This is a genomic window from Flavobacterium sp. GL_143, assembly GCF_057834355.1.
The window spans coordinates 2,652,893-2,768,235 of the sequence record NZ_CM174401.1 but is presented as its reverse complement, the minus strand read 5'-3'; the positions used below and the strand labels follow the sequence as shown (position 1 = coordinate 2,768,235).

Below are 115,343 nucleotides of genomic sequence, written 5' to 3'. Positions count from 1 at the left end.
ATGACTAATAATATCAAAACTAACCATTCCAAATTGTTCCAATCCAACTATTTTTTTTATTATTCAGTATTTTCAATATATAAATAGCCAGTTTTTTTAATCATACGATGGCTAACTCCTGCCTTTACATACTCATAATCAACTACATAAAAATATGTCCCTGTAGGTAATCCTACTTTGCTATCAACTGTAACTCTTGCATCAGACTGTCCATCAAATACATTTCCAACAGTATCATAATTAGATGTTTCAAAAACTTTAATACCCCATCTGTTATAAATAGATACTTTATTATTAGGATATTTTTTGATTCCATCGATTAAAAAATAATCGTTTAAACCATCACCGTTAGGAGTGATGCCATTATAAACTACAATACCACCATCATCAATAAGATTGCTTTTAACTCTAGCCAACGTAAAGATTCCATAATTAGAAACCAAGACTGATGTTGTTACAGTATTATTTAAACTATCAACTACTCCTCCTTCATCAACCCATAATTTTTGAGATTCGTCCCATCTAACTACATGAATCTCGTCTTGTGAACTGTTTATAATAGAAGCTGGCGTAGTACTTTCGTTCCAACTAAGCGTAATAAGTACATCATTTTGTCCTTTTACTTTATCAATTTCCCAATACTCTTTATCATCAATTATATCTATCCCTTGAGATTTACTAAAATGCGGGTACGATAAATTTGAATTTTCAAAAAAATACTTTGCTTTAAAATTTGCTGAAGAGACACCAAGTGCAGAAATAGATGCAAAACGGAATACGTTTTTATCTCCTATAGGATATAAAAAATCACCATCCCCTTCTTTAATGACTACCCCATCAACATGACTGTCATCTGAAGCATTATAATGACTACCATTTTCAGTGAACATAAAGCTACCTCCAAAATCATCATTGTTTACAATTCCTTTAGAAAAGTTAGCATTACCATCAACAGAAATATCTCCTGACAATCTAAAAGCAGGCTGAGCAAATGAGTTCTCAAACAAAACATTCTTAAATTCACTTAATAGAGCTCCAGTGATATTTTGATTTTTATATCCTTCAAAACGAGTATATCCATTATTAGCTGGATTAAAAGTCGTAATCCCGTCATTATTGAAATTACCCATAAAAAAAACCTCACCATTGTTTTCATACTCCCCCATTACCTGATTATCAAAATCTGATATAAAAGACACAAGTGTATTTGGACCAACATACAGTTGTCCAACATTTACAGTTTGAGCACTACAAAAGAATGCCTCCAAAAGAAACAATAAACTCATACTGTAATACTTCATTTTCATTATTTTATTTTTCATCATTACTAAACTCTAGCTTTTAATAAATTTAATTGCCCAGTTCACATTTTACAAAAAAGTGTCAAACCTGACAATATCAAAAAATAAGATTACATTTAGTATCTCACTATACTTTTCCCTTATTATCTTTATCAGAAATAATACTTGAATCTAATAGCAATTCTCTAATTTTTCTTTAATAAAACTTATCTACAACTTTTATCTTTCTAATTGCAATTTTATACAACACTTAAAATATAAAAGTATTATTTACCATTTGTTTTAAATAAACAGCCATTCTTAAATATAGGATCTAATAATAATATTTAAATTATTTGAAATAATACTCCTCATCGCTCAACTTACAATTTCATAATAATTCTACAATTCTCACTTTTAATAATAAACAGTTTAACTTTCTGTTGTCTGTCTTTTCATAATTACACAAATAACCATTAATAATATAAAAGTTACTTATTTCATTTTATTTAAAACTAAACCTTCAAATTCTAAAAGTGAATTGTTTATCTTAATTTTAGAATGTACAAAATCTTTTATTTGTGCGAAGTCAGATTTTACAAATACAACTCTACAATGACATTAAATACATGACCATTACAATTTTATAAAATTTAAATAAATTTATTTATCCATCTACACTAACAGCAGTCATATCAGATGTCTCATGAGAAATTTCCGAGTCAACTAGAATGAAATCAACGATTTTCTTTTCTTCTTTTTCATCCAACAGTTTTTTAAATGCTTCATTTCTAATATGCGCACATAAAACACCATATTGCTCATAGGCAAATCTTTTCGCCTGAGATTTAGTCACTTCTTTTGATAATATTCTGCCAACAGTTTCAATTAACGTCATTCTAGCCGAAATTAATAATTGCCTTTCTTAATACAATAAATTAAATTATAACATCATTTTTAATAATACTAAAAAAGAATCTAATAATAATTCCTTAAGTAATGAAAATCTATTTTTCAAGTCTAAAATAACAAAATATCGCACTTCCTTTTTATCGCAACCATTTCTATATCTTCATTTATAATAATGATCATTTCCTTAAAAAAAACTTTACCAACAATCATAACTTACATTTATAAAAAATCAAATTTACAATGCTATAATAACTCGAATTAATAATAACAATAATACTAAAAAACACATCTAATTTTAACAATTAATGTATCCTTCAAAGTTTTGCGCTATCCTTACTCTAAAAGACTCCTACAAAAATAACACAACATTATAATCAAACTTGTAACAATAAGCCAAATAACAATAATCATTTCATCTACTTAAATATACAAATCAAACTACCTGTCTCTAAGTTACAGATTTAGCAAAAACTTTTTAGTTTTGACTCTTAATTTAAAATAAAATACAAATGAAAGATTTTATTAGAAAAAAAACTTAGAAGAATCCAAAAAATAATTGCTTTGAAATATTAAAAAGAAAAGACGATTTAACGATTTTAAAAGCTTTAAAGATGTCTACTATTAAAATAGCTTATCTCTAAACCTATCTTAATAGTAGACATCACAAACTTTATACTCTTGAAATCTCTTTAAAATAAGTTACCATTAAAATCATTGGTTTTAGAAAATTGTTTAAAAAACATGAAAAAAATAAATCAATCTAGGTTTAAATCCTCACAATACAACATCTAAACGTAGCTCGTTAAACATTTCTTTTATTAGCTTCTTGCGACTCCATTCCTTTCGCAGGTAGACCAGATAGTATGCCCCCTTTAATGTTGACTTGTTTTTTAAACTATTTTTCTTCCTTATTTATTGATGCATTAGAAACTTTTTAAATCACTTCCCTCCTATGGTGAGAAGTTTTTTTGTTTTAGCTACTTATGTAAATCTAAACCACCTAAAACAATATCAAAAAAAAAAAAACTGCCAAAATTACTTTCGGCAGTCTTCTAAGCAAATCTAATTATTCAAAACCTTTAAAAAAGATAAAATATAAATGTCAAACAAATATAAGTTGGATTCATTTCATTAATTATACAATTAAGCCAAAAAACCACAATAAAACACCATTTCAACTCTATTTATTAAAGTTTTAATTTAAAATTAAACAGATTAAATTGACACTTTTAAATAATGAAAATCTTGCTTGTGTTCAAGAAAATTATGCACGAAATTTAAAGTTTTTATAAAAGAAATTAATTGATAATAAAAGGGTGATGTATCTAGAATCATAATAAAAATGGTATAAACATATTCTTAAATTAGCTAAAAATTCATCAAATAAATTATGATGGCCTAAGAACAAGATGAAGAAAAAAATTCAATAATTTGTAATCTAAGAATAAAGATAACCCATATGTAATATTAAAATTTATAGTAGTACATTTTTTGCAGAAAATCTTCAAGGATATTCTATCACAAATAAAAAAATCATTCACAATTGATTTAAGAATAAAATTACCCGAAAGAATAAGTTTAAATTTGTCCCCAAAATTCCTTGAAGAAGATTATTATTCCATATCTCATCAAAGAGACAGTTGGTTGTATATTTATACATCAAAAGGTACTTATGATCTAATAAAACCAATATATAATTTTATATCATAAACTACACTTTTGCAGAATAAAACAATTGCTTTAGCACATATTTGAACAGATTCAGGAATTTAAAAAACTCATCCAACAAATATTATTTACTTTGTAAAAACTAGGTTCACAAAATTATATAAAAAAACTTTCTTCTTTTTTATCTGCCTGTCCTTTTCTTTTATCAAAATACTATAGTTTCTTCTAACATTAAATCATAATTGTTATTTATCATTGTAACTAAATTTATCAATATTAAATTTTGCGACCAAACATGTAACCATTAAAACTGGTCAAACGAAACCTCAATAACAAACTGTTTTTATTACTTTAACACCCCTAACTTCTTCTTAATATAAAATTATAATAAGACTTCGTTATTTATAAAAAACGATTAAACGACTTGTCTTAATCCATAACTTTTAAAAGGAAGATAGTTAAGATAGTTTGTGAATTCGATTATTTTGGATACAAATTAGAGCTCCTAGACGGTTGATGCCTATATAATTGGTAATCATTTTTGTCCTTACTAACAAAATCATCAGTCGGTTTTTTTCCAAAAAAATCTAAATATTTAGCAGTAAAATAACTATTTCTAGGATATTGCAACAAATTTACTACTTCACAAATACTTGTAAATTCTTTGCTTTTTAGCAGCGTACTTGCCAACATTAATTTTTCTCTTATAAAAAATTGATTGGGTGCATCACCACAAATATTCTTAAACAATAATTTATATTTAGATACACTCATTCCTGCCATTTTTGCTAAAAATATAATAGATGGAAATTGACCATATAAGTTTTCTAATAGATATTTTTTTGAATTCAGAATGGCTTCCTTATTAATTACAGTGGTTTCAGAAAAACTAACCGTAGTATAACTATCAATAAAATTTCCCAACAATTTAAGCCCTATCCCTTTCAAAAATAAATCAATATCAATATCAAAAACTGTTTTTTGCTTAATCGAATGAATCAATATCATACTTTTACTATCTAACTTATCATACAAAACAATATCACTTTCAAGACAATTAATTTTATCCTTTAAGATCTCTTCAGTAAAAATTTCTTCTAAACCTTTTTTTTGTCCACTTCCCTTTTCAATATAATCATTTAATATCTTTTTGTCAACAATCAGCCTAAGAACCAGTACTCTTTTCCCTATTATTGGACTAAAGCTATTAGCAACTTGATTACTCATAATTGAAAAAGTGGATTTAACTAACAAAGTATCCTTGTTTTTAACTCCATCTTCAACAATAATAGGATTAACTTCATCGCTAATATCGTATTGAAGAATATACAAATCTTCTTCTGATTTAAGCCGCTTAATTAGAACTTGCGTTGTATATACAACATCCATAAGCACAATGGAAATCCCAGGTATAATCTCTGTCAAATAAAACTCTCCGTTTCCTTGAGTTTTGGGTATGATCAATAATCTATTATCAATTAATTTTCCTCCAATTTTTTTCGACAATTCTAAAAACCATTTTGTGTCAATTGTATAATTTTCGTAAAATTCTACCATAAATTATAATTTTTGAATAAATTCTTTAGGATTAATACCAAATTTTTTTTTGAAGTGATATGCAAAATAAGAACCATCAATAAAACCTAAACGCCTAGAAACATCAGAAACACCCCATTTCTTTGTTTCAAGAAACTCCTTGGCTTTTTCAAGTTTTTTTTCAATAAAAAAAGCATTTGGAGATATTCCTGTAATTTTCTTAAACAAACTATTAAATTTAGACTCAGACATATTTGCATTCTGCGCCATTACTTTATTACCTGGATAAATACTTTCAACATTTTCAATTAAAAAATATTGCGCTTCAATAATGCATGACAAATCATATTCATCAACAAGCTGGACAACAATTTCATTATTTCCTAACTTTTTAAAGTATTCCGAAAGCAATAAAAATGCTGTTGAAACTAACTTTAAGTCAAAAGCTCCTTTTCCTACTTCATTTTTCCTTAATTCAGAAAGCAACTGTAAACTATCATTACTCATCCTATCGAAACGAATCATTGTGTTTACTTCTGAATCAAATAAATCATTAATTTTATTACCAAAAGCATTACTTCTTTCAAAATATTTTTTTACCAGCTCTTTTTTTATAAATAAACAAAGCAAAAAATATTTACTTCCACAATGAACTTCATATTGGCATTCCAACGAACTATCTATGACAAACAAATCATAAGACAAAGCCCCTATACTACGACTTATTCCCTGATATTTCATTTCAATCTCTCCTTCCGAAAGATTATAAAACACTCCGACAAAATCGTTTTTATAATTCTTAATAATAAGCTCAAAATCGATATGATATATTAAATCAATATAAAGAGCTACAATTCCTTCTCCACACTCTAAAACATATTGATCACCTGTCTGAATATCATTTGGAACTTTAATAAAATTTCCATTAATTTCTCCATTAAAATTTTTTGAAAAAAAATCTACCCAATCTAAATCCGCACCGTAATGTTGCTCAATTTTTTTCATACGTTTTCAAATTATTTCCCAAAAGTCGATTTGTAATTAAAACTTAATATTACCACAATTAAAAAATACCAAAAGAGAACCAGTACTAAAAACATAACTAGCTAAATACTTCTATACAAAATAAATAATAAAAAAAAAAATAACAGTCATCATAAGTCATAATAACCCAACGATACACCTCAATGAACTAACAAATCAAAAAAAAAAAAATCCTTCAAAATAAACCAATAAAACAGTCTTGTATTACGAGAACAACTAGAAACACTGATAAGAAACTATAACCTAACGTACAACCAATTGCTAACAAAATTATCTCACACAAGCCCTAGCTTAGATTTAATTTATATTTTATTATTACACTATTATGACTTATTATCACACAAAAAAAAATTGACAATCCTACATTTGCATATTCTTACATTAGTAATAATGTAATTCAATTATTTGATTATCTTAATAAGATTAAAGCCATACTTATATCAAAATAATGTTGTAGGGGTAACAATATTTTGATTTATACTTTAAACTTCCTCTAAACAAAATAATTAAAAACTTACACCTAATTATGTAATTATGGCAAAGAACTATATTAAAAATTCTCCACGTAAATAAAATTCGTCTTAAAAAAAATCAACAACTAAGGAGTATATTGTTGTTTTTTTTAAGTTTAATGTTTTAAGCTACGAAATATACACAATCTTAATTTACAACCAAAAAACATGTTGATTTTGTTATTATCAAATTATTAACACATAATTTAATTTATTCAGACAATTAAATAAAATCAATGTGTTATTGTCAACGAAATAATGTTTTTTTGTTTTTTTTCGCAATAATAAAATTCTTACATTCATAACTAATTTTAAATTATTTTACTAATCATAAGTCTCCATATTCAAATAATATAGTAAGGATATTATACAACTTATATCACATGAAACCAAGGAAAACATATAACAAAACAAGGTTATCAGAATTAATAAACAAATAGCTCAGAGATTATACCCAAAAAAGCTGGTTTACGAGAAATCAAAAAATACAGGAGACAAATACATGATACAGATGTACATTTTTTTAAATATACTTGAAGAAGGAGCATACATTAAAATCTCATTAATTATATTATTTTTTTTTATTCTAATTATTTTAATAATGTTAAAAAAAATAATACTCTTAAAAAAAGAGATTGTGTTTAAAAATAAAGAAATGTTTTCTCTCAATAACGATTTCGATAATTTTACATACCGAGTTTCACATAATCTAAGATCACCAATCACTTCTCTTAAAGGTTTAATCGAAATAATCAAAGATGAACCTAATTTAAAAAAAAACAATTGTTATTTAGAGTTAATGTCTCAAAGTCTCAATAAACAAGACCAATTTATAAAAGATATTATTGATTATTCAAAAAATAAAAACATCAAGACATTAATAAAAACTATTAGTTTAAACAAATTGATAGATGATAGTATCTTCCTTAATCGCAGTACAGTTTCCACTGAAATTATAATTACCAAAGAATTACATATTGATCAAATTCAAGGCGACAGTTTAAGGTTGAAAATAATTTTGAATAATTTACTTTCCAATGCGATAAAATTTAGTGATAAAAATAAAAAAATAATGAAAATATCTATCCGAACCTATAATTTAGGCAGATTTCTTAACATTGAAATTCAAGATAATGGGATTGGTATCCCTGAAGAATATATAAATAAAATCTTTGATTTATTCTTTGTAATTAACAGTGAAAAAGGTTCTGGATTAGGTCTTTTTGTAGTGAAAAAAACTTTAAACAAGCTTAAGGGGAACATTAAAGTCAATTCTAAAAGTACCATAGGAAGTACATTTACAGTAACAATACCTAATCAATAATACGTATGAAAACTACAAAACAATATAATGTCTTAATAATAGAAGACAGTAAAATTGATCAATTTATTACAACACATTTTCTTGAAAAAATGGCAAATGTCTCAGAGATAAATATAGCCAACAATGGTCAAGAAGGAATAAAATGGATTTATAACCATAAAAAAGATATCAGTGGATTTCTAATTATTCTCTTAGACATAAACATGCCAATAATGAATGGATTACAATTCCTGACTGAATATCACAAATTAAAAGATGACCTTAAAAGTAAAACAGAAATTTTCATATTATCAACTTCCTTAATTGAGAGTGAAATTGAAAATCTTAAAAATAATATTTACGTTTCAGATTTTTTAAATAAGCCTATTAGTCTAGACGAACTCAGTAAAAAAATATCAAAACGTTAATCGTCAGTTAAAATAATTACAATTCTAAGTTTTTTAATATGAGCCTGTGGTCATTTTTTTCGAAATTTAGTCCTTTGCTTCATAAGCTACCGGGCTATTTTAATCACTAAGCTCCTCTCTGAGCAAAAAATTAAAATCTCCAAACACCACCTATAATACTATGATTCCATTTATTTCATGCTATTTTTACTAAAAAAAGACACCTGTTTTTATAAGTCTCGCTTATCTACAAAGTGATTAAACAAATTTTTATTCATAAAAATTGATAAAACAAAAAATAAGATTTATTTATTTTAAAATGATACAAAAACTCCCGAAAAAGGTAAGAAAATATAAAAAAATAATTTGGTTAAAGGAACAATTACTTCTGTTTCATCTAAGAAAAAATTTTAGATTTTACATGTCATAAAACACAAAAGATTAACGCTATCCAAAATATATAATTTTTAGTCTGTTAATTTCAAAATAAGACATACATTAATCTAGAACAACGCTAAAGATAAATAATGAAGAAGTGTTGTAAAGGTGATTGCCATACTACGATCCAGTATTCTGGTATGTAATCATTTATCAAATTACAAGTAAAAAACACAAACTAAATTAGCAGTAATGGGAGAATATGAGACTAATTTAAAAGTTAATAATTAATAGTATAATTATTTTCTAATTTATACTATAAAGTCCATGAATAATAGAAGTTCTTCCCAATTTTCATTCCATTATCTTACAATGTAACTATTTACAATTCCTCATAATTTGCAAAATCCAAGATACACTCTAACACATTGTTTACTAAAGAATTATAGATTTTATTCATATCTCTTCAGCTTATTATTTTGTCTTTTCTAACTTACAATATCAGGGCGATGTTCAAATTTGCTGTACTATACGCAGAATTAAGTTAACAATTCTAGAATTGCATTTTTGATGGTTTGAGTAAAGCCACTTAAAATGTCAATTACAATAGAATATAAGTACATCCTCAACACTTCGAACTTTAAAAGTCTTAAAATAGCACCTACCTCAAAAAAACTTTCATTCTTCCCTAGCTACCAATCCCTATTTTTAATCATCGTATTTAAGTTCTACAGTAAGTTAAATAATTATGTCCTTCCTCTAATAAACTTTCTTTTCATAAGAACTATATAAAATAAAAAAGTTCAAGACCCTATTATCCTCAACCTTATAAAGTTAGGGAGATCTTATTTTTAATACTTTCTATAATTAACTTAGCAAATGTAGCAAAGTATTTTTAACTCCAAGTTCTTAACTACGCCCAAACGAATATCCTTCCCTTTAATCTGAGTGCACTGAAAAGGCTTCGTCACAATAAAATCAAACGCAAAAAAAGGAGCCAAACCATAATATTTTAACTCTTTTCAATCAATTATAAAATACAATATATGCAGAAAATAATTTGAATAGAACAAAAAAATAAAGGCCTTAGATCATTCTTTTTTTATACTTTTTAAAAATGCAACGTTTTTAAATCCCCCTTGTTTGATATTTCACGATTTCCCATTCAAACCTCGCCCTTTATCAATTACCTCTGTCTTTAGATTTGTATAAAGTATAAAAAAAGGATTTTAAAGTGGTTAAGCTTTAGAATCCCTTTTTATCTTGATAGTTTTATTCCTTTATGGATGATTCAATTTACTATGTTTTTTACCATACATAAAATAGAATAGTTTTTGCATTAGAAATCTATATAACTCAATTTTTCATTTCAGTTTTTGGTAATATTCAACAATTTTCAAGTGTTCTTAGTCCTCAATAAGTAATCGATACGAAAATACTTTAATGATTTGTTTTTTTAAATGTTTAATAAATCTATTATACCAACAATCCGAATCTTACATATGATACATGCATTTTGGACTTAATCGTAAGACAAAAAGGTCATTGCTTTATGGAAAGCTAAAGATGATAAAGACTGGTTCATTTCTGCTTTTCCCAACACCTATTTAGGTTTAGAAATTAGCAAAAAAACCTAATTGATGTGATTTAGAAGCTGGTAACTGATTTGTTAAAGGAATTCCGAAATTATAGCCTACGCTAATATTTGTGAATTTTATTCCAAATCCAGCTACTGCTTGGTTAAAATCAGTAATATTTAGTTGTCCCCAAAACTGTTCCATATAAATTGCATTTATACCACTGGTAAAACTATAATGGTTTTCAGAAGTTTTAAGTAATAAGATTGAAGGTTTAATTTGAATATCATAATCTCTGAGAAAAGTATATCCTAAATAAGAATTTAAGCCGAGATGTATTCCACTAGAGTCTAATAAATAAGGCATAGAAAGAGAAAATTCGAGATTGCCATTTTTATATAATGTTCCTACTTCCATTCGTAAATTATTTTCCGCATATATTTCGCTTTTTAATAAAGGATCATTTTGATCTACATAAATATTTCCACGATTTCCGCCTTTTAGATTAGTAGAAGTACGGTTAATTCCAGCACTTAAACCAAAAGACAGTAATTGCTCCCTATCTAAATTTATTTTATATGCTATAGACTGATCTAATATAAATTCAGTGAAAATTTCTTGATTTACATATGTAATGCGCGTTCCAGTACTTATGTTTACGTCTAAATTAAAGTCAAAATTGATTCCTTGCACGAAATAATTACTTGCGTCGTCTAAATCACTCGGCATTAATAATGATGTTACAGATAGCCTCATTTCATCGTTCTCTCCAGCGTAAGCAGGGTTGAATGTAAACTTATTTTGCTCATACATATAATTTCTCAACGGATATTGAGCATAACATATGGAAGAGTAAAAAAGAATAAAAGTTATAATAATGTATATTTTTTTCATTTTAAAGTTATGTTTCTTATGGTGCGGATAAATTTTATTTTACAATCTTAATTTTAACTTTGTAACTTGGCCTCTTATAATTTTCGTAATCCCCAGCAAAATATAAATAATACTCACCCTGCTTTAATTCAGAACCAGACCAGTCGTTTTGATAGTTTTTTGTATTATAAACTCTGGTCCAATTCACATCATAAACCGCGAGTTCATTATTTGTATAGGAATCTATATTTTTTATGGTTAGAAAATCATTAAATCCATCAAAATTTGGAGTAATTATGTTATTATATAAAAGCGAAGGAGCATCAGCAATCAAATGATCACTAATTATATAAGGTTCGGCAACTGTTCCTACCTTTAAATCTGAAATGAATGTAGCAGTATTTATTGCTTCCGAAATAGTAGCTTTTTGAGCATTATACATTTTGAAGGTTATCGGTACATTATCTTGATTACTATATATGATAAGATTTGCTTCATACCGATCTTGTGAGTTTACATAAACTACAGGAGAAGCCACACCTATAACTTTGTTATTTGCAAAAGCAGCTACTTTATCATTTTCACTTCGAGATTCAGTGCCCGAAAATTTCAAAACGACAGTATAAACCATTGATAAATCATATTGACTAGGATTTACTGTCCAATCTGGAACTTGCGACATTGCAGAAAAACTGAATAAAAGCAATGTAACATTAATAACTATATATTTATATTTCATTTTTTTGATATTATAAAATAGGTGTTGTTTTTTTACTTCCAACACCTATTTTTAATTACTTAATATTTACTTAATAATTTTTTTTGATTTTATTAGAGTGTTCGATGCATCATAAATATTGAATAAGAACACTCCACTTGCGAGGTCAGAAACTTTTATTTCTGAAAGCTGCACATCTGAATCAACTTTTTGTGATCTTACTAATTTTCCCTGTATATCAAACAAATGAATACTTAGAATACCATGGTTAAGAGGTAGTTTTGCTACAAAAGCATCTTTAACGTTATCACGATAGATTATAATATTATCATCACTTATATGAAAATCATTTATACTTAACAATAACGGATCATTAACCTTACCTAAAACAGCATCCGTATCGAAACTAAATTTCTGTGTTATTGGATGTACTTTTTCAGACGAATCTTCGAATTTGAAATTAATTTGCTCTTCTTTTGTTTGTCCGTAAATAGTTATAAAATAAGTATTGGCATGAATAATTGGATTATAAACAGGTGTAGTCTCGCTTCTTAATTCATCTCCTACATAAGCTTTCAATGTATTAGACATTGATTGATCATCTAATTCTACATTTGCAATTATATTCATCGTGTTTGCGTATTTACTACTAGCAGCGATAACTTTCACATTTTCCTCAGAAGATTCAGAATGTATTTTTGAAGTTAATGAATAATCCGTATTCGGAAAGTTGAAACTTCCAGCACTATCAGTCTTAAGCAAGTACCCTTCGCCTGGCACTAAGTGAGTTAAATTACCAACCCAGCCAAATTGCTCGTTGTAAATTGAAACAGCTTGCTGATTTTTAATAACATCTCCAGTTTTAAGATTCTTTAAACCTCCAAAAGCCTGGTTTAATGGTGTTTTTATTCCACCAATAAGTCCAATCCAGTTCCAACCATTAATATAATTGATAGTTACTTCAGAAGACTTTAAACGTGTTCCACTGTATGTCCATGTATTGTCAGAATTTACATAAATTTTATATCCAACGCCAGCTTTAACACCACCATTGTTAGTAATTGTCCCTATCCATCCAGATTTACTATCATATCCATCTGCTAAATCAATCGTTCTAATCAAATCTCCGTTTGTTGCTTTGACAGATTTTAAAAGATCATTTGTATTAAGAACCTTATCTGGATTATAATTGTAATTAAGATCTTCAGAAACCCAATTCCATCCTTTTTTCAAAGGATAAGAACGTTGAATTGTATTAAATACTTTTAATATCTCAGGTGTTAGAGAAGAGCCAATTACAGCATTAGAAACAAATTGATAAGTAGGTGTAACATCTACGTATACTTCTCCTTCAATAGCTTTCCATATACGTAATTCAATCTTTTCACCAGAAGCCATGTTACTATAAACAGGTAAGAAGGCTTGGTAGTTATCAGCTGAAGCAATGTATTTTAAACTTGCTATTCCACGACATTCTCCATTTACAAATGCTGCCACTTGATCATTTGAATCTCTCGATATTATATTGTTTACCGATAACAGTCCTATTATATTCATATTGTATTGAAAATCGTTTGGATTAACAACCCAATCTGCTGGTAATGGTTTTTTAACATTTAATGTCAAGTTCATTATTTCAGCATATCCATATTCAGTTAATAACTGAATATCATTATTATAACTCCCTATATTTACATTCTTATCAACAGTAAAGTTAACTTTTTGAGTACTGTTAGGTCCAATTCTCCCTGAAGAAGGATTTACAGTAAGCCAGGATGGCAGATTATTAATATTAAAATTATATGTTGTGCCTCCGGTATTTATAATCGATGTTTCGAAACTAATTCCATTGCCTGTTTCTATAGTTAAATCTTTTGTTGGTTCCATCCATTTTACTTGATTTCTATCTATGAAAGCAGTCCATGTTACTGGTGACACCATCGGATTTCCATTTAAATCCTGAATATTTTTAACTGTAATATCCAAAGTTACTTTCTCAGTTCTATTGTCATAAACTGGAGAGATTATTATTTTGTCTTTATTGACATTATACGTAAAATCCACCTTACTAATTGGTCTAGGAATCTTAATCAAAGGAGTGTTTTTATCGTACTCTACTGTCCCTTTAATTGAAGAAGCCATACCTGATTCTTTTACAGCTGTTTCTCCAGTTGCAGCAGAAACGATTGAAGATTCTAAGAAATTAATACCTGACATTTCTTCGTAAATATCAAAAGGTAAATATAAATCAAGACCTATCTCATCCCCTTTAAGCATGTAATGTCTGTCACGGTCAATTTGATCCGCTTTTCTTGCTGTTCCCCAAATTCTAATTTCATCTATTGAACCAATAAAATATTCGTCATTACCACCAGATCCGTCAGGATTTACCCATCCAAGTGAACCTATATTTAACTTTGACCCACCAAATCCAGAAAAATCAATTTCTTTTGTTACTCCTATTTTTTCTTGTTTTCCATCTATATATGAGGTTACATTTCCTCTACGATTAACAACTAGCGCAAAGTGGTGCCATTGGTTATCTAAATAATCGCTATTTGTCGCAACAAACATTTTATTATTATTCCAAACTTCAATGAGACCATTATTTGATTTTATAGCCCATCCGGTCGTATTCGTATCAGAATTATCTCCTTTCCCATTTGACAAAAAGGTTTCTTTGATTGCATTTTTACCATTAAACCAAAATTCAATAGTTAAATCTGACTCTTTATCATAAGCTGGCGAAGTGATTGTTCTTACAGATGAGCCATCACATTTCAATGCATTTCCTGTTACAGATGCTTGCCAGGTCGCAGAAAGTATATTTGCATTTCTTAATCTTATGTGGTCCTTGGCTACTTTACCCTCTAATTCTTCCATTAACCAGTTTCCTACTAGACCAGGCTCATTGTCTTTAAGACGTTTAGTCGCAACAATATTGATTTCAGATTCTGATAAAGCTTTATTCCAAAATCTTAATTCATGCATATTTCCGTTGAAAGAAGTATTTTTGCCTAAGACGTCTTTCCCAATAATTATTTTATCCGTTGTTTCATAATTAGGAACAAAATTTGACAAAATAGCATCTAATTTACCATTGACAAAAATTTTAGCTTCCTCTCTCGAAGAGTCATAAGAAAATGCTACATGAGTCCAGGAATTATCATTTATTATTGCTGTTTTACCAGTTATTTTGGCTAGTCCTAAATCAATATCTAATTGATTCTGTCCATTGAATCCAAGAACGAATGCTTGCCCTTGTAATCTTCCCTGAGATACAACTGTCTCGGTGCCTATTTTTTTACGTTTAAGATAAAAATCAGTAGAAAAGGAACGATTGTTAAGTTGCAATCCTTCCGGAATTTCCATACTATCCCCATTTCCGTTAAAGTATAAACTTGCAGGATGCCTTAACTCTCCTTCGTTTAGTACGGCCCTAATGTCAAAATTAAAAGGCGTTAGGACTCCAGCATTAATTGTTTCATTAAGTTGTAACGAAATATCTTCACCAGCAGATAGAATTCCGTCAGAAGGCTGTGGAGTTCCAAAAGGAGATGGGACCGTACGATCTATAATACCATCAATACTCGGTGATGTGTAGACAACATCAGCGTTGTCTCCATTGCAAATACTTTGAATTCGTAGATTGTATTTATCGTCTGGAAGTGATGCAACATCCCAATTATAGATAAATTTATTACCTCCTTGATCACTTAAAAGTGGCGCATTTCTCTGTACTTCAGCATTTCCTGCATTAATACGTTCATCTTCATTACGATAATAAACTTCTAATAATTTCCAATCAGCTTCAGACTCATTTGAATGTTTATATTGAATTCTTACTGCTTTAAATCCAGCATAATTAACATCATATCCTCCTATTTCGAGACTTAATTTGTTTTTGTTACTATTATTAATTGTCCAGTTGTTTCCAGGACTTGTAATAGTAGATTCACTACAAACAGGTATATAATCAATATTTAATTTAATACTAGCATTGATACTATCGTCACATACCGATCCAAAATTAATTATAAGATCTTTGTACTTATAAGCTTTTGGTCCTCTCTTAACAGTAAGTGTTTGTATAATACTTTGACCAAAAGGTAGTTCAAATGTAACTGGTTTTACCAAACTTTCACCATTTATAGAAACATCCAATCCATCTGGGTTTGATGCCGGATCAACATATAACTTGTATTGGTTAACAGCATTCTTAATAGGTTTTAATTCAGTATTGTTACTAAGACGTAATTCAAATGAAGCAGGAGAAGTAGATGGGACATTTAGTCTTGACGCCTCGTCATTTCCATCTACCAAAATGCCAGGTTTTTCAATCTGCACAGTTCGATTCCCAATTATTGGTACTGAATTAGCATTATATAAGTCTAATAAAGTTTTACAAGATTGCTCTTTTCTTTGAATTAGCGAGTTAAATCTATTAATTTCATTAGTTTTATTGGTTTGTAAATCAGTCAGTTTAACAGTTAATAATTGTTTTTGAAGTGCGCATAAATCATCATCACCCCTATTCCCTGTGGAACAATTTAATTTATTTATCTGAGTATTTACATCGGCAATTAATGTCTCATAATTTTTATTAATCGCCGCTAGTCTTTCAGTTTTAAGAGAAGGAATATTATCTACCCAATATTTTAAGTAATAAATGTGTTTTTTAGTTGTTTCTAATTCCTTTTCTGGTTCAAAAGGACATGATGTTTGACCAGCAGCAAGTTCAAATATTGGACTATCATTTCCTCCTCCTTTAAATACATTTACACTAAAAGTATTGTGCAGGTCATTATCTTGTATCGTATAGGATGTCGTCACACTTTTTTTACTCCCTGTAGTAGTAGAATAACCGCTTGCAGTATCCCCTGTTCCAGAAATTTCAATTACTGGACCTACCAAGACACCAACTCCTAAAAGGAATTTATTTTCTGTTGAAATTCCTCCCCCGGCAAGTAATTCATTTGAACTGAGACGAAGTTCTTCTTTTTCGACAGTTGAGGTGTTATTATATGCAATACCTGAACTAATAGAAATATTTTTTTGTTCTGGTGTATCAGTATTTATTGCAGTCCATTTTTCAATCTCATTGTCCATTAAAATTTCCTGCCATGCTCTAATTTGAGAGTTATACCATCTCACTTTATCCTGTACTATCCCTTTTTCTACAGGAGCTTGCGTTCTTGCAAACGTATAACTGGCACCTGTATCATCAGCGTCATCATCTTTGGTATAATCTGTTCCATTACTTTGACTTCCTAAACGCGGATCATCATTATTTACAGCATACAAAGGATTATCCGCTGTTATATGAGTAGTATATAATTCTGGATTGCTGATAAATAAACTATTTCTTATTGATTTTAAATTTGGTATTATATTTGTTTTTATGTGCGCTTCTGAATATAGAAAATACGTCGAACCCTGATCGTTTTGAAAATAAACATCTGATGTCCCAAGAATATATTCTTTCCCGTTACTTGCAGTAATTTTTTTACCCAAACATCCTACACAATTCTCTGCAGGAACAAATTTTAAGTTATTAGAACGACCTATTTCTATATTTCTTGAATTCGATATAAAATAATCTCCTTGGCCTACAGCATCTTCACTTGATATAGAAATATCTTCTGATAATGCCAGTGCGCTATTTGAATTGTTTTCAGTCCTATTTGTCTTTTCTCCATAAGTTTTTGCTAAAACTGTATTTTCACTTTTACTAAGTTTCACTCCAACGAGAGGAGCTTCAGCTTCAAATTCTATTCCAACACCAATGCCAATATCCCAATCTCCTCTTGTTTCAACTGTCTGTGAAGTCTCCTTTGTAAAACTACTTTCTCTTGTTATCGTAACACTACTTCCTGACCCGGGAGGAACACGCAAGGTACTTTCTATAGTCACAGGTGCAGCGGTAATAAAATTTGTTCCAGGTAATTTAATTCCCCCCATTACATATCCTTTATATCGCAAAGAAGAATCTGTAGTGTTTGGCCAGTAAATGGTTTTTCCTGCAGTTTTGATAGTTATGCCAATTGACTTTGTATACGTATCTTCTGGGGCTGCTTGTGCAACAAAATCAGGTTCTCCAGGTAAAAATGAGTAATTTACAGCCCCATCTTTTTGCAAATTGAAAGTATGAGTATTTCCTTCCAGTTCTATAATATTACCATCTGCATTTATATAATATGCATTTTTCACATTATCCTGACGAGCAGCGATTCCATTAGATACTGTCACTTCTCCATCAAGTACCGGTACTTCATCTATCGCAGGATTAGCAGCTGGTTTTGGTCCTTCGTAAGCATATCTTTCGACTGCTTTAATTGTAGTATTATAACGTTCCCCTTGTTTAAACAAAGGATACTTTAAAGTTGCAGTCGAAATTGTTATTTGTGTATTATTAACTTCATCAAATATGCCAACTTCCTTAGTTCCTATTGTCGTTTTTGCAATAGGACCCTCAACTGTATTCGGTAAATAATCGGCTCCCGAATCATCTACTAATTTTACTAAAGGAGCAGTTCTGTAAATTATTGGCTTTGCAGCATTATAGTTTATAGTTTTATCTACAAAATTACCATTGGTAAGTACTTTTTGCGTTTGATTTATACCTGTATATGCAGCAGATGTATTTAGTTTAATACCTGTAATGTCAGCTTTATAAATTATAACACCATCATTTGATGTGTATTTTACATCTGAAAAACCATATTCTAACGGTGGGAGCATAATTTCAAATTCTCCAGTTTCAGGATCAGTCTCAACTCTACGGTTTATTTTTAAATCTGTTGATGTTATAGTAAAATAGGTTTGACCAATATTATTTATCAATTGTTTCCCAGCTTGTAAATTTCCTTTATCAGTCAGGAATCCAAGAGTTTTATTTCCTTCTACCAGCCCTCCTACAACAGAACCTACTAATTTTAGTTTTGTATCATCTAATATTTCTATTCCTGATAACTTGTCCTGAAAGTCATAAGTGCCATTTTCTAAAGATGGAAAACGGTTGCTTACAAACGTGTGATTATTTTTTCGGAATTCCAAAAAGTGCTTTCCAATTGGAACTGAAATTGAAAATAATCCGTTATCATCCGTAAGTACAGCCTGACCATCTACTAATACCTGTTGAATTCCATCAATCCAAATTGACACACCAGGCGAACCAGCTGTTTTAGAAGTAGTCCCCAAATTATCATCAAAGTTAAATCTAACATTTCCTGTTACTTGAAATGAAGATCTGTCTGTAAAATCAATATTATTTTCAATACTTTTACCATCACCTAAGAATAAAATTCTATTAGTAGGTGAGAATTCATGCACAGAACCTGTTAAAGTTAATGTAGGAGTTATTCTAATATTTTCTCCTGTCCCGTTAAACAGGAAGTTTTCAATAATATAATTACCATTTTGATCCGTATAAGCTCCAAAACCTAATTGTTCCTTAGCCGGAACAGTTGTACTCCAAGTAGCTCCTATAATTTCTCCATCTATTTTGTTATAAATTCCATTTCTTCTTGAAAAATCAAATACATAACCACCATTACTTTCATCAAATCTCCAATATCCACACAAACCAGGTGTTTCTGAACTAACAATTCGGCTATAATCTCTTAATACAAGTTGTGGTTCTATTGCAGTATTGTAAATTCTAAATTCATCTATTAATCCATTATATGCACCTGCTATTCCGTCATTTGTAGCAAGATATATAGCACTTGTTGATGTCGTTGATAGAGGATTTGTATTTGTTCTGGTCGTACTAGCATTTTCGACACCATTAATATAAAGTTTTACAGTTGAAGCATTGCAAGTAACAAATATATTACTAAAATTATCCGCTAATAAATTACTACTTGATTCTACACTGTTACCCCCAACTGTTGCTTTTACCTGACCGTCAATCAATTCTATCTTGAATAAGCCATCTTGTTTTGCAATCACACTCGTTCCGCTTACAGTTGTTGGTTTTACCCATATCGCTGTAGAAAATCCTGTTTCACTATAATTAATAGGAATAGCATCAGAGTTGATTTTTACAAACTGTGTGCTTCCATCAAAATTTAAACAAGTTCCAGTTACGCCACCATCTCTTTCGGCTATTACTTTTACATCTGGAACAGCAATTCCCCCGGTATAAGAAATATTTCCTGACACAGTTGCTGCGGGCAATCTAAAGCCAATTCCCGTTGCTAATCCCCGCATATTTTTAACCTCTTTATACGTTTTATTTAATAATGTCTGCACATCAAAACTGCTAATTTTTCCTAAACCACAATCGGCTTCAAATACAACATAATATTCATACATTGTTTTTGCAAAGGCTGTTTTATCTTCCCAACTACGAGTATTTCTATCGATAGAAATCATTAATTCAGGAACCTGCATACTTTCGGACTGACGGCGATAAATTTTAAAATTTCCTGCAAAATCAAAATTTATATCCGTTTTCCAATCTAAAAGAACAAGATCAGAATAATACCCCTTTGATGTTTTAAGATTATCTTTTTCAAAAAGAGAAGCCATATCAATATTCGTTATATCGATATTAGTAGCTCCAGTTTGGCTACTCGTAAAAACTGTGGCAGCACTTGTAGTACAATTATCTAGTGCTGCAATTTTATAAGAATAAGCATCACATGTACTTGTTTCTCTATCTGTGTATTCCAAATTTAGTCCAGCTGCTCCATCTGCCTGACTGCTTACTAATGCTCTAAAATTATCTAAGGTTAAATCGGTAACTTTTTCAATACCTTTTTTAAGATCTCTTCTTGTAATTCTATATTTTTTTGAACCAACATTAACAAAGTCTGATTTTCTCCAAAGTTTTTCATTCCACTTTAATCTTACACCAGCATCTGTTCCACCAAGTAATTCTGCACCAAGAGTAATAGGAGCATAAGGAGCTTTGGGAGCAATTCCAGAAAATACTTCCGATTGTTCCCCCTCTTCTGGGCAGGTTCCTCCTGTACCTGTTAATTTAAAATAATAATCTGTACCTAATATAAAATTAGTCGCTTCCAAAGTCGCAGTACGTTTTGATCCAGAAATGTCACTTAATTTTGTAAATGTGCCATTAGCATTAGTACTTGAATAAACAGTAAAAGTTGTTGGACTAAAACCCTCCCATTGCCACGAAAGCTTTATAGTACCATCACATAGATCATTTGATGCCGATAAATCAAATGGAACACCTGTTTTTAATGTGGTTATTTGAACATCTTTTGTATAAAAAGGATCTATTCCGTACCTAAAATCATCTCCAATGAATAACTTCACATTAATATTTCTATTTGTAGAAGAAAGAACCGATTGCGATATATCTTGAATTATTCCAGATGAATATGGTTTAGGATCAGAATAATTATCATCTATTATTGCAGTAATTGCACCATAAAATTCGGTACCGGTTAAATTTGGAGGAGTCCAAGAGATATCAGAACCTCCACAAAAAGGTTGTGTTTTTACAACAGGAATTGTCACTGAAGGAGATGTACTATATTTAATATTATAGACGAACCTGCTAGGTGCATTATCTGCCGTAAAAGTACAATTATTTTGTTCATACCCCGCATAGTCAACGTGCATATCATAATTTCTCATAGATACCTGATTGGTAGAATACAAAGAAGAAGTAGGAATGTTTTTTACTTCGAGATATACCACATCACAATATTGATCATTATTAGCTGAGCTTCTGATTCTTGAAGTTGCACTAAGAGCTATATCAATTGATCGATCTTTGGTATAGGATGCCAAATCAGTTGGGCCTCCAGCTCCTACATTAATTATAATGTCTTGGTTTATGCGAATAGCACATCTTTTATAATTCGCTATCGAATGTGACCGGGTATTTCCCGTTTGTACAGGCACCACAATAAACATACTGTTACCATAAATATTTGCCTTAAGATATGGCGCCCTATCGCAAGCAAAGCGCTCATCAGCCCCAAATAGATCTTCCATATTATTAATAACTGGAAAATGATTCGTTGTCTGAGCAAATGACATTTTTGTCAGAAGCAACAAAAACAAAGTAATTACTATCACTCGTTTTGGAAAATAATTTTGATTCATTGATAAAGGCTTTATTATGTTAATATTTCTTGTTTGAACGAAATCACCAATAAATCTAGCTTACCATAAAAAACAACTTGTCTACTAGTGACATTGCGTTTTATCCACAAAAGCTAATTAATCGTTTTTTTACTTAAATGATATATTGATTGTTACAAATATTATTATTTGATTCTATTCCAACACAAAGAGGCAAAACTAAATCATTAATCAATCGCAAAATCCCGCAAAAAGCCAAAAAAATAGAAACATAAAACTAAGTTTCAGAAGGCTGAATGAGAAAATCCAAGAATAATCTTGCTCTATAAATCAAAGCAAAAAAAACGGTCAAATTCTCTTGTCCTATGTATAACTTACAACTAATGAGGGCACAAAAAATAAAAAGACATAGTAAAAAGTTTCAATTAGTAGAAAACCTTCTGAAATGATTGATGAGAAAAGTAAATTAAAAATTGTTGAACCAGTAAAATTGGGTACAATCTGCTGCCTTGTTACTAGTCGAAAATATGAGGTTTCAAGAAATACTTTCAAAGCATGGGCAGACAACATTAATTCAAATACCTACAAGCTTATTATTTCACTCACCACAAGACAACAAGAACAAATTTAACACTTTCTGCAATTTCAAAATCAGCAAGCGAATTTTGTTCTTCGATTCCTATCTTTAAAACAAGAAAATTGTTATGTTTACTGATCCCTTAATTGAAAAAACATCAGATAAAGATGAGTAGTGAACAATTCTATGATCTTTTGAGCTTCATTATTTATTAATAAGAAGACGAATAGTAAAGACAACAAATTCTTACCATTGACTAAAAAAGTATCCAAACCTAATAAAGAATTTATCACTTTACACCCTGGAACTGCTCTGGGAAGTAATATAACTCATATTAGAGCTTTAGAGGGTTTTAGTTATCCGAGCTTAATAACAGATACATATTCAAGAAAAATTGTGGGTTATGCTTTACATCTTAACCCTGAAGCAGTAGTTGAATAGAGCTCTCAAGACGACCTTAGAGAACAGAAGGCGAGTCTCTTCTTTTATATTAATATATCATTCCTACCGAGGAAATACAGTATTGTTCGCAGAATTACCCAGCACTTTTAAATAAGGATAAAATAGCTATAAACATGACTCTGACTGGCAGTCCACACGAGAATGAACTAGCTGAAAACTTTAATATAATTATCAAAAATGATTTCTTCTCTAAAAAGATCTATTAAGAACCATAAATAAGTAAAGAAAAATATTATAATTATAATTAATCATTATAACTTAAACGATTTCATGCAAGTCTTGATTATCCAACATCTAACCAAGCCCATCAAATCTCAGATACATTACAGAAATGATATTCTAAATATTATAGGATAGTAGGCATGGTAATAACAAATACATTACTGTTTCGTTTTCAAAAGAAATATATTTAAGGAAATTAAAATTTATACGCCTCACAGTGGTTATTACAAATTTAGTGATAATCTTAATTTTAACAAATTCATACAAAAAAACTTTAATTTATCAGAAGTAAAAAAAAAAGTGTCAGTAGAAGAAGGAATATATATTTTAAAAGATCTTTAAAAAGAAGAGAGAGAGAAAAAAAAGAAAAAAAATATCCAAAATTTTTGTTTTAGTATTCCATAAATTGATATTACTTTTCAACTAAATCAATCATCATACCGAAAATAATAGCCCTTTTATCAGCTACATAATACTGCTGCCGTAAAATGCTTTTTATTTTTCTAATAACTCTACTTTGGCTTCAAATTACATTATTTTTTTACTTAGGAGATTTTGCCACGGTAGAAGGTGTTTCGTTATCCCAATCAAAGTTATCAAATTTTCGAAGCCATTGAACAATTATAAAATGAGACTGAATATCATAATCTTTTTTTTAACTTGAGTAATTAAGCTAGCTCCCTGTTCAATTTCTTGAACAATTTAAGCCTTTAAAACATACTATAATCTCTTTGCATATACAATTCTTATTTTTTTTCATAATGATACTTTTTGTGTATATTTATTTTAAAGCTAGACACTAGACAAAAAAAAAACACCCTCTTTAGGAGGATGTTTTTTAGAAAAAATGATTATTTTTTTTACATTTAAATGTTATGAAAATAGATTTGTAAAATATTAAATTACCTAGTTGATTTCTAAATCTTTAACATTTATTGAGAATAAATCTCAAGAGAATCCTTTAATTAAAATACTACTTCAAATTAAAGGAAGGAAAAATTTAAAATTACCAAAAAAAACAAATATAACCCTAGTAAGAACGTATTTTGTACTTATAAAAAATAACAAGCATGTCTCAAAAACAAAACTGTTACTACTATCTCCAAAAAACAAATAAAATTGCAAGTACAAAAGCAACTATTCGATTTAAATCATTTTTTAATCAATTTTCTATGAACTTATTATTTGCAAATAAGCCTTTGCAAGATTACAGTCTATTTGTAAATCATGATGAAATATAAAGTTATAAAAACATAAGAATACAGTTTTTATATACAATTAGCTAATCCTGACAATTAACAATATATTAATTGCTACATATTTATTTTAGCATGAATAAAAAAGCACTAACCCTTAGGGCTTTAAAAAAAAACTATTATTTATAGTTTTGTCTTTCAATGTTTTATACATATAAAACATTACTAATGGATTCTTATTTTAAACTATCTTCTCATTGTTAACGCTCTTACAATGAATAAATCATATCAATATTTCAATCTAACTAAAATAAAATAGTTTTATGTTTCGTTGGACTAAATTGGATGAATTATTCACGCCCAAAGAGTTAACAGCTATTATTATTTTGATTGCACAAACCTATAACATTATCAGCTACTCTCATTATATGCTCCTCAATAGAGGTAAAACATTTTTTACAATTTTATCCATAGTTGACGTAAAAAACACCATCCTAATTATTTACAACATTCATTAATTATTCACAATGCTATTTAAATTACTATTACAAAAGTAGCTATCTAACATTTTTTCAATAACCTTATATCATAAATATGCGACAATAAGCATTCATTACTGCTACACTACAATTTACAAAATTCTAAAAATTACTATTAAGTAAAATAACATTCAATTCGAACGGATCTACGTAAAAAACTTTATTGACCTATTCTTACGGCTTTTTTATCAATTGAATTAATATTAACATCTGTTATTTTGCCCAAAAAACTAAAAACAAAATTCATGAGAAAAATTGCATTATTAATATTGATTTTCATTTCAACAATTTCAATAGCTCAATATGCCCCCAATCGTCTTAAGCTGTATAATCTAGAGAACAAAATCGCTATTCAAGGCTATGACCCCGTTGCCTATTTTAGCCAGGCAAAAGCTATAAAAGGCCAAAAAGAATTATCTGCTTCATATCAAGGGGTCATCTATAAATTTTCTTCAAATAAAAACAAAAGTGCTTTTTTAAAAAATCCTTCTAAATATGAACCTCAATACGGAGGCTGGTGTGCCTATGCTATGGGATATTCAGGTGAAAAGGTTGAAATAAATCCTCAAACCTTTAAAATTACAGACGGAAAACTTTACCTCTTTTACAATGCATACTTTAATAATACATTGACAAAATGGAATAAGGAAGAGAAAAACTTAAAATCAAAAGCAGATAACAATTGGAAAACAAAATATACAGAATAATGATACTTAGAAAAACACAATTAGAATGGATTTTGAGAACAGTTGCAGCTATTATTTTATTACAAACATTGTTTTTTAAATTTAGCGCTGCAGAAGAAAGTGTCTATATTTTTTCAAAAATAGGAATTGAACCTTATGGAAGAATCGGTTCTGGAATTATTGAATTAGTGATTGCTATTTTAATTTTAATTCCTAAAACAACATGGATTGGAGCTATTGGCGGAAGTGGAGTTATGTTTGGTGCGATTTCCTTGCATTTATTCGTTTTAGGAATACAGATTCAAGGTGATGGAGGTTTTCTTTTTTCATTAGCTATCATCACGTTATCATGCTGCTTAGGTTTGCTTTATTTAAATAAAAACAAAATTTTTAATGCTTTAAATTTAAAATAGTTATGTTATTAAAATCTATATTCTATAGTTTAGATGAACTAACTAATTTGTTAGATCAATTATCAGACAAAGATTATTCAAAAACTTGCAAAGAACTAAGCAATGCAACAATTGGCGAGCATATTCGACATATCCTAGAAATGTTTTATTGCCTTCAAAACAGTTATGATTCTGGAATCGTAAATTATGATAATCGTAAGAGAAACAAGCAAATTCAAACCGAAACTAAATATGCTAAACAATGCATTTGCGAAATTAAATTAGGCTTCAAAAGCGAAAATAAAATCATCTATTTAGAACAAATAATTGACGGGAATGCGCTAAAAATTCAAAGTAATTATCATAGAGAATTATTATATAATTTAGAACATTGTATTCATCATCAAGCATTAATAAAAGTTGCTATTTTGCAGCGTGAAAGCATTTCAATAAATCCAAATTTTGGTGTAGCCCGCTCTACTATCGAATATAGAAAACAATGTGTACAGTAACTTATATATATAATAAAAATGAGGTAATAATTACATCCAATCGGGACGAAAATATAATTCGTCCGGAAGCGATTCCTCCCAAAAATTATTCCGCAAATGGAAAAGATGTTGCTTATCCTAAAGACCCAAAAGCTGGAGGGACTTGGTTTGCTGTTGATTCTAAAGGATCAGTTTTAGTCCTTTTAAATGGAGGTTTAATAAAACATCAAAGCTTACCTCCATACAGAAAAAGTCGTGGATTAATTGTACTGGATATTATTTATAATGATTCTCCAAAGGATTTTTGGCATCAGATCGATCTACAAAATATTGAGCCTTTTACTTTGATTTTGTATCAGGAGAAAAAACTATATGAACTCATATGGAATAGTTATCATAAGCAAACTGCTATACTAGATGAAACCAAAAATCATATTTGGTCTTCCAGCACTTTATATTCAAATGAAACAAGAAAAAAAAGGGTGACTTGGTTTAATAATTTTCTAAAAAATAAAAATCTGATTTCGGCCTCTGATGCAATTAACTTTCATAATTATACTGAAAATCAAGATTGTGAAAATGGTCTAATAATCAATAGAGAAAACTCAATGAAAACATTGAGCATCACTCAAGCTATTACCCAAAAAAAAAATAGCACTATTAACTACCACAATTTAATAAATGAAAGAGACTATACAACCTCATTTATTACTTTATAAAAAATTTAAAAATGAAATTATTTTTTCATAAAATTACAAACTGGGAATATTGGCCATTCCAAATCTTATATATTCCAATTTATTTTCTTTGGATTTATTATTCTATAAAAGCGGGGTCCTTTTTTTTCTTTAATGCATCAAATCCAAAAATTAAAAATGGAGGATTTATAATGGAAAGTAAAAAAAAAATTTATGATTTGCTTCCCCAAAAATATTATCCTACAACTATTTTATTTAAAGAGAAAACCGAATTAAAAAAAATAGTTGCTACAATTATTGAAAGAGGAATTTGTTTTCCATTAATCGTTAAACCAGACATTGGTTTAAGAGGTTCTGGAGTAAGGAAAATTCAAAATATTTCAGAATTAAAAAACTACGTTGAAAAAGCAAATTTTGATTTTTTAGTACAGAAATTAATTCATTTTAAAAACGAAATAGGCATTTTTTACGTCCGTTATCCTGCTCAAAAAACTGGAAAAATTACAGGAATTGTTTCAAAAGAATTCTTGGTTGTTATAGGTGATGGAACCTCTACAATAGAAAATCTAATTAATCAGACACCAAGATTTAAGTTTCAATCTAAAGCCTTAAAAGAAGAATATGGTGAACAGTTACAAAGAGTATTACAAAAAGATGAAGCTGTAAATCTGGTTCCATTTGGAAATCATGCTCGTGGTGCAAAATTTCTCGATATAAGTAATAGAATTACTCCAGAATTAACAGCTATGATTAATACTATTGCTCTTCAAATTCCAGAATTTTATTTTGGTCGTTTTGATATCATGTATAATTCTTTTGAAGAATTAGAAAAAGGCGAAAATTTGTTAATCGTTGAGCTTAATGGAGCGGCCAGTGAACCCACTCATATTTATGATCCAAAACATTCTATTTGGTTTGCCTGGAAAGAGCTTTCCAAACATATTACTTATATGTATGAAATTAGTGCGGCAAATCATAAAATGAAAATTCCTTATTTAGAATTTAAAGCAGGAGTACGTGAATTCAAATTACATCTTATTCATAACAACAAGATAACCAGTTTTTAAAAATTGAAAAAAATAAAGAATATCTTAATTGGTTTTCTGGTGAGTTTCATTGGATCAATCCCTATTGGCTATTTAAATTTAATCGGCTTAGAAATTTACTCAAATTCCGGATTTTATAAACTAATTTTCTTTTTGTTTGGGGTCATTTTTATTGAAACCTTTATTATTTATTTTACGTTAGAATTTGCAAAACAACTTATGAATAATAAAAAAACAATGAAAATAATTGATTTCTTGAGTGTCGGCTTTATGTTTGCTTTAGCCTATTTATTTTTTTTGGATGCAATTCAAAAAAAAAATTCAAATAATAATTTGAATCTGTATATGATATATTCACCTTTTATGATAGGCGTAATTTTAAACTGCCTTAATTTTATGCAATTACCTTTTTGGACAACTTGGAATTTATTTTTAATAAATGAAAAACATATTACAACCCAAGAAAATTTAAAATATTATTATATTTTTGGAACTTTGACAGGTACTTTTTCAGGAATGTTAAGTTTTATTCTAATCTTAGAAACTATTATTTTGAAAACAAATGTAATTTCAAACTTTATACTGTCAGCTTTTATTTCGTCATTTTTTATCATTTTAGGAGGTATCCAAATGTTTAAAGTTTATAAAAAATATTTTAAAACAAGTTTCATTAATGAACCTTAAAATTTTGATTCTGTTTAATTTGAATTCAACAACTGGCTCTGTCACATCTGTCAGAATCAAATATAAGAATTTAAGTAACTTAAAAGTTAGCACGCCAATTTACAGAATGATTTAAACATAGATATCCCTGATCCAAACATTTGATTCTTCCTCAACATATGTACAAACTTCAATTCCACTTAAAGTTCGTTTGACCGATTTATAACTTTTAAAACCTAATCCATTATGTATAAACCACTTGATAAAATCATGGTCTTGTTCTAAAATATTGTTGAGATATTTACATCTCCGAATTTTAATCTTTGAGAAAGAACGCCTGTTATAAACTTTAATTGTTGCAGCATTAGAACCGCCTTTATCAATGTTTATTACTCTTAGCCAGCCCAGTTATTACTAATTCTTTAATTAAAAAACTGATCACTCGATTCTTTGTCTTTTTCTGGTCAAAAGAAAATACAACCTTATAACCTAATTTATCTACTGCCCTATATAACATCAAATACTTTTTATTTTAATATAGGCCTCATCCATTCTCAACTCACCCTAACTCTTCCTTTTCTCTGACTCATCTCTTACTCAGTGAAATGGGCAAACTTATAAAACCAGCGTTGGATTCTGGCATGATCAACAAAATCACACCTCAAATTTTCATTATTTCTTCAACGTCATGATAACTAAGTGTAAATCTCAATTTAAAATACTGAAGGATTATGTATTATGTACAACAATGACCTTTAGTATTCATTTTTTGTCACTTTTAAAAACCAAAGATAAAAAGTATTCCAAATGCGATAAAATCAAATAAAAGAATTACCTGTAAATACAAAGCACTTATAAAACAAAAAGACAGCTGCAAAAGATATTCTTGCAACTGCCTAATTACTTATTTTGATCTAACAAAACACTAATGTTTTTTTACAAACAGAGCGATTTAATTGTTTTTTTTCAATTTTATTTTATGCATTTTACTTTCAAATAGTGTCATTATTTTATCTGCTTTTTCTTTTTGTCCAATCCTTCTCAATGACTGAGCATATCTGTAATAATACGAAGCTTCTATTTCAGGAGACACTTTCAGCAACTTTCCATAATACCAAACGGCTTCATTCATTTTACCATCAAAATAACATTCATCTGCCACTTTTATAAGCATATCTGCTGTAACATATCCCTGGTCAATAATTCTCTTATATGTATCTGTTGGGTGTACAAAAATATATTTTTGATTTTCGGCTACAGCAATATCCGAAATTTTAATTGGGGGAATCGTTGTTGTAACATTATCTTTACTATACTTGGGCAGCATTTCAATTTTAGCGACTCTTCTCTTTTTATAAATAGGCGTTATTGTTCTTGTGTTGTTTGGTCCTAAATCATATGTATCAATCATGTCTAATTTTGAAACTTCATATTTGGTGACTCTTTTTCCAAAAACCATATTAATTGTTTCCACGACATAGTACGATTTTATAACTAGATCTCCATCAGCTTCAATATCTTTTGATGAAGATGCATTTTTTGTAGTAACGACAGGAGTAACAGAAACATTATTCTGCCCAAAACTTCTAGAAGAAAAAACACATAAGCTTATTATAATAATTTTAAAAGTTTTCATGATAACACTTATTATCTAAAATATCTTTTTAGAATTTTACAACCAATTCCCAGAACTAAATCACTCCTTTTAATGTAAAAAATTCATCCTTTTAAATACAATAAAAAAATATCTAACATTTCTATCAAACAATTTTTCTTGCTTATAGAGCTTTATCAAACTCAAACAATCAAGTATTACAACTTCGTAATAATAAACTCTGAACGTCTATTAGCTGAATGTTGCTCTTCTGTACAACTTGACACATTAGTCGGTTCGCAACCGCAATCATTCACCAATTGTGATTCGCCATAACCTTTACCAGTTAATCTCTTTGGACTAATTCCCTTTTTGACAAACCAGGCAATAGTTGATTTGGCTCTTCGATCTGATAATTTCATGTTATAAGGATACGTTTGTCTACAATCCGTATGAGAGCGAACATCAATTTCTAAGTTAGGATGCTGATTTAATACATCAAGTATTTTTGCTAATTCTAATTCAGCTTTCCTTGTTATATTGGCTTTATCTAAATCAAAATAAATCATTTTTATGTCAAAGCATTTCCCCAAATCATCACCAACTGTAACTCTGCATCCTTCTCCTACTGGATCCAGAATTAACGATAAATCAATTTTTTCGGTTGTCTCGGCAATAACGACGTTTTTTTCATTGGCATTGTATTCTATTTTTTCTGCTCTTGCAACATATGACTTCCCACATTCTACAGCAAAAGAATAATTACCATTATCATCTGTTATTGTTGAATTTATTTCTTTTGACAAGTTATCAAATAATGAAATTTTCACCTTCGCAAGTGGCAATCCGCTTTTTTTGTCAGTTACTATGCCAGATAATAATCGTTCGCAAGTGTATGCTATTTTCTTAGTTTCTACAAAGCTATAAATATCGTCACTTCCTTCACCGCCTTCTCGATTGGAACTTATAAATCCTGTTCTTGTCCCTTCATTAATTAAAAAAGCAAAATCATCTTTGGAACTATTCAACGGTTCCCCTACATTTATCACATCTCCAAAATTACCACTTTTGTCTAATTTAGACACAAAAACATCCAAACCTCCAAGGCCAGGATGCCCATCTGAAGCAAAGTACAATTCATTTTCTGCAGTTATCGTCGGAAAAGTCTCGCGTCCTTCTGTATTTATTCCCTTTCCTAAATTGACAGGAGTTCCAAAACTTCCATTATCATTGATTTTTACTTTAAAAATATCTGATCCTCCTAAAGTTCCAGGCATATTGGATGCAAAATACAACGTTTTATTATCTGCACTTAAAGCGGGATGTGCAACGCTGTATTCATTACTGTTAAATGGCAGCTCTTTTATATTGGTCCATTTATCACCCTGTAGTTTTGCCTGATAAATTTTCAATCGAGTAGTTCCTTCCTTATCTTTTCCTTTTTTTCTTAAATAATTGTTTCTTGTAAAATAAACAGTAGTACCATCTTTTGTAAAAACAGGTGTAGATTCATGCAATTTAGTATTAAGCATCTTTCCGTAATTTTTTACCCCAGATAGTTTTCCTTCCGAATTCATCTCAGCGGAATACAGATTTGTAAATCCTTCTCCTGTCCAGGAATGTTTTTTTGTTATGACAGTTCCAGTATCTCTTGCTGAGGCAAAAATTATTTTATCCTTATAATATGCACTCCCGTAATCTGAATGTTTTGAATTAATTCCGGCGTTTTCAATTTGATAACGGCCAGAATTCTTTTTAATTACATCTAAGTAATTTTTTTGAGATGATGCCAACACACCGCGGGAATCTAAGCTATTTATTTTATAAAATTTAGACATCATTTCATCAGCTTTTTTATAATCTTGTATTCCCTTTAATGATTGAGCATAACGATAGTAATATTCTGGTGCCACATCCTGAGTAAATGAAAATAATTCATTGTACCACTTTGCTGCATTGTTTAAATCAGCATTAAAATAATATGAGTCCCCAAGTTTTTCAAGCATATCTTGTGACTTATATCCTTTTTCATAAATACGCTCATAGGTTTTTATCGCATCAATATAGGCATATTTATCGAACTCCTTATCTCCTTTTATCTCTCTTGTTTTCTGTGAATAAGCATTCATCGAACAAACAAATATTAGTAAGAAAAAAAGTTTCATTGCTGCTGATTTTTTATAATAGTTTCTTTGAAACTTGTAAATTTTCGTTTTCATAAATAAGTAAATTTTAAAAGAATCTTGGAGAAATTATTCGATTCGTTTTGTTAGGTAATTCAAATCTCAAAAATATTTCATGAGAGCCTGAATTATAATTATTTAATTTAGTGGTTTCTAAATCGTAACCATAACCAATATACATACCATCAGTAATCTGAAAACCAGCCATAGCACTTACTGACGCACTCCATCTCCAGGCCAATCCCAAAACAAATTTATCATTAAACATGAAATTTCCTGACACATCCAATTGCAATGGAGATCCTGATACACCTTTCAATAAAAAAGCTGGTTTAAACTTTAAACTAGGAGATAAATCAAAAACATAACCTCCTATTAAATACAGGTTCATTTTCTCTTTATTAACTACTACTTCATTGTCATTATATCTATTGCTCTCAAATAAATTAGGTGCTGATAATCCTACATACAATTGATCAGAATGGAAATATATACCTGCTCCTACATTAGGAGAAAAACTATTATCAAAGTTTTGTAAAGATGGATCATTTGAGTCTTTGGGATTTAATTTGCTAGGGTCTAGACTAAAAAAATTACCACTTGCTTTCACTCCAAAAGATAATTTATAAAATGCTGAAGTTTGAATAGTGTAAGATAAATCTGCTGACAACGTATTCTCTTGAGTTGGTCCCAATTTATCACTAACGAAAGACAATCCTCCTCCAAGATTACTTCCCAAAGGGGAATTAATTGAAAAAGTACCAGTCCTTGGTGCGCCGTCTAACCCAACCCATTGGGTTCTGTACAATCCAAAAATACTCATTACCCCCCTTGATCCGGCATAAGCTGGATTCACATTAATAGTATTATACATGTATTGGGTATACTGAGCATCCTGCTGGGCATAACTCCCTAAACTTGTTAGGAGTAATATTGCGAAAAAAGTATTTTTAATTTTCATATGTAAATCCTATTTATTTGTTTTTAGAATACTATCTCTTTTTAATTAATAATCAATATAACACTGACCACACAGCTTAACATTTAGAAAAAAATTATATAAGGGGACAATAATTATATTGTCCCCTGTATATTCTCCTATTTCGTTAGATATAAATATCCTGCTTTGCTTAAAATTCTTCCTTCGAAATCTGTAAATTTCAAAATGTAATAGTAAGTCCCATCAGGTAATCCTTCTGACTGTTTTATTGTAGCTCGTCCATCAGAGAAACCTTTAAATGAAATCTCCTTATTATTATAGCCTTCTGCCGAATAGACAAGTACTCCCCAGCGATTGTAGATTTCAACCGAATTTTTAGGATAACAATCTAAACCTTCAATATGGAAGTAATCATTATCTCCATCTCCATTTACAGAAACAAGATTAAAGACTTCTAATTTACAGCCATTAACAGTTAAAACTGTCGGTTCATCTTTTGTAATGCTATTCTTGTCAGATAAATCTTTAACAATAACGCCTAGTGGACTTGTTCCTGAAACAGTACCCTGACTAGAAATACTGCCAACATTCAAATCTTGAGCTGTAATTGTATAAATTTCTGTGAAACTTGTACTGTCACTTTCGCCAGCCAATAAAGATATTGGGCCGCCAGAGATAACAACTCCAGGTAATGGATCACTGATTGTAATATCAACCAATGGAACATCTCCCGTATTAGTTACGACAAAATTATATCGTGTTTTTTCTCCTACTTGTGCTAATCCATCTCCATTCTCATCCAGAAACTCAGCAGTTTTTACCAAAGCAATAGATGGATTTTGCGGAAGTACTTTAATTGTAACATTTGCACTATCACAGTTTGTTGGGTTCAATACATCACAAATCATATAATTAACAATATAGATTCCTGAAGCTGTATTTGGAGATACACTTACAGTACCATCATCATTTAATGTTAAACCATCTGGAACCGTAATTCCTGTTAGTTTTATCTCTCCTGTACTTAATACTATAGGATTACCATTTAGGATATCATTCCCTAGAACTACACCTGTTTTACCTCCTGGGTAACTGTAAATTTGCATTCCAGTATAGTCATCATCAACAGCATCGATCGGATTCAATACCACGATAGTATCTGTTACCGAATCATAATTGGATGGCACTACTGCCAATCCTGTCGCTGGGTCAACCTCACATATCGTGTACGTAATTGGGTAACTGCCTGATGGTGTGTTGGGCGCAAGGGTCAATATTCCTTGGTCATCAATTGATAATGGTCCTGCTGTTACCGGAGTAACATCAGTATTATCAGCCGTTACCGGAACTCCGTTTAAGGTATCATTTGTCGTTACGTTTCCAACTGTGGTTGGAGTTGTAGTACCTGGCGTTTGTGTTGGGAAAGTATCTGCAACTGCATCAATTGGATCCGAAACTACAACAGTAGTTGTTACCGAATCACAATTTGAAGGAGTCACTGCAGTACCTGTAGTTGGGTCAACCTCACATATCGTGTACGTGATTGGGTAACTGCCTGATGCGGTGTTGCCCGCAAGGGTCAATATTCCTTGGTCATCAATTGATAATGGTCCTGCTGTTACCGGAGTAACATCAGTATTATCAGCCGTTACCGGAACTCCGTTTAAGGTATCGTTTGTCGTTACATTTCCAACTGTGGTTGGAGTTGTAGTACCTGGTGTTTGTGTTGGGAAAGTATCTGCAACTGCATCAATTGGATCCGAAACTACAACAGTAGTTGTTACCGAATCACAATTTGAAGGAGTCACTGCAGTACCTGTAGTTGGGTCAACCTCACATATCGTATACGTGATTGGGTAACTGCCTGATGCGGTGTTGCCCGCAAGGGTCAATATTCCTTGGTCATCAATTGATAATGGTCCTGCTGTTACCGGAGTAACATCAGTATTATCAGCCGTTACCGGAACTCCGTTCAAGGTATCATTTGTCGTTACATTTCCAACTGTGGTTGGAGTTGTAGTACCTGGTGTTTGTGTTGGGAAAGTATCTGCAACTGCATCAATTGGATCTGACACTACAACAGTAGTTGTTACCGAATCACAATTTGAAGGAGTCACTGCAGTACCTGTAGTTGGGTCAACCTCACATATCGTATACGTGATTGGGTAACTGCCTGATGCGGTGTTGCCCGCAAGGGTCAATATTCCTTGGTCATCAATTGATAATGGTCCTGCTGTTACCGGAGTAACATCAGTATTATCAGCCGTTACCGGAACTCCGTTCAAGGTATCATTTGTCGTTACATTTCCAACTGTGGTTGGAGTTGTAGTACCTGGTGTTTGTGTTGGGAAAGTATCTGCAACTGCATCAATTGGATCCGAAACTACAACAGTAGTTGTTACCGAATCACAATTTGAAGGAGTCACTGCAGTACCTGTAGTTGGGTCAACCTCACATATCGTGTACGTGATTGGGTAACTGCCTGATGCGGTGTTGCCCGCAAGGGTCAATATTCCTTGGTCATCAATTGATAATGGTCCTGCTGTTACCGGAGTAACATCAGTATTATCAGCCGTTACCGGAACTCCGTTTAAGGTATCGTTTGTCGTTACATTTCCAACTGTGGTTGGAGTTGTAGTACCTGGTGTTTGTGTTGGGAAAGTATCTGCAACTGCATCAATTGGATCCGAAACTACAACAGTAGTTGTTACCGAATCACAATTTGAAGGAGTCACTGCAGTACCTGTAGTTGGGTCAACCTCACATATCGTGTACGTGATTGGGTAACTGCCTGATGCGGTGTTGGCCGCAAGGGTCAATATTCCTTGGTCATCAATTGATAATGGTCCTGCTGTTACCGGAGTAACATCAGTATTATCAGCCGTTACCGGAACTCCGTTCAAGGTATCATTTGTCGTTACATTTCCAACTGTGGTTGGAGTTGTAGTACCTGGTGTTTGTGTTGGGAAAGTATCTGCAACTGCATCAATTGGATCCGAAACTACAACAGTAGTTGTTACCGAATCACAATTTGAAGGAGTCACTGCAGTACCTGTAGTTGGGTCAACCTCACATATCGTATACGTGATTGGGTAACTGCCTGATGCGGTGTTGCCCGCAAGGGTCAATATTCCTTGGTCATCAATTGATAATGGTCCTGCTGTTACCGGAGTAACATCAGTATTATCAGCCGTTACCGGAACTCCGTTCAAGGTATCATTTGTCGTTACATTTCCAACTGTGGTTGGAGTTGTAGTACCTGGTGTTTGTGTTGGGAAAGTATCTGCAACTGCATCAATTGGATCCGAAACTACAACAGTAGTTGTTACCGAATCACAATTTGAAGGAGTCACTGCAGTACCTGTAGTTGGGTCAACCTCACATATCGTATACGTGATTGGGTAACTGCCTGATGCGGTGTTGCCCGCAAGGGTCAATATTCCTTGGTCATCAATTGATAATGGTCCTGCTGTTACCGGAGTAACATCAGTATTATCAGCCGTTACCGGAACTCCATTTAAGATATCATTTGTCGTTACATTTCCAACTGTGGTTGGAGTTGTAGTACCTGGTGTTTGTGTTGGGAAAGTATCTGCAACTGCATCAATTGGATCTGACACTACAACAGTAGTTGTGACTGAATCACAATTGGATGGCACTACTGCCAATCCTGTTACCGGGTTTACCTCACATATCGTGTACGTGATGGGGTAACTGCCTGATGGGGTATTGGGCGCAAGACTTACTACTCCTGTTGCATCGATAGAAACCGGTCCTGCTGTTACTGGAGTAACGTCTGTATTGCTAGCCGTTACCGGAACTCCGTTTAATCTATCATTTGTCGTTACATTTCCAACTGTGGTTGGAGTTGTAGTACCTGGTGTTTGTGTTGGGAAAGCATCAACTACTGCATCAATTGATCCTGACACTACAACAGTAGTTGTTACCGAATCACAATTTGAAGGAGTCACTGCAGTACCTGTAGTTGGGTCAACCTCACATATCGTGTACGTGATTGGGTAACTGCCTGATGCGGTGTTGGCCGCAAGGGTCAATATTCCTTGGTCATCAATTGATAATGGTCCTGCTGTTACCGGAGTAACATCAGTATTATCAGCCGTTACCGGAACTCCGTTCAAGGTATCATTTGTCGTTACATTTCCAACTGTGGTTGGAGTTGTAGTACCTGGTGTTTGTGTTGGGAAAGTATCTGCAACTGCATCAATTGGATCCGAAACTACAACAGTAGTTGTTACCGAATCACAATTTGAAGGAGTCACTGCAGTACCTGTAGTTGGGTCAACCTCACATATCGTATACGTGATTGGGTAACTGCCTGATGCGGTGTTGCCCGCAAGGGTCAATATTCCTTGGTCATCAATTGATAATGGTCCTGCTGTTACCGGAGTAACATCAGTATTATCAGCCGTTACCGGAACTCCGTTCAAGGTATCATTTGTCGTTACATTTCCAACTGTGGTTGGAGTTGTAGTACCTGGTGTTTGTGTTGGGAAAGTATCTGCAACTGCATCAATTGGATCTGAAACTACAACAGTAGTTGTTACCGAATCACAATTTGAAGGAGTCACTGCAGTACCTGTAGTTGGGTCAACCTCACATATCGTGTACGTGATTGGGTAACTGCCTGATGCGGTGTTGCCCGCAAGGGTCAATATTCCTTGGTCATCAATTGATAATGGTCCTGCTGTTACCGGAGTAACATCAGTATTATCAGCCGTTACCGGAACTCCGTTCAAGGTATCATTTGTCGTTACATTTCCAACTGTGGTTGGAGTTGTAGTACCTGGTGTTTGTGTTGGGAAAGTATCTGCAACTGCATCAATTGGAGCTGAAACTACAACAGTAGTTGTTACCGAATCACAATTTGAAGGAGTCACTGCAGTACCTGTAGTTGGGTCAACCTCACATATCGTATACGTGATTGGGTAACTGCCTGATGCGGTGTTGCCCGCAAGGGTCAATATTCCTTGGTCATCAATTGATAATGGTCCTGCTGTTACCGGAGTAACATCAGTATTATCAGCCGTTACCGGAACTCCATTTAAGGTATCATTTGTCGTTACATTTCCAACTGTGGTTGGAGTTGTAGTACCTGGTGTTTGTGTTGGGAAAGTATCTGCAACTGCATCAATTGGATCTGAAACTACAACAGTAGTTGTTACCGAATCACAATTTGAAGGAGTCACTGCAGTACCTGTAGTTGGGTCAACCTCACATATCGTGTACGTGATTGGGTAACTGCCTGATGCGGTGTTGGCCGCAAGGGTCAATATTCCTTGGTCATCAATTGATAATGGTCCTGCTGTTACCGGAGTAACATCAGTATTATCAGCCGTTACCGGAACTCCGTTCAAGGTATCATTTGTCGTTACATTTCCAACTGTGGTTGGAGTTGTAGTACCTGGTGTTTGTGTTGGGAAAGTATCTGCAACTGCATCAATTGGATCTGAAACTACAACAGTAGTTGTTACCGAATCACAATTTGAAGGAGTCACTGCAGTACCTGTAGTTGGGTCAACCTCACATATCGTGTACGTAATTGGGTAACTGCCTGATGCGGTGTTGCCCGCAAGGGTCAATATTCCTTGGTCATCAATTGATAATGGTCCTGCTGTTACCGGAGTAACATCAGTATTATCAGCCGTTACCGGAACTCCGTTCAAGGTATCATTTGTCGTTACATTTCCAACTGTGGTTGGAGTTGTAGTACCTGGTGTTTGTGTTGGGAAAGTATCTGCAACTGCATCAATTGGATCCGAAACTACAACAGTAGTTGTTACCGAATCACAATTTGAAGGAGTCACTGCAGTACCTGTAGTTGGGTCAACCTCACATATCGTATACGTGATTGGGTAACTGCCTGATGCGGTGTTGCCCGCAAGGGTCAATATTCCTTGGTCATCAATTGATAATGGTCCTGCTGTTACCGGAGTAACATCAGTATTATCAGCCGTTACCGGAACTCCGTTCAAGGTATCATTTGTCGTTACATTTCCAACTGTGGTTGGAGTTGTAGTACCTGGTGTTTGTGTTGGGAAAGTATCTGCAACTGCATCAATTGGATCTGAAACTACAACAGTAGTTGTTACCGAATCACAATTTGAAGGAGTCACTGCAGTACCTGTAGTTGGGTCAACCTCACATATCGTGTACGTGATGGGGTAACTGCCTGATGCGGTGTTGGCCGCAAGGGTCAATATTCCTTGGTCATCAATTGATAATGGTCCTGCTGTTACCGGAGTAACATCAGTATTATCAGCCGTTACCGGAACTCCGTTCAAGGTATCATTTGTCGTTACATTTCCAACTGTGGTTGGAGTTGTAGTACCTGGTGTTTGTGTTGGGAAAGTATCTGCAACTGCATCAATTGGATCCGAAACTACAACAGTAGTTGTTACCGAATCACAATTTGAAGGAGTCACTGCAGTACCTGTAGTTGGGTCAACCTCACATATCGTATACGTGATTGGGTAACTGCCTGATGCGGTGTTGCCCGCAAGGGTCAATATTCCTTGGTCATCAATTGATAATGGTCCTGCTGTTACCGGAGTAACATCAGTATTATCAGCCGTTACCGGAACTCCGTTCAAGGTATCATTTGTCGTTACATTTCCAACTGTGGTTGGAGTTGTAGTACCTGGTGTTTGTGTTGGGAAAGTATCTGCAACTGCATCAATTGGATCCGAAACTACAACAGTAGTTGTTACCGAATCACAATTTGAAGGAGTCACTGCAGTACCTGTAGTTGGGTCAACCTCACATATCGTATACGTGATTGGGTAACTGCCTGATGCGGTGTTGCCCGCAAGGGTCAATATTCCTTGGTCATCAATTGATAATGGTCCTGCTGTTACCGGAGTAACATCAGTATTATCAGCCGTTACCGGAACTCCGTTCAAGGTATCATTTGTCGTTACATTTCCAACTGTGGTTGGAGTTGTAGTACCTGGTGTTTGTGTTGGGAAAGTATCTGCAACTGCATCAATTGGATCTGACACTACAACAGTAGTTGTGACTGAATCACAATTGGATGGCACTACTGCCAATCCTGTTACCGGGTTTACCTCACATATCGTGTACGTGATGGGGTAACTGCCTGATGGGGTATTGGGCGCAAGACTTACTACTCCTGTTGCATCGATAGAAACCGGTCCTGCTGTTACTGGAGTAACGTCTGTATTGCTAGCCGTTACCGGAACTCCGTTTAATCTATCATTTGTCGTTACATTTCCAACTGTGGTTGGAGTTGTAGTACCTGGTGTTTGTGTTGGGAAAGCATCAACTACTGCATCAATTGATCCTGACACTACAACAGTAGTTGTTACCGAATCACAATTTGAAGGAGTCACTGCAGTACCTGTAGTTGGGTCAACCTCACATATCGTGTACGTGATTGGGTAACTGCCTGATGCGGTGTTGGCCGCAAGGGTCAATATTCCTTGGTCATCAATTGATAATGGTCCTGCTGTTACCGGAGTAACATCAGTATTATCAGCCGTTACCGGAACTCCGTTCAAGGTATCATTTGTCGTTACATTTCCAACTGTGGTTGGAGTTGTAGTACCTGGTGTTTGTGTTGGGAAAGTATCTGCAACTGCATCAATTGGATCTGAAACTACAACAGTAGTTGTTACCGAATCACAATTTGAAGGAGTCACTGCAGTACCTGTAGTTGGGTCAACCTCACATATCGTATACGTGATGGGGTAACTGCCTGATGCGGTGTTGGCCGCAAGGGTCAATATTCCTTGGTCATCAATTGATAATGGTCCTGCTGTTACCGGAGTAACATCAGTATTATCAGCCGTTACCGGAACTCCGTTCAAGGTATCATTTGTCGTTACATTTCCAACTGTGGTTGGAGTTGTAGTACCTGGTGTTTGTGTTGGGAAAGTATCTGCAACTGCATCAATTGGATCTGAAACTACAACAGTAGTTGTTACCGAATCACAATTTGAAGGAGTCACTGCAGTACCTGTAGTTGGGTCAACCTCACATATCGTGTACGTGATTGGATAACTGCCTGATGCGGTGTTGGCCGCAAGGGTCAATATTCCTTGGTCATCAATTGATAATGGTCCTGCTGTTACCGGAGTAACATCAGTATTATCAGCCGTTACCGGAACTCCGTTCAAGGTATCATTTGTCGTTACATTTCCAACTGTGGTTGGAGTTGTAGTACCTGGTGTTTGTGTTGGGAAAGTATCTGCAACTGCATCAATTGGAGCTGAAACTACAACAGTAGTTGTTACCGAATCACAATTTGAAGGAGTCACTGCAGTACCTGTAGTTGGGTCAACCTCACATATCGTATACGTGATTGGGTAACTGCCTGATGCGGTGTTGCCCGCAAGGGTCAATATTCCTTGGTCATCAATTGATAATGGTCCTGCTGTTACCGGAGTAACATCAGTATTATCAGCCGTTACCGGAACTCCGTTCAAGGTATCATTTGTCGTTACATTTCCAACTGTGGTTGGAGTTGTAGTACCTGGTGTTTGTGTTGGGAAAGTATCTGCAACTGCATCAATTGGATCTGAAACTACAACAGTAGTTGTTACCGAATCACAATTTGAAGGAGTCACTGCAGTACCTGTAGTTGGGTCAACCTCACATATCGTGTACGTGATTGGGTAACTGCCTGATGCGGTGTTGCCCGCAAGGGTCAATATTCCTTGGTCATCAATTGATAATGGTCCTGCTGTTACCGGAGTAACATCAGTATTATCAGCCGTTACCGGAACTCCGTTCAAGGTATCATTTGTCGTTACATTTCCAACTGTGGTTGGAGTTGTAGTACCTGGTGTTTGTGTTGGGAAAGTATCTGCAACTGCATCAATTGGAGCCGATGTCACATTCACTACAATGATATCAGTACAACCATTGACATTTGTCCATATAAACGTATAATTCCCAATTGCACTAAAACCTGTAATTGTCGTCGTTGGACTATTTGGTGTAGTAATAGTAGCTGTTCCTGGATTACCTACTTGCTCTGTCCAGGTACCTATACCTATTGCTGCCATGGTAGTGCTTCCAAATCGAAATGCTGCTAGATCATCCCCTGCATAAGATATTGAGACTGTTACAGTGGCTGGTAAACTAGCGCTCCCTGCCGCATCTTGTTCTCTAAAAGTAAAAAAAACTATATCAGCTCCACTATCAGGATTTAAAGTCAATAAGGTGGGATTATAATTAGAGATCAGTTGTCCCGCTGTTACTGCTACATTATTGTAATATAATATCCCATTAGCTGGTAAAGCGGCTATTATTATTTTATCGGTGTTACTGCTTCCAGTATAAGAACCGTCTTCAGTATCACTACCTGTAAGGATAGGTATGCTAACTCGTGTCCCCCCTCCAAAATCAACCTGACAAGATATTGCAGGATCCGCTACTGGTATTCTATTAATACCAAAATTAGCATAACTAACATTGGTTGCACCTACCACAATATTGGTCAATATGCCATTTATGGTACCATCATTTCCTGCGGCTGTTCCCAGATTTTCACCTGTATTAATCCAATCGCCCAGAAGGCTTGGAATTGCAATCGTTGATCCAATCGTTCCGGGAATGGTGCTCAATACAATATTATAAGTACCAACGGCTGGTGATGCAAAGGTGTAAGCTCCGTTTGCTGCTACTGTAGTATTGGCCAATACATTTCCTGTATCACTTACCAATATGGCAGTTAAGCCTCCCGCATCTGTACCTATTCCGTTTACAGTATTGTCAGTTAAACCATTTGCATCGTCAAATACTGTCCCGCTTATGGACGATATCACTGAAACATAATCTTCTACTTCACCATTATCAAATACATTATCAAAATCAGTGAAAATAACTGGTCTGTCAGCAACAATAAGTCTTGAGGTATATTGTCCAGTAACTCCAACAGGTGGAATTACTGAAACTGGAACTGTCACAGGACTTGCCGTTACTCCACTGCCTCTGTAAAAAGCAGAAGCACCACTGCCATCAACATCATCTGCAAAGTTACCGTTGTTATTCCAGTCAAACCATAACCCATAATATACTGTGGTACCTGAGGTGTTACTATTTAGCGTTACATTGAACCTATTGATTGAACTTGTTGGTCTAATTAACCCATCTTCAAAAGTATCTATAGAGCCTGTTGCATTTCTAAGTGCATTTGATTCAGTACTTACGCCCAAACCTGCCCATACCGAATTGTTTGATCCAGTCGGCACTCCAGCAATAAGGCAATTCGTTACTTTTCCCTGTGCTACTGGCCATGGTGCAGCCATATCACTATAATCGTAACTATCTATACTTTTTACTACAAAACTGACAACAGAACTACAGCTACCATTAGAACCTGTCACAGAATAAGCCCCAGGTATGTTTGCGTTAATAGTGGAAGCGTTACCAGGATCAGTTACTCCACCAGGGAAGGTCCAAGTATACGTCAGTCCCGATGGTGTAACCACAGGGTCACCAATTATACCACTAGGTGCATGGGATAATATAGAAGCAGGGATTTCTTGTTTCGCTATTGACGGACCAGCATAAGAAACTGACAAAGAAGATGTTCCTACTGCACTTTGAAAATAATTAACTTCAATCGTATGAAGCCCCGCCGACAAAGTTATAGCCCCAGAATCGACTTCGGTAAGAGTATGGCTTCCATCATTACTAATACGTAAGGAACCATCTATATACAAATTACTTCCATCATGACTGTTGGTATAAAAATTATAACTACCAGCTGTTGTAATATTAATAAAACCATAATATTTAACTCCGAAAGAAACAGCAGGCGTACTAATTCCTGCAAGATTCATCTGTCCAACAACTCCTTCACTGTTAGGTTCTTCATTATAAAAACCACTAGCAATAGTATTAAAATCAGAGCTGGCAAACAACGATGATGCATCATAAGTGTTATAGAGCTCATATTTCAGATTAGGGCTAAATCCTGTAGCACTAAGTGTGACAGTTGGGTTAGCGCAGCTTAATTTGTTTTTACCTCCTATGATAAAATTAGATACTACCTCTGGGTTTACAGTAATCGTTGTGTTTGCAGTTACCATACAGCCATATTTATCTGTATAAGTACAAGTATAGATACCAGAATGTGAACTAGTAACATCAGTAATCGTAAAATTAGCCTCTGTACTAGTGAAACCATTTGGGCCAGTCCAGCTCACATTTGCGGGGATAGCTTCTATAGGTGTAACCGAAGAGCTAAATTGCACCGTAGAACCCACACATGGTATTGAAAGTTCTGAGGTAAGTGTGATAGAACTTATTGGGAGATCCACTATTAAATTTTCAGTATAGCTACAACCTCCATCATCAGTTACAGTCAATACATAGGTTCCCATATTGGCCGCAGTAGGGTTGGTAAGTACAGGATTAGGCAAATTACTGGTGAAACCGTTAGGTCCAGTCCAACTATAACCAGTTACATTAACATTATATGCTATAGCTCCACTATTTAAGGTAATTGTATTCGAACCGCAGACGTGATTGGTTTTAGGAAACAATACCATATTCCCAAAATCAGAAAAATTACTAAAATCTCCACCCCCGGTACTTAACAGATTCTGATAAAAATAAAAATTACCTAAGCTGTTATCTACACTTATTACCTGTCCTGGCGTAAAAAAACTTGTTATAGTCTTCCTGCAATACTGCCAGCGAATGGGGTTTGTTGGGTCTTCGCCAGGGATGTCATGAAAGTCAGTTGCCGTGATGATATCACTTCTCCCATTTAATAAAAAGGCTCCCACTATATTTTTTGGCGCTAAAAAATTGAAAGTGGCATTGACCGCAGAAGCAGGATATAGAAATGCAACTAACTTGGCTCCTTTACAAGTTGCAATGGGAGTAAGAACGCCCCCTCCCAATTCCGTTTGATATCCGCCCATTTGATAGACCATTACAGGCTTATCGGCAATGATGGTGGCAACATTTTTTCCTGTTGGAAGCGTGTAGCTTACATATTTTCCTTTGTCTACGACCAAAGTGGTAATTTTGGTTTGATCGTTTACGGTAATTTTTGTACCATCTTCTGAACCAAATATAAAAACACTTTCCTTATTTGTATCTCTAAGGCTGGTACGTATATGGGAGTATTTTAAACCGAATTTACTTACTGGAATTACCTGGTCCCCAACATTATCAGCAGATACATCATATGCCAGTAAGTCATCACTATAGGTAACCACTATAGGAAGATTACTTGTAACCAAACTTCCTCCTAAATGTTTTCCTTTAGTTCCTATAGCTTCTGCAGAATAACTCTGTCCTTTATTTAAAATAATGGTAAAAGGCACATTGGCTCCGTGTCCTACTATGGCTTCACTTGGGGTTATGGTGACTTGCGTTGCATCTTGAGTAGCCGTAACCACAAACACAGTCTTAGAACCTGGAAAACCTCCAATGTCAAAGATGTTTTGCCCTGGTATAATAAAGAAAATTCCCAGAGCATTAGGCCCTCGCAGTGGGAAAGTTCCATAATTATCAATTTTTTCGTTGGCGTAATAAGCTCCCATTCTACCAAATATTCGTATCCTAAGACCTCGGTTTAAAATTGTATTGGATGGTTCAACCGTAATATTATTAATAAGCGAGGTCAAATCCACCATTTGAGAGCCTTTTGGAGCGACTGTTCCCTGGATTGGAGTAAAGGGGGTGGCTGTAGATTCAGATGCCGGCATATCAATAATGTAGGTAGCGTATTCTGTAGCTGAAACTCCTGTAAAATGTATTTTTTGAGGAGATCGGTAACCAGGTGCCCATGCTGGCACACCATACCAAAATTCAAAATCGGCATTAATTGGAAGTGTATTTGTCCCAATAGCTAAAGTAAAATAATCATTATTAATAAAGGATACTCCTGTAAACTCAAGGATGTCGTTGGTTGGTCCCACAAGGTTTCCAACGATTGGCTCAGCTCCAGCAAAACTATTCGATGAACTTTTTAACAACGCTACGCTTGATAGATTAGGATTTCTAAGCAATTCTGGAATATTTCCAATAAACATTCTAATTGTTACCGTTCCTGGATTAGCAGATTTACTAACCCTCCACACCCTTTGCAAGCGCTGTCCATAGCCTGCAGGAGAATCGGTAGAGCGCAAAGTTATATTGGCTCCGTTATCGCCCGCAATTAAATAATCGCCATTGCTTAAAGCTGTCGGACTTTCTATTTCGACAATAGAACCCGCATTTACACTTTTTGATTTAACTTGATTTAGCCCCGAGCCATCATCTCTTGCAACCCCCGCCACATCTTTGCTAAAGCCGCTATGTGTTGCAGAAGCGCTTGGGTATATCGTTGTTCCATCGCTATTTACATAATTAGTTGCTATAGTTTGATCTAAAGTTATGCCATATTTAACTGCCAGATAACTTTCTATTTTATTTCTCTCCGTCTCGCTTACATCCCTTGAATATCCTATTACCTCGGCAATACTTCCACCCAAAGCTGCTCCAGCAGCTCCTCCAGCTGCTCCCAAATGAATTGTTCCAGGAACACCTGTTACAGTTGACGCTCCACCAAGCAATTTTCCTTCGAAATAAAAAGATGCATTATTTGAACCTGCAGAAGTGCTAATTGCAGAAGTGATACTTGGTGTTTCACCAATTGGTTGTGTTAAAGAACCTACCCAGTTTCCAGCATAAAAACGCGCTGTATTTTGATAGGGGCCAATCAGCCAATTATTGCTCCCTTGAACCGCCCTTCTACCTGTAGTAGAATTACTAGTACTATTATAGACCACAAAAAAACTGTATGGGCGTGTTACAATATTTATTGAAGAAGACATCCCATCGTCCGTTAGGTCAAAATTTACCGATGGATTATTGTTAAAAAGAGCTGAAGTTGTAGTGAAAGTAGGCTGTTGGTTTACTACTGCCTGTGTAAAATTACCGCTTCCACTCTGGCTAGCCCAATCAGTTACATTACTTCCACTGCTTGTTACTCCGGCATTAGCTTTTAACCACAATGTAAGATCGGCACTTACGGCTCCTGGAGTTTGTCCTCTTAGTTTATTGCTTGGTAATAAAAGAACTAAAAAAACAATGACAATTAATAGTAATAATTTTTTCATATACATTTAATTAAAATTAGACCTATAAATAAAACTTCAAGCTATTCCATACTAAAAACATGATTGTTTCTTTGTACTAATATTTTGCCAGTCATGTCATGCAAACCGGATATAAAAGCTTCAACATCTTTGCGAGGAATAAACAATACAATTATTTTGGCTTTTGCGGCTTTTCTTTAGTAACTAATTTCACCTTGCAATCAAATTTTTGTAATGTCTCCTTCAGAGCATCATTGTTTCGGGTATCACTAATTAATATATTGTCACTAATCTTAGATTTATTATAAATCATTTTCTATTCGCTTTAATTTGAAAAATAAAAACATCACATTATGGAATTTTATTTTAAAGCAAAACTATCTTTGATTAAGTTCTTATTATCTTTATATTTTTCTTAAAAAAATTTTAGAAATTATTATAAATTTTAGATTCACAAAAAAACTATACGTTTTTTCAATATATACCAAGTTGTATAGATGTCTAAATATGTTAATAGGGCTACAAAATAGTAGGTATCAACATCTTGAATGTTTTCTAAAAACAGCAATTTATAGGGGGTACTATAGTATAAACAGAGACTTTTATCTTAGATCTCTTAATAAAAAATTCATTTAAATTTTATTAAAAAAATAATTACTTAAGTTCTTTTAAAATAAAAAAAGGGATTCAATTTCTTTAAATTATCTACAAAATGGTCCGAGAATTGTCCTGTTAGAGCTCCCATTTGCAGTAAACACAATACTCTCCAAAAAATCATCATTATTTACAATTCCTTTTGAAAATTTTACCTCACCTGATATAAAAACATCTCCAGATAACCGAAATATCGGCTGTAAATTACTGTTGTCAAACAAAACGTTATTGAACTCACTTAATTTACTACCAATGATGCCTTGATTTTTAAATCCTCCAAAGTGAGTGAATCCATATAAATTGGATTAAAACTAACTATTCCATCATTGTTAAAATTACCTTGAAAAAGAGCGTCTCCATTATTTTCATACTCAGCCATTTTCTAATTATCAAAATCTGACATAAAAGATGTGATTGCATTTGGACTAACATATGATTCCCCAACATTTACCGTCTGAGAATTATATAACTATACACTTTCGTTCGAAACAATTTTTAATTTCCTAATAAAATCTTCCGCAATTTCTCCTGCAAAGAAATCTAAATACTTCGCTTTATAATAATTGCCTCTGGATATTGCAGCAAATTACCAACTTCCTCAACAGAATTAAATTCTTTACTTTCTAGTAGATTTTTCAATAAAATTGATTTTTCACTCATGAGAAATTGATTTGATGCTTTATCATAAATATTTCTAAATAACAATTTGTATTTAGAAACACTCTTTCCTGCCTTCTTTGCCAGAAATTTAATCGTTGGGAATTGATTGTATAATTTTTTTAATAAATACTCCTTCGATTTTTAAATTGCATTAAAATCAATTTTGGACACTTCACCCCTACTAACGGTAGAATAACTATCAATAATTTTAGACCAATACCTTTCTAAGAAAAATCATGATCAGCATCAAACACTACAATTAATAACTTGATAAATTTCACCTTTATATCCTCTTCTGAAAGGTTATAAAAAACACCAATAAAATCATTTATATTATTTTTTATTAATCGATGTGGTAGATTACATCAACATAAAGAGCTACTATAGTTTCTCCACACTTTTAAAATTATTAATCACCCATCAGAGTTGTACTCCGAACTTTAACAAAATCTCCTTAATCTGATTATCCATTTTTTTGAGAAACTAGCTCAAAACAAATCAACTTCATCATTGTTGCTCTTTTTTATTTATTATCAATAATACTATATAATTCATAAAATAAAAACACAAATGCAAAAAAATTAAGTAATAAGAAAAACATTTCATAACAAAATTACTTTTTTTAATAAAATAAAAATTGCAAAAAAAGCCTTAATAATATAACTATTCTTCAATATTTCAACTTAAAATCTCAGTTCAATATTTTAAAATAATAAAATCTAGCATAAGCTTACAATTTATAAAAAATGTAAAAACTAAAACTTATCAAACAACAACAATTGTCTTCAATATAAAACATACTTTTACCCCAATTGAATGACTCTGAAATAAATTATTAATAGATTTGTCATGTTGAAATTCATTGTTACATAAATTAAAATCACAGTAGTTGTTTTTCTAAATCCTATTTTTAAACTTGTGCAAGATTTAATATAATTTAACCTACCGAATTACTTTTCAATCAGTTGAGTAAATAACATTTCAATTTTCGCGCAATTCCCTAAATGTATAAAATCGAAGTTCATATTTTTTGTAGCTTATTCATTTTGAAGCGTCCAATTGAATTTTACTTCTGAAACAAATTCAACATAATGGAATGAGACAAAGATGGTTTGTATCCAAAAAAATACATAATCAAACATTTGTTTCTTGATGTTTTTTGTTTTTTATCTTTCTATAAATAGGCATTATTGTCTTTACATTGTTTGGTCCTAAATCCGATACATTAATCATATCTCGTTTTGAAACTTTCTATTCATTAACTCTTTTCGGAAAGACAAATTAATTATTTATACGACATAGTATAACTGTATAATTATATCACAATCCGTTTTTAATCTCTCTAAGTAATCAAGAAATATTTTTTATACTGTCAACAACAGAATAAGGAGAAACTACGCTCTATCCAAAATCTCTGACAGAAAAAAGCATATTATTAAAATTGAGGGCACTGAAAAAGTCTTTTCACGAATAAATTGTTAATTAAAAGGAGTAGAAGCTAAAAGTTTTTGCTCCTTTTTTTGTATCTTTTGAGTGTAATCATAAGGCTTTTTAGATGTTAATTCAACAGCAACAAATTCAGTTTAGTCCCTATTCCTCATTATATGATTTAATTGTTCCTCAGGATAATCTCCTTAGAAAAATCAACGAACTCATCGACTTCTCATTCATCTACGATGAGTTGCTAAATAAATATTGCATCACTAATGGTCGCACAGCAGAAAGCCCAGTGCGTATGTTTAAGTATTTACTTCTAAAAACAATTTATGATGTCTCGGATGTTGATGTAGTAGAACGTTCACGTTTTGATATGTCTTTTAAGTATTTCTTAGAAATGACACCAGAGGAGAGTGTTATTAATCCAAGTTCTTTAACGAAATTTCGTAAACTTCGCCTGAAGGATACGGACTTATTAAATCTACTCATTGGTAAAACAGTATCTATAGCCGTCGAAAAGGGAATCATCAGATCCAGGTCTATTATAGTTGATGCTACACACACTTTATCAAGATCAAATCCATTTGCAGCAATTGATGTATTAAGAGAGCGCTCTAAACTTCTACGAAGAACAGTATATTTATTTGATGACCAATTCAAAGAGCATATGCCCGAGAAGAACAATACCAATGAATTGGAAAAAGAATTAGCCTATTGTAAAGAACTGGAGCAGCGCATAGAAAAAGAAGAATCTTTGAGTTCTATACCTGCTGTAAAAGAAAAGCTAAATCTGCTTAAAGAAACTATAGAAGATACTCAGGAAAATTTTATCTTATCAAAAGATATAGATGCTAAAACAGGTCATAAATCCGCAGATAGCTCTTTCTTTGGATACAAGACTCATTTAGCGATGACCGAAGAGCGAATCATCACAGCGGCTGTAGTTACCTCAGGAGAGAAAGCAGATGGTCCAGAGTTACCAAAACTCTTAGAGATTAGTCAGCAAAACGGAATTGATGTAAATACCATTATTGGTGATGGAGCTTATTCAGGAACAGAAAATCTCAAGCGAGCAAACGGGAAAAATATTAGAGTTGTAGCTAAGTTAAATGTTTCAGTAGCAAATGGGACAAGAAAAGAGGAAGATAAATTTCAATATAATAAAGATGCCGATAGAATGGTTTGTCCTGCAGGACATATGGCTATACGAAAAGCTAGACAGGGCAAAAAAAATGTTGGAAAAAATCAAACATATACCTACTATTTCGATGTCGAAAAATGCAAATCTTGTTCTTTAAAACAGGGGTGTTATAAAGGGGCAAAAACAAAAACCTACTGTGTAAGGATAAAATCAGACTTACACCAAGAACAAATCGCCTTTCAAGAAACGGATTATTTCAAAGAAAAAGCAAAACATCGATACAAAATAGAGGCTAAAAATAGTGAGTTAAAAAACGTACATGGCTATGATAGAGCAATATCGTACGGCATTGCCAATATGCAAATGCAAGGAGCAATGGCTATTTTTACAGTCAACTTAAAAAGAATACTGAAATTAATGTAAGAAATTTATAAAATAAGTATGCCTACACAAAATGCCCCTCTATAAATCAAAAATCGATACATATAGCTGGAAATCAAAAACAGATATAAAACGAAAAACGCTTACAACGGATATTTTTAAATCCTGTTATAAGCGTTTTTTCATTGTCTAAAAAATAAACCTGATTAAAATAAGGGATGTTTTTCAGTGCCCTCTTAAAATTCCATAAGGTTTTTCACGATAACATTATTAAACATCTTTTAGTATCTATAAAACAAAAGAATTACATGCAATACAAAACACTTACAAAACAAAAAGACAGTTGTAAAATATTTTTACAACTGTCTAATTACATATTTCTATCTAACAAATCCCTAACGCATATTTGATAAACAGAACAATTTAATTGTTTCTGTCTATTTTATTATTTTCATTTTACTTTCAAATAGTGCCATTATTTTATCTGCTTTTTCTTTTTGTCCAACCCTTCTCAATGACTGAGCATATCTGTAATAATACGAAGCTTCTATTTCAGGAGACACTTTCAGTAACTTTGCATAATACCAAACGGCTTCATTCATTTTACCATTAAAATAACATTCATCTGCCACTTTTATAAGCATATCTACTGTAACATATCCCTGGTCAACAATTCTCTTATACGTATCTGTTGGGTGTACAAAAATATATTTTTGGTTTTCGGCTACAGCAATATCCGAAATTTTAATTGGAGGAATCGTTGTTGTATCATTATTATCTTTACTGTGCTTGGGCAGCATTTCAATTTTAGCGACTCTTCTCTTTTTATAAATAGGCGTTATTGTTCTTGTGTTGTTTGGTCCTAAATCATATGTATCAATCATGTCTAATTTTGAAACTTCATATTTGGTGACTTTTTTTCCAAAAACCATATTAATTGTTTCCACGACATAGTACGATTTTATAACTAGATCTCCATCAGCTTCAATATCTTTTGATGAAGATGTATTTTTTGTAGTAACGACAGGAGTAATAGAAACATTATTCTGCCCAAAACTTCTAGAAGAAAAAACACATAAGCTTATTATAATAATTTTAAAAGTTTTCATGATAACACTTATTATCTAAAATATCTTTTTAGAATTTTACAACCAATTCCCAGAACTAAATCACTCCTTTTAATGTAAAAAATTCATCATTTTAAATACAATAAAAAAATATCTAACATTTCTATCAAACAATTTTTCTTGCTTATAGAGCTTTATCAAACTCAAACAATCAAGTATTACAACTTCGTAATAATAAACTCTGAACGTCTATTAGCCGAATGTTGCTCTTCTGTACAACTTGACACATTAGTCGGTTCGCAACCGCAATCATTCACCAATTTTGATTCGCCATAACCTTTACCAGTTAATCTCTTTGGACTAATTCCCTTTTTGACAAACCAGGCAATAGTTGATTTGGCTCTTCGATCTGATAATTTCATGTTATAAGCATACGTTTGTCTACAATCCGTATGAGAACGAACATCAATTTCTAAGTTAGGATGCTGATTTAATACATCAAGTATTTTTGCTAATTCTAATTCAGCTTTCCTTGTTATATTGGCTTTATCTAAATCAAAATAAATCATTTTTATGTCAAAGCATTTCCCCAAATCATCACCAACTGTAACTCTGCATCCTTCTCCTACTGGATCCAGAATTAACGATAAATCAATTTTTTCGGTTGTCTCGGCAATAACGACGTTTTTTTCATTGGCATTGTATTCTATTTTTTCTGCTCTTGCAACATATGACTTCCCACATTCTACAGCAAAAGAATAATTACCATTATCATCTGTTATTGTTGAATTTATTTCTTTTGACAAGTTATCAAATAATGAAATTTTCACCTTCGCAAGTGGCAATCCGCTTTTTTTGTCAGTTACTATGCCAGATAATAATCGTTCGCAAGTGTATGCTATTTTCTTAGTTTCTACAAAGCTATAAATATCGTCACTTCCTTCACCGCCTTCTCGATTGGAACTTATAAATCCTGTTCTTGTCCCTTCATTAATTAAAAAAGCAAAATCATCTTTGGAACTATTCAACGGTTCCCCTACATTTATCACATCTCCAAAATTACCACTTTTGTCTAATTTAGACACAAAAACATCCAAACCTCCAAGGCCAGGATGCCCATCTGAAGCAAAGTACAATTCATTTTCTGCAGTTATCGTCGGAAAAGTCTCGCGTCCTTCTGTATTTATTCCCTTTCCTAAATTGACAGGAGTTCCAAAACTTCCATTATCATTGATTTTTACTTTAAAAATATCTGATCCTCCTAAAGTTCCAGGCATATTGGATGCAAAATACAACGTTTTATTATCTGCACTTAAAGCGGGATGTGCAACGCTGTATTCATTACTGTTAAATGGCAGCTCTTTTATATTGGTCCATTTATCACCCTGTAGTTTTGCCTGATAAATTTTCAATCGAGTAGTTCCTTCCTTATCTTTTCCTTTTTTTCTTAAATAATTGTTTCTTGTAAAATAAACAGTAGTACCATCTTTTGTAAAAACAGGTGTAGATTCATGCAATTTAGTATTAAGCATCTTTCCGTAATTTTTTACCCCAGATAGTTTTCCTTCCGAATTCATCTCAGCGGAATACAGATTTGTAAATCCTTCTCCTGTCCAGGAATGTTTTTTTGTTATGACAGTTCCAGTATCTCTTGCTGAGGCAAAAATTATTTTATCCTTATAATATGCACTCCCGTAATCTGAATGTTTTGAATTAATTCCGGCGTTTTCAATTTGATAACGGCCAGAATTCTTTTTAATTACATCTAAGTAATTTTTTTGAGATGATGCCAACACACCGCGGGAATCTAAGCTATTTATTTTATAAAATTTAGACATCATTTCATCAGCTTTTTTATAATCTTGTATTCCCTTTAATGATTGAGCATAACGATAGTAATATTCTGGTGCCACATCCTGAGTAAATGAAAATAATTCATTGTACCACTTTGCTGCATTGTTTAAATCAGCATTAAAATAATATGAGTCCCCAAGTTTTTCAAGCATATCTTGTGACTTATATCCTTTTTCATAAATACGCTCATAGGTTTTTATCGCATCAATATAGGCATATTTATCGAACTCCTTATCTCCTTTTATCTCTCTTGTTTTCTGTGAATAAGCATTCATCGAACAAACAAATATTAGTAAGAAAAAAAGTTTCATTGCTGCTGATTTTTTATAATAGTTTCTTTGAAACTTGTAAATTTTCGTTTTCATAAATAAGTAAATTTTAAAAGAATCTTGGAGAAATTATTCGATTCGTTTTGTTAGGTAATTCAAATCTCAAAAATATTTCATGAGAGCCTGAATTATAATTATTTAATTTAGTGGTTTCTAAATCGTAACCATAACCAATATACATACCATCAGTAATCTGAAAACCAGCCATAGCACTTACTGACGCACTCCATCTCCAGGCCAATCCCAAAACAAATTTATCATTAAACATGAAATTTCCTGACACATCCAATTGCAATGGAGATCCTGATACACCTTTCAATAAAAAAGCTGGTTTAAACTTTAAACTAGGAGATAAATCAAAAACATAACCTCCTATTAAATACAGGTTCATTTTCTCTTTATTAACTACTACTTCATTGTCATTATATCTATTGCTCTCAAATAAATTAGGTGCTGATAATCCTACATACAATTGATCAGAATGGAAATATATACCTGCTCCTACATTAGGAGAAAAACTATTATCAAAGTTTTGTAAAGATGGATCATTTGAGTCTTTGGGATTTAATTTGCTAGGGTCTAGACTAAAAAAATTACCACTTGCTTTCACTCCAAAAGATAATTTATAAAATGCTGAAGTTTGAATAGTGTAAGATAAATCTGCTGACAACGTATTCTCTTGAGTTGGTCCCAATTTATCACTAACGAAAGACAATCCTCCTCCAAGATTACTTCCCAAAGGGGAATTAATTGAAAAAGTACCAGTCCTTGGTGCGCCGTCTAACCCAACCCATTGGGTTCTGTACAATCCAAAAATACTCATTACCCCCCTTGATCCGGCATAAGCTGGATTCACATTAATAGTATTATACATGTATTGGGTATACTGAGCATCCTGCTGGGCATAACTCCCTAAACTTGTTAGGAGTAATATTGCGAAAAAAGTATTTTTAATTTTCATATGTAAATCCTATTTATTTGTTTTTAGAATACTATCTCTTTTTAATTAATAATCAATATAACACTGACCACACAGCTTAACATTTAGAAAAAAATTATATAAGGGGACAATAATTATATTGTCCCCTGTATATTCTCCTATTTCGTTAGATATAAATATCCTGCTTTGCTTAAAATTCTTCCTTCGAAATCTGTAAATTTCAAAATGTAATAGTAAGTCCCATCAGGTAATCCTTCTGACTGTGTAATTGTAGCTCGTCCATCAGAGAAACCTTTAAATGAAATCTCCTTATTATTATAGCCTTCTGCCGAATAGACAAGTACTCCCCAGCGATTGTAGATTTCAACTGAATTTTTAGGATAACAATCTAAACCTTCAATATGGAAGTAATCATTATCTCCATCTCCATTTGCAGAAACAAGATTAAAGACTTCTAATTTACAGCCATTAATAGTTAAAACTGTTACTCTATCATTGGCAACACTACTATCGTCAGATAAATCTTTAACAATAATACCTAGTGGACTTGTTCCTGAAACAGTTGCCTGATTAGAAACACTACCGTTACTTAAATCTTGAGCTGTAATTGTATAAGTTCCTGTGAAACTTGTACTGTCACTTTCGCCAGCCAATAAAGATATTGGGCCGCCAGAGATAACAACTCCAGGTAATGGATCACTGATTGTAATATCAACCAATGGAACATCTCCCGTATTAGTTACGACAAAATTATATCGTATTTTTTCTCCTACTTGTGCTAATCCATCTCCATTCTCATCCAGAAACTCAGCAGTTTTTACCAAAGCAATAGATGGATTTTGCGGAAGTACTTTAATTGTAACATTTGCACTATCACAGTTTGTTGGGTTCAATACATCGCAAATCATATAATTAACAATATAGATTCCTGAAGCTGTATTTGGAGATACACTTACAGTACCATCATCATTTAATATTAAACCATCTGGAACCGTAATTCCTGTTAGTTTTATCTCTCCTGTACTTAATACTATAGGATTACCATTTAGGGTATCATTCCCTAGAACTACACCTGTTTTACCTCCTGGATAACTGTAAATTTGAGTTCCAGTATAGTCATCATCAACAGCATCGATTACTGGAACTATTACTGGTACAGTTACTATTGCTGTATCACAATTTGTAGCGCTCAATTTCTCACAGATTTGGTAGGTAATAGTATAAATACCTGCTGGTGTTCCTACTGGAATACTTACTATACCTGTAGCTGGATTAACAACTGGAACTGGAGCTCCTGAAGTTAATGGCGTAGCTGGATTACTTACCACTAAGTTTACATCTGTAATACTTACAGCCAAACCGTTCAAAGTATCGTTTGTTAAAACATTACCCACTGTTGGATTACCCAATCCTCCATTACTTGGTGGCATTGTATCATTTACCGCATCGATCGGATTCAATACCACGATAGTATCTGTTACCGCATCACAATTGGATGGTACTACCGCCAATCCTGTCGTTGGGTTTACCTCACATATCGTGTACGTGATTGGATAACTTCCTGATGGAGTATTTGGCGCAAGGGTCAATATTCCTTGGTTGTCAATTGATAATGGTCCTGCTGTTACAGGGGTAACATCAGTATTATCAGCCGTTACCGTAACTCCGTTCAAGGTATCATTTGTCGTTACGTTTCCAACTGTGGTTGGAGTTGTAGTACCTGGTGTTTGTGTTGGGAAAGTATCTGCAACTGCATCAATTGGATTTAAAACTACGATAGTTATAGTTTCTGAATAACAATTTGATGGCACTACCGCCAATCCTGTCACCGGGTTTACCTCACATATCGTGTACGTGATTGGGTAACTTCCTGATGGAGTGTTGGGCGCAAGGGTTACTACTCCTGTTGGATCGATAGAAATCGGCCCTGCTGTTACTGGAGTAACGTCTGTATTGTCTGCAGTCACTGGAACTCCGTTCAACATATCATTTGTCGTTACGTTACCAACTGTTATCGGTACTGTTGTACTTGGTGTTTGTGTTGGGAAAGTATCTCTTACATTATTATTAAATGAATTTAAAATTACGATAGTTGTTGTTACCGAATCACAATTTGAAGGCACTACTGCCAATCCCGTTACCGGGTTTACCTCACATATCGTGTACGTGATTGGATAGCTACCTGATGGGGTATTTGGCGCAAGGGTCAATATTCCTTGGTCATCAATTGATAATGGTCCTGCTGTTACCGGAGTAACATTAGTATTGCTAGCCGTTACCGGAACTCCGTTCAAGGTATCATTTGTCGTTACGTTTCCAACTGTGGTTGGAGTTGTAGTACCTGATGTTTGTGTTGGGAAAGTATCTGCAACTGCATCAATTGGATTTAAAACTACGATAGTTATAGTTTCTGAATAACAATTTGATGGCACTACCGCCAATCCTGTCACCGGGTTTACCTCACATATCGTGTACGTGATTGGGTAACTTCCTGATGGAGTGTTGGGCGCAAGGGTTACTACTCCTGTTGGATCGATAGAAATCGGCCCTGCTGTTACTGGAGTAACGTCTGTATTGTCTGCAGTCACTGGAACTCCGTTCAACATATCATTTGTCGTTACGTTACCAACTGTTATCGGTACTGTTGTACTTGGTGTTTGTGTTGGGAAAGTATCTCTTACATTATTATTAAATGAATTTAAAATTACGATAGTTGTTGTTACCGAATCACAATTGGATGGCACTACTGCCAATCCTGTTACCGGGTTTACCTCACATATCGTGTACGTGATTGGATAACTTCCTGATGGAGTGTTTGGCGCAAGCGTTACTACTCCTGTTGCATTGATAGAAACCGGACCTGCTGTTACCGGAGTAACGTCTGTATTGCTAGCCGTTACCGGAACTCCATTTAAGGTATCGTTTGTCGTTACATTTCCAACCGTTGTCGGTACTGTAGTACCTGGTGTCTGTGTTGGGAAAGTATCTGCAACTGCATCAATTGGATTTGAAACTACGATAGTTATAGTTTCTGAATTACAATTTGATGGCACTACCGCCAATCCTGTTACCGGGTTAACCTCACATATCGTGTACGTGATTGGGTAACTTCCTGATGGGGTGTTGGGCGCAAGGGTTACTACTCCTGTTGCATTGATAGAAACCGGTCCTGCTGTTACCGGAGTAACATCAGTATTGCTAGCCGTTACCGGAACTCCATTTAAGGTATCATTTGTCGTTACATTTCCAACTGTGGTTGGAGTTGTAGTACCTGGTGTCTGTGTTGGGAAAGTATCGCTTACACTATTAATTGAATTTGAAACTACGATAGTTGTTGATACCGAATCACAATTGGAAGGCACTACTGCCAATCCTGTTACCGGGTTTACCTCACATATCGTGTACGTGATTGGGTAACTGCCTGATGGGGTGTTGGGCGCAAGGGTTACTACTCCTGTTGCATCAATAGAAACAGGTCCTGCTGTTACCGGAGTAACGTCTGTATTGCTAGCCGTTACCGGAACTCCATTTAAGGTATCGTTTGTCGTTACATTTCCAACTGTTGTCGGTACTGTAGTACCTGGTGTCTGTGTTGGGAAAGTATCTGCAACTGCATCAATTGGATTTGAAACTACGATAGTTATAGTTTCTGAATTACAATTTGATGGCACTACCGCCAATCCTGTTACCGGGTTAACCTCACATATCGTGTACGTGATTGGGTAACTTCCTGATGGGGTGTTGGGCGCAAGGGTTACTACTCCTGTTGCATTGATAGAAACAGGTCCTGCTGTTACCGGAGTAACATCAGTATTACTAGCCGTTACCGGAACTCCATTTAAGGTATCGTTTGTCGTTACATTTCCAACTGTAGTTGGAGTTGTAGTACCTGGTGTCTGTGTTGGGAAAGTATCTGCAACAGTATCAATTGATCCTGACACTACAACAGTAGTTGTTACCGAATCACAATTGGATGGCACTACTGCCAATCCTGTTACCGGGTTTACCTCACATATCGTGTACGTGATTGGATAACTTCCTGATGGAGTGTTTGGCGCAAGCGTTACTACTCCTGTTGCATTGATAGAAACCGGACCTGCTGTTACCGGAGTAACGTCTGTATTGCTAGCCGTTACCGGAACTCCATTTAAGGTATCGTTTGTCGTTACATTTCCAACCGTTGTCGGTACTGTAGTACCTGGTGTCTGTGTTGGGAAAGTATCTGCAACTGCATCAATTGGATTTGAAACTACGATAGTTATAGTTTCTGAATTACAATTTGATGGCACTACCGCCAATCCTGTTACCGGGTTAACCTCACATATCGTGTACGTGATTGGGTAACTTCCTGATGGGGTGTTGGGCGCAAGGGTTACTACTCCTGTTGCATTGATAGAAACCGGTCCTGCTGTTACCGGAGTAACATCAGTATTATCAGCCGTTACCGGAACTCCATTTAAGGTATCGTTTGTCGTTACATTTCCAACTGTAGTTGGAGTTGTAGTACCTGGTGTCTGTGTTGGGAAAGTATCTGCAACAGTATCAATTGATCCTGACACTACAACAGTAGTTGTTACCGAATCACAATTGGATGGCACTACTGCCAATCCTGTTACCGGGTTTACCTCACATATCGTGTACGTGATTGGATAACTTCCTGATGGAGTGTTTGGCGCAAGCGTTACTACTCCTGTTGCATTGATAGAAACCGGACCTGCTGTTACCGGAGTAACATCAGTATTGCTAGCCGTTACCGGAACTCCATTTAAGGTATCGTTTGTCGTTACATTTCCAACCGTTGTCGGTACTGTAGTACCTGGTGTCTGTGTTGGGAAAGTATCTGCAACTGCATCAATTGGATTTGAAACTACGATAGTTATAGTTTCTGAATTACAATTTGATGGCACTACCGCCAATCCTGTTACCGGGTTAACCTCACATATCGTGTACGTGATTGGGTAACTTCCTGATGGGGTGTTGGGCGCAAGGGTTACTACTCCTGTTGCATTGATAGAAACCGGTCCTGCTGTTACCGGAGTAACATCAGTATTGCTAGCCGTTACCGGAACTCCATTTAAGGTATCATTTGTCGTTACATTTCCAACTGTGGTTGGAGTTGTAGTACCTGGTGTCTGTGTTGGGAAAGTATCGCTTACACTATTAATTGAATTTGAAACTACGATAGTTGTTGATACCGAATCACAATTGGAAGGCACTACTGCCAATCCTGTTACCGGGTTTACCTCACATATCGTGTACGTGATTGGATAACTTCCTGATGGGGTGTTGGGCGCAAGCGTTACTACTCCTGTTGCATTGATAGAAACCGGACCTGCTGTTACCGGAGTAACATCAGTATTGCTAGCCGTTACCGGAACTCCGTTCAAGGTATCATTTGTCGTTACATTTCCAACTGTGGTTGGAGTTGTAGTACCTGGTGTCTGTGTTGGGAAAGTATCAACTACTGCATCAATTGATCCTGACACTACAACAGTAGTTGTTACTGAATCACAATTGGAAGGCACTACTGCCAATCCTGTTACCGGGTTTACCTCACATATCGTGTACGTGATTGGATAACTTCCTGATGGGGTGTTGGGCGCAAGCGTTACTACTCCTGTTGCATCAATAGAAACAGGTCCTGCTGTTACCGGAGTAACATCAGTATTGCTAGCCGTTACCGGAACTCCATTTAAGGTATCATTTGTCGTTACATTTCCAACTGTGGTTGGAGTTGTAGTACCTGGTGTTTGTGTTGGGAAAGTATCGCTTACACTATTAATTGAATTTGAAACTACGATAGTTGTTGATACTGAATCACAATTGGAAGGCACTACTGCCAATCCTGTTACCGGGTTTACCTCACATATCGTGTACGTGATTGGATAACTTCCTGATGGAGTGTTTGGCGCAAGGCTTACTACTCCTGTTGCATTGATAGAAACAGGTCCTGCTGTTACCGGAGTAACATCAGTATTGCTAGCCGTTACCGGAACTCCATTTAATGTATCGTTTGTCGTTACATTTCCAACTGTGGTTGGAGTTGTAGTACCTGGTGTTTGTGTTGGGAAAGTATCTGCAACTGCATCAATTGGATTCAATACCACGATAGTATCTGTTACCGAATCACAATTTGAAGGCACTACTGCCAATCCTGTCACCGGGTTTACCTCACATATCGTGTACGTGATTGGATAACTTCCTGATGGAGTGTTTGGCGCAAGGCTTACTACTCCTGTTGCATCAATAGAAACAGGTCCTGCTGTTACCGGAGTAACATCAGTATTACTAGCCGTTACCGGAACTCCATTTAATGTATCGTTTGTCGTTACATTTCCAACTGTGGTTGGAGTTGTAGTACCTGGTGTTTGTGTTGGGAAAGTATCTGCAACTGCATCAATTGGATTCAATACCACGATAGTATCTGTTACCGAATCACAATTTGAAGGCACTACTGCCAATCCTGTCACCGGGTTTACCTCACATATCGTGTACGTGATTGGATAACTTCCTGATGGAGTGTTTGGCGCAAGGCTTACTACTCCTGTTGCATCAATAGAAACAGGTCCTGCTGTTACCGGAGTAACATCAGTATTACTAGCCGTAACCAGAACTCCATTTAATGTATCGTTTGTCGTTACATTTCCAACCGTTGTCGGTACTGTTGTACCTGGTGTTTGTGTTGGGAAAGTATCTGCAACTGCATCAATTGGATTTGAAACTACAACAGTAGTTGTTACTGAATCACAATTTGAAGGAGTCACTGCAGTACCTGTAGTTGGGTCAACCTCACATATCGAGTACGTAATTGGATAACTGCCTGATGGTGTGTTGGCCGCAAGGGTTACTACTCCTGTTGCATCGATAGAAACCGGACCTGCTGTTACCGGAGTAACATCAGTATTGCTAGCCGTTACCGGAACTCCGTTCAAGGTATCATTTGTCGTTACATTTCCAACTGTGGTTGGAGTTGTAGTACCTGGTGTTTGTGTTGGGAAAGTATCAACTACTGCATCGATACAATTTGTAACTATAAAAACAACAACATTACTACCCGGTAAGTCACTACAACTTCCGGAACGTGTAACTCTTTTAAAATAAGTAGTAACATTTATAGTAGGTGGATCATAATTTAAACCTGTAGCTCCAACTATATCAGTAAAAGTAATATTATCAGTGCTAGATTGCCATTGATATGTAAAACCTCCAACTCCTCCAGATACATTAGTACTACCTACTATATTTGCAGGATCTCCAGACCCACAAGTAAAAGGAGTTGTTGCAGGCTGCGTAACTGTGTTACCTAAGATTGCCGGCTCCATTACATCATAGGTAATGGTTGAAATATTAGACGACTTACCATAAGTATCATCAAAAGAATAGCGTATTGTAACCGGACCTGTAATTAATCTGTTTGCAGGAGTAAAAACAACCTGATTCGTTACCGCATCATAAGTAAATGTACCTTTATCTATAATAGTATATGACTGCTGTATTCCTGGTGCTAAAGGATCTAAATCTACACTTGCTCTATTAACAGAACCTCCAGCATTGATTGTACTGTTGTCATTTGCTAAAAAATCAAAAGAAGTCGCTATTCCAGCGCAACCATAAAATGAATCATCATTTGATACCGGGATCTGTAATCCATCGGGATCACCAACATCAATCCTTAAATTCTGAATCTCATGAAAATCTGTAGTACTTCCTGTAGAAGCTGAGATCGCAAACTTTAAAGTGGCCGGAGAAATATTCGTATCAGCAAAATTATCTACAACCTTAGTACGTGTAGATCCATGAGTGATATATATAGTAATAAAATACCCTCCACCAACCCGTGGTTTTAATTCGAATTCTGCTTTTCTATAACCTGGATCACCAAATACCGCATTTCTATCATTACCTTTAATATAGAATGGAGAAGCTAAAGCAGTAGTTTGAGTGCCTGTTAAATAATTATATCCTGGACCTTGACCTCTCAAAGCTATACTACTAGGCATTCGGCCTGGTCCATCTGGTCGCCCCTCCACAGCCCATGAAAAATAACCAAAATCGTCCAAAACAGCACCAAGATATCCGCCCTCAAAATTAAAATAACCAAAAGACCCACCACCATACCCGATGGCAGGAGTAGTTACTGATCCATCGTATAAAATGAAACCAATACCATCGGCACCACCACCACCGTGAGTAAAATACTCAAATGAAATATTGATACCAAAATTAGAAGGAAACACAATACCTTCAGATGTTATAAAAGAACTTTGACCCCGTAAATAAGACGTAAGCCTCAGATAGCCACTACCTTCCGGATCATTATATCCTCCTTCTATCGGTCCGGCTCCCCCAGTCAGGAAAGCAGTAGGAGCTCCATAAAAGCTAACCCCTGGAGCAGTACTGTTTTTAAAACTTTCCGCATAAGGAAACTGAGCCCTTACCTGATAACTACCAAAAAACAGGGCAGTACCTATTAAAAATCTATGCAAAAATTTGCATTTTAAAAAACCATTTATTCCCATTTTTTTTTTTAATTTATTTTTATATTAATACTGTAACAGCCTAAAAAGATTTCCTTTAAAGAAAAAAAAACTTAAATAAGTATCTATATTCTTAACTAGGATAGTCACAGTAAGTGAAATATTCATTTTAGTAAATAATAACTTAGCTATAAAAATAAATAGCTTTTAGATCAAGTTTCATCCTAAGTAGTTACAAGAAGTATTTTCTCTAGTAACCATATTTAGTATGAAAATTCCTTCAAGTATGAAATTCGTACATACTTTCGATATTACAATGTCAGCAACACTTACTGGCACATAATTATCTCCAACAGTAATATTAGTATTAGTAGAATGCACAATACTGTTATCTAGATAACAAATTGCTTTTATCTCATAAGTTATATCCTATTGCAAATTTTAAAAAGAATAAGGACTTGAAGGACCTATTACAGAACCCCCTTTTATTAATTGAATGGTAGTATTTAAGGCAGAACTAAAAGTTGCCATAATACTTCCATTTCCTGCACAAGTATTTGGGATTGTAGCAATAGTAGTCTTTATTACGCTTCCAGCGGCGCCATATTGTGCATTAGCTTCAATACTTAAAAGCATCAGCCAAATTGTTAACAATTGAAAAAGTATTTTTTTCATCATATTATATTTTATTAAATTGTTGCACTATTTTCATATTATGATTTTCTAACAGAAACACACAGATTTGAATAGATTAGTCTTATGAAAGGGCACTTACTCCTTTAAAAATTTGAAGAGTTTAAATTTATTAATCAATGATATATATAGTACATGAATATCTCTAGAAGCGGTCATTTTTTTGTTTCATCCTAAAGCTTTGCTATTAACTTGGTCGGAACATAGCGCAATAAAAAGTAGATATATATAGTATTATCATACTCTATCGTCCTTGGATTCTTCTTTTTAAGTAAAGTGTTATTGCGGCCTACAAAGTCCGGACCTACTGAAATTCTTACACTTACAGTTTACAACTGGAAGTAACTACCATATTACAGAAACTGTTAACGCTCTTGAAATTAGTTATCTTGTGAAATTATTCAACTTTGTCATTGTTTTTAGTTTCGGGAAAACTTTGTTTTATTTTTTGGAGAACAGTATAGTAAAGAATACCCACATAGCAAATATTACTGAAATCATATCCTTAAGTAAATGATGGTAATTTTGATACACTGACTTAATTAAAATGTATATACTTATCTTAAAAATTAAACATTTTTTTTATGTCCACAATCATTCCCAAAAACATCTACATCCAAAAGAATCCGATTAAGAACTGTCAATATGCTTTAAACTCAATATTGATAACCACTTTAGATACCTTTTTTTAAAATTTTCATAAACATACACAGGCGAAACACATTTACGAATGCAAATTATCCCTTCATTTTCAATACGTATTGTACATTCTTGAACCCAATTCTTTCTTCGCGCATTAATAAAAAAGAAAATCAAGGCTCCAGAAAGTTTAAATCTCATATCCTCAATAAAAAAGGCGAGAGAATATTTAAACATAATTTTTATAAATTTTTAGATTGCCAATATTTTTTTTCAAAACCAATTTTTATATTCTAGTTACAATGTTTATTTGTCATAATTTTATCACTATACTTTAAGTTGAGAAATAATACTTCCTCATTTAAACAACAAATACAAAATAAATTACGAATAAATTTCAAGCCGCAAAGTACTTGCAACAAGTTCAATAAAACTTGAACAATAAGCCTAAAAAACATAATAAAATACCTAAATTTAAAATCTCAAAAGCATTCAACAATAAAAACATCAAAATGATTTATAGAGATAAAATGTAGATGTGCTAAATTAGCTTCAAGTCCTAATTAACAAAATTTTAAACTTGACTATCAAAGAAAACAATAAAACCTACAACAGCATCTCCCAAAGAAAGAGGTTCATTTCAAATTATAGAGAACAATATCATGAAAATAAAAAAGGGAATCACATCCATTTCATTGCTATTATGACTAGTTTTTTTAAAAGATTTTAATCCAAAAGGGATACCATAAAATTAATTTTCAAATTGAAAATCATGGACAGAAAGTAGACAGGAATTTGAATCTTACATCTTAATAAAACAAATATCTCAAATGATAATTCGATAATTTATCTCTTCAAGAAAGCTAATAAAAAAGTTTTCGATTAACTCATTTTCTAAGTCTCAGAAGTAATCAAATAACATTTATACAAACAGAATAATGCACATCATTTAAAGAAACACAAAAACTTATTTTATAACAAAAGAAGCAATAAGTCTTAATTTTTTGTTTTAATATCAAAATACCAAACCATATTAAGAAGCTTAAAAAAAATAAAATTTATTATTACATACATAAGAACACAAGAGTTAAAACAACTAGTACCCTCAATAGAAATTTTTTACTTTTTTTCTCCCAAAGTATATTTCTTCTTTGAGCCTCTAACTCCATCAAGATCTCTACATTTCTAAAATCTCTATTGTTTCTTTCTAACTTCATCATTTTTTTATTCATAAAAAGCTTAGTAGGAAATAATTATTAGCTGATTTTCAATAATAAGCAAGCATATTTCAAAGTATCCTACTTTTATTTTAGGTCTTTATTATTTTTCATAAAGAACAAATCCCTTAACACTCGTCAAAAAAAAAACATTTAGTTGATCAGTAATCAATGTTAAAATGTAAATAATACAGAAGTATCAAATTTTATAATTACATAACTCCTATACGATAAAAAAAGCATCTTACAAATAAGGGTGCTTATTAACTAAAAAGTATGCAAAATCTACTCAAGATTTTATGAAAGTACAATGCAAATATATCTTAGTCTATAACCAATTAAAGGTCCTAATAAGTCCAAAATGCATAATAAAAAAGTTTTTTTAATTATGTATTTTTAAATAAAATTAGCATATATACTTTTTGTACTATTATGCTTTATGCAATAAAAAAATAAGGACCTAAGAGAAAATTAAAAAAATTAACCAGGCATTATTTCCTGTTGTACTTCTCTTTGAAATAAACCAACCTCTGTAGAATTGCAGTAAGTAAACATAATCACTCTAAAAAAGATTACATCACTTATATCATCTTTACTGCAAACATTCAATCAATCATGTGAGCAAGGATTTTCAAATTAAGTATAAATAGAGTCTAGATCATTTCTTTCATATGCCATCACTTGTATGACAAAATACCTACATATAAATTCACAAAAACAATTCTTTAAAGTTCATCAAAAAATAAAAATACACTGTGATAAAAATCATTAAATTACTTAATATATATCTTCATCTTCTCCCCAGCGAGGAAAATTCTTTTTTAAAATGTAATCATAAATAAGAAGTTCTTCATACTTTCTCCAATATAAGATTTGCATTCTTCTAAACCCAAAATTACCAACTGCTTTTGATTTTAAATCCATTTCAGATGTCACGCACAATATATCTAGGGAACCTAAACCAGATTGTGTGAATTTTTTTTTTATTTGATTAAAATATTCTTTGTCATCAGCTTTTAATTGAGACTCATAATCTATAATTTTTAATTCTCTATCAATAATTTCATATATGCTATCAAACTTTTTTTTGTAATTTATCTCTAATAACTTGTTATCAATTTCGAAATCATTTGAATTAATAAAATAAAATAATGGAAAAACATCATTAGAAAATTTAATACCTTTAAAACCAAATTTCTTATTACACACCAAAGCTTCCTTTTTACTAATTTTTATTTCCTGACTCCTATTTTGTTTACAAGAAGCAAAACCAAATAATTCAACCATCATAATTAAATAAAGAATTTTCATAGTTTAATTTTCTTTTTTTAAAAGGTTATAAACTGTCTCTCTTTACGAGAAGAATAAGCATAAAATTACACTTCCTAGCTATCACAACACCTCTTTTAAATAAAAAACAATTCATCAAATCCATCATTATCCAAATCCCTCAATTCTGTCTTTTCAATTGGATCAATTTTGGCCTGTTCAACAAATCTATTTATTTCAAATCTTTTAGTAATGAATATTACAAATGAAATACCTTGCTCAACTGCTTGAATCTCATTAATCGTTTTGGTTTTCCCGTTTTGGTTTTGATTTCTTACTAGATTCATTATTTTTGTTAAGAGGTGTAAAATTACCCCTTGAAACTTATACATGAATATTTTTAATTATAAAAATCAATAAGCAAACACCTACAAACAAAGTGTCCCAGCAATAATGAGCTGAATTATATTTTTTTTTCAATTAAACTATATATTTAAAACATTGATGTATAAAAAAGCTTTTTTTGTAAAATAACAATGATAGTAGGTATATACATGAATGAATAAATTTTAAAAACATAACAATTAAACTTTTTTCGATCTCTATTTTTTTATACTTTTCAGGAGTATTTACAGAATCATTCGTAGTTTTAATGTTTCACCAAGAAATTTCACTGTAGGATATGCATTTATTGTTTTGAATGATATGTTCGTCATATGTCAATTCATTAAATATAATCTTACCTCAAATTCAACATCCAACTACTTTACCAATACTGGAAGACATACTACTAAAAACTAAAAAATCATCAGAAACATAGACGTTCTAAAATTGGTTGACAGTACTACAATAAAAATTTCACTAATGTGCTAGTTTATAATAAAATTATTCCAAAACCCGTATATTATTTAGATCTAAGTTATATTTAAAATTATCAATGCTTTTATCAGACAAATTTATTAACACATTGAATCATTGTTAATGTAAATAATTTCTTCAACGAAAATTATATTCTACATTTATGTTTAACAAATCTCAACAATATTATTTCCTTTCAATAGTGTAAGTTTCATCCATATACATATCCGCCTCCCCTGTCGCTAACCATCTATTATTTATTTTAAAATAATCCGATATTAGCACTAAATCCTTTTCACTTAACTTAGTATCTCTACGCAATGTTTTATTTATGACTGCTTCTGAAATATTAAGCTCAATCGACAATTCCTTAGAACTTAATGACTTAAAATTCATTATTCTTTTCAATCTTAAACCGATACCCATAATCTACTTAAATTACACATGAAAATTTGAGAAAAAAATCCATTTTTAGGCATGAATTGAAACAACATCCACTCCACACACATTATCATATACTATTTAGATTATTAACAATTAATCTAATTCTAATTCCTTTAAATTAACAAGACAGCAATTACTATATTACATTAATCTTACTTAATAGTTTATTACAAGAATTCTCCTAAATAATTATCAAAAGTTAAATAAAAATGAACTTTCAATTATTTTAGAAACAATAGCCATATTTTTACACATCAACCTACTTAAGCTGTTATTTTTTTTTAAACGCTGGAAACAATAAATACATACCAAACTAACCATACACTTTTTACTACAAGACACCTTCTCTTTTATAAATTTTAATCAAAACCCATTGAAAAATTAAATATCAACTATATAAAAAGTTTAAAAATGCTGTTTCCAATAAATATCATAACAAATAAAAGGCCAACATAAATAACAACCTTTTACCCCAAACATAATAAGATTAATAAAAAAGTATGTTCACGAAGAACATACTTTTGAAAAAATAAAAATTTCCCTCGCAATTGTTTTATAAGAACCTAATACAACTTTAAACACGCGAATCTTTAAACCAAAAACAATACAATAATAAAACCATAAAGAAATTTATCAGCGATTAATAAGCCAAATAAAAATAATGATATCACTATTCTTTAATACTAAATAACAATATCTTAATTTAAGAAATGTCGATTTAACTAAAAAAGTTAATATGTCTTAATCAAACAGTGAAGACATCTGGAGGGGAGATACTTTCTTTGTTACAAAAAATTAAGGGAATTTTGTAAAATACCGGTGAAGATCTTGAGTTAGACAACTTATAAGAACTTCAATCATGAAATAATTCAACACTTTATAAATTTGAATACATGCCTAAAAAAAGGAAAAGTGATCTCTGAAATTTAAAATTTGTGCGGTCAAAATCAATAATCAGTACGAAAGTGAATTCAGCCTAGCTCAGAAGCTAGACATCAGCAAAAACTGCCTACTACGTTAGAAAAAACTTTATAGGACAGAAAACTTAGCCTGCAGAAAAATCAGATTCAAACACAGGAAAGAAAGAATTACTAAGCTTAAGAAAAGAAATCAAGGAGATTCAGCTGGAACGAAATATTTAGAAAAAGTAGATGGCCCTCTTCTGCAGAAAGATCGATTCATTATCAAGATGTACAAAATTTCTCAAGTAAACAACAGCTATAATTACAAATGGCTGAAAGGGATTCCTAATAGCAGAGCCGAACGCAAAAAGAACTACAATATTTTCTTCCAAATATGCTGTAGCAGAGAATTTATTAAATCACGACTTTAAAGTAAACAATCAAAATCAGGTAACGGATTCCAGCATTACTTATATCCAGACCGAAAAAGATAAGGCATATCTTATATCTTACTGCAGTAATAGACCTATTTGACCGTAAAGTAATAGACTGGTCACTGAGCGAAACCATGAAAGCAATTGATACAACTATTGCAGCCTTTAAGCAGGTTCTTCACAACCATCCTTTCAGCAAACAAAAATTAATCTTTCATTTAAGACAAAAGAATCCAATATGTCAGTAAAGGCTTTGAATATCTATTAACACAAAACCATCATGTTTCTCAAAGTATAAGTAATTTGGGCAGAAATGTATTAAGCTGTCAAAACCTAATCTATATATAGCAAACTGAAATATAAAAATACAATCTGAACACTATCACCTTTAATAAACATTAGTTTTTTTACTCGAATCAAATAAAATTGTAAAAACATGTTACATAACATTTTATTATGTAACATGTTTTTTTACGGATATAAAATTTTAAGGTATTATTGTTCCGCCATTATTGATTATCGTATTCGGAAGCACAAAACCACCCTTATCAAGTGTACCACCAACATTTAAGATTATTATACTAGTACCAAAAGCTCCAACGTTTCCAGCCTTTAGCACTCCTTGATTAATTGTTGTATTACCAGAATAGCTATTATTACCGATAAACGTTTGTATACCAGAACCATTTTTTACTATATTCAACTTATTGACAGTTCCAACGCCGCTTTCCTGATCTCTAATAAGACCATTAAAGACATAAGTAGCAGTTACATTTAATGTAAGTGTCGCTGGATTATTAATATCAAATCCATTAAAATTCTGATTTTGAATGATACCACCGCCCTGGGTAGTCTCATTACCACAAACAATACCGGCCAATGTTTGATTAGTGCCCTGTAAATCGAATCTCATCCAATCTCCTGATGCATTTTTAAAATTCATTAAAACAGCGTCTCCAAACTGATTATCCCACTGATTTCTTGTTGTACCAATAGTAGCTCCTGTATTTTGGTCATCTCCGATTCTTAAATTAGCTAGTCCATTAGTATTATTCCCCATTTCAACAATGGTATTTGCAGGTATTGCAACTGCTCCACCAGTTTTCATTAAAAGAAGATTTGCATTAGAACCTTGACCATTAATTACTGTTTTACCTATAAAAGTATTAGAAGCAGTCCCTGTTAACTTAATATTGACAATCTCAGGAGTACCTCCATTGTATCCAGTAAACCTACTCATAGATAGATTTCCATTTCCGCTAATAACCCCATTTAATGTATGTGTACCAGCATTATATCCTCCAATAGCCGCATATTGTCCAGTACCGTCACCAAGAACTGTATTAGTTGGATTATTTAAAACAATATTTCCATTTAGCGTATTACTACCTTCCAAACGAATAGCCCCTATTACTATATCATCAGATAAACTAGTATGCCAACCAGCTTTATCCTCAATAGTAATAATATTTCCAAAAGTTCCACCGTTGAATAAAATGGTCCCCCTATCTTGAATCTTGATGGCACTAGTGCCTAAATTACTTGGGTTAGCATTGTTCCGCAACATGGCTCTGTTGATTATTAGATTTCCTGAATATGCAGTATTATTTCCTGTTAATTGATACCATGATGTTTGTAGAGCATCAGAAGCGTTTTGCCCTTTAAGTATTAAAGTTCCCATTCCTGAAATAATATTGGCTATACTATAAACAGTAGTCGAATTGTTATTGTCCCATTGCATAGTACCCTGTGAGTTAATAATCACATTAGATCCAGGTCTTATAGATGGTTTATCTGTTGGATCTCCCATAAAGATCCATAATTTAGATAATCCATCAAAACGATACCAAATATCCTGGACTCCTCCAATAGCAAGTTGAGCAGTTACATTCGTTCTTTCAATACCCATAAATATAGAAGCTGATGAAGTTTTACTAAAATAAATAACATCACCATCATTAGCAGTTACCGCCGGTAAATAAACTGGAGTATAAAAACTGCCGTCAAAAATAAAAACCCCATTAAATCCAACAGGTAAAACCAAAGGATTTCTCTTAGCAGCTGTTATTAAACTAGCATCAACAGTTTTCATATTGTCACCATAAGCGCCTACTGACAATATACCTTCGTTTACAGTAGTAGTACCAGTATACGTATTAGTTCCCAATAAAAATGCTTTACCAGCATTCTCTTTATTTAATGCAGTAGCCCCCGTAATAGGTATAAAAATATAAGGACTCAATCCACTAGAAACATCTAAACGGAGAGCCATACCACAAGGAGCGCTGGTAATTCCTCCTCCTCCTTGCAACACAAAATTACCGTTACCCGGTTTAAAATAAAGAGATTGAGCACTCATTGTCCCTGATATTGAAACATTTCCAGCTATTCCTGTGCCCGTATCTCCTCCAAAAATAGCATTTCTACAGGGAATCCATCTTACATTATTTTTAATATTAGGAGACCAATTAGCTGCAGTAAGATTCCAATTTCCATTACCATTGTCAATCTGTTGATTAAACCATTTGTTATCCCATACTAAATCATTTAAGGGCTCTAATTGCTTTAGAGGTGATTTGTTGAGCTGCCAAAACTGTGAAACTGGAGCCTGAGCCAAAACCTCTTGAACTACAATAAAGAATAGAAGGAATATTATTTTTTTTAATTTCAGTTTCATTTATTTTATTTTATGTTAAAACAAGTTTGCATATTCAGCACATTGTACAAAACTTATATTTGACATTATTAATAAATCATTTCCAAAAAAACTACAAGTTGCTTTTAAAGAAAAACTAATTATAATTATTTCCTACAGTCCACCAGAATGTTGTTCCGTCATATAGAAATGTCAAAATATCAACCGCCCCACTTGTATTTGTAATAATAGGAACGCCATTAACTCCATAAATTACTTTATTAGTAGCAGTTCCTGCGCCAAATGCAAGCGTACTACTAACCCCCGTTGTCAAAATGATAGTACCATACATTCCAGCTTTAGCATTACTAAGGTTAAGAGTATTAGCTCCGCTAGCTAATCTCCATTTAGCTACAGATCCTAAACTTAAGTCCCAATTTATGGTATTTCCTGTAAAGGCAGGTTGTATTGGCGTTGTATAATTGGTTGCATTTATTGTTCCGTCGACTCCTAGAGTAGGAATGGTAGCTCCTGTATTGGTTGGAGCAGTAAAGGTTGGGTTAGTCGTTGCTACTCCCACCTGTGTTGTACCTATAGTTGCAGATGTCAACACCGTCATTCTTGGAATGTTATTAGTTACAAAAGGTAAATTGTAATTTGATATAGTACCTAAATTTCGTTGAACTGCAACCGAATTACCTCCCAGCAACCATGTAGTCGAAGTTGGTGTATAGGGAACGTAAGCACTCCCCGTCCATTTCCATGATGAATTATCACTGGTCGAATAATAAACAACGTCAAGGTTATTAATATCATTGGGAATAAAACTTGTTCCTATAGTATTGGGATCATTATTACTACTAGTAAAATCAACAATATTCTCTCCTACTTTTCTTAAAACGACATCACCTGAAGCATCCACGGTTAAAAATTTATCTGATCCTAATGTTGGTACTATAGCATTATTCAAATTAGTAAAACGTAGTCCAGAATTACCAAGAGTACCTTGTGCAATTTCTAATTTGTTATTAGGAATAGAATTTCCAATACCTACATTACCCATTTGATAAATATTATCGGAATTCAAAGTAGCTTTATTTGTACTACCGCTTATTTGCCAAGGCTCTAGAGCTATATTACTATTTGGTACACTTTTAAGTATACCTGTAGTAGCATCAGCCACTAAAATATTATCAGTAACAGAGCCAGTTTGCAACCCTGAAACTGCTAATGTATTAGTAGCATCAGTTAATATTGTTGTTGGTTTAATAAGCGTTCCTCCTAATTGCACATTACCATTAGTTGGGGCTAAACCATTATTAGCACTTATCAATACAGATACCCCTGGTGTCGTTGCAACTCCATTTACTGTAGATACTAAACTACCGTTTGTCACAGTAAGAGTATTTGTTGTATTTTCAGAAATTACATATGGTGATACTGTTGTACCTGCTCCTGTAACATTTATAACACCTATACCTTGTGATATACCTCCCTGACCTTGAATACCCTGATCTCCTTGGTCTCCTTTTGCTCCGTCAGCCCCGGCGATACCTTGAATACCCTGATCTCCTTGGTCCCCTTTTGCTCCGTCAGCCCCGGCGATACCTTGAATACCCTGATCTCCTTGGTCCCCTTTTGCTCCGTCAGCTCCAGCGATACCTTGAATACCCTGATCTCCTTGGTCTCCTTTTGCTCCGTCAGCTCCAGCGATACCTTGAATACCCTGATCTCCTTGGTCCCCTTTTACTCCGTCAGCTCCAGCGATACCTTGAATACCCTGATCTCCTTGGTCCCCTTTTGCTCCGTCAGCCCCGGCGATACCTTGAATACCCTGATCTCCTTGGTCCCCTTTTGCTCCGTCAGCTCCAGCGATACCTTGAATACCCTGATCTCCTTGGTCTCCTTTTGCTCCGTCAGCTCCAGCGATACCTTGAATACCCTGATCTCCTTGGTCCCCTTTTGCTCCGTCAGCTCCAGCGATACCTTGAATACCCTGATCTCCTTGGTCTCCTTTTGCTCCGTCAGCTCCAGCGATACCTTGAATACCCTGATCTCCTTGGTCTCCTTTTGCTCCGTCAGCCCCGGCGATACCTTGAATACCCTGATCTCCTTGGTCCCCTTTTGCTCCGTCAGCCCCGGCGATACCTTGAATACCCTGATCTCCTTGGTCCCCTTTTGCTCCGTCAGCTCCAGCGATACCTTGAATACCCTGATCTCCTTGGTCTCCTTTTGCTCCGTCAGCTCCAGCGATACCTTGAATACCCTGATCTCCTTGGTCCCCTTTTACTCCGTCAGCTCCAGCGATACCTTGAATACCCTGATCTCCTTGGTCCCCTTTTGCTCCGTCAGCCCCGGCGATACCTTGAATACCCTGATCTCCTTGGTCCCCTTTTGCTCCGTCAGCCCCGGCGATACCTTGAATACCCTGATCTCCTTGGTCTCCTTTTGCTCCGTCAGCTCCAGCGATACCTTGAATACCCTGATCTCCTTGGTCTCCTTTTGCTCCGTCAGCTCCAGCGATACCTTGAATACCCTGATCTCCTTGGTCCCCTTTTGCTCCGTCAGCTCCGGCGATACCTTGAATACCCTGATCTCCTTGGTCTCCTTTTGCTCCGTCAGCTCCAGCGATACCTTGAATACCCTGATCTCCTTGGTCTCCTTTTGCTCCGTCAGCTCCAGCGATACCTTGAATACCCTGATCTCCTTGGTCCCCTTTTGCTCCGTCAGCTCCAGCGATACCTTGAATACCCTGATCTCCTTGGTCCCCTTTTGCTCCGTCAGCTCCAGCGATACCTTGAATACCCTGATCTCCTTGGTCTCCTTTTGCTCCGTCAGCTCCGGCGATACCTTGAATACCCTGATCTCCTTGGTCTCCTTTTGCTCCGTCAGCTCCGGCGATACCTTGAATACCCTGATCTCCTTGGTCTCCTTTTGCTCCGTCAGCTCCAGCGATACCTTGAATACCCTGATCTCCTTGGTCCCCTTTTGCTCCGTCAGCTCCAGCGATACCTTGAATACCCTGATCTCCTTGGTCTCCTTTTGCTCCGTCAACTCCAGCGATACCTTGAATACCCTGATCTCCTTGGTCCCCTTTTACTCCGTCAGCTCCAGCGATACCTTGAATACCCTGATCTCCTTGGTCCCCTTTTGCTCCGTCAGCCCCGGCGATACCTTGAATACCCTGATCTCCTTGGTCTCCTTTTGCTCCGTCAGCTCCAGCGATACCTTGAATACCCTGATCTCCTTTATCCCCTTTTGCTCCGTCAGCTCCAGCGATACCTTGAATACCCTGATCTCCTTTATCCCCTTTTGCTCCGTCAGCTCCAGCGATACCTTGAGGACCTACTGTACCTTTAGCATCAATATTAGTTATGATCCCTTTCTCATTAACATATGTATATAAACCATTTCCCATATCAACCAAATTAGTAATAGTTTCATTATCCTTTACCAAATCTTTGACATTTATAACCTGAGGAATTCCTGTTTCTCCGTTATAGCTTAAAGTACTAGCTGCTGCATCATAGACCAAATTAGTCTTTGTTTCTTTAGCAGGTATATCAATAACCGTAACTAAACCATTTTCGCCTACATAAGTATATGTTCCATTACCATTATCAATCATTTTAGCTGTTCCATTGTTGCCCGAACCAACTTCCTGATCTGTGATAATTCGACACCAACGATCTTTTCTCCAAAAATAATATCCAGGTTGCAGGTCTCCTTTTGTACTAATATTATAAACTAGTAAACTTTCTACATTACCATTAGAAATAGTATTAGCATCAGTTACACTTGTAAGCGAAACACGAGGTAATAAAACTCCTTTATCTTGGGAAACAATTTCCAACTGAGAAGAAGTGCTGGGCATCTTTGTACCAATTCCAACTTGTCCATAAGAAAAACTACAAAAAAGTAAAAAAAGATAAAAAACGAGTACTTTTTTTTCCATGATTATTATATTTAGTATTAAACAAATATTCGATATACAAACAAAAAATTAAAAAACATTATTGTAATTAAATTGGTTTATTAAGTTCTTAAATAATAAAATTAGCTTCCATCTTATTTCTGAAGTAGTGAAACAAGAGTTATTTTTATCATTTCTGTTTTCATCCATGATAGCTGTAATTTAACTTTTAAATTAAAGAAGTTGATTAAAAAAAGCTTTCAAGTTAAAACTTTTTATGTTTCCTTTTTGAAAATTAATTACATCATTGGTCTATTTTGACCCACTGTTAAAAAAGCGATTAACAACAATCAGGCATTCCTAAAGTTTTTCGTAAATGTTAGAAGCAAATAAAAATCTAAAAGAAAACATCTCTTCTAACGGTTCTCTAATCGTACTTAAAATATTTCACATTCAAACATTGTTGAGTACTAAAATTAAAGATTTAAAGATATGACGTAAGTCAAACACAAAATAAATAGCATAGAATTTACTAATAAATGATTCTCCACTTTCTTTTCAATTCACACATTAGTCAAGTTTCTAATAATCAACATGACAGCAATCCTAAAGTCTAATCAATTGGATTTTAATTATAATTTCTATTATTATAACTAACTCCACTATATTTAAAAAGGAATAACCTCTTTAAATAAAAAACAAAAAAATATTTCGGCATACCTTCAAAAAAATAGATTTGTACACAAAATTTTTATTTCAATTGTTGCTATAAAATTTAATTTACATTTAGGCTATAACTTAAGTATACTACAAATTTATGCTGTATTTCATTATTCTAAAGACACAAATAAGCCATATAAACAGAAGAGTATGCTTTTATTTTAATCTCTTTAACTATTTGTAACAAATTCCTACGTAAATTATCATGAATCAGTAAAAAATGTTAACTAATTTAAATTCATGATCCGGAAATCATTTTATTTATGTCAAGTGCAATTAAAACTTTTTTATATCAAAGTACATCAAGGAGTTTTTATTCAGTCCAATAATTTTTACACAAAACCATTACACAATTTCCCATAAACCGTCAAATAAGTCATTAATATATTTAAACCTTCTCTAAGTTTTCCAATTGATCAAACTACTTTTAGTCCAAAACTAGATGAGTAAATAAGAAAAATCTATTGTTTTTTATCTCATAAACTTCAATAAGTTTTTATTTGACTATTGATAAAAAAAGCACCTTACAAATAAGGTGCTTAAAAAAATGTCGAAAATCTGTCCTAAGATTTTAAATAAGAATACAATGCAAATTTATACAAGATTGCATGATTTAAAGATCACAATAAGTCCAAAATACATAATAAAAAAGTTTTTTTACAAAATATCATTATAGAATAATATCCAATATTATTTTACTCTATTATATTTTCTACTAAAAAAATAAGGCAATACCTCTAGAAAATCAAAAATAAAATCTTTCGATAAGTTAAATCATACTCAAAATTCCGCTATTGCAAAAAAAAACACAAAAATCAAGGTGTCTAAGATTTAACAAGGAGAAATCTAAAGCAAAACCTAAATCTATGAACTTCAAAAGAACTAAATAGAAAACTGATGAACCTCAGACCAAAGAAGAATAGCTTTTACTAGAGATACAATCATTACAACATGAAAAAAATACTCTATTAAAAAAAATTAATCCCTTATTTTAAGTCATAATTAAGTTTAAGCAATCAATATTATTTAGCAAATACGTTAAAGCATAGAAATATAGCATGAAGTAGTTATTATTACTATTATAAAAAATGGCAGACTGATAAATATTGAGATATTAAATCATTGATTGAACAGATTTTTCATAGATATAAAGCCAGATTTGTCGAAAGAAAATTTCAATTCAGAAAACTTCAGAATTGGATAAAACTTCCGTCCCAAATAAGAAAGTATATCCCTACTTGAAGTCGAAAATTAACTATTCCATTTTACATATGCAATAAAACGATACTAATAAAAAATTCTAATTTCCATGAAAAAGATTGCTACTTTATTACTTCTTTCGTTTTGTCAATCTCTAATTGGCAATCTGTAAAGCGTATCCAAAAAAAACACAAATCCAGTAAAAAACGTTCCATTTAATCTCCAAAATATGAAAATAACCAATGCTCTTCCTCTTGAATCAATTTGTTCTGATGAAGCTGAAATCTCTATCATTTTCCCTAATCATAATTTATCACAGAGATTTAATTATTCTTCAAGACTCACTATGTAAACTTAACAGTATGAAAATTTTAATTCTAGAAAATGAACACGAAATTCTTCAAACTATTAAAAGGGAGTTACCCTCTAATTTACCACAAAAACTTAAAGCCCTTTAATATATAGTAAAAAAACATAATACTATCTAACCTTAGGGATATGAAAAATACTCGAAAAAAGTACAGCTTAAAATTTAAGATTTAAGCATTCAAAATGAGCATAATTACCGGATTATCACACATATGGCCCAGGAATCCATATAAGCAAAAAAATACGCTACAACATTGAAAGAAGTTTTTACAAGCAAGATAAACCCACTTTAAAAAAGTCATCCACATTAGATACAGTAAAAAATAGGGACTATTACGATTATGACAAGAAATTAAAAACCTAAAGACAGAAAGAGATATACTAAAAAGGATCAAAACACATTTTAAATCTCCATACAAATTACTACCAGATTAAGTTAAGATATATCAATTATGAATATAACTCAATTATGTCCGCAATGCGGACATAATCAAAAAACTCAAATTAATTAGTTGACCATCTAAATTAAAAAAAACAGCTTTTTTTACTTTTATGACAAATTCGTGACACAAACTATTTTTAAAAACAAGACACCCAAAAGTCTAAGCTCGAATGGTTAAGTGCATTATTGTTTTTATATGGCTTAATAAAGCAATTACTTTAAAAATATATTATAAAATTGTCAACGCTTAACTTAAACGTTTTTTTCATATAATAAATGCCTTTCAATATAATTTGTTTATTGTCTAAATGTAATAATTTTAATTCTTAAAAAAACTTCAAACATGTTCGATACTAAAAATTACAATTATCTTAAAGGTTCAGTTTAAAAGAACTTAATAGTATATTAATTTAGCAAATAGATGTTAACAAAAAATCGTTACTTTTTATAATGATTAGAAACCAAACAACAAAACCAAACTCAATTAATTATGAAAAAAATTACAGTATTAGTATTTATACTAAATATTACATTTCTTTTTGCTCAAAAAGAAATTAGTGGCGTCGTAAAAGACCATAATGGCGTAGCGCTTCCGGGGGTAAACATTATGGAAAAAGGAACTAATAACGGAGTATCTACCGACATACAAGGCGGTTACATTATTAAGGTTAAAGAAGGTGCGGTCTTAGTTTTTAGTTATGTTGGGTACTCCAATACCGAAAAAAATGCTACAAGTGGTATTATCGATATTACTATGAACGAAAACGGCGGACAAACCTTAAAAGACGTTGTAATTGTTGGTTCCAGAAACACCAAAAGGACAGTTGTAAACTCTGCTGTACCAATTGACATTATTAATATAAAAGATGTTACTACGCAAAGCGGAAAACTGGAAATTAACCAATTACTGCAATACATAGCCCCATCTTTTAATGCTAACAAACAATCTGGATCTGACGGAGCAGATCACGTTGACCCTGCTTCTTTACGTGGTTTAGGCCCTGATCAGACTTTGGTTTTAATAAATGGAAAAAGAAGACACCAATCTTCGCTCGTAAATTTATTTGGAACTCGCGGACGCGGAAATACTGGAACGGATTTAAATGCTATTCCTGCTTCATCTATAAAAAGAATTGAGATTTTAAGAGATGGTGCAGCAGCTCAATATGGTTCTGATGCTATTGCGGGAGTTATTAATATTGTACTAAACGATAATATAAACGAACTTAATGGTTCGGTTACTTATGGAGTTTTTAATACTAAAGCCAAAGGTGATTTTCTTCCTGGAACTCCTAACACTAAGGGATATCGTTTGGATAAAAACGGAAATGGAAACTCGTATGGAAAAAATCAAGATTTTGACGGTGGCTCAGTAAAAGTTGCTGCCAATTATGGTGTTGCCATTGGTGAGAAAGGTGGATTTGCTAATTTTACTACTGAATATATCAATAAAAACAAAACACTTCGTCCTGCTTATGATTTTAGAAAAGGTTTTGGAGATGCTGAAATTCAGAGTTTTAATCTTTTTGCAAATATTGCTATTCCAATTTCAGATAAAACGGAGTTCTACGCCTTTGGAGGAAGAAATTACAGAGATACTGATGCTTATGCCTTTACTCGTAATGATGGCGAGAGAGTCGTAGAATCTATATATCCTGGCGGATACACACCAAGAATTACATCGAATATTATCGACAACTCATTATCTGCTGGATTTAGAACTGTAACTACTGGTGGATGGAAAATAGATATTAGTAATACGTACGGGAAAAACCTTTTTCATTATTATATAAAAGGAACTATAAATGCTTCTCTTGAAGCTGCTTCTCCAACTGAGTTTGATGCTGGAGGTCATACGCTGACGCAAAACACAACTAATTTTGATTTCTCTAAAAATTACGACTCTGTACTTGATGGATTAAACTTAGCTTTTGGGACTGAATATCGTACTGAAAATTTCACCATTTTTGCTGGCGATGAAGGCTCTTACGCTACTTATGACACAAACGGAATTCCGATAAGAGATCCCGCAAATCAAAGTGCTCCAATAGATCCTATTTCTGGCAATCCAAGACCTGGAGGTTCTCAAGGTTTCCCTGGATACAGCCCTCTTAATACGGTTGACAAAGGTCGTACCAACTTATCTTTGTACACTGATGCCGAACTAGATATTACGGATGCTTTCTTAATTAGTGGTGCTGTTCGTTTTGAAAATTATAGCGATTTTGGAAGCACTTTAAATGGTAAACTTGCTATGCGATTAAAAGCGAGCAAAAACATAAATTTTAGAGGATCTGTAAGTACTGGATTCCGCGCTCCATCATTGGCACAAATATATTATAATCTACATTTTACAAACTTTAATGCTGGTGGAGCAACAGAAGTATTGCTTGCGCCAAATAACAGCCCAATTACCCGCGCTTTTGGTATCCAAAAACTAGATGAAGAAAAAGCGTTGAACGCTTCTTTGGGTTTCACTGCAACTTTTGGTGATTTTACAGCAACTGTGGATGGGTATTTTATAAAAGTAAAAAATCGTATCGTTCTTACAGGTTATTTTGATGCAACTGCATTAAACATTGGTGTCTCTGAAGCTCAATTTTTCGTTAATGGTGTTGATACCAAAACAACTGGATTGGATTTGGTTCTTGCATGGAAGAAAAAATTTGGAGAATCGCTATTTAGTGCAACACTGGTAGGAAACATCAATAACATGAAAATTGACAATATAAAAAATGGCAGCTTACCCGAAGAAACTTTTTTCGGAAGACGTGATAGAGCATTTTTATTAGCTTCGGCTCCTAAAAATAAATTTGGCTTGAACTTAAATTATGCTCGCCATAAATTTGATGCTGGTTTAGCTTTTACTCATTTCAGTAAAGTAGTTTTAGTAGATTATGGTGATGAAGATGATACGTATTACCCAAGAATTGTAACAGATTTAACTGTAGGATACCAGCTTACAAAATCATTAAAATTAAGTGTTGGTAGTAACAATTTATTTAATGTTTACCCAACAAAACAAGATGAGCAAGGAAACACTGAGGCTGGTGGATATTGGGATGCTGTACAAATGGGTTTCAGTGGAGCGTATTACTATGCCAGACTTGGATTTACGTTTTAATCTAAATTAAAACAAATTTGAATTTAAAATTATAATAAACAATTCAAAATATTAAAGAGTTTACCTTGAATATAATTGAAATTATGTTCATGTCCACATACATTATTGTACTGATACCGAAAAACTAGTAGAATACAATATTTTAAAAAACAAGAAGATCAAGAAATCGTAATTTGATGAAAGTTTCTAACATTTCTGATAAATACGTTGAAAACAAAAAAATATACTAATACACTTAAAGAGCATCATGCTCTCTTTACTTTCTTTAAAAATTATTTTATAAATTTTAATATAGCAATACTTATGGCAACACTACGATTAGGAGACATTTCTCCGAATTTTGAATCCGAAACAAGTCAGGGACCAATTAAATTTCATGAATGGTTAGGAGATTCTTGGGGAGTTTTATTTTCTCATCCTTCAGATTTTACCCCAGTTTGTACTACAGAGTTAGGAACTGTGGCTAATTATTACCCAGAATTTGTAAAAAGAAATACTAAAGTTATCGCTCTAAGTGTAGATGGTTTGGATTCGCATTTAGAATGGATTAAAGATATTAACGAGACTCAAAATACAACTGTAAATTATCCTATTATTGCCGACGAAGGTAAAAAAGTGGCAAATTTATATGATATGCTACACCCAAATGCAAGCGATAAATTTACAGTTCGTTCCGTTTTTATTATCGGAAGCGATAAAAAAATAAAATTAACATTAACTTATCCTGCATCTACAGGAAGAAATTTCGATGAATTACTACGTGTTATCGATAGTTTACAATTAACAGAAAATTATTGTGTAGCAACACCTGCAAACTGGAAAGATGGTGACGATGTAGTAATATCTCCATCGATTCCTGATATAGATATTGCAACTAACTTTCCAAAAGGATATAATCCAATAAAACCTTATTTAAGAATGACACCCCAACCTAATAAATAGCTTATTTTTTTTTAATTAAAAGTAAAACATATTTTAAGGTTAGTACGTCTTTATTAACTGAATAAAAGAAAACATCAATTTTGATATCCTCAAATTGGTGTTTTCAATTTTAAGTAATTTTATAAACAATAAAATTTAACTCTCAACAAAATACAAATTCTTTCTATAAGTTTTATTATTTCTTAAACTTATAGAATTCTATCACCCTTACTATTTATCCGTTTTATCTTTCTACAATCAGTTAGTTTCTGGTTTTATTTTTTTAAAGATCTCATCCTTATTTATCGGCAACTTAGCAGCACCATGCAACTTAACATTACTTTAATTGTACTAAAGATTCATTATCATTATTGTGAAGTGATCGTTTATATTTATCCTATTACAAATCGTTCATGTGATATTTTTTTGTCAAATACCTCAAATTATATCCACCTTTCTAAATCTAATATAATCTTTTCTTTTTTTTACTTTTTATTGATAATTTTATCATTTCCTTTAATCAATCATCACAAAATATGATTTCTTAAACTTTGATGTTGATAAATTACATACTAAGGTCTTAAATTATGCTTAGTTGCAAACTTTTAAAAAGGATTAAACACATAGAAAATATAACAAGACAAGAAGTGATAGCGAAACTAACTTGGCATTTATGGTTCCTGTGATATGGAAACTATTAGATAAAAACTAAGCCCATGAAAAACTTTACACTTTATCTTCTTACGTTCGCAGTAGTTATTCTATTAAGCAGAAAAAGTAGAGAAAAAAGAGGACAATCCTTTATAAACAGTGCGATCGTAGATTTTTTTTCTTATAAAGAGACTAAATTCCTCTGCTACAACCCCAATTACCCTCCCTCACCCAGTGCTAAAAAAATCTTTGATCTAAGCCAAGATTATCCTATATAATTTTAAGAAGAAAGCTATCCACGGCTAAAGATAGACTTTAGAAAAGATTCGAATACTTATTATAAAAAAGTTATATCATTTTATTTTTTAAGCTTAATTAAACCCTTCCTTGAGTATATTCAAAATAACTTTGTACCAATCTTTTAATAAGATATAACTAAATCTATTACTCATCTGTTTTGTGATAACATTAATTAAAATTTGAAAAAACTTAACTATTTTTTTATTACAAAATAGTAAAAAAAGGTACTTCAATCTAAATTAGTAAGTGTTAGTGTTTTATCAAATAAAAAGCTGATATAGAAATTTGCTCTTAATAGAAATTAGACAGCTCAACATTAATTTTTAATTACATCTAAATAAAAGACCCATTTAGCTTTACTAAGCTATTTATTTTAAACTCTATTCAATTAAAAAAAAGTTATTAAAAAACTTAATTATAACATAGATATTATATGAAAACTAAACTTATCAATACGCAAATAGTCGTTTTTATACTACTTACATCACTTAATTTTTATGGTCAGGGAGCCGCTCCATCAAGTCACTTATTTTATACCGGCGGAAATACCAATTCTAATATATGGATGAATTCCGTAAATATACCAATCACATCTACTTACACTTATTATTCAGTTATGGGATGGAACACTGGGCAAGAAGGTGGAGGATACTGTGGGATTCAGGATCATCCCGATGGGAAAGCATTCATTTTTTCTATATGGGATCCTTCCAATCATTTACCAATTGTTGGAGCATATGCTGGCCCAGGCACCAAAATTGAAAACTTTGGAGGAGAAGGAACAGGGCTAAAATCATTGAATTTCACTTTAGGATGGTCACCAAATATCTGGTATAATTTAGTGTCAAAAGTATGGCAGTATAATGCCCATACTTTTTTTGGATTCTGGTCACAAGATACAAGTACAGGCATATGGACGCATTTGGTGACAATGGATTATCCTGTCGCAAATGTATACTTTAAAAATAATAACGATGCCTTTATAGAAGACTGGGTTGGAACAGGGGCTAATATTAGAAAAGTATTATTTAAAGATGCCTGGCAACGAAGTGCTTCAGGAAGTTGGAAATTACAAAAATCAGCTACTTTTAGTTCCAATTCCGGCGATGAAATACGAAACGGCATATATGATCAGGCATTTAATTCTGGCACAGAAGCGAACGCTTTTTTTATGCAAACTGGAGGAAATACTACCCATACCTTTTCAGGCAGGTCTACCAATGTAAGTGTCACGAATTCAGCCATAGCTCCTGATTTAACTATTGGTTCAGTTACTTCATATAGCCTAGCTTATCAGCCATCAAACCAAACAATCAATACGAATTGGGAGGTTAATCAAACACAAAGTCCCCAATTTTCCTATACCATAGAAGTTTTTAACAATTCTTCTTACCAAGGAAATCCAGTTTTGATAGCCTCTGATCAAATTCCTCAACAAAGAACAGCAACGATTGACGCTTCCTCTTTGGACAATGGCGTATATTATACAAGACTAATAATTAAAGACATATTTGATCAACCAAGCATACCCGTTTATGCATCTGTAACTAAAACTGCAGGACCAACTATAGCATTAACATCTCCTGTTAATAATGCTGTTTTTTCCTCACCAGCAAACATCACAATTACTGCTTTGGCAGGAGATACTACTAATAAAATAGAAAATGTGGAATTTTATAATGGAACCACTTTATTAGGAAGCAACAATACAGCACCTTACTCATTTACATGGAAAAATGTTAAATTTGGCAATTATACCATTACAGCCAAAGCCATAAATAATATAGGAATAAGCAGCACTTCCCTACCCGTGACAATTATGGTAAATAGTACATGTAATACAGGAGGGATCGCATTCGGTACTTCTCCTGCATATCAAAATGGGACTAATACTTACGATAAAGTATTTGATGGAAATACAGACACCTATTTTGATTATTCAAAAAACAATGACGGTTATGCCGGTTTAGATTTTGGAGTAGAGAAAAAAATTTCCATCAATACTATTAGTTTTTTTCCAAGAAATAATCAGACAGCTCGTATGAAAGGCGGTAAATTCCAAGGCTCTAACACTACAGATTTTTCTTCAGACGTTGAAGATCTTTATACCATTACAACAGAACCAACCAATAAAGCATGGACAACCGTCAACATCTCTCCTACCAAAGGATATCGTTATGTCCGATATTTGTCTCCAAAAGATGGATACTGTAACATTGCAGAAGTGAAATTTTGTGGAGATATTACATCTTCTAAAACCGCACCAACAGTAAGTATGCTAACTCCTTTGGAAGAAAATACAGTGATCAATAAAGGAGATGACATCCCATTTAATTTCTCTGTAACTGATCCTGATAGTGCTCTATCATCAATTATTATTATAGACAACAATAAAATCATTGCCACTATAACACAGACTCCGTATACATTTGTTCTTAATAATTTAACCACTGGAGATCATAATATAGAAGTAATTACAACACTCGAAGATAATACATCATCATCACTCAGCACTTTTAAAATAATAGGTCGAAATTGTAATAGTACACAATGGGACAATTCTACAAACTATGTAATGGGAGATCAAGTAAGCTATCAAAATACTATTTACTCTGCGCTAACAGCAAATTCAAGTAAAGAACCTAATTTAAATACAGATCTTTGGAATAACATTGGAATCTGTTCTAGTTTGTCAATTGATGATTTTAAAGCAACTTCTGAATTCTCTATATATCCAAACCCATCAGATACATTTTTCAATATCAAACTTACCAAATCTGAAGGAAAAAAGTTCTACTATAGTCTCGTAGACATTACTGGTAGAAAAATTATAGAAAAATCTGTGGACTACATTGGGGATACTACATTTGAACAGAAAGTTAACGTTGAGAAATTACCTACTGGAATGTATATATTAATTCTTCATCTTGACGATCAGATAATTCAAAAAAAAGTAATTGTACAGAGAAAAAAACATTAGTAAAAAAAAGAACACCTTTAAACTGGAGTTACCCTCTAATTTGCCACAAAAACTTAAAGCACTTTTTTACAAATATTCAGAGAGTAAAAAAAACGCAATACTATCTAACTTTAGGGAATGAAAAAGACTCGAAAAAAAGTATAGATTAAAATTTAAGATTTCAGCAGTCAAAATGAGTATACATTGCCGGAGCATCATACATGTGGCCCAGGAACTCCATATGAGCAAAAATACGCAGCAGCATTGGAGGAAGGAAGGTAAACTTACTTTAAAACGTCGTCCGCATTAGATATAGCAAAAAAGAATCTACTAGATTACGACAAAAAATTAAAGACTAAAAGACTGAAAGAGACATACTAAAAAGAAGCAAAACATCTTCTCTAATAGAGACGGGTCAGATATGAGGTTATCAGGGATGACGCAGGAATTTTCTCCGTTGGGAAGATGTTCCAGGTTTTTCAGGTAGATTCCAGCTGTTAATATAAATGTGGCAAAGGCCTCTCTACAAGTAGAGCGTTGTGCAGAGTTTTTATAACATTTGGATTTCCAGAATTTATAAATGTAGTCTATCCCAAAATCGAAGTCCCAGAATTGGCTACAATAGGTATCAAAGTCTTTCGGGATTTTGTGGCAAAGATCATGATGGAACAGCAGTTGCAAAGTATTGCAAAATTGAAATTCAAAAAAACTACCAACTGCACTCATAATTATCTTGTTGTAGAAAATAGAGTAAATCAGGTTTTTAAAGTAAATAAAAGAAACGAAGTCTGGGTCTCTGATATCACTTATATCGAAACAGCATACGGCTGGATTTATCTCACTATTGTAATAGATTTATTTGACCGCAAGGTAATTGGATGGTCCCTTACGAAACACTTAAAGCAAAAGACACTAGCTTATCCGGAATTATAACAGATCGTGAAACTGGTGCTGTCCTTGCAGACTCAAAAGTAAGCTTGTACAACGAGAAAATGGAGTTAATAACTACCACAAACAACCGATGATAAAGGAAGTTATAAATTTGATGTAGTGTGCGGAAAAATATATTCAGTACGAGCAGAGAAAAAAGACTATGAAACTAAGGAAGAAAGAATTACGATAAATAATGCAACGGGAAAAACGGTGCTATCATTGCAGTTAGAGCAACGAATCAAACCTATAGATGTAGGTACAGATTTAGCAAAAACCTTAAATATACCTATTATCTATTTTGATTTAGATAAGTCATTTATTCGCAAAGAAGCAGCCTTCGAACTAGAGAAAGTACTTGCTGTAATGCAACAATATCCAAAGATGAAAATCGATGTTCGTTCGCATACCGATAGTCGTGCAACATTTAAATACAATATTGCATTATCAAACAGAAGAGCCAAATCTACTATCGCATGGTTAGTGAAAAACGGAATTTCTTCAAGCAGGCTAACAGGAAAAGGTTATGGCGAATCGCAATTGGTAAACCATTGTTCTGATGGGGTAAAATGTACCGAAGAAGAGCATCAGGCTAATAGACGCAGTGAGTTTGTTATTGTTTCGATGCAATAGTGAAATAATGTTACACTATTAAAATTGCATTTATTTCAATAAATGATGGCATAAATATTTAGAGGGGATAGGCGATTTAGGATAATGATTTTAATTATTATTACAGCTGACTCCCTTCTTCTTAAATTAGGTTTGTAATTGTCATATTTATTTTAGTATTAGTCAAATCTTTAAATTGAAAATACAAATAGAGCCGTTATTCTCTTTCCAATAACATTTTCCCCTTTTCAAAGTAAATATATTTAACCTAAAATGAAACAATCAAATAATTTTTGTTTTGTAGTTGCTGATCGTCATTGTGTAGTCCGGCATGGACTTTCTCTAATTATAAAAGAATCATTCTCAAACGCTGTAGTTTATCAAACAAAAAAAATTAGCGATATTATTAAAACCCTTACAGAAACTAAAGTTGATTTATTAATTCTGGATGTGAATTTTCCAGAAGGCAGTAGCCTGAATATTTTAAAAGAAATAAAAACAATTCAGCCCAATGTAAATATTTTAATATTCTCAATCTGTGATGAGGATTCGTATGCGATGCGATATTTAAACGCTGGAGCATCTGGGTTTCTAAGCAAGGAAAGCTCAGAAGAAGAAATAAAAAATGCCTTAAATGCAATGATTTTTTCAGGTAAGTTTATTACACCTAGTTTAAAAAATAAAATTTTAGAGTCTTGCATCTCAAAAAAACCAGTTAATCCACTAGATCTTTTATCTAACAGAGAACTTGAAATTGCTCGTTTACTCGTCGATGGGTATGGAAATTTAGAAATAATGGCATACCTAAAAATAAAATCAAACACTATTAGTACTTACAAATTTAGAATTTTTAAAAAATTAGAAATAGATAATTTGGCTAGTCTAATAAAGCTCTTTTTGCAATATTCAGATGTAGTAAATTAGTTAATTTCTATTCAAAAAAAATCATACAGAATCATGAATTCATTATTTATCTAATTTTTTTTTATGAATTAGAAATGAGTGATTTTGTAATGATTTGTTGTTGTTTTTATAAAGTTTCATCTTTAAAAAGACAAAAGTATATTTGCAGACTTATATACGTAAACTAATAAACTTAATTATTATATAGATAAAATCTAACACAGTGAATATACAGCAATTAGAATACATAGTTTCATTAGATAAGCATCGCCATTTCTTAAAAGCATCAGAAGCCTGTTTCATTACACAAGCGACCTTAAGCGGAATGATTAAAAAACTGGAAGATGAACTCAATGTCATCTTATTCGACAGGAGTAAGCAACCAGTTCGACCTACAGACATTGGCATGAAAATAATAGAGCAGGCAAAAATTGCTTTGCAGGAAACCAACAGGATAAAAGAGATAATACGTGAAGAAACAGGTGAGGTGAGGGGAGATCTCCGAATAGGAATTATACCATCACTAGCTCCATATTTATTACCTCTTTTTATAAAAGATTTTATGGCAAACTATAAAGAAGTTAAGTTGGTCATTAATGAGTTGACTACCGAAAAAATTCAGGAGAAATTGAAGGATGGCTCAATAGATGTAGCCATATTGGCAATTCCATTATTAGATAAAGGTTTAAAAGAAGAAACCTTATTTTATGAAGAATTCTATCATTATGGTGATTTGAATGCTGCTTCGGCTAAGAAAAAATATATTGTTCCAGAAGATATAAATCCTAACAAATTGTTACTGCTGGAAGAGGGGCATTGCCTTAGAAACCAGATTGTAAATTTATGTGAATTAAGAACTAAAGGAGCTTCAGATCTAAAAATAGATTATCAGTCGGGTAGTATCGAGACCCTTAAGCAAATGGTAGATTTGAATATGGGTACAACTATCCTACCTGAGTTAACAGTACTAGCGTTAAATAAAGAACAAAAGAACAAGATTAGCCGTTTTGTATCCCCATACCCAGTTAGGGAAATAGGATTAGTTTATTACAATCATTTTGTAAAAAAAGGACTGATTGAGGCATTAAAAAAATCTATCCTTGAGACTATTCCAGACACTATGTTATTGAAGAAAAATATGTCTATTATTCCAGTAAAACAATAGTCACTTTGTTATAATCTGAATAACACAAAATAATAAATAATTAAATCAAAACAGGTAATAGTGTATGATAATTAGCATGGTTATTCTAGATTTTAAAAAAAAGAATTTGGAAAAAGAATAGATTTTGAAGTTTATAAAAAATTTAATTTTATTAGTGATTTTGATAACAGTAAAAGTGATTACTCATTTATTTTTTTTGTAATTTATTCCGAGAATGATTTATTAGACTTCATTAAAATACATGACCAAGGACTTCCTATTGTCGTTTGTAGTTCTAAAGGAGTATTTGATAAGTTTGACAATAATAGCGGAGTAAATTTCATTGATATTTCTAAACCTAAAAAAGAACTAGTAAATGATTTTCAATCTTTTCTTTAATCCATTCGTACCTAAACTACTTAAGTTTTTATTTTGCTAGATTCTTAGTTGTTTAAAATAGCTTGCACACGATTCTGCTACAAAAGTAAAAAATGCAGTTTTTTTGTTGTCGACTAATTGATTTGTAAGCTTTTGTGATTATGTCCGCCTTGTGGACACAATTGGGTTGTATTCATAATTGAGTATATCTTAACTTAATCTACTAGCAAGTTGTACGGAAATTTAAATTATGTCTTGCTTTCCCCTATTATTTGCTTTAGTGTTAATTTCTCTCAACGCTTTCGGTCGTCCTTTGTTGAATAAACAAACTTCAGTACTAAAAGTCTTGCCTTCCAATAATGGTAATAATCTCTATCCGTTTCTCTCCATTGATTTGATATATAGATTGTATCAATATCACAAACACAATAACTATATCCCTTTTTAATGTAGTCGGCTGATGGAAATCCTTAAGCATAGTAAAATTAACAAGACAAATAATTAATTTGTCACTATATAAATTATTGCAATGAACCTGAAGCAGTTTAAAGTCATTAAAACCAATATCAATATAAGTTATGAAAACATTTTTTGGAATCACAAATCTAATGGAGTTATCGTCTTCTAATCATTTTTTGTGTTCAGTCTAAACCAAAAAAGCAAGTAAGTATGAATTATTTATACTGTCATCAATTACTTCTTTCTTTATTAAATCACTACATCTTTTGTACACCTCTTCACTTCTAAACCCTCATAAACAAAGAGAAGTTAGATATTTAATCGGGAAGTTTTGCCGGAACAACATTTTCTAAGGAATATGTTCGTGCTATTGGTCAGTTTGCCTATGTATGGGAATGGCCGATTGTAAATAGTTTTAACAGACGTGTTGCACTAACATCAGTATCTGAGCCTGGCTTGCGAGGAGGTGTTTTACCTAATGCTCCTGTAGGGCATATTGCAGTGCTTACAGATTACATAGCACCAGACCAACGCTTTGTAGCCTGTCCCAACCAGGATGTTACTTATGGCATGGGTTATGGCACTCTGGATGATATGCCCGTGGTAATGCAGGTACCGGATTTTGGCGATCGCTTTTGGGTGTATGCTGTATGGGATGCAAGAACAGATGAATTTTCAAAACTTGGTAAACAATATGGAACCAAACCCGGTTTTTATTTAATGGTTGGTCCGAATTGGAAAGGAAAAGTACCTGCTGGTATTTCTGGTGTTTATATATCTTCCACAGAACTGGCTGCTTTTTATCCAAGAGTATTTCTAAATGATACTGACGAAGACAGAAAAGCCATTCAGCCTGTTCTTAACCAAATAATGGCTTACCCGCTTACTGAATTTGACGGAAAAATGAAAACTATAGACTGGAAAAAAATTCCTCATTTCCCTATTCCTGGTAAAAGCAGTGATGAAGAAATTCAATGGGTGCCAGCAGCTACCTTTTTCGATCAGTTGCCCGATATCATGAAAAAAGTTCCACCGTTGAAAGGCGAAGAAAGTATTTATGCTACTATTAACGCTGTGCTGGATGCTGCCAAAAAAGATCCCTCTTTAATGGCTGTTTTAAAAGAGGTTACTGTAACAGCCGATAAAGAAATGATCCAGCCTTTAAAACAATGGAAATACAATGGCGTTCCGGCTGGTAATGGTTGGTTTTCTGATAAAAATAATGCGGATTTTGGAGTAGATTACTTTGTGCGTACGGCTACATCAAAATCAAATATTTATGAGAATGTATATACGGAAACCAAGTATATTTATACTGATTTTGACAGCTCAGGAAAAGAGCTCGATGGAAACAACTCTTATAAAGTAACTTTCAAAGCAGGGCAAGAACCACCTGTTGAAGGATTTTGGTCTTTGACTCTTTATAATGATCATCATTTCTTTCATCCCAATCCTTTAAAACGATATTCGCTAGGAACAAAAAACTCAAAAGAAATGCAGATGACTCGCTTACCTTATATGCTGAGGCGAAATCACCTGGAGCTGATAAAGAAAGTAACTGGCTACCGGCACCTAAAGGACGTTTTTCTGTTTATCTGCGTTCCTATGGGCCTAAACAGTCTGTAATAGACTGCACTTGGACACCTCCGTTAGTGGAGAAGTACTAAAAAGAAAATTGTTTTCAAATCTGATCAGAGAAACATTCTAAATCAGTTAAATCGGAACAGAATTAGTTCTGTTCTGATTTTCTTGTTTAACACTCTTAAAGTTAGATTACTTAATGCTTTTTAATTTGAATAACTATACTGGTATAACTGCTATAATCTTATAAATGGAAGGCTAGTAAAGTTATAATATAGTTTTAATATTTATTGTTACAAACTCGCAGGTATATATTAATACTGTAAAGAGATGTTTTTAATTTGTAAGAGAGAAGGTTCTCAAATTGTTTTTATAATTTTTATTAACAATAAAAACATCAACTAAATTGTCAACTAAAAATAAAAAAGCCTATAAACAAAGAGTTTACAGGCTTTTTTGTGGAGTCGCCGAGAATCGAACTCGGGTCCAAACAAGCAACTAAAGAGCTTTCTACACGTTTATTTCCTGATTGGATTTTCGTTGTTAAGCTAGGTCAGGAACAACCACTCAACACTTATCTTCTTAATTTCGAAATCCACCCGAAGCTCATGGAAATCTAGGTTTATTTTTACGGTTCCCCTGTACTGACCGCCACAAACCAAGGCTTTCAAGGAGAATCCAGCTTTCCTATCTGATAGGAACGTGGCTTAATCTTACTATAATTCGGATTATGCAGCTAAAGCGTAGTTATTTTCGCCGTGTAAAATTGTAAGATCTTATATTTACGAGCAAGGTCTCAATGCTCGACGTGCTTACTGTTCAATTCGACTTGCTGTCAAAACCAGTCGACCCCATTTCTTTTTCAATAAAAAATTGAGATTGCAAAATTACGCTTTTTGAACCATCATTTGACATTAATTATCAAAAATATTTATTTCAATTTTTATGCCAAATCTATTATTACAATTTATTATTCTATGTCCTTAAAAACAAAAGGGTAATCTCCAAAAATTGGTGCCAGTTTACGAACCGCATATGTTTTACGAGTAAACTTATTAGATAAAGCTATAATCGTAACATTTTCTTTTTGCAATGTTATATATGATGAGGTATTACCATGCCACCACCCATTATGAAAATAAAAGTGTTGTCCTGAGTACCAATTAATCATTCTGATACCAAGCCCATAGTTTTTCTCGCCTTTACGTTCATTACTATATCCTTCGTAAACTTGTTTAAGTAATGCTGGTTTTAAGAAACCTGGAGCATTTCTGGCTCTGTCAAATTTTAATAAATCACGAGGCGTAGAATAAACATTTTTATCTCCGTAAACGGCATCTAGATAATCGATTCCTATTTCGACATTATTTCCTTTATAAGACGGAACGGCAGTTTTTCTGTCTTTGTCAATATCAAAAACATAACTATGTGTCATACCCAATGGCTTAAAAATCATCTGAGACATTGCATCTTTATACTTAAGCCCAGTAATTTTTTCGATAATTAGTGCCAACATAGCATAATTGGTATTACAGTATGTAAAACGCGTATCGGTTTTATACTCTAAACCAATATCTTTTGTTGCCATGATATTTAGGATGTCCTGATTGGTTAACTGGTTGTGTCTGTCCCAAATCGATTTATCTCTATCTGTAAAATAAGCATAATTACGCATTCCACTTCTATGGTTTAACAGCATTCTTACTGTTACATCTGGATAAGGAAATGTTTTTAAGATTGTATTTACTTTCTGATCCAAGTCAATTTTTCCAGCGTTAACCAATTTTAAAACTGCAGTTGCTGTAAGTACTTTACTTACCGAAGCAATATGCAACGGCGTATCTTTATTTATTTCTGTCTTTTCGTTTTTATTTGCGTAACCCTCGTATTTTTCGTAAATAATCTCACCATTTCTTGCTACCAAAAAACTTCCGTTCATGGTATTGTTTGGCCAGTTTCTATTATAAAAATAATCGACTCTGTTTTTTATAGCTGTTACATAATTTGCAGGCAGTTTTTTTTCCTGAAGCATTGGCTTCATTTTAGGGAGTGTATCTTCTACTGTATCGGCTGTAGTTGCATTTGTATTTTTATCTTTTCCGCAAGAGCTTAAAACTAAAATAACGAAAAGGATTTGTGGTATATTTGCTTTTTTAATGAAATTCATGTGTGGGATTCTAGGAAAACAAATATATAGAATTGAATACTTTTGTTTATTTGTGTTTTTGAAGCAAATTTCCAGATTTTAACACAGTTTTAAGCTTGATTTTCGTCAGGCTATTGAACATCAGGTTTTAATAAATTTGATTTCATTTTTTTTCAAAAAAAACAACAAAATTTTAACTATATTTGTTATATTTAAAACAAATTTAGGTAAAAAAGTTATATTAATACAATATTTAAACAGTAATAAATGAAGTTTGGAATTATAAAAGAAAGAAAAAACCCACCAGACAGGAGAGTTGTATTTACTCCAAGTGAGCTGGTTCGACTTAAACAACTTTATCCTGAAGCTACTGTAGCAGTAGAAAGTTCAGATATTAGAATTTTTACAGACGTTCAATACCAAAGTTTAGGTATAACAGTTACCGATGATGTTTCGGACTGTGATATACTATTTGGAGTAAAAGAGGTTCCCATTGAAAGTTTAATTCCAAATAAAGCTTATTTTTTCTTTTCGCATACTATAAAGAAGACTCCTAGTAATCGAAAATTATTGCAAGCTATTTTAGAAAAAAATATCGAATTATATGACCATGAAACAATAGTAAATTCTCAGAATAACAGACTAATTGGGTTTGGTAGATATGCCGGAATTGTTGGTGTATATAATGGTATACGTGCTTTTGGGATTAAATTTGAATTGTTTAAATTACCAAAAGCGGAAACTTTATCTGGAAAAGAAGCACTAATTGCTCATTTAAAACGCATTACTTTACCACCTTTAAAATTTGTAATTACCGGATCTGGAAAAGTAGGTAATGGTGCTAAAGAAATTCTTGATGCCATTAAAATAAAAGAGGTAACTATAGATAATTACTTAACCAAAAATTATACTCAGGCTGTTTATGTACAACTTAACGTATTGGATTATAACAAGCGTAAAGATGGACAAGTTTTAGATTATACCGATTTTTACGAACACCCTGAAGAATACGTTTCTGATTTTGAAAAATACACCAAAGTAACTGATGTTTATTTCACAGGACATTTTCATTCGCCTGCCGCTCCAATAATATTAACTAGAGAAATGCTTCAATCTAAAGATTGCAAGATAAAAGTGGTTGCCGATATTTCATGTGATGTAAATGGGCCTATCGCTTGTACGCTTCGTGCATCGACAATTGCGGAACCTATCTATGGTTATTTCCCTGGAGAAAACAAAGAAGTTGATGTTTTTCATCCTGCTGCAATTGTAGTAATGGCTGTAGATAATTTACCTTCTGAAATTCCTAAAGATGCTAGTGAAGGCTTTGGTGAACAATTCATGGAACACGTAATCCCTGCCTTTTTTAACGGCGATAAAGATGGCATCTTACAAAGAGCCAAAATGACCGAAAACGGAAAGCTTACGCCACGTTTTAGTTATTTACAGGATTATGTGGACGGGGAATAATTGTTAATTATAAATTGTGAATTGTTAATTATCCTTTGTTTGTCTAGAGAATAACCCAATATTGTCACCCTGACGAAGGAAGGGTCTCTACAAGTAGCTCCACAATTAAAACCCACTGTTCAAGATGCATTATAGAGAGATCCCATTCTTCGGAGTGTCAATTTTAAAAGAAATACTGTATCTAAATAAACATAAGTTGCCCTTCGACTCCGCTCAGGGTGACAGAAAAACAAAACCCCTGCAATCAGATTGCAGGGGTTTATTTTTACATAAAAGTTGTAGAGTTACTTGCGGAGACCCTTCCTTCGTCAGGGAGACAACATTGCGGTTATCATCCTTGGCAGAGTAGAGACCTAATTAACAATTCATTATTTAAGGCTTCCAACCATATCTTCTGGTTTTACCCAAGCATCAAAATCTTCTGGTGTTACATAACCTAAACGAACTGCTTCTTCTTTTAGTGTTGTTCCGTTTTTGTGTGCTGTTTGAGCAATTTCTGCCGATTTGTAGTATCCGATTTTAGTATTTAAAGCTGTTACTAGCATTAATGAATTGTCTACTAATTCTTTGATACGTTTGTAATTTGGTTCGATTCCTTGTGCACAATGCTCATCAAACGAGATACAAGCATCTCCTAATAAACGAGCCGATTGTAAGAAGTTTGCAGCCATTACTGGTTTAAAAACATTCAGTTCGTAGTGTCCTTGCATTCCTCCTACCGAGATCGCAACATCGTTACCCATAACCTGAGCACAAACCATTGTTAATGCTTCGCATTGTGTTGGGTTTACTTTTCCTGGCATGATAGATGAACCTGGTTCGTTTTCTGGAATGATGATTTCGCCAATTCCTGAACGTGGTCCTGAAGCTAGCATACGTACATCATTTGCAATTTTATTTAATGAAACTGCTAATTGTTTTAATGCTCCATGAGATTCTACAATTGCATCGTGTGCTGCAAGTGCTTCAAATTTATTCTCAGCGGTTACAAATGGATGTCCTGTAAACTCTGCAATATATGCTGCTACTTTTACATCGTATCCTGCTGGTGTATTTAATCCTGTTCCTACTGCTGTTCCTCCTAAAGCAACTTCTGACAAGTGTGCTAAAGTGTTTTTAACGGCTTTTATACCATAAGTTAACTGTGCAGCATATCCTGAAAGTTCTTGCCCTAAAGTAAGTGGTGTTGCATCCATAAGGTGTGTACGACCAATTTTTACAACACTTTTATATTCTACCGCTTTTGCGTGAAGTGTATCTCTTAATTTTTCAACTCCTGGAATAGTAATTTCAACTACTGCTTTGTAAGCTGCAATGTGCATTCCTGTTGGGAAAGTATCGTTTGATGATTGTGATTTGTTTACATCATCATTAGCTTTGATGAATTGCTCTCCTTCACCGATTTCAAATCCTTTTAAAACTTGTGCACGGTTTGCAATTACTTCGTTTACGTTCATGTTACTTTGTGTACCTGAACCTGTTTGCCAGATTACCAACGGAAACTGGTCGTCTAGTTTACCTGCTAAGATTTCGTCGCAAACTGCAGCGATTGCATCTCTTTTTTCGACTGGTAAAACACCTAAATCATGGTTTGCATAAGCAGCTGCTTTTTTTAAGTAAGCAAATCCTTCTACGATTTCTTTTGGCATCGATGCTGATGCGCCAATTTTAAAATTGTTTCTAGAACGTTCTGTTTGTGCTCCCCAATATTTTTCTGCAGGAACTTGCACCTCTCCCATGGTGTCTTTTTCTATTCTGAATTTCATTTTAATGTATTTATGTGTGTTATTATATAAAAATTCGTGTAAACTGTAAAACTATCACTTAAAACTTTCATCGCAAACTAGATTTCTAGCCCAGATGGAAGCGGCATCCTTTTTTGGGTCTTTTTTCAGACCAAAAAAGATATAGCGGACAGCTGGAAATAGCTCCTAAACCAAATTATGAGCTTATCTTTTTAAAACTGACCTCAAAAATACGGATAATTACTTTTTTATAAAAATTGATTTAGTTTTTTATTGGTAAGAAAAAATATTAGACCTACATTTGTGGCTACATTCAAAAATTCCGGAAAACATGTTTGAATTTTCACAGTATTTAGGCTTTTTACTTTTCTTAACCATTCTAACTATAGGGTTTTGGTTAATGTTCTTCTTGGTAGGTTTCGTTCAATATTGGATTGGTGGAGCGCTATGGGAAATGTACAAAGAAAGAAAAGCAAAGAAAGAGCAATCAATTTAAAATTAATTTGATTACTACATAAAAAAAGGACCCGTTTACACGAGTCCTTTTTTTTATTTACGAGGTTTCCTTATCCAGGAAACTCTCCTCCTCCATCATTACCTTCATTTTTAGGCCCTTGTTTTTCTCTTTCGTTTTTAGGCTTATTGAATCTATATGTAAATGAAAGATTGAACTGTCGCTTACGAAATTGCATTTCGCTATATGAATTTACATTATCTAGATATGTTTCTGTTTTCATAATTCTTGAATTGAATACATCACTTACATTAAAAGCAATTGTGCCTTTATCTTTCAAGACATCTTTACTAAAAGCTAAATTTAATCCAAACTGCCCTAAGTTTTTACCTTGTGCTGTTTTTTGCGCTCCATTATACATAGCCGTAGTTTGCCAATCGATTTTGTATGGCAAAGTTATTCTTGAACTTATACGGGCAAACCATGATGTTGCCTCGTTATCAAAATTTTCTGTGATGGCTAAATTATTGACATCTGTATAAGTATAATCTCCTGTTGTATTAAGATTATAAAGATTAAAATTGGTATTTAATTTCCACCATTTAAAAGGGGTATAGTTTACCGTGAATTCATAACCAATCTTTTGCTGTTTTCCTAAGTTAATCGGAGTACTTAAAATAACCGGAATTCCATCAACATTATCTCCAGTTTGTAATCTTACGAATGTAAATACATCGGTTGTGTTTTCATAATACAAGGAAGTATTAAACGTTACTTTATCCCAACGTTTTATATAACCTACATCATATTTATCGGTAAGTGAAGGATCTAAATCTGGATTTCCTCTAAAGATATTGATATTACTGGCATAATTTGTAGCTGGATTCATGAAACGTCCTCTTGGTCTGGAAATACGCTTACTGTAACTTACAGAAAGGCTACTGTTATCTGATATTTCATAATTAAGAAATGCACTTGGAAAAAGATTGTTATATTTCTTATTATTAAAATTATTGGTGTCCAATAAATTTACATCAATATTACTGTCTTCCCAACGTAATCCTAAAAGGTAAGAGAATTTAGTCTCTTTAATTTTAGACCCAAATTGTGTATAAAGTGCATTTATTTTCTCTTTATAAACTAATGTATTCGACAAGAAACCTTGGATTGGATTTCCTTGATCGTCAGTATTTACATTGTATACGTTATCTAAATCATTGAAATTTCCTTTATAACCAGCCTCAAACTGACTTCCTTCTCCAAATGGCAATACATAATCAGCCTGGATCTGAAATTGTTTCTGAACCTGATTGTTTAATGTTGTATTAAAATTTGGCGAACCTGTGATTGTACCATTGCTATCATCATTATTTTTAGAAATAGATATATCTGCAGTCAATTTATGTCCTTTATCATTAAAGTTTTTAATCAAATTTGATGTAAACTCGACATTATCACTAGCTATATTAGTATTACTTAACCTATAAGATGATCCTGTATAATCATGATTTACATCAAAATTATTGTAGTCAATCAGGTCTTTATCTTCTCCGCTATTTTTTTGATAATTAACAGCGTTTGTCCAAAATATTGTTGGAGTAATTTCCCACTCTGCCCCCACTCTGGCATTAAAGCCTTTTCTTAATCTTTTGGTATCTCTTAGCTCATCAAGATAACTTTTAATAGATCCGTCTGGATTTAGATACTCAGAATTTGTTGAACCACCACCTTCAGTTGTTCTGTAACTGTATCCTGCAGTTGTAAAATAGTTTATTTTTTTAGTTTTATAATTTGCATTTGCACTTACTCCGTAGGTTTCTGGAATTCCTGTTGAAGCTATAAAAGTTCCATTAAATCCTTGATTTTTCCCTTTTTTAAGAATAATATTTATTAATCCTGAACCTCCTTCGGCATCATATCGTGCTGATGGGTTTGTGATTACCTCAACTTTATCGATTGCATCGGCTGGGATTTGACGCAATGCTTCGGCTACATTTATAGCATTTGAAGGTCTTCCGTCTATTAAGATTCTAATATTATCACTTCCTCTTAAACTTACATTTCCTTCGGTATCTACAGAAACTGATGGTACATTATCCAGAACGTCGCTTACTGTTCCTCCTTTTACAATCATGTCCTGACCTACATTATATACTTTTTTGTCAAGTTTAATTTCTACTGTAGATTTCTCGGCACGAACCACAACTTCATTAAGTTGGTTGGCATCTTCGGATAAAGCAAATTGTCCTAAATTGATATTCTCAGCAATATTTTTCTGTTTGATTTCTATTACCTTAAATGAAATAAACTCAATTTTAATATCATAAACCCCAGGAACAGCATCTACGCTAAATTCTCCTTTGTTATTGGTGATTCCTCCTGCAAGTGCTTTTGGATTTTTGGTATTTACCAAAGTAATTGTAGCATATTCTAGCGGTTGGTTTGTCGTTTTCTCGACAACTTTACCAGTAACTTTTACTTTTGCTCTTTGCCCTTCTGGTTGTTGGGCAAAGCTGAGCATACTTGTAAAAAGACATACAAGCATGATGATTAATTGATTTTTTTTCATTTTTGGTAGTTTCTATTTGGCTTTTAGACTGCAAATGTAACTGTAGGTTTAAAATGAAAAATCATAAAAATATGTTAACAACCCTCTTTATAATGTTTCTAAAAAAGGTTTTAGCAATTCTAAATCTCTACCAATAATAGCTTTCCCTTCTTTAACAACAATAGGTCTTTCGATTAAGATAGGATTATCGACCATAGCTTGTATAACTTCACTATCGGTCATTGTTTTATTCTTGAAGTTCTCTATCCAGATTTTTTCTTTAATTCGAACCAACTCTATCGGTTTTAAATCTAGTTTTTGAAGCAATTCTTTTAATGCATCAAACGAAGGTGTTTCGGTAAGATATGGGATTATCTCAAAGTCTTGTTTTGTATTCTCGATAAAAGCCAGACAATTTCTTGATTTCCCGCAACGTGGGTTGTGATATATTTGTATCATTTTTATTTTTTTAAAGAAGTAAACGTATTTGAAATAAAAAAAAGTAAATTAGTGCTAGCAAAAATAAGATTTATGCAATAAATCGAAGTACTATTTTAAATTAAAAATACATGTTTCTAGAGCAAGGAGTTAAAGAAGAAAACAAATTTTGGAAATATTTATTAGGTTCCGTCTTTATAATAACCGCATCATTTGTTGGTCAAATTCCGCTTACACTCGCCATACTATACCAAACTCTTATAAACAAAATACCTTATCCTACGAGTGAAGCTGGTATTATGAAGATTTTTGAATCGAATATTACCTTATTTCTTATATTGATTTCGTTTGCATTTGCCTTAGCAGGAATTTACTTTGTGGTACGATATATACATCATCAAACTTTTTTATCGGTAACTACATCTAGACCTAAAGTAGACTGGAATCGTATCTTATTTTCTTTCCTTTTATGGGGAATTATCACTGCTGTACTAACTGTTTTATTTTATTATCTAAGTCCTGAAGATTTTGTAATTAATTTTAAACCTATTCCGTTTGCCATTTTATTTATAATAGGAACTCTTTTAATTCCTATTCAGACTAGTACAGAAGAATATGTTTTTCGTGGGTATTTAATGCAGGGATTTGCAAATCTAGCCCGAAACAAATGGTTCCCGTTACTAATGACTTCGGTAATATTTGGTACTATGCATATTTTTAATCCCGAAGTGTCTAAAATGGGTTATATCGTTATGGTATATTACATTGGGACAGGATTATTTTTAGGAATTATTACTTTAATGGATGAAGGTATAGAACTGGCATTAGGTTTTCATGCTGCCAATAATCTAGTAGGTGCACTATTGGTTACCTCGGATTGGTCGGTATTCCAAACTCATTCGGTTTTTAAAGATATCTCAGAACCATCAGCTGGCGCAGATATTATCTTGCCTGTAATTGTTATATATCCTATCATGCTATACATTTTTAGCAAAAAATACAACTGGACGAATTGGAAAGAAAAATTAACGGGTGAAATCGTTACTAAAAATAAGTCTGAAACTATTAAACTATAACCAAACTCAAATGTCAAAAATAACATATAAAAACGTCCACAATTTCTTCAAATTAAATGGAGACCATTTTAATGGAGAAGACTTATCTCAAATAGCCTATAGTTTCGTTAAAGAAGGCGAAGCTTATGAAAGAGCTATTGGTGAGTTTATCTTAGATTGGTTTGATGAGAAATCTTATATCGAGATAACTACTTCGGGAACAACTGGAGCTCCAAAAGTGATTCAGCTAGAGAAACAAGCCATGATTGAGTCGGCACTTGCAACGGGTGATTTCTTTGATTTGCATCCTGGTGATAAAGCGTTACATTGCTTACCTACTCAATATATCGCTGGAAAAATGATGATTGTAAGGAGTTTAATTCTTGGACTGGATGTCGATTTTGTTGCTCCTAGCCTGCATCCTCTTACAAACAACAATACCAAATACGATTTTGTAGCAATGGTTCCTTTACAGGTTCAAAATTCATTGCCTGCGCTTAAAAATGTAAAAAAACTTATTGTAGGTGGTGCTGCAATGGATGCTACACTTATAAAAAGTGTATCTAAGCTAAAAACTAAGGTGTACGAAACTTACGGCATGACCGAAACGATTACTCATATTGCTGCCAAACAAGTTGGAGAAAAGGCTTTTACCGTTTTACCTCATGTACAAATATCACAAGATGATAGAAATTGCCTTGTTATAAATGCGCCTACAATTTCTAACGAAACAATTATAACCAATGATATAGTCGAGCTAATAAACGACCATCAGTTTATCTTTTTAGGAAGAATTGACAATGTCATTAATAGTGGCGGAATAAAATTAATTCCTGAGCAAATAGAAGAAAAACTTTCGGGTAAAATAGATACCAGATATTTTGTAATTGGTGTTCCTGATACGGCTCTTGGCGAAAAATTAGTTTTGGTTATTGAAGGCGAAAAACATACTATCGACAATGCAATCTTTGACAGTCTGGATAAATATCAAAAGCCAAAAGAAATCATTTTTGTTCCTAAATTTAAAGAGACTGAAAACGGAAAAATCATCCGCAAGAAAAGTTATCTGTATAATTTATAACCCAAGAAAGCGATTAACAAAAAATAACATTTTAGTTTAACCATATAAGTTATGTAAGTCCATTTAAGTTTTTAAAACTTATATTTTCTTATATAACTTATATGGTTTTCTTTTAAAATACAGTTTAGCTTTTCACTTCTCCCATTTCACATTCTACACAATTCAATAATTAAGCGTCAAGCCAAATCCCCAACCCATATCACTATCATAATGTGTAGAGATTCCTGCGTTTTTGGTCAGAATATATTTTAAACCTCCCATATATTCTTTATCTGTATTTACCATAAAAGCCATTCGTATTCTTGGCGAAATCGGAATATCTTCTCGGGATAATTGCAATCGGACATTACCGTCTGTAAAAACTTCGGCTTGAGCGATAACCAACCAAGGCAGGGTATAATCGGCACCAATACTTAATACAGAACGATTGTCTTTAGTATTTTTTTGTCCGAAGATGTTTTTCTCGACCTCATCATGTCCAAATTTTCTATAACGCCAATCGAATCCTATAAATGGCATAAACCATTGATTTTTGCCAATATAACGTCCGATATGAGTTTCAGTTTCATAACCATGCATATCATTATATCCTAATCTCCACTCAGTACCAAAACTCCAACGTGCATTTTGAACCATTGCCCGACCATCGTTTCCGTTTGTAGCAAAATCATTCTCGGCCATAATATGACTCATATTACTTTCTTTTTGCAATTCTCTGTACGCCCATTCTTTATCTGGTAATAACGGATTTGGTGGGGAGTTCTCATAACTAAAAACACGATTCATTCCTGCCATCATGTGATACAAAATATGGCAATGAAAAAACCAATCTCCATCGGCATTGGCACTAAACTCAATCGTATCGGTTTCCATTGGCATAATATCCAATACGTTTTTTAATGGAGAATATTCGCCTTGTCCATTTAATACTCTAAAATCATGACCGTGCAAATGCATTGGGTGTCGCATCATCGAATTATTATACAATACGATTCGTAATGTCTCTCCTTTTTTAATTAATATTTTATCGGATTCAGACAATACTTTATTATCCATACTCCATAAATAGCGATTCATGTTTCCTGTTAACTCAAAACGTAATTCTCTAACGGGAGCATCTTTGGGTAATGTTGTTACCGTAGGCGATTTGAGCATGCTGTAATTTAATGTTGCAATATCTGTAGAACTCGCTTCCATTTGATGGGTAGAATGATTCATTTTTTCTCCGTCGGCCATTTTCATCGGTTCTTCGGGAGTATGTTTCATTTCTTTTGATGCACTTCCTGTAATTTCAGGATACATTACAGCATTCATATCCATCTTTTGCAAGCTCATGCCCATTCCCATCTCGTTCATGGTTCCGTCCATGTTCATCATGCCGTTCATCATTTTCATTCCCTCAAAATAATCGAGTTTTGGCAACGGGCTTGTTAATTGTTTTATGCCAGTTCCTAAATAAATCGATGTTGATTTTGTTCGGTCTTCGGGCGTAGCCAAAAATTCAAAAGCAGTATCATCGGCAGGAATTGTTACAACAACATCATACGTTTCGGATACGCCAATTATCAATCTGTCAACCTCAACAGGAACTACGTCGTTTCCATCATTGGCTACGACCGTAATTTTTCCTCCAGCGTATGTAAGCCAAAAATAAGACGAAGCACCTCCATTGGAAATTCTCAATCTAACTTTATCTCCCGCTTTAAATGGTCTGGGAAATTCATTTTCTTTTTTACCGTTAATTAAAAATGCATCATAATACACATCGCTTACATCCATTGCCATCATACGTTTCCATTCGTTGTTGACTTTAGTTTTAAAGTGACCTGCTTTTATTGCTTCGGTATAACTTTGGGTTGTTCCTTTTTTAATCGCAAACCAGTCCGAAGCATTATGTAACATTCGGTGTACATTATCTGGATTGTAATCTGTCCATTCGCTTATCATTACAGGGATTGTAGGCAAATCATCGATTCCTTTTCTAAAATCAGGATCATCTGTTTTCTTCTTCATTATCAAAGAACCATACATCCCTATTTGCTCCTGCAAACCACTATGACTATGATACCAATGTGTACCATTTTGGATAACAGGAAATTTATACACATAAGTTTCCCCTGGCTTTATAGGCATTTGTGTAAGAAAAGGAACTCCATCTTCCTGATTTGGCAAAAAGATACCGTGCCAATGTAAAGATGTACTTTCCTTTAACTGATTATGCACATGAATTTCGGCGATATCTCCCTCGGTAAAAGTAAGTGTCGGCATCGGAATTTGTCCATTTACAGCAATTGCTCTTTTGGACTTTCCTGTAAAATTCACCAACGTATCTTTTACGTATAAATCATACCTCACAATTTTTTGTGCAGTCGTGCTTATCGCAAAAAGCAACAATATGAGTATTGAATAAATTTTCATTTTTTAGTTTTTAAAGTTTTAAACTTCTCAATCGCAATGCATTCACAATAACTGATACAGAACTAAAACTCATTGCCAAAGCAGCAATCATAGGAGAAAGCAATATTCCGAAAAACGGATATAAAACTCCCGCAGCAACAGGCACACCTAATACGTTGTATATAAAAGCAAAAAATAGATTTTGTTTGATGTTTGCCATTACAGCGTGGCTCAGGTTTTTTGCTTTTACAATTCCTTGCAAATCACCTTTTACCAAAGTAATCTTGGCACTTTCTATCGCAACATCGGTTCCTGTTCCCATCGCAATCCCAATATCCGATTGTGCTAGAGCAGGCGCATCATTTATACCATCTCCCGCCATGGCTACAATTTTTCCTTCGGCTTGTAATTTCTCAATTACTTTTAGTTTATCTTCTGGCAAACAACCTGCTTGAAATGAAGTTAAATGCAATTCGTCGGCAACCGCTTTAGCAGTATTTATATTATCTCCCGTAAGCATAATTACCTCAACTCCTTGTCGCATAAGCTCTTTTATAGCGGCAGCACTGGTTGCTTTTATAGCATCGGTTATAGTAACAAATCCTACTACATTTTTATCTACAGCGATATAAGAAACTGTTTTTCCTAGTTTTTGTTCAGCAATAATTTTCTCTTCGATAGCTCCAGAAACAATTACTCCTACTTGCTCCATTAATTTTTTATTCCCTAATGCAACCTTTTTATCTATAGCAGTTCCAATAACTCCTTTTCCTGCAATGTTTTCAAAATCATCTACTTTTGTCAAAGAGATATTTTTAGCTTTTGCAAATTTAACTACGGCTTCCGCCAAAGGATGTTCACTATACTGATTTAAAGATGCAATGTATTGTAACAGTTCATCCTCTGAATATTGCAGCGCAACAATTTTTTCTACCGAAGGTTTTCCCTCTGTAATTGTTCCCGTTTTATCAGTAATCAGAACATTTACTTTATCCATTTTTTCTAAAGCTTCTGCATTTTTTATCAGAATTCCCGATTGGGCTCCTTTTCCAACTCCTACCATTACAGACATTGGTGTTGCTAAACCCAATGCACACGGACAAGCAATTATCAATACTGCAATTGCATTAATAAAGCCGTAAACCATTGCTGGTTCTGGACCAAATTTTGCCCAGATAAAAAAGGTAAGTACAGAAATGATAACAACAATTGGCACAAAGTATTTAGCAATACTATCGGCTAGTTTCTGGATTGGTGCTCTGGAACGACTGGCATTATTTACCATTTGTATAATTTGCGAAAGCAAAGTTTCTGAACCTACTTTTTCGGCAATCATAACAAATGATTTGTTTCCGTTTATAGTTCCCGAAGACACCACATCACCTACTTTTTTATCAACAGGAATAGGCTCTCCAGTAATCATCGATTCGTCTATCGTACTCTCCCCATCGGTAATTTTTCCGTCTACAGGAATTTTATCTCCGGGTTTTACTCTAAGTAAATCTCCTTTTTTAATATCGTGAATTGCAATTACTTTATCAACTCCATCTATTACCAGAGTCGCTTCTGTAGGAGCGAGTTTTAATAATTCTTTTATAGCACCACTAGTCTGGCTATGTGCTCTTGCTTCTAGCAATTGTCCTAATAAAACCAGTGTAATAATTACTGTTGCTGCTTCAAAATAAAGATGAATTGTTCCGTGTCCCGATTTAAACTCTTCTGGAAATATATCTGGAAAAAACATTCCTACGATACTAAATAAAAATGCCATCCCTGTACCAATCGCGATAAGGGTAAACATATTTAAGTTCCAAGTCACGATTGATTTCCATCCGCGAACGAAAAACATCCAACCTGCATAAAAAATTACAGGAAGCGAGAAAATCAATTGCACCCAATTCCATTTCCCAACATCCATTATTTTTAGCAAAGGATTATCATGCATCATTTCTATCATAGCTATAAAAAAGATAGGAACTGTAAAGAGTATTGCTATTTTCATTTTTTGCAATAACTCTTTATAGACCTTATTCTCTTCGCTATCTGTTGGTTCCATTGGCACTAAATCCATACCGCAAATTGGGCATGCACCTGGTATATTACTTATAACCTCTGGATGCATTGGGCATGTATATTGCTGAACCTGAATAGCTGCTGGCTCTTGTATTAAATCCATTCCGCACACAGGACAATCTCCAGCTTTATCATACATTTTATCGCCTTCACAATGCATCGGGCAATAGTATTTTCCTCCTGCATGATTATGCGGTACAACTTCTTTTTTATGCTCATGTTTATGTCCGTCAGCACTGCAACACGATTTCTCGGCTGGCTTTTCGTGTGCCTGAACTGTTACTGGTTCTTGTACCAAATGCATTCCGCACACAGGACAATCTCCCGCTTTGTCATACATTTTATCGCGTTCGCAATGCATCGGGCAATAATATTTTCCTCCAGCATGATTATGCGCTACAGCTTCTTTTTTATGCTCATGTTTATGTCCGTCAGCACTACAGCATGATTTCTCAGCTGGCTTTTCGTGTCCATGATTCATAGTCATTTCAATGGTGTACTTTCCAACCGCAGTTAATGCTTCTTGCAGTTGCTCCGTCGGAATATGCTTTTCCATCGTGATCGTTGCCAATGGTGGTTCCAAAGTAACACGTGCCTCAATTCCATCGATAGCATTTAATGTTTTTTCTACTTTAGTACGACATCCATCGCAAGTCATTCCTGTGATTGTATAAGTATGAGTCATTGCTTTATTTTTTTATGAATTTTACTTTAACAAATTTCTAAAATAACGCTTCAATAAGCTTGTACAATTTTGGTTATGATTTATAAGATTTACAAATCCTCTATTTGTTTTCGCTTTTTGTCTTTCAACTTTTTATAATAACTTGGTGAAAATCCGGTTACTTTTTTAAATTGATTACTCAAATGTGCCACACTACTATATTGAAGCTGATAAGCAATTTCGCTCAGACTTAATTCATCGTATATAAGTAACTCTTTTACCTTTTCTATTTTCTGAGAGATAAAATATTTTTCAATAGTTGTCCCTTCCACTTCCGTAAAAAGATTACTTAACGAGTTATAATCGTGTTGTAAATTAGTCGATAAATAATGGGATAAATTAGTGCTGAGGTCGTTATTTTTATAATGAACCAATTCGATGATTAAGGTTTTAGTTTTCTCGATAGTCAAACTTTTTTTATCATCTATAAGTTCAAATCCCAAAGAATGCAAGACATTTACTAAATCTTCTTTTAATGAATTTATCTCTTTTTCTTCTATTTCTACCTCACCCAGCTCTACTGCAATCGGATGAAGCCCGAGTTTTTCCAACTCCGACTTCACGACCATTTTACAGCGACTGCAAACCATGTTTTTAATGTATAGCTTCATTTACTTGATAGTTTCTACAGTACTACCACAGCTCAACATTTTCGAACCATAATATGGGTTTTTAATAGCACTTTCTTTACTCAACCAGTTTGCCCCTTTTCCGTTATTTGCCATTGGGCAAAACTGATAATAAGTTGGTGTTTCCCCTTTTGAAACTTTTAATAACGCATATACATTTTTAGATAATGTTCCAAAATGGTCTCTTTGGTGTGTTGCATCTTTTGTATCAGCAATATGTTCGGCATCTTCTTTTAAATCTTTTAAAACTTTCATCCAAACCATGTGAACATCCATTGGTAAACTTTCCATTTTTACCCCATCAATGGCTGTTACTAATGTTTTGGCTTTCGCCGAAGCAGTAGCACCGTCTGTTTTTACCAATGCATCTTTGATTCCAAAATACGCATCAAAAACTGGTTTTAGAATATTTGCTTTTTGATCCACATCCGAAGAAGTCATTTCGTGACCAGAATGCGCTTCATGGTTTATTTTCTCAGCAGGAACAACCATTGCCATTTTTTTATTATTTCGCTCATATTGGCAACATTCAGGAAGTTTAGCATACGCATCATTTGGCGCTAAAAACTCATTGCTATCATATCCCGCTAAAGCAATACGTTTTAATATCTCCTCTTTGTTTGTTTTGGTGGCATCATAAGTAAGCGTTACCATTTTAGAATCTTTGTTCCAATCTACTTCGGCACTATTTTTTAAGTTACCTGCTTTCTCGATTGTTTTCTTACACATTTCGCAATTACCAAATATTTTTACAGTTTCGGTTTTTGCGTTTTTTATTTTTGCATCACATGCAGTAAATGATAACAATGCAACGATTGCTACCAATAAAGTTTTTATCGATTTCATTTTTTTTATAGATTATCTGTCAAGAATGTAAAACTCCTGAACGTTATTTGATATTTATTTTTTGAATACTTAAAGTTAACATTTTCTATTAGACGCACTTATGGCTATCACAGAAAACTTTTAGCTTATTTTTGGCGGAGACCAGATACTATAAAAGCCTGAAGATAAAGCGGCTTCATGAGACTGAAAGAATTGCTTTTTATTCGAAAAATTAAAACAATTTAATGTAGTTTCATTCCATTTTTCGGAAGTAAACATCGAAATAACTGTAACACAACGGCAATTAGAATGATTGCATTTATCGGCACAACCATCTTTTCCTTTTTTATTAGAATTCGAATCACAACAACCATCAGTTGATTTTGTTTGTGCTTTTTCGGTTGTATGCTTCTTTTTTTCAGATTTCATACCACACGCTTCTACTTGCGTTGGCATCAAAAAGAAACCAAGCAAGAAAACAAAAAATAATATGTGCGTTTTTGAAATCATCTAAAATTTTGAAATTCAAAGATACAATATATTTTTTTTAATGATAAAATTATGTGGTTGCTTTGAAAATGGAACGCGGATGACGCGGATTTACTAAAGTAAAGACGCGGATAAAAACGGATTTTTAAAGTAATCCGTAAAGAAAAAAATCCGTTTTTATCCGTGTTTTCGCGATAGCGAATCCGCGTCATCCGTGTTCCGTGTTCCGTGTTTTTTTTGCCACAGATTAAAAGATTAAAATGATTCCTCTCGAAATTTAAAATTTTAAAAATCCGTTTTAATCCGTGTTTTCGCGATAGCGAATCCGTATCATCCGCGTTCCCTTTTTAGACAATCAAAAGAAACACAATACAATTTGAGATTAAAAAAATTAAACCTCTATCGTAATAACATCTTTAAGTTTTGTAGAGAATTTGGGAGATAGTCTTTCTTGTTTCATTTTCCATTGTCGGCCTAATGATTGTACTCCAAATTTGACTTTGTTATCACCATAACTTAAATTCATCTTATCGATAACACTCATCAATGGCTGATGTTTCGGGTTGGAAGTACTAAATAAATTAAGCTGCGTTTCGTCATTTGGCGTTAAGCCCATAACAACAACTCCGGCTCTTTTATAGGAATATCCGGTTTTATAAATTTCCTTTAATCCTCTTTGTGCGGCTTGATTTAGCTCGATTGTGGAGTTGGTCGGAAAGTCGGTATTTATAGTAATACTACGCGAATATTGTGATTGGTCGTTTGCTAAATAATTCGTCTGGATAAAAACTGTTACCATATTGCAATGGCAACCTTGTCGTCTTAATTTCTCGGCACACGAAGCTGTAAAAGTGCTTACTCGTTCTGAAATTTCATCATAAGTAGCATATTTAGTTTCGAATGAGCGTGTAGTCGCAATCATTTTTTTATTTCGAGGTGCTTCTAAATCTAATGTTGGTTTTCCTTCTAACTCATGTTTTAGTCGAAGTCCCACAACAGCCATTTCTTTACGCACCCAGGCATCAGATAATTGTGTAAACTGATAAGCAGTCAGGATATTTTTTTGTTTCAGTCGTTTGGCATGCTTTCTTCCTATTCCCCAAACATCTTCTATTTTTGTCCATTTTAGTGCTTTGATTCTTTTCTCATCGCTATCAATCGAATACACATTCTGAGTTCGTTCAGAAAATTTCCTGGCAATTTTATTTGCCACTTTTGCCAAAGCTTTCGTTGGAGCAAAACCTACACTTACTGGAATTCCTGTACCTCTTGTAATCTTTTTTCGCATGTCGAGTCCCAAATTATGTAAATCGAATAATTCGAAACCTGAGAATTTCAAAAAAGCTTCGTCGATACTATACAGTTCAATATCGGGAGTATACGTTCTAAGCATATTCATTACCCGATTACTCATATCGCCATACAAAGCATAATTAGAAGAATACACATAAATATTCTTTTCTTTAAACAATGCTTCAAATTTAAATGCGGGCGCTCCCATCGGAACTCCTGCTAACTTTGCTTCATCAGAACGCGCAATAACACAACCATCATTATTAGAAAGGATAACGACTGGTTTTCCTATCAAATGTGGTTCGAATACTCTTTGGCAAGAGGCATAAAAATTATTACAATCGACTAAAGCAAACATTGTTTATTTATTTTTGAAACTATTCTTTCTCTCTGTGTGTTGAGACGCACTGCGGTGCGCCTCTACGATTCCTGGATTGCGGAGATTTTAACTACACCTATAAATGACACGCGGATTAAACAGATTCGCTATCGCGAAAGCGCTGAAAAAAACGGATTTTATTAATATTGTAAAAAAATCAGTTTTTTCAGCGTTTTTACGGAGTAAATCCATTTAATCCGCGTTCTATTTCAATACAATTAAAAAGATTTTATCGAATGAACTACAATTCCCCAAATTAAAAGTTCATTTTCGGCTGTCACTTTTATAGGTTCATAATCTTCATTTTCGGCGATAAGCCAAACGATATCTTTTTCTATTTTAATGCGTTTTACAGTGAATTTACCATCGACTTGGCAAACTGCAATTTTGTTATTTTGTGGTTCTAAACTTTTATCAATAATCAACAAATCACCATCATTTATCCCGACATCTTTCATGGAATGTCCTTTTACTTTGGCAAAAAAAGTAGTGTCTTTGTTTTTAATAAATTCTTTGTTGAGGTCTATCGTTAGCTCGATAAAATCATCGGCTGGAGATGGAAATCCTGCGCTAATTCCCACATCAAAAAAAGGAATTTCTAATTTTGATGAGTAATCCGGAATATAAAATTCTAGGGTTGTGTCGTCGTTATTTAAACTTCGTAATTTCATAGTTTCACAAAATTACGGAAGTTATATTTTCGCTGTTAGTATTTAACACTAAATAGTTATCAACGATACCTATCTTTAATTATTTGGAGATGTTTTCTTGCTTAATCTTCTTCGGAATTTATGATACGTATTATGGTATTTATTATGACTTGGATATTTACGATATGAAGTAAGATTATTAAATATCAAAGCTATAATAAGCAATACTGTAACTCCTGTTAATACTGGCGAGATAACATACCA

At 33.2% G+C, this 115,343-nt stretch carries 56 protein-coding genes, 1 other RNA gene and 2 pseudogenes (1 of these 59 cut by a window edge); 22 read left to right on the top strand and 37 right to left on the bottom strand.

Features of this window, described 5'->3' with window-relative positions:
- Nucleotides 1–59: 59 nt before the first annotated feature.
- The 4 genes from AC3IPI_RS12035 to AC3IPI_RS12020 form a co-directional block, all read right to left on the bottom strand.
- Nucleotides 60–1,325, bottom strand: a complete 1,266-nt coding sequence (locus AC3IPI_RS12035; protein ID WP_489159162.1) for a T9SS type B sorting domain-containing protein — start codon at nt 1,323–1,325, stop codon at nt 60–62.
- 622 nt (nt 1,326–1,947) lie between these two features.
- Nucleotides 1,948–2,178 (bottom strand): hypothetical protein, encoded by a 231-nt coding sequence (locus AC3IPI_RS12030; RefSeq protein WP_489159161.1) that lies wholly within the window; start codon nt 2,176–2,178, stop codon nt 1,948–1,950.
- 2,162 nt (nt 2,179–4,340) lie between these two features.
- Complete coding sequence (locus AC3IPI_RS12025) at nt 4,341–5,417, bottom strand: helix-turn-helix domain-containing protein (RefSeq protein ID WP_489159160.1); 1,077 nt, start codon at nt 5,415–5,417, stop codon at nt 4,341–4,343.
- Nucleotides 5,418–5,420: 3 nt separating this feature from the next.
- Nucleotides 5,421–6,401 (bottom strand): helix-turn-helix domain-containing protein, encoded by a 981-nt coding sequence (locus AC3IPI_RS12020; RefSeq protein WP_489159159.1) that lies wholly within the window; start codon nt 6,399–6,401, stop codon nt 5,421–5,423.
- Nucleotides 6,402–7,553: 1,152 nt separating this feature from the next.
- Between AC3IPI_RS12020 and AC3IPI_RS12015 the strand changes: the two genes are divergently transcribed.
- Entirely contained in the window at nt 7,554–8,276 is a 723-nt protein-coding gene (locus AC3IPI_RS12015) for a sensor histidine kinase (RefSeq protein ID WP_489159158.1), read from the top strand.
- 5 nt (nt 8,277–8,281) lie between these two features.
- On the top strand, nt 8,282–8,683 hold the full coding sequence (locus tag AC3IPI_RS12010; protein ID WP_489159157.1) for a response regulator: 402 nt from the start codon (nt 8,282–8,284) through the stop codon (nt 8,681–8,683).
- A 1,970-nt stretch (nt 8,684–10,653) separates the two neighbouring features.
- On the opposite strand, the gene AC3IPI_RS12005 is transcribed toward AC3IPI_RS12010, so the two are convergent.
- From AC3IPI_RS12005 to AC3IPI_RS11995, 3 genes are all read right to left on the bottom strand, one after another.
- Complete coding sequence (locus AC3IPI_RS12005; RefSeq protein ID WP_489159156.1) at nt 10,654–11,511, bottom strand: PorP/SprF family type IX secretion system membrane protein; 858 nt, start codon at nt 11,509–11,511, stop codon at nt 10,654–10,656.
- 34 nt (nt 11,512–11,545) lie between these two features.
- The gene (locus tag AC3IPI_RS12000) at nt 11,546–12,229 is read right to left on the bottom strand and encodes a T9SS type B sorting domain-containing protein (RefSeq protein ID WP_489159155.1); all 684 of its coding nucleotides are present in this window, start codon (nt 12,227–12,229) and stop codon (nt 11,546–11,548) included.
- Nucleotides 12,230–12,295: 66 nt separating this feature from the next.
- Entirely contained in the window at nt 12,296–22,294 is a 9,999-nt protein-coding gene (locus AC3IPI_RS11995; protein ID WP_489159154.1) for a LamG-like jellyroll fold domain-containing protein, read from the bottom strand.
- Nucleotides 22,295–23,102: 808 nt separating this feature from the next.
- On the opposite strand from AC3IPI_RS11995, the gene AC3IPI_RS11990 reads away from it, so the two are divergent.
- The 7 genes from AC3IPI_RS11990 to AC3IPI_RS11960 all read left to right on the top strand — a co-directional run bounded on the left by AC3IPI_RS11990 (nt 23,103) and on the right by AC3IPI_RS11960 (nt 29,266).
- A complete protein-coding gene (locus tag AC3IPI_RS11990) occupies nt 23,103–23,291 on the top strand; it encodes a hypothetical protein (protein ID WP_489159153.1) in 189 nt (62 codons plus the stop codon).
- 2,223 nt (nt 23,292–25,514) lie between these two features.
- Nucleotides 25,515–25,976 (top strand): YHS domain-containing (seleno)protein, encoded by a 462-nt coding sequence (locus AC3IPI_RS11985; RefSeq protein ID WP_489159152.1) that lies wholly within the window; start codon nt 25,515–25,517, stop codon nt 25,974–25,976.
- Nucleotides 25,952–26,368: a DoxX family protein gene (locus AC3IPI_RS11980; RefSeq protein ID WP_489159151.1), complete on the top strand. Its 417-nt coding sequence runs from the start codon at nt 25,952–25,954 to the stop codon at nt 26,366–26,368. Before AC3IPI_RS11985 ends, AC3IPI_RS11980 begins: the two co-directional genes overlap by 25 nt.
- 2 nt (nt 26,369–26,370) lie before the next feature.
- Nucleotides 26,371–26,859 carry a DinB family protein gene (locus AC3IPI_RS11975; RefSeq protein WP_489159150.1) on the top strand — a complete coding sequence of 163 codons (489 nt, stop codon included), beginning with the start codon at nt 26,371–26,373 and terminating at the stop codon, nt 26,857–26,859.
- On the top strand, nt 26,847–27,557 hold the full coding sequence (locus tag AC3IPI_RS11970; RefSeq protein ID WP_489159149.1) for an NRDE family protein: 711 nt from the start codon (nt 26,847–26,849) through the stop codon (nt 27,555–27,557). Before AC3IPI_RS11975 ends, AC3IPI_RS11970 begins: the two co-directional genes overlap by 13 nt.
- 11 nt (nt 27,558–27,568) lie before the next feature.
- Nucleotides 27,569–28,603, top strand: coding sequence for a D-alanine--D-alanine ligase (locus AC3IPI_RS11965; protein ID WP_489159148.1), 1,035 nt, complete (start codon nt 27,569–27,571; stop codon nt 28,601–28,603).
- 3 nt (nt 28,604–28,606) lie between these two features.
- Nucleotides 28,607–29,266, top strand: coding sequence for a hypothetical protein (locus AC3IPI_RS11960; protein WP_489159147.1), 660 nt, complete (start codon nt 28,607–28,609; stop codon nt 29,264–29,266).
- Nucleotides 29,267–29,377: 111 nt separating this feature from the next.
- Here AC3IPI_RS11960 and AC3IPI_RS11955 read toward each other — a convergent pair whose 3' ends face one another.
- The 6 genes from AC3IPI_RS11955 to AC3IPI_RS11930 all read right to left on the bottom strand — a co-directional run bounded on the left by AC3IPI_RS11955 (nt 29,378) and on the right by AC3IPI_RS11930 (nt 49,079).
- Nucleotides 29,378–29,629 carry a DDE-type integrase/transposase/recombinase gene (locus AC3IPI_RS11955; RefSeq protein ID WP_489159230.1) on the bottom strand — a complete coding sequence of 84 codons (252 nt, stop codon included), beginning with the start codon at nt 29,627–29,629 and terminating at the stop codon, nt 29,378–29,380.
- Between the two features lie 568 nt (nt 29,630–30,197).
- Nucleotides 30,198–30,881, bottom strand: a complete 684-nt coding sequence (locus AC3IPI_RS11950) for a hypothetical protein (RefSeq protein WP_489159146.1) — start codon at nt 30,879–30,881, stop codon at nt 30,198–30,200.
- Between the two features lie 176 nt (nt 30,882–31,057).
- The gene (locus AC3IPI_RS11945; RefSeq protein ID WP_489159214.1) at nt 31,058–33,004 is read right to left on the bottom strand and encodes an OmpA family protein; all 1,947 of its coding nucleotides are present in this window, start codon (nt 33,002–33,004) and stop codon (nt 31,058–31,060) included.
- A gap of 67 nt (nt 33,005–33,071) precedes the next feature.
- Nucleotides 33,072–33,983 carry a PorP/SprF family type IX secretion system membrane protein gene (locus AC3IPI_RS11940; protein ID WP_489159142.1) on the bottom strand — a complete coding sequence of 304 codons (912 nt, stop codon included), beginning with the start codon at nt 33,981–33,983 and terminating at the stop codon, nt 33,072–33,074.
- 137 nt (nt 33,984–34,120) lie between these two features.
- Nucleotides 34,121–48,067 carry a DUF8202 domain-containing protein gene (locus tag AC3IPI_RS11935; protein ID WP_489159145.1) on the bottom strand — a complete coding sequence of 4,649 codons (13,947 nt, stop codon included), beginning with the start codon at nt 48,065–48,067 and terminating at the stop codon, nt 34,121–34,123.
- Nucleotides 48,068–48,938: 871 nt separating this feature from the next.
- Nucleotides 48,939–49,079 carry a hypothetical protein gene (locus tag AC3IPI_RS11930; protein ID WP_489159144.1) on the bottom strand — a complete coding sequence of 47 codons (141 nt, stop codon included), beginning with the start codon at nt 49,077–49,079 and terminating at the stop codon, nt 48,939–48,941.
- 1,836 nt (nt 49,080–50,915) lie between these two features.
- Here AC3IPI_RS11930 and AC3IPI_RS11925 point away from each other — a divergent pair.
- Complete coding sequence (locus AC3IPI_RS11925) at nt 50,916–52,361, top strand: IS1182 family transposase (RefSeq protein WP_489153512.1); 1,446 nt, start codon at nt 50,916–50,918, stop codon at nt 52,359–52,361.
- 395 nt (nt 52,362–52,756) lie between these two features.
- On the opposite strand, the gene AC3IPI_RS11920 is transcribed toward AC3IPI_RS11925, so the two are convergent.
- The 11 genes from AC3IPI_RS11920 to AC3IPI_RS11870 form a co-directional block, all read right to left on the bottom strand.
- Entirely contained in the window at nt 52,757–53,428 is a 672-nt protein-coding gene (locus tag AC3IPI_RS11920; RefSeq protein ID WP_489159143.1) for a tetratricopeptide repeat protein, read from the bottom strand.
- A 176-nt stretch (nt 53,429–53,604) separates the two neighbouring features.
- Nucleotides 53,605–55,551, bottom strand: coding sequence for an OmpA family protein (locus AC3IPI_RS11915; RefSeq protein WP_489159229.1), 1,947 nt, complete (start codon nt 55,549–55,551; stop codon nt 53,605–53,607).
- A gap of 67 nt (nt 55,552–55,618) precedes the next feature.
- Nucleotides 55,619–56,530, bottom strand: coding sequence for a PorP/SprF family type IX secretion system membrane protein (locus tag AC3IPI_RS11910; protein ID WP_489159142.1), 912 nt, complete (start codon nt 56,528–56,530; stop codon nt 55,619–55,621).
- A 137-nt stretch (nt 56,531–56,667) separates the two neighbouring features.
- Nucleotides 56,668–64,995, bottom strand: coding sequence for a T9SS type B sorting domain-containing protein (locus AC3IPI_RS11905; protein ID WP_489159141.1), 8,328 nt, complete (start codon nt 64,993–64,995; stop codon nt 56,668–56,670).
- Between the two features lie 432 nt (nt 64,996–65,427).
- Nucleotides 65,428–65,661 carry a hypothetical protein gene (locus AC3IPI_RS11900; protein WP_489159140.1) on the bottom strand — a complete coding sequence of 78 codons (234 nt, stop codon included), beginning with the start codon at nt 65,659–65,661 and terminating at the stop codon, nt 65,428–65,430.
- 2,651 nt (nt 65,662–68,312) lie between these two features.
- The gene (locus AC3IPI_RS11895; RefSeq protein WP_489159139.1) at nt 68,313–68,846 is read right to left on the bottom strand and encodes a hypothetical protein; all 534 of its coding nucleotides are present in this window, start codon (nt 68,844–68,846) and stop codon (nt 68,313–68,315) included.
- 95 nt (nt 68,847–68,941) lie between these two features.
- Nucleotides 68,942–69,151, bottom strand: a complete 210-nt coding sequence (locus tag AC3IPI_RS11890) for a hypothetical protein (RefSeq protein WP_489159138.1) — start codon at nt 69,149–69,151, stop codon at nt 68,942–68,944.
- A gap of 697 nt (nt 69,152–69,848) precedes the next feature.
- Nucleotides 69,849–70,088, bottom strand: a complete 240-nt coding sequence (locus AC3IPI_RS11885) for a hypothetical protein (protein WP_489159137.1) — start codon at nt 70,086–70,088, stop codon at nt 69,849–69,851.
- 1,841 nt (nt 70,089–71,929) lie between these two features.
- Nucleotides 71,930–74,119 (bottom strand): autotransporter-associated beta strand repeat-containing protein, encoded by a 2,190-nt coding sequence (locus AC3IPI_RS11880; protein ID WP_489159136.1) that lies wholly within the window; start codon nt 74,117–74,119, stop codon nt 71,930–71,932.
- Between the two features lie 115 nt (nt 74,120–74,234).
- Nucleotides 74,235–78,032 (bottom strand): beta strand repeat-containing protein, encoded by a 3,798-nt coding sequence (locus AC3IPI_RS11875; protein WP_489159135.1) that lies wholly within the window; start codon nt 78,030–78,032, stop codon nt 74,235–74,237.
- A gap of 2,025 nt (nt 78,033–80,057) precedes the next feature.
- A complete protein-coding gene (locus AC3IPI_RS11870; RefSeq protein WP_489159134.1) occupies nt 80,058–80,204 on the bottom strand; it encodes a hypothetical protein in 147 nt (48 codons plus the stop codon).
- 1,007 nt (nt 80,205–81,211) lie between these two features.
- Here AC3IPI_RS11870 and AC3IPI_RS11865 point away from each other — a divergent pair.
- The 8 genes and pseudogenes from AC3IPI_RS11865 to AC3IPI_RS11830 all read left to right on the top strand — a co-directional run bounded on the left by AC3IPI_RS11865 (nt 81,212) and on the right by AC3IPI_RS11830 (nt 94,769).
- A complete protein-coding gene (locus tag AC3IPI_RS11865; RefSeq protein ID WP_489159133.1) occupies nt 81,212–83,845 on the top strand; it encodes a TonB-dependent receptor in 2,634 nt (877 codons plus the stop codon).
- Between the two features lie 303 nt (nt 83,846–84,148).
- A complete protein-coding gene (locus AC3IPI_RS11860) occupies nt 84,149–84,787 on the top strand; it encodes a peroxiredoxin (RefSeq protein ID WP_489159132.1) in 639 nt (212 codons plus the stop codon).
- A gap of 1,363 nt (nt 84,788–86,150) precedes the next feature.
- Complete coding sequence (locus AC3IPI_RS11855; RefSeq protein WP_489159131.1) at nt 86,151–88,697, top strand: DUF3472 domain-containing protein; 2,547 nt, start codon at nt 86,151–86,153, stop codon at nt 88,695–88,697.
- Between the two features lie 639 nt (nt 88,698–89,336).
- The gene (locus AC3IPI_RS11850; protein WP_489159130.1) at nt 89,337–89,609 is read left to right on the top strand and encodes a DDE-type integrase/transposase/recombinase; all 273 of its coding nucleotides are present in this window, start codon (nt 89,337–89,339) and stop codon (nt 89,607–89,609) included.
- Nucleotides 89,594–90,239: pseudogene (locus tag AC3IPI_RS11845) on the top strand (OmpA family protein); the annotation flags it as partial. The gene AC3IPI_RS11850 and the pseudogene AC3IPI_RS11845, both read left to right, overlap by 16 nt.
- A gap of 252 nt (nt 90,240–90,491) precedes the next feature.
- Nucleotides 90,492–91,142 (top strand): response regulator, encoded by a 651-nt coding sequence (locus AC3IPI_RS11840; RefSeq protein WP_489159129.1) that lies wholly within the window; start codon nt 90,492–90,494, stop codon nt 91,140–91,142.
- Nucleotides 91,143–91,344: 202 nt separating this feature from the next.
- On the top strand, nt 91,345–92,286 hold the full coding sequence (locus AC3IPI_RS11835) for a hydrogen peroxide-inducible genes activator (protein ID WP_489159128.1): 942 nt from the start codon (nt 91,345–91,347) through the stop codon (nt 92,284–92,286).
- A 1,317-nt stretch (nt 92,287–93,603) separates the two neighbouring features.
- Nucleotides 93,604–94,769: pseudogene (locus tag AC3IPI_RS11830) on the top strand (DUF1214 domain-containing protein).
- A 370-nt stretch (nt 94,770–95,139) separates the two neighbouring features.
- Here the strand turns inward: AC3IPI_RS11830 and ssrA are convergent.
- Both ssrA and AC3IPI_RS11820 read right to left on the bottom strand, forming a co-directional pair.
- Nucleotides 95,140–95,536: a transfer-messenger RNA gene (gene ssrA / locus AC3IPI_RS11825) on the bottom strand.
- 117 nt (nt 95,537–95,653) lie between these two features.
- On the bottom strand, nt 95,654–96,850 hold the full coding sequence (locus AC3IPI_RS11820; protein ID WP_489159127.1) for a serine hydrolase domain-containing protein: 1,197 nt from the start codon (nt 96,848–96,850) through the stop codon (nt 95,654–95,656).
- Between the two features lie 246 nt (nt 96,851–97,096).
- On the opposite strand from AC3IPI_RS11820, the gene AC3IPI_RS11815 reads away from it, so the two are divergent.
- Nucleotides 97,097–98,299 carry an NAD(P)-dependent oxidoreductase gene (locus AC3IPI_RS11815; RefSeq protein WP_489159126.1) on the top strand — a complete coding sequence of 401 codons (1,203 nt, stop codon included), beginning with the start codon at nt 97,097–97,099 and terminating at the stop codon, nt 98,297–98,299.
- A 368-nt stretch (nt 98,300–98,667) separates the two neighbouring features.
- Here the strand turns inward: AC3IPI_RS11815 and fumC are convergent, their stop codons facing one another.
- Nucleotides 98,668–100,065 (bottom strand): class II fumarate hydratase, encoded by a 1,398-nt coding sequence (gene fumC, locus AC3IPI_RS11810; RefSeq protein ID WP_039115986.1) that lies wholly within the window; start codon nt 100,063–100,065, stop codon nt 98,668–98,670.
- Nucleotides 100,066–100,375: 310 nt separating this feature from the next.
- Here fumC and AC3IPI_RS11805 point away from each other — a divergent pair, with 310 nt between their 5' ends.
- Nucleotides 100,376–100,540, top strand: a complete 165-nt coding sequence (locus tag AC3IPI_RS11805; RefSeq protein WP_035621077.1) for a hypothetical protein — start codon at nt 100,376–100,378, stop codon at nt 100,538–100,540.
- A 70-nt stretch (nt 100,541–100,610) separates the two neighbouring features.
- Here AC3IPI_RS11805 and AC3IPI_RS11800 read toward each other — a convergent pair whose 3' ends face one another.
- Entirely contained in the window at nt 100,611–103,067 is a 2,457-nt protein-coding gene (locus AC3IPI_RS11800) for a TonB-dependent receptor (protein ID WP_489159125.1), read from the bottom strand.
- A gap of 87 nt (nt 103,068–103,154) precedes the next feature.
- Nucleotides 103,155–103,505 (bottom strand): arsenate reductase family protein, encoded by a 351-nt coding sequence (locus tag AC3IPI_RS11795; RefSeq protein WP_489159124.1) that lies wholly within the window; start codon nt 103,503–103,505, stop codon nt 103,155–103,157.
- Between the two features lie 110 nt (nt 103,506–103,615).
- Here AC3IPI_RS11795 and AC3IPI_RS11790 point away from each other — a divergent pair, with 110 nt between their 5' ends.
- Both AC3IPI_RS11790 and AC3IPI_RS11785 read left to right on the top strand, forming a co-directional pair.
- Nucleotides 103,616–104,560 carry a CPBP family intramembrane glutamic endopeptidase gene (locus AC3IPI_RS11790; protein ID WP_489159123.1) on the top strand — a complete coding sequence of 315 codons (945 nt, stop codon included), beginning with the start codon at nt 103,616–103,618 and terminating at the stop codon, nt 104,558–104,560.
- Nucleotides 104,561–104,570: 10 nt separating this feature from the next.
- Nucleotides 104,571–105,620: an AMP-binding protein gene (locus tag AC3IPI_RS11785; RefSeq protein ID WP_489159122.1), complete on the top strand. Its 1,050-nt coding sequence runs from the start codon at nt 104,571–104,573 to the stop codon at nt 105,618–105,620.
- Nucleotides 105,621–105,782: 162 nt separating this feature from the next.
- Here the strand turns inward: AC3IPI_RS11785 and AC3IPI_RS11780 are convergent, their stop codons facing one another.
- From AC3IPI_RS11780 to AC3IPI_RS11745, 8 genes are all read right to left on the bottom strand, one after another.
- Entirely contained in the window at nt 105,783–108,038 is a 2,256-nt protein-coding gene (locus tag AC3IPI_RS11780) for a multicopper oxidase domain-containing protein (protein WP_489159121.1), read from the bottom strand.
- A 10-nt stretch (nt 108,039–108,048) separates the two neighbouring features.
- Nucleotides 108,049–110,775, bottom strand: coding sequence for a heavy metal translocating P-type ATPase (locus AC3IPI_RS11775; RefSeq protein WP_489159120.1), 2,727 nt, complete (start codon nt 110,773–110,775; stop codon nt 108,049–108,051).
- Between the two features lie 89 nt (nt 110,776–110,864).
- On the bottom strand, nt 110,865–111,425 hold the full coding sequence (locus AC3IPI_RS11770; protein ID WP_039115993.1) for a helix-turn-helix domain-containing protein: 561 nt from the start codon (nt 111,423–111,425) through the stop codon (nt 110,865–110,867).
- A complete protein-coding gene (locus tag AC3IPI_RS11765; RefSeq protein WP_489159119.1) occupies nt 111,426–112,289 on the bottom strand; it encodes a DUF3347 domain-containing protein in 864 nt (287 codons plus the stop codon). It abuts the gene before it with no gap.
- 120 nt (nt 112,290–112,409) lie between these two features.
- The gene (locus AC3IPI_RS11760) at nt 112,410–112,778 is read right to left on the bottom strand and encodes a hypothetical protein (RefSeq protein ID WP_489159118.1); all 369 of its coding nucleotides are present in this window, start codon (nt 112,776–112,778) and stop codon (nt 112,410–112,412) included.
- A gap of 370 nt (nt 112,779–113,148) precedes the next feature.
- Nucleotides 113,149–114,408: a Y-family DNA polymerase gene (locus tag AC3IPI_RS11755; protein ID WP_489159117.1), complete on the bottom strand. Its 1,260-nt coding sequence runs from the start codon at nt 114,406–114,408 to the stop codon at nt 113,149–113,151.
- A gap of 239 nt (nt 114,409–114,647) precedes the next feature.
- Nucleotides 114,648–115,100 carry a LexA family protein gene (locus AC3IPI_RS11750; protein ID WP_409415909.1) on the bottom strand — a complete coding sequence of 151 codons (453 nt, stop codon included), beginning with the start codon at nt 115,098–115,100 and terminating at the stop codon, nt 114,648–114,650.
- 75 nt (nt 115,101–115,175) lie between these two features.
- Nucleotides 115,176–115,343: the end of an HPP family protein gene (locus AC3IPI_RS11745; RefSeq protein ID WP_039115999.1), read on the bottom strand. The gene runs 450 nt beyond the window's last position; only the last 168 of its 618 coding nucleotides appear in the window; the start codon falls outside the window, past its right edge; its stop codon occupies nt 115,176–115,178.

What these genes read in the sequence shown, in the direction of transcription:
- AC3IPI_RS12035 (WP_489159162.1), bottom strand. Translation starts at nt 1,325, where the DNA reads ATGATGAAAAATAAAATAATGAAAATGAAGTATTACAGTATGAGTTTA.
- AC3IPI_RS12030 (WP_489159161.1), bottom strand. Translation starts at nt 2,178, where the DNA reads ATGACGTTAATTGAAACTGTTGGCAGAATATTATCAAAAGAAGTGACT.
- AC3IPI_RS12025 (WP_489159160.1), bottom strand. Translation starts at nt 5,417, where the DNA reads ATGGTAGAATTTTACGAAAATTATACAATTGACACAAAATGGTTTTTA.
- AC3IPI_RS12020 (WP_489159159.1), bottom strand. Translation starts at nt 6,401, where the DNA reads ATGAAAAAAATTGAGCAACATTACGGTGCGGATTTAGATTGGGTAGAT.
- AC3IPI_RS12015 (WP_489159158.1), top strand. Translation starts at nt 7,554, where the DNA reads ATGTTAAAAAAAATAATACTCTTAAAAAAAGAGATTGTGTTTAAAAAT.
- AC3IPI_RS12010 (WP_489159157.1), top strand. Translation starts at nt 8,282, where the DNA reads ATGAAAACTACAAAACAATATAATGTCTTAATAATAGAAGACAGTAAA.
- AC3IPI_RS12005 (WP_489159156.1), bottom strand. Translation starts at nt 11,511, where the DNA reads ATGAAAAAAATATACATTATTATAACTTTTATTCTTTTTTACTCTTCC.
- AC3IPI_RS12000 (WP_489159155.1), bottom strand. Translation starts at nt 12,229, where the DNA reads ATGAAATATAAATATATAGTTATTAATGTTACATTGCTTTTATTCAGT.
- AC3IPI_RS11995 (WP_489159154.1), bottom strand. Translation starts at nt 22,294, where the DNA reads ATGAATCAAAATTATTTTCCAAAACGAGTGATAGTAATTACTTTGTTT.
- AC3IPI_RS11985 (WP_489159152.1), top strand. Translation starts at nt 25,515, where the DNA reads ATGAGAAAAATTGCATTATTAATATTGATTTTCATTTCAACAATTTCA.
- AC3IPI_RS11975 (WP_489159150.1), top strand. Translation starts at nt 26,371, where the DNA reads ATGTTATTAAAATCTATATTCTATAGTTTAGATGAACTAACTAATTTG.
- AC3IPI_RS11970 (WP_489159149.1), top strand. Translation starts at nt 26,847, where the DNA reads ATGTGTACAGTAACTTATATATATAATAAAAATGAGGTAATAATTACA.
- AC3IPI_RS11965 (WP_489159148.1), top strand. Translation starts at nt 27,569, where the DNA reads ATGAAATTATTTTTTCATAAAATTACAAACTGGGAATATTGGCCATTC.
- AC3IPI_RS11950 (WP_489159146.1), bottom strand. Translation starts at nt 30,881, where the DNA reads ATGAAAACTTTTAAAATTATTATAATAAGCTTATGTGTTTTTTCTTCT.
- AC3IPI_RS11945 (WP_489159214.1), bottom strand. Translation starts at nt 33,004, where the DNA reads ATGAAACTTTTTTTCTTACTAATATTTGTTTGTTCGATGAATGCTTAT.
- AC3IPI_RS11940 (WP_489159142.1), bottom strand. Translation starts at nt 33,983, where the DNA reads ATGAAAATTAAAAATACTTTTTTCGCAATATTACTCCTAACAAGTTTA.
- AC3IPI_RS11935 (WP_489159145.1), bottom strand. Translation starts at nt 48,067, where the DNA reads ATGAAAAAATTATTACTATTAATTGTCATTGTTTTTTTAGTTCTTTTA.
- AC3IPI_RS11930 (WP_489159144.1), bottom strand. Translation starts at nt 49,079, where the DNA reads ATGGCTGAGTATGAAAATAATGGAGACGCTCTTTTTCAAGGTAATTTT.
- AC3IPI_RS11925 (WP_489153512.1), top strand. Translation starts at nt 50,916, where the DNA reads ATGTTAATTCAACAGCAACAAATTCAGTTTAGTCCCTATTCCTCATTA.
- AC3IPI_RS11920 (WP_489159143.1), bottom strand. Translation starts at nt 53,428, where the DNA reads ATGAAAACTTTTAAAATTATTATAATAAGCTTATGTGTTTTTTCTTCT.
- AC3IPI_RS11915 (WP_489159229.1), bottom strand. Translation starts at nt 55,551, where the DNA reads ATGAAACTTTTTTTCTTACTAATATTTGTTTGTTCGATGAATGCTTAT.
- AC3IPI_RS11910 (WP_489159142.1), bottom strand. Translation starts at nt 56,530, where the DNA reads ATGAAAATTAAAAATACTTTTTTCGCAATATTACTCCTAACAAGTTTA.
- AC3IPI_RS11900 (WP_489159140.1), bottom strand. Translation starts at nt 65,661, where the DNA reads ATGAAAAAAATACTTTTTCAATTGTTAACAATTTGGCTGATGCTTTTA.
- AC3IPI_RS11895 (WP_489159139.1), bottom strand. Translation starts at nt 68,846, where the DNA reads ATGAAAATTCTTTATTTAATTATGATGGTTGAATTATTTGGTTTTGCT.
- AC3IPI_RS11890 (WP_489159138.1), bottom strand. Translation starts at nt 69,151, where the DNA reads ATGAATCTAGTAAGAAATCAAAACCAAAACGGGAAAACCAAAACGATT.
- AC3IPI_RS11885 (WP_489159137.1), bottom strand. Translation starts at nt 70,088, where the DNA reads ATGGGTATCGGTTTAAGATTGAAAAGAATAATGAATTTTAAGTCATTA.
- AC3IPI_RS11880 (WP_489159136.1), bottom strand. Translation starts at nt 74,119, where the DNA reads ATGAAACTGAAATTAAAAAAAATAATATTCCTTCTATTCTTTATTGTA.
- AC3IPI_RS11875 (WP_489159135.1), bottom strand. Translation starts at nt 78,032, where the DNA reads ATGGAAAAAAAAGTACTCGTTTTTTATCTTTTTTTACTTTTTTGTAGT.
- AC3IPI_RS11870 (WP_489159134.1), bottom strand. Translation starts at nt 80,204, where the DNA reads ATGATAGAGATTTCAGCTTCATCAGAACAAATTGATTCAAGAGGAAGA.
- AC3IPI_RS11865 (WP_489159133.1), top strand. Translation starts at nt 81,212, where the DNA reads ATGAAAAAAATTACAGTATTAGTATTTATACTAAATATTACATTTCTT.
- AC3IPI_RS11860 (WP_489159132.1), top strand. Translation starts at nt 84,149, where the DNA reads ATGGCAACACTACGATTAGGAGACATTTCTCCGAATTTTGAATCCGAA.
- AC3IPI_RS11855 (WP_489159131.1), top strand. Translation starts at nt 86,151, where the DNA reads ATGAAAACTAAACTTATCAATACGCAAATAGTCGTTTTTATACTACTT.
- AC3IPI_RS11850 (WP_489159130.1), top strand. Translation starts at nt 89,337, where the DNA reads ATGATGGAACAGCAGTTGCAAAGTATTGCAAAATTGAAATTCAAAAAA.
- AC3IPI_RS11840 (WP_489159129.1), top strand. Translation starts at nt 90,492, where the DNA reads ATGAAACAATCAAATAATTTTTGTTTTGTAGTTGCTGATCGTCATTGT.
- AC3IPI_RS11820 (WP_489159127.1), bottom strand. Translation starts at nt 96,850, where the DNA reads ATGAATTTCATTAAAAAAGCAAATATACCACAAATCCTTTTCGTTATT.
- AC3IPI_RS11815 (WP_489159126.1), top strand. Translation starts at nt 97,097, where the DNA reads ATGAAGTTTGGAATTATAAAAGAAAGAAAAAACCCACCAGACAGGAGA.
- fumC (WP_039115986.1), bottom strand. Translation starts at nt 100,065, where the DNA reads ATGAAATTCAGAATAGAAAAAGACACCATGGGAGAGGTGCAAGTTCCT.
- AC3IPI_RS11805 (WP_035621077.1), top strand. Translation starts at nt 100,376, where the DNA reads ATGTTTGAATTTTCACAGTATTTAGGCTTTTTACTTTTCTTAACCATT.
- AC3IPI_RS11800 (WP_489159125.1), bottom strand. Translation starts at nt 103,067, where the DNA reads ATGAAAAAAAATCAATTAATCATCATGCTTGTATGTCTTTTTACAAGT.
- AC3IPI_RS11795 (WP_489159124.1), bottom strand. Translation starts at nt 103,505, where the DNA reads ATGATACAAATATATCACAACCCACGTTGCGGGAAATCAAGAAATTGT.
- AC3IPI_RS11790 (WP_489159123.1), top strand. Translation starts at nt 103,616, where the DNA reads ATGTTTCTAGAGCAAGGAGTTAAAGAAGAAAACAAATTTTGGAAATAT.
- AC3IPI_RS11785 (WP_489159122.1), top strand. Translation starts at nt 104,571, where the DNA reads ATGTCAAAAATAACATATAAAAACGTCCACAATTTCTTCAAATTAAAT.
- AC3IPI_RS11780 (WP_489159121.1), bottom strand. Translation starts at nt 108,038, where the DNA reads ATGAAAATTTATTCAATACTCATATTGTTGCTTTTTGCGATAAGCACG.
- AC3IPI_RS11775 (WP_489159120.1), bottom strand. Translation starts at nt 110,775, where the DNA reads ATGACTCATACTTATACAATCACAGGAATGACTTGCGATGGATGTCGT.
- AC3IPI_RS11770 (WP_039115993.1), bottom strand. Translation starts at nt 111,425, where the DNA reads ATGAAGCTATACATTAAAAACATGGTTTGCAGTCGCTGTAAAATGGTC.
- AC3IPI_RS11765 (WP_489159119.1), bottom strand. Translation starts at nt 112,289, where the DNA reads ATGAAATCGATAAAAACTTTATTGGTAGCAATCGTTGCATTGTTATCA.
- AC3IPI_RS11760 (WP_489159118.1), bottom strand. Translation starts at nt 112,778, where the DNA reads ATGATTTCAAAAACGCACATATTATTTTTTGTTTTCTTGCTTGGTTTC.
- AC3IPI_RS11755 (WP_489159117.1), bottom strand. Translation starts at nt 114,408, where the DNA reads ATGTTTGCTTTAGTCGATTGTAATAATTTTTATGCCTCTTGCCAAAGA.
- AC3IPI_RS11750 (WP_409415909.1), bottom strand. Translation starts at nt 115,100, where the DNA reads ATGAAATTACGAAGTTTAAATAACGACGACACAACCCTAGAATTTTAT.